The 112724-nt window shown below is 64.4% G+C and carries 111 protein-coding genes and 1 tRNA gene (2 of these 112 cut by a window edge); 62 read left to right on the top strand and 50 right to left on the bottom strand.

Annotated features, from left to right (window positions below):
• Nucleotides 1-243: the 5' portion of a hypothetical protein gene (locus tag V6R86_RS09645; RefSeq protein ID WP_338504127.1), read on the bottom strand. 48 nt of this gene lie to the left of the window's left edge; the window shows 243 of its 291 coding nt (coding positions 1-243); it begins with the start codon at nt 241-243; the stop codon falls past the left edge of the window.
• Nucleotides 244-301: 58 nt separating this feature from the next.
• On the opposite strand from V6R86_RS09645, the gene V6R86_RS09640 reads away from it, so the two are divergent.
• Nucleotides 302-1288, top strand: a complete 987-nt coding sequence (locus V6R86_RS09640; protein WP_338504124.1) for an NAD(P)/FAD-dependent oxidoreductase — start codon at nt 302-304, stop codon at nt 1286-1288.
• 4 nt (nt 1289-1292) lie between these two features.
• Here the strand turns inward: V6R86_RS09640 and V6R86_RS09635 are convergent, their stop codons facing one another.
• A complete protein-coding gene (locus V6R86_RS09635; protein WP_338504121.1) occupies nt 1293-1919 on the bottom strand; it encodes a histidine phosphotransferase family protein in 627 nt (208 codons plus the stop codon).
• A gap of 92 nt (nt 1920-2011) precedes the next feature.
• On the opposite strand from V6R86_RS09635, the gene V6R86_RS09630 reads away from it, so the two are divergent.
• From V6R86_RS09630 to V6R86_RS09620, 3 genes are all read left to right on the top strand, one after another.
• A complete protein-coding gene (locus tag V6R86_RS09630) occupies nt 2012-2968 on the top strand; it encodes an RluA family pseudouridine synthase (protein WP_338504119.1) in 957 nt (318 codons plus the stop codon).
• A 62-nt stretch (nt 2969-3030) separates the two neighbouring features.
• A complete protein-coding gene (gene rpoH / locus V6R86_RS09625) occupies nt 3031-3936 on the top strand; it encodes an RNA polymerase sigma factor RpoH (protein WP_338504117.1) in 906 nt (301 codons plus the stop codon).
• A 36-nt stretch (nt 3937-3972) separates the two neighbouring features.
• Nucleotides 3973-4788 carry an alpha/beta hydrolase gene (locus tag V6R86_RS09620; protein ID WP_338504115.1) on the top strand — a complete coding sequence of 272 codons (816 nt, stop codon included), beginning with the start codon at nt 3973-3975 and terminating at the stop codon, nt 4786-4788.
• A 10-nt stretch (nt 4789-4798) separates the two neighbouring features.
• Here the strand turns inward: V6R86_RS09620 and V6R86_RS09615 are convergent, their stop codons facing one another.
• A complete protein-coding gene (locus V6R86_RS09615) occupies nt 4799-6043 on the bottom strand; it encodes a YihY/virulence factor BrkB family protein (RefSeq protein WP_338504113.1) in 1245 nt (414 codons plus the stop codon).
• A gap of 178 nt (nt 6044-6221) precedes the next feature.
• Here V6R86_RS09615 and V6R86_RS09610 point away from each other — a divergent pair, with 178 nt between their 5' ends.
• From V6R86_RS09610 to V6R86_RS09595, 4 genes are all read left to right on the top strand, one after another.
• Nucleotides 6222-8249, top strand: coding sequence for an elongation factor G (locus V6R86_RS09610; RefSeq protein WP_338504111.1), 2028 nt, complete (start codon nt 6222-6224; stop codon nt 8247-8249).
• Between the two features lie 105 nt (nt 8250-8354).
• Nucleotides 8355-9662, top strand: a complete 1308-nt coding sequence (locus V6R86_RS09605; protein WP_338504109.1) for a dicarboxylate/amino acid:cation symporter — start codon at nt 8355-8357, stop codon at nt 9660-9662.
• Between the two features lie 7 nt (nt 9663-9669).
• Complete coding sequence (locus V6R86_RS09600) at nt 9670-10458, top strand: HAD hydrolase-like protein (protein WP_338504108.1); 789 nt, start codon at nt 9670-9672, stop codon at nt 10456-10458.
• Nucleotides 10459-10470: 12 nt separating this feature from the next.
• The gene (locus V6R86_RS09595; protein WP_338504107.1) at nt 10471-11751 is read left to right on the top strand and encodes a multidrug effflux MFS transporter; all 1281 of its coding nucleotides are present in this window, start codon (nt 10471-10473) and stop codon (nt 11749-11751) included.
• Here the strand turns inward: V6R86_RS09595 and V6R86_RS09590 are convergent.
• Nucleotides 11645-12550, bottom strand: coding sequence for a hypothetical protein (locus V6R86_RS09590; protein WP_338504106.1), 906 nt, complete (start codon nt 12548-12550; stop codon nt 11645-11647). The genes V6R86_RS09595 and V6R86_RS09590 overlap by 107 nt on opposite strands.
• Before the next feature lie 68 nt (nt 12551-12618).
• Between V6R86_RS09590 and V6R86_RS09585 the strand changes: the two genes are divergently transcribed.
• Complete coding sequence (locus tag V6R86_RS09585; protein ID WP_338504104.1) at nt 12619-13656, top strand: nucleotidyltransferase family protein; 1038 nt, start codon at nt 12619-12621, stop codon at nt 13654-13656.
• Here V6R86_RS09585 and V6R86_RS09580 read toward each other — a convergent pair.
• The 7 genes from V6R86_RS09580 to V6R86_RS09550 all read right to left on the bottom strand — a co-directional run bounded on the left by V6R86_RS09580 (nt 13646) and on the right by V6R86_RS09550 (nt 22187).
• Entirely contained in the window at nt 13646-15028 is a 1383-nt protein-coding gene (locus V6R86_RS09580) for an O-antigen ligase family protein (protein WP_338504100.1), read from the bottom strand. The two genes, V6R86_RS09585 and V6R86_RS09580, sit on opposite strands and share 11 nt — an antisense overlap.
• Nucleotides 15025-16212 (bottom strand): hypothetical protein, encoded by a 1188-nt coding sequence (locus V6R86_RS09575; RefSeq protein WP_338504099.1) that lies wholly within the window; start codon nt 16210-16212, stop codon nt 15025-15027. Before V6R86_RS09575 ends, V6R86_RS09580 begins: the two co-directional genes overlap by 4 nt.
• The gene (locus tag V6R86_RS09570; protein WP_338504098.1) at nt 16212-18422 is read right to left on the bottom strand and encodes a GumC family protein; all 2211 of its coding nucleotides are present in this window, start codon (nt 18420-18422) and stop codon (nt 16212-16214) included. Before V6R86_RS09570 ends, V6R86_RS09575 begins: the two co-directional genes overlap by 1 nt.
• A gap of 36 nt (nt 18423-18458) precedes the next feature.
• Entirely contained in the window at nt 18459-19154 is a 696-nt protein-coding gene (locus V6R86_RS09565) for a polysaccharide biosynthesis/export family protein (protein ID WP_338504096.1), read from the bottom strand.
• 66 nt (nt 19155-19220) lie between these two features.
• The gene (locus V6R86_RS09560; protein ID WP_338504094.1) at nt 19221-20285 is read right to left on the bottom strand and encodes an SDR family oxidoreductase; all 1065 of its coding nucleotides are present in this window, start codon (nt 20283-20285) and stop codon (nt 19221-19223) included.
• On the bottom strand, nt 20269-21051 hold the full coding sequence (locus V6R86_RS09555; RefSeq protein ID WP_338504092.1) for a metallophosphoesterase family protein: 783 nt from the start codon (nt 21049-21051) through the stop codon (nt 20269-20271). Before V6R86_RS09555 ends, V6R86_RS09560 begins: the two co-directional genes overlap by 17 nt.
• Before the next feature lie 11 nt (nt 21052-21062).
• Nucleotides 21063-22187 carry a glycosyltransferase family 4 protein gene (locus V6R86_RS09550; RefSeq protein WP_338504090.1) on the bottom strand — a complete coding sequence of 375 codons (1125 nt, stop codon included), beginning with the start codon at nt 22185-22187 and terminating at the stop codon, nt 21063-21065.
• Between the two features lie 164 nt (nt 22188-22351).
• On the opposite strand from V6R86_RS09550, the gene V6R86_RS09545 reads away from it, so the two are divergent.
• Nucleotides 22352-22768, top strand: coding sequence for a hypothetical protein (locus V6R86_RS09545; protein WP_338504088.1), 417 nt, complete (start codon nt 22352-22354; stop codon nt 22766-22768).
• An 81-nt stretch (nt 22769-22849) separates the two neighbouring features.
• Here V6R86_RS09545 and V6R86_RS09540 read toward each other — a convergent pair whose 3' ends face one another.
• Entirely contained in the window at nt 22850-24070 is a 1221-nt protein-coding gene (locus tag V6R86_RS09540; protein ID WP_338504086.1) for a polyhydroxyalkanoate depolymerase, read from the bottom strand.
• Between the two features lie 128 nt (nt 24071-24198).
• Here V6R86_RS09540 and V6R86_RS09535 point away from each other — a divergent pair, with 128 nt between their 5' ends.
• The 6 genes from V6R86_RS09535 to V6R86_RS09510 all read left to right on the top strand — a co-directional run bounded on the left by V6R86_RS09535 (nt 24199) and on the right by V6R86_RS09510 (nt 30983).
• A complete protein-coding gene (locus V6R86_RS09535; protein WP_338504085.1) occupies nt 24199-25998 on the top strand; it encodes an ABC transporter transmembrane domain-containing protein in 1800 nt (599 codons plus the stop codon).
• A gap of 8 nt (nt 25999-26006) precedes the next feature.
• Nucleotides 26007-26492: a YkgJ family cysteine cluster protein gene (locus tag V6R86_RS09530; RefSeq protein ID WP_338504083.1), complete on the top strand. Its 486-nt coding sequence runs from the start codon at nt 26007-26009 to the stop codon at nt 26490-26492.
• Nucleotides 26489-26758 carry a PqqD family protein gene (locus V6R86_RS09525; protein WP_338504081.1) on the top strand — a complete coding sequence of 90 codons (270 nt, stop codon included), beginning with the start codon at nt 26489-26491 and terminating at the stop codon, nt 26756-26758. Before V6R86_RS09530 ends, V6R86_RS09525 begins: the two co-directional genes overlap by 4 nt.
• Nucleotides 26755-27537 carry a 2-(1,2-epoxy-1,2-dihydrophenyl)acetyl-CoA isomerase PaaG gene (paaG, locus tag V6R86_RS09520; protein ID WP_338504079.1) on the top strand — a complete coding sequence of 261 codons (783 nt, stop codon included), beginning with the start codon at nt 26755-26757 and terminating at the stop codon, nt 27535-27537. The genes V6R86_RS09525 and paaG overlap by 4 nt, the downstream gene beginning before the upstream one ends.
• Before the next feature lie 155 nt (nt 27538-27692).
• Complete coding sequence (gene paaZ / locus V6R86_RS09515) at nt 27693-29717, top strand: phenylacetic acid degradation bifunctional protein PaaZ (RefSeq protein ID WP_338504077.1); 2025 nt, start codon at nt 27693-27695, stop codon at nt 29715-29717.
• A gap of 96 nt (nt 29718-29813) precedes the next feature.
• The gene (locus V6R86_RS09510) at nt 29814-30983 is read left to right on the top strand and encodes a GGDEF domain-containing protein (protein WP_338504074.1); all 1170 of its coding nucleotides are present in this window, start codon (nt 29814-29816) and stop codon (nt 30981-30983) included.
• A 72-nt stretch (nt 30984-31055) separates the two neighbouring features.
• Here V6R86_RS09510 and V6R86_RS09505 read toward each other — a convergent pair whose 3' ends face one another.
• From V6R86_RS09505 to V6R86_RS09485, 5 genes are read right to left on the bottom strand one after another with little or no spacing between them, the layout of a single operon-like run.
• Nucleotides 31056-31604: a hypothetical protein gene (locus V6R86_RS09505; protein ID WP_338504072.1), complete on the bottom strand. Its 549-nt coding sequence runs from the start codon at nt 31602-31604 to the stop codon at nt 31056-31058.
• Nucleotides 31597-32091 carry an ATPase gene (locus V6R86_RS09500; protein ID WP_338504071.1) on the bottom strand — a complete coding sequence of 165 codons (495 nt, stop codon included), beginning with the start codon at nt 32089-32091 and terminating at the stop codon, nt 31597-31599. The genes V6R86_RS09505 and V6R86_RS09500 overlap by 8 nt, the downstream gene beginning before the upstream one ends.
• A 25-nt stretch (nt 32092-32116) precedes the next feature.
• Nucleotides 32117-32344 carry a F0F1 ATP synthase subunit C gene (locus tag V6R86_RS09495; protein WP_168069094.1) on the bottom strand — a complete coding sequence of 76 codons (228 nt, stop codon included), beginning with the start codon at nt 32342-32344 and terminating at the stop codon, nt 32117-32119.
• Between the two features lie 33 nt (nt 32345-32377).
• Nucleotides 32378-33169 (bottom strand): F0F1 ATP synthase subunit A, encoded by a 792-nt coding sequence (locus V6R86_RS09490; protein WP_338504068.1) that lies wholly within the window; start codon nt 33167-33169, stop codon nt 32378-32380.
• A complete protein-coding gene (locus V6R86_RS09485) occupies nt 33169-33552 on the bottom strand; it encodes an AtpZ/AtpI family protein (RefSeq protein ID WP_338504066.1) in 384 nt (127 codons plus the stop codon). The genes V6R86_RS09490 and V6R86_RS09485 overlap by 1 nt, the downstream gene beginning before the upstream one ends.
• Nucleotides 33553-33684: 132 nt before the next feature.
• On the opposite strand from V6R86_RS09485, the gene V6R86_RS09480 reads away from it, so the two are divergent.
• The gene (locus tag V6R86_RS09480) at nt 33685-34395 is read left to right on the top strand and encodes a PdaC/SigV domain-containing protein (protein ID WP_338504064.1); all 711 of its coding nucleotides are present in this window, start codon (nt 33685-33687) and stop codon (nt 34393-34395) included.
• Here V6R86_RS09480 and V6R86_RS09475 read toward each other — a convergent pair.
• From V6R86_RS09475 to V6R86_RS09465, 3 genes are read right to left on the bottom strand one after another with little or no spacing between them, the layout of a single operon-like run.
• Nucleotides 34377-34745: a YdbL family protein gene (locus V6R86_RS09475; protein ID WP_338504062.1), complete on the bottom strand. Its 369-nt coding sequence runs from the start codon at nt 34743-34745 to the stop codon at nt 34377-34379. The two genes, V6R86_RS09480 and V6R86_RS09475, sit on opposite strands and share 19 nt — an antisense overlap.
• Nucleotides 34742-34963, bottom strand: a complete 222-nt coding sequence (locus V6R86_RS09470) for a YnbE family lipoprotein (RefSeq protein ID WP_338504060.1) — start codon at nt 34961-34963, stop codon at nt 34742-34744. The genes V6R86_RS09475 and V6R86_RS09470 overlap by 4 nt, the downstream gene beginning before the upstream one ends.
• The gene (locus V6R86_RS09465; protein ID WP_338504059.1) at nt 34960-38202 is read right to left on the bottom strand and encodes an intermembrane phospholipid transport protein YdbH family protein; all 3243 of its coding nucleotides are present in this window, start codon (nt 38200-38202) and stop codon (nt 34960-34962) included. Before V6R86_RS09465 ends, V6R86_RS09470 begins: the two co-directional genes overlap by 4 nt.
• Before the next feature lie 82 nt (nt 38203-38284).
• Between V6R86_RS09465 and radC the strand changes: the two genes are divergently transcribed.
• From radC to purB, 3 genes are read left to right on the top strand one after another with little or no spacing between them, the layout of a single operon-like run.
• Nucleotides 38285-38965 carry a RadC family protein gene (gene radC, locus V6R86_RS09460; protein ID WP_338504057.1) on the top strand — a complete coding sequence of 227 codons (681 nt, stop codon included), beginning with the start codon at nt 38285-38287 and terminating at the stop codon, nt 38963-38965.
• A 46-nt stretch (nt 38966-39011) separates the two neighbouring features.
• Complete coding sequence (locus tag V6R86_RS09455) at nt 39012-40862, top strand: ABC-F family ATP-binding cassette domain-containing protein (protein WP_338504055.1); 1851 nt, start codon at nt 39012-39014, stop codon at nt 40860-40862.
• Nucleotides 40863-40899: 37 nt separating this feature from the next.
• Nucleotides 40900-42219 carry an adenylosuccinate lyase gene (purB, locus tag V6R86_RS09450; RefSeq protein ID WP_338504053.1) on the top strand — a complete coding sequence of 440 codons (1320 nt, stop codon included), beginning with the start codon at nt 40900-40902 and terminating at the stop codon, nt 42217-42219.
• Between the two features lie 256 nt (nt 42220-42475).
• Here the strand turns inward: purB and V6R86_RS09445 are convergent, their stop codons facing one another.
• Entirely contained in the window at nt 42476-42892 is a 417-nt protein-coding gene (locus tag V6R86_RS09445) for a hypothetical protein (RefSeq protein WP_338504052.1), read from the bottom strand.
• A gap of 116 nt (nt 42893-43008) precedes the next feature.
• On the opposite strand from V6R86_RS09445, the gene V6R86_RS09440 reads away from it, so the two are divergent.
• The 6 genes from V6R86_RS09440 (at nt 43009) to V6R86_RS09415 (ending at nt 48384) form a co-directional block, all read left to right on the top strand.
• On the top strand, nt 43009-43590 hold the full coding sequence (locus tag V6R86_RS09440) for a hypothetical protein (RefSeq protein WP_338504051.1): 582 nt from the start codon (nt 43009-43011) through the stop codon (nt 43588-43590).
• 812 nt (nt 43591-44402) lie between these two features.
• Nucleotides 44403-44858: a MaoC family dehydratase gene (locus tag V6R86_RS09435; RefSeq protein WP_338504048.1), complete on the top strand. Its 456-nt coding sequence runs from the start codon at nt 44403-44405 to the stop codon at nt 44856-44858.
• A gap of 54 nt (nt 44859-44912) precedes the next feature.
• A complete protein-coding gene (locus tag V6R86_RS09430; RefSeq protein ID WP_338504046.1) occupies nt 44913-46097 on the top strand; it encodes an acetyl-CoA C-acyltransferase in 1185 nt (394 codons plus the stop codon).
• A gap of 4 nt (nt 46098-46101) precedes the next feature.
• Nucleotides 46102-46686, top strand: coding sequence for a DUF4126 domain-containing protein (locus tag V6R86_RS09425; protein WP_338504044.1), 585 nt, complete (start codon nt 46102-46104; stop codon nt 46684-46686).
• 37 nt (nt 46687-46723) lie between these two features.
• Nucleotides 46724-46987 (top strand): hypothetical protein, encoded by a 264-nt coding sequence (locus V6R86_RS09420; protein WP_338504042.1) that lies wholly within the window; start codon nt 46724-46726, stop codon nt 46985-46987.
• Nucleotides 46984-48384 carry an MFS transporter gene (locus V6R86_RS09415; protein ID WP_338504040.1) on the top strand — a complete coding sequence of 467 codons (1401 nt, stop codon included), beginning with the start codon at nt 46984-46986 and terminating at the stop codon, nt 48382-48384. The genes V6R86_RS09420 and V6R86_RS09415 overlap by 4 nt, the downstream gene beginning before the upstream one ends.
• Before the next feature lie 160 nt (nt 48385-48544).
• Here the strand turns inward: V6R86_RS09415 and V6R86_RS09410 are convergent, their stop codons facing one another.
• Nucleotides 48545-48817, bottom strand: coding sequence for a YdeI/OmpD-associated family protein (locus V6R86_RS09410; RefSeq protein ID WP_338504038.1), 273 nt, complete (start codon nt 48815-48817; stop codon nt 48545-48547).
• A 2-nt stretch (nt 48818-48819) separates the two neighbouring features.
• Nucleotides 48820-50586, bottom strand: coding sequence for a DNA mismatch repair endonuclease MutL (gene mutL, locus V6R86_RS09405; protein ID WP_338504035.1), 1767 nt, complete (start codon nt 50584-50586; stop codon nt 48820-48822).
• Between the two features lie 112 nt (nt 50587-50698).
• On the opposite strand from mutL, the gene V6R86_RS09400 reads away from it, so the two are divergent.
• From V6R86_RS09400 to V6R86_RS09375, 6 genes are all read left to right on the top strand, one after another.
• Entirely contained in the window at nt 50699-51745 is a 1047-nt protein-coding gene (locus tag V6R86_RS09400; RefSeq protein ID WP_029940580.1) for a rod shape-determining protein, read from the top strand.
• 16 nt (nt 51746-51761) lie between these two features.
• Entirely contained in the window at nt 51762-52643 is an 882-nt protein-coding gene (gene mreC / locus V6R86_RS09395; protein WP_338504031.1) for a rod shape-determining protein MreC, read from the top strand.
• 3 nt (nt 52644-52646) lie between these two features.
• Entirely contained in the window at nt 52647-53168 is a 522-nt protein-coding gene (locus tag V6R86_RS09390; protein WP_338504029.1) for a rod shape-determining protein MreD, read from the top strand.
• Nucleotides 53165-55153 carry a penicillin-binding protein 2 gene (mrdA, locus tag V6R86_RS09385; protein ID WP_338504027.1) on the top strand — a complete coding sequence of 663 codons (1989 nt, stop codon included), beginning with the start codon at nt 53165-53167 and terminating at the stop codon, nt 55151-55153. The genes V6R86_RS09390 and mrdA overlap by 4 nt, the downstream gene beginning before the upstream one ends.
• Nucleotide 55154: 1 nt before the next feature.
• Complete coding sequence (gene rodA, locus V6R86_RS09380; protein WP_338504025.1) at nt 55155-56267, top strand: rod shape-determining protein RodA; 1113 nt, start codon at nt 55155-55157, stop codon at nt 56265-56267.
• 245 nt (nt 56268-56512) lie between these two features.
• Nucleotides 56513-56588: transfer RNA gene (locus tag V6R86_RS09375), tRNA-Lys, on the top strand.
• Nucleotides 56589-56786: 198 nt separating this feature from the next.
• On the opposite strand, the gene V6R86_RS09370 is transcribed toward V6R86_RS09375, so the two are convergent.
• Complete coding sequence (locus tag V6R86_RS09370; RefSeq protein WP_338504023.1) at nt 56787-57266, bottom strand: HD domain-containing protein; 480 nt, start codon at nt 57264-57266, stop codon at nt 56787-56789.
• A 682-nt stretch (nt 57267-57948) separates the two neighbouring features.
• On the opposite strand from V6R86_RS09370, the gene V6R86_RS09365 reads away from it, so the two are divergent.
• The 6 genes from V6R86_RS09365 (at nt 57949) to V6R86_RS09340 (ending at nt 63916) form a co-directional block, all read left to right on the top strand.
• On the top strand, nt 57949-58590 hold the full coding sequence (locus V6R86_RS09365; RefSeq protein ID WP_338504021.1) for a hypothetical protein: 642 nt from the start codon (nt 57949-57951) through the stop codon (nt 58588-58590).
• Between the two features lie 381 nt (nt 58591-58971).
• The gene (locus V6R86_RS09360; RefSeq protein ID WP_338504019.1) at nt 58972-59352 is read left to right on the top strand and encodes a hypothetical protein; all 381 of its coding nucleotides are present in this window, start codon (nt 58972-58974) and stop codon (nt 59350-59352) included.
• A gap of 698 nt (nt 59353-60050) precedes the next feature.
• Nucleotides 60051-60674, top strand: a complete 624-nt coding sequence (locus V6R86_RS09355; RefSeq protein ID WP_338504017.1) for a PilZ domain-containing protein — start codon at nt 60051-60053, stop codon at nt 60672-60674.
• A gap of 520 nt (nt 60675-61194) precedes the next feature.
• A complete protein-coding gene (locus tag V6R86_RS09350) occupies nt 61195-63273 on the top strand; it encodes an ATP-binding protein (RefSeq protein WP_338504016.1) in 2079 nt (692 codons plus the stop codon).
• Nucleotides 63270-63641, top strand: a complete 372-nt coding sequence (locus tag V6R86_RS09345; RefSeq protein ID WP_338504014.1) for a response regulator — start codon at nt 63270-63272, stop codon at nt 63639-63641. Before V6R86_RS09350 ends, V6R86_RS09345 begins: the two co-directional genes overlap by 4 nt.
• Nucleotides 63638-63916 carry an Hpt domain-containing protein gene (locus V6R86_RS09340; protein ID WP_338504012.1) on the top strand — a complete coding sequence of 93 codons (279 nt, stop codon included), beginning with the start codon at nt 63638-63640 and terminating at the stop codon, nt 63914-63916. Before V6R86_RS09345 ends, V6R86_RS09340 begins: the two co-directional genes overlap by 4 nt.
• Here the strand turns inward: V6R86_RS09340 and V6R86_RS09335 are convergent.
• From V6R86_RS09335 to V6R86_RS09320, 4 genes are read right to left on the bottom strand one after another with little or no spacing between them, the layout of a single operon-like run.
• The gene (locus V6R86_RS09335; RefSeq protein WP_338504011.1) at nt 63901-65331 is read right to left on the bottom strand and encodes a glycosyltransferase; all 1431 of its coding nucleotides are present in this window, start codon (nt 65329-65331) and stop codon (nt 63901-63903) included. The two genes, V6R86_RS09340 and V6R86_RS09335, sit on opposite strands and share 16 nt — an antisense overlap.
• Nucleotides 65328-66368: a HEAT repeat domain-containing protein gene (locus V6R86_RS09330; RefSeq protein WP_338504009.1), complete on the bottom strand. Its 1041-nt coding sequence runs from the start codon at nt 66366-66368 to the stop codon at nt 65328-65330. The genes V6R86_RS09335 and V6R86_RS09330 overlap by 4 nt, the downstream gene beginning before the upstream one ends.
• Entirely contained in the window at nt 66365-67414 is a 1050-nt protein-coding gene (locus V6R86_RS09325) for a YaiO family outer membrane beta-barrel protein (RefSeq protein WP_338504008.1), read from the bottom strand. The genes V6R86_RS09330 and V6R86_RS09325 overlap by 4 nt, the downstream gene beginning before the upstream one ends.
• A gap of 35 nt (nt 67415-67449) precedes the next feature.
• Nucleotides 67450-67827: a response regulator gene (locus V6R86_RS09320; protein ID WP_338504007.1), complete on the bottom strand. Its 378-nt coding sequence runs from the start codon at nt 67825-67827 to the stop codon at nt 67450-67452.
• Nucleotides 67828-68789: 962 nt separating this feature from the next.
• Between V6R86_RS09320 and V6R86_RS09315 the strand changes: the two genes are divergently transcribed.
• The 9 genes from V6R86_RS09315 (at nt 68790) to V6R86_RS09275 (ending at nt 75616) form a co-directional block, all read left to right on the top strand.
• Nucleotides 68790-69338 carry a hypothetical protein gene (locus tag V6R86_RS09315; protein WP_338504005.1) on the top strand — a complete coding sequence of 183 codons (549 nt, stop codon included), beginning with the start codon at nt 68790-68792 and terminating at the stop codon, nt 69336-69338.
• A 79-nt stretch (nt 69339-69417) separates the two neighbouring features.
• Entirely contained in the window at nt 69418-69903 is a 486-nt protein-coding gene (locus V6R86_RS09310; protein ID WP_338504003.1) for a hypothetical protein, read from the top strand.
• Between the two features lie 71 nt (nt 69904-69974).
• Nucleotides 69975-72386 carry a TcfC E-set like domain-containing protein gene (locus tag V6R86_RS09305; protein ID WP_338504001.1) on the top strand — a complete coding sequence of 804 codons (2412 nt, stop codon included), beginning with the start codon at nt 69975-69977 and terminating at the stop codon, nt 72384-72386.
• A 119-nt stretch (nt 72387-72505) separates the two neighbouring features.
• Nucleotides 72506-73114, top strand: a complete 609-nt coding sequence (locus V6R86_RS09300) for a fimbria/pilus periplasmic chaperone (protein ID WP_338503999.1) — start codon at nt 72506-72508, stop codon at nt 73112-73114.
• 203 nt (nt 73115-73317) lie between these two features.
• A complete protein-coding gene (locus tag V6R86_RS09295; RefSeq protein ID WP_338503996.1) occupies nt 73318-73788 on the top strand; it encodes a helix-turn-helix transcriptional regulator in 471 nt (156 codons plus the stop codon).
• Between the two features lie 37 nt (nt 73789-73825).
• Nucleotides 73826-74170 (top strand): hypothetical protein, encoded by a 345-nt coding sequence (locus tag V6R86_RS09290; protein WP_338503994.1) that lies wholly within the window; start codon nt 73826-73828, stop codon nt 74168-74170.
• Between the two features lie 42 nt (nt 74171-74212).
• On the top strand, nt 74213-74683 hold the full coding sequence (locus tag V6R86_RS09285; protein WP_338503992.1) for a hypothetical protein: 471 nt from the start codon (nt 74213-74215) through the stop codon (nt 74681-74683).
• Nucleotides 74680-75135 (top strand): JAB domain-containing protein, encoded by a 456-nt coding sequence (locus V6R86_RS09280; protein ID WP_338503990.1) that lies wholly within the window; start codon nt 74680-74682, stop codon nt 75133-75135. The genes V6R86_RS09285 and V6R86_RS09280 overlap by 4 nt, the downstream gene beginning before the upstream one ends.
• Nucleotides 75119-75616: a hypothetical protein gene (locus V6R86_RS09275; protein ID WP_338503988.1), complete on the top strand. Its 498-nt coding sequence runs from the start codon at nt 75119-75121 to the stop codon at nt 75614-75616. Before V6R86_RS09280 ends, V6R86_RS09275 begins: the two co-directional genes overlap by 17 nt.
• Nucleotides 75617-75859: 243 nt before the next feature.
• On the opposite strand, the gene V6R86_RS09270 is transcribed toward V6R86_RS09275, so the two are convergent.
• Together V6R86_RS09270 and V6R86_RS09265 are read right to left on the bottom strand one after the other, a co-directional pair.
• Nucleotides 75860-76072: a hypothetical protein gene (locus V6R86_RS09270; RefSeq protein ID WP_338503986.1), complete on the bottom strand. Its 213-nt coding sequence runs from the start codon at nt 76070-76072 to the stop codon at nt 75860-75862.
• Between the two features lie 182 nt (nt 76073-76254).
• On the bottom strand, nt 76255-76704 hold the full coding sequence (locus tag V6R86_RS09265; RefSeq protein ID WP_338503984.1) for a MarR family transcriptional regulator: 450 nt from the start codon (nt 76702-76704) through the stop codon (nt 76255-76257).
• Nucleotides 76705-77221: 517 nt separating this feature from the next.
• Between V6R86_RS09265 and V6R86_RS09260 the strand changes: the two genes are divergently transcribed.
• Nucleotides 77222-77497, top strand: a complete 276-nt coding sequence (locus V6R86_RS09260; protein WP_338503982.1) for a hypothetical protein — start codon at nt 77222-77224, stop codon at nt 77495-77497.
• Between the two features lie 465 nt (nt 77498-77962).
• Here the strand turns inward: V6R86_RS09260 and V6R86_RS09255 are convergent, their stop codons facing one another.
• The 8 genes from V6R86_RS09255 to V6R86_RS09220 all read right to left on the bottom strand — a co-directional run bounded on the left by V6R86_RS09255 (nt 77963) and on the right by V6R86_RS09220 (nt 85851).
• Entirely contained in the window at nt 77963-79105 is a 1143-nt protein-coding gene (locus tag V6R86_RS09255; RefSeq protein ID WP_338503980.1) for a two-component system sensor histidine kinase NtrB, read from the bottom strand.
• A gap of 190 nt (nt 79106-79295) precedes the next feature.
• Nucleotides 79296-79736: a MarR family winged helix-turn-helix transcriptional regulator gene (locus tag V6R86_RS09250; protein WP_338503978.1), complete on the bottom strand. Its 441-nt coding sequence runs from the start codon at nt 79734-79736 to the stop codon at nt 79296-79298.
• Between the two features lie 74 nt (nt 79737-79810).
• The gene (locus tag V6R86_RS09245; RefSeq protein WP_338505463.1) at nt 79811-80503 is read right to left on the bottom strand and encodes a response regulator transcription factor; all 693 of its coding nucleotides are present in this window, start codon (nt 80501-80503) and stop codon (nt 79811-79813) included.
• A gap of 5 nt (nt 80504-80508) precedes the next feature.
• Nucleotides 80509-81003, bottom strand: coding sequence for a BLUF domain-containing protein (locus tag V6R86_RS09240; RefSeq protein ID WP_338503977.1), 495 nt, complete (start codon nt 81001-81003; stop codon nt 80509-80511).
• Nucleotides 81004-82428, bottom strand: a complete 1425-nt coding sequence (locus tag V6R86_RS09235; protein WP_338503976.1) for a GGDEF domain-containing phosphodiesterase — start codon at nt 82426-82428, stop codon at nt 81004-81006.
• 123 nt (nt 82429-82551) lie between these two features.
• Complete coding sequence (locus V6R86_RS09230; RefSeq protein ID WP_338503974.1) at nt 82552-82716, bottom strand: hypothetical protein; 165 nt, start codon at nt 82714-82716, stop codon at nt 82552-82554.
• A 235-nt stretch (nt 82717-82951) separates the two neighbouring features.
• Nucleotides 82952-84466: an ATP-binding protein gene (locus tag V6R86_RS09225; RefSeq protein WP_338503972.1), complete on the bottom strand. Its 1515-nt coding sequence runs from the start codon at nt 84464-84466 to the stop codon at nt 82952-82954.
• 941 nt (nt 84467-85407) lie between these two features.
• Nucleotides 85408-85851, bottom strand: a complete 444-nt coding sequence (locus V6R86_RS09220) for a hemerythrin domain-containing protein (protein ID WP_338503970.1) — start codon at nt 85849-85851, stop codon at nt 85408-85410.
• Nucleotides 85852-86015: 164 nt separating this feature from the next.
• Between V6R86_RS09220 and V6R86_RS09215 the strand changes: the two genes are divergently transcribed.
• The 4 genes from V6R86_RS09215 to V6R86_RS09205 all read left to right on the top strand — a co-directional run bounded on the left by V6R86_RS09215 (nt 86016) and on the right by V6R86_RS09205 (nt 89249).
• Nucleotides 86016-86435 carry a BLUF domain-containing protein gene (locus V6R86_RS09215; RefSeq protein WP_338503968.1) on the top strand — a complete coding sequence of 140 codons (420 nt, stop codon included), beginning with the start codon at nt 86016-86018 and terminating at the stop codon, nt 86433-86435.
• Nucleotides 86436-86927: 492 nt separating this feature from the next.
• The gene (locus tag V6R86_RS09210) at nt 86928-87554 is read left to right on the top strand and encodes a glutathione S-transferase (protein ID WP_338503966.1); all 627 of its coding nucleotides are present in this window, start codon (nt 86928-86930) and stop codon (nt 87552-87554) included.
• A gap of 425 nt (nt 87555-87979) precedes the next feature.
• Nucleotides 87980-88249 (top strand): lysozyme inhibitor LprI family protein, encoded by a 270-nt coding sequence (locus tag V6R86_RS13875; RefSeq protein WP_425335952.1) that lies wholly within the window; start codon nt 87980-87982, stop codon nt 88247-88249.
• A gap of 52 nt (nt 88250-88301) precedes the next feature.
• The gene (locus V6R86_RS09205; RefSeq protein WP_338503965.1) at nt 88302-89249 is read left to right on the top strand and encodes a hypothetical protein; all 948 of its coding nucleotides are present in this window, start codon (nt 88302-88304) and stop codon (nt 89247-89249) included.
• Nucleotides 89250-89352: 103 nt separating this feature from the next.
• Here the strand turns inward: V6R86_RS09205 and V6R86_RS09200 are convergent, their stop codons facing one another.
• Both V6R86_RS09200 and V6R86_RS09195 read right to left on the bottom strand, forming a co-directional pair.
• Nucleotides 89353-89862 carry a hypothetical protein gene (locus V6R86_RS09200; RefSeq protein ID WP_338503964.1) on the bottom strand — a complete coding sequence of 170 codons (510 nt, stop codon included), beginning with the start codon at nt 89860-89862 and terminating at the stop codon, nt 89353-89355.
• Between the two features lie 268 nt (nt 89863-90130).
• Nucleotides 90131-90544, bottom strand: a complete 414-nt coding sequence (locus tag V6R86_RS09195; RefSeq protein ID WP_338503961.1) for a MarR family transcriptional regulator — start codon at nt 90542-90544, stop codon at nt 90131-90133.
• Nucleotides 90545-91797: 1253 nt separating this feature from the next.
• Here V6R86_RS09195 and V6R86_RS09190 point away from each other — a divergent pair.
• Both V6R86_RS09190 and V6R86_RS13870 read left to right on the top strand, forming a co-directional pair.
• Nucleotides 91798-91959 carry a hypothetical protein gene (locus V6R86_RS09190; RefSeq protein WP_338503958.1) on the top strand — a complete coding sequence of 54 codons (162 nt, stop codon included), beginning with the start codon at nt 91798-91800 and terminating at the stop codon, nt 91957-91959.
• Between the two features lie 890 nt (nt 91960-92849).
• Entirely contained in the window at nt 92850-93221 is a 372-nt protein-coding gene (locus tag V6R86_RS13870) for a thermonuclease family protein (RefSeq protein ID WP_425335951.1), read from the top strand.
• Between the two features lie 375 nt (nt 93222-93596).
• Here the strand turns inward: V6R86_RS13870 and V6R86_RS09185 are convergent, their stop codons facing one another.
• The 4 genes from V6R86_RS09185 to V6R86_RS13865 all read right to left on the bottom strand — a co-directional run bounded on the left by V6R86_RS09185 (nt 93597) and on the right by V6R86_RS13865 (nt 96117).
• On the bottom strand, nt 93597-94463 hold the full coding sequence (locus V6R86_RS09185) for a sigma-70 family RNA polymerase sigma factor (protein WP_338503955.1): 867 nt from the start codon (nt 94461-94463) through the stop codon (nt 93597-93599).
• Nucleotides 94453-94920, bottom strand: a complete 468-nt coding sequence (locus V6R86_RS09180) for a carboxymuconolactone decarboxylase family protein (RefSeq protein ID WP_338503954.1) — start codon at nt 94918-94920, stop codon at nt 94453-94455. Before V6R86_RS09180 ends, V6R86_RS09185 begins: the two co-directional genes overlap by 11 nt.
• A gap of 333 nt (nt 94921-95253) precedes the next feature.
• On the bottom strand, nt 95254-95727 hold the full coding sequence (locus tag V6R86_RS09175) for a BLUF domain-containing protein (protein ID WP_338503952.1): 474 nt from the start codon (nt 95725-95727) through the stop codon (nt 95254-95256).
• An 18-nt stretch (nt 95728-95745) separates the two neighbouring features.
• Nucleotides 95746-96117: a PilZ domain-containing protein gene (locus tag V6R86_RS13865; protein ID WP_425335950.1), complete on the bottom strand. Its 372-nt coding sequence runs from the start codon at nt 96115-96117 to the stop codon at nt 95746-95748.
• A 527-nt stretch (nt 96118-96644) separates the two neighbouring features.
• Here V6R86_RS13865 and V6R86_RS09170 point away from each other — a divergent pair.
• Together V6R86_RS09170 and V6R86_RS09165 are read left to right on the top strand one after the other, a co-directional pair.
• Complete coding sequence (locus V6R86_RS09170; RefSeq protein WP_338503950.1) at nt 96645-97751, top strand: PAS domain S-box protein; 1107 nt, start codon at nt 96645-96647, stop codon at nt 97749-97751.
• Between the two features lie 592 nt (nt 97752-98343).
• Entirely contained in the window at nt 98344-98508 is a 165-nt protein-coding gene (locus V6R86_RS09165) for a hypothetical protein (protein WP_338503948.1), read from the top strand.
• Nucleotides 98509-98906: 398 nt separating this feature from the next.
• On the opposite strand, the gene V6R86_RS09160 is transcribed toward V6R86_RS09165, so the two are convergent.
• The gene (locus V6R86_RS09160) at nt 98907-99371 is read right to left on the bottom strand and encodes a hypothetical protein (protein WP_338503946.1); all 465 of its coding nucleotides are present in this window, start codon (nt 99369-99371) and stop codon (nt 98907-98909) included.
• 57 nt (nt 99372-99428) lie between these two features.
• On the opposite strand from V6R86_RS09160, the gene argC reads away from it, so the two are divergent.
• Genes argC through V6R86_RS09135 form a run of 5 tightly spaced genes read left to right on the top strand, consistent with a single transcriptional unit; the run spans nt 99429 to nt 104600 of the window.
• Complete coding sequence (argC, locus tag V6R86_RS09155) at nt 99429-100445, top strand: N-acetyl-gamma-glutamyl-phosphate reductase (protein WP_338503944.1); 1017 nt, start codon at nt 99429-99431, stop codon at nt 100443-100445.
• Nucleotides 100442-101605 (top strand): bifunctional glutamate N-acetyltransferase/amino-acid acetyltransferase ArgJ, encoded by a 1164-nt coding sequence (argJ, locus tag V6R86_RS09150; protein ID WP_338503942.1) that lies wholly within the window; start codon nt 100442-100444, stop codon nt 101603-101605. Before argC ends, argJ begins: the two co-directional genes overlap by 4 nt.
• Entirely contained in the window at nt 101602-102510 is a 909-nt protein-coding gene (gene argB / locus V6R86_RS09145; protein WP_338503941.1) for an acetylglutamate kinase, read from the top strand. The genes argJ and argB overlap by 4 nt, the downstream gene beginning before the upstream one ends.
• Nucleotides 102507-103367: an ornithine carbamoyltransferase gene (locus V6R86_RS09140; RefSeq protein ID WP_338503939.1), complete on the top strand. Its 861-nt coding sequence runs from the start codon at nt 102507-102509 to the stop codon at nt 103365-103367. The genes argB and V6R86_RS09140 overlap by 4 nt, the downstream gene beginning before the upstream one ends.
• Nucleotides 103368-103373: 6 nt before the next feature.
• A complete protein-coding gene (locus tag V6R86_RS09135) occupies nt 103374-104600 on the top strand; it encodes an argininosuccinate synthase (RefSeq protein WP_338503937.1) in 1227 nt (408 codons plus the stop codon).
• Here V6R86_RS09135 and argH read toward each other — a convergent pair.
• Both argH and V6R86_RS09125 read right to left on the bottom strand, forming a co-directional pair.
• A complete protein-coding gene (argH, locus tag V6R86_RS09130) occupies nt 104586-105956 on the bottom strand; it encodes an argininosuccinate lyase (RefSeq protein WP_338505461.1) in 1371 nt (456 codons plus the stop codon). The two genes, V6R86_RS09135 and argH, sit on opposite strands and share 15 nt — an antisense overlap.
• A 44-nt stretch (nt 105957-106000) precedes the next feature.
• Nucleotides 106001-109876 carry a PAS domain S-box protein gene (locus tag V6R86_RS09125; RefSeq protein ID WP_338503935.1) on the bottom strand — a complete coding sequence of 1292 codons (3876 nt, stop codon included), beginning with the start codon at nt 109874-109876 and terminating at the stop codon, nt 106001-106003.
• Nucleotides 109877-110015: 139 nt separating this feature from the next.
• Here V6R86_RS09125 and V6R86_RS09120 point away from each other — a divergent pair, with 139 nt between their 5' ends.
• Nucleotides 110016-110969: a nitronate monooxygenase family protein gene (locus tag V6R86_RS09120; RefSeq protein WP_338503932.1), complete on the top strand. Its 954-nt coding sequence runs from the start codon at nt 110016-110018 to the stop codon at nt 110967-110969.
• Here the strand turns inward: V6R86_RS09120 and V6R86_RS09115 are convergent.
• The 3 genes in view from V6R86_RS09115 to V6R86_RS09105 are tightly spaced (at most 17 nt apart) and all read right to left on the bottom strand, a layout consistent with a single transcriptional unit that may run on beyond the window.
• Nucleotides 110966-111400 (bottom strand): thioesterase family protein, encoded by a 435-nt coding sequence (locus V6R86_RS09115; RefSeq protein ID WP_338503930.1) that lies wholly within the window; start codon nt 111398-111400, stop codon nt 110966-110968. The two genes, V6R86_RS09120 and V6R86_RS09115, sit on opposite strands and share 4 nt — an antisense overlap.
• Nucleotides 111397-112542 (bottom strand): iron-containing alcohol dehydrogenase, encoded by a 1146-nt coding sequence (locus V6R86_RS09110; protein WP_338503928.1) that lies wholly within the window; start codon nt 112540-112542, stop codon nt 111397-111399. The genes V6R86_RS09115 and V6R86_RS09110 overlap by 4 nt, the downstream gene beginning before the upstream one ends.
• 17 nt (nt 112543-112559) lie before the next feature.
• Nucleotides 112560-112724 carry the 3' end of a DUF1465 family protein gene (locus V6R86_RS09105; RefSeq protein ID WP_338503926.1) on the bottom strand. Its footprint extends 324 nt past the window's final position, so the window shows 165 of its 489 coding nt (coding positions 325-489); its start codon lies beyond the right edge, outside the window — the gene reads right to left on this strand; its stop codon occupies nt 112560-112562.

The raw sequence follows: 112724 nt of genomic DNA, 5'->3' as shown, positions 1-112724 counted from the left end.
CAGCGCCCATGCGATGAAGGCAGAGGTCCAACCCCAAGGCGCAAAGGGACCTTCGATCAGAGTTGCGCCAAGGATGTGCTCAATCGGTGCTGCCCACCCGCCTATCGTCGCCATCACAGAAACGCCAAGCCGCTTATAAAGCAAAGAGATCGGTAATGACTTCGCCAGCGCACTTAGACCAAGTGAGAACAGAAGGATTTCTGTTACAAAAATCAAAGTGAGCACTGCGAAGAGTAAGGGCATCTTTTCGCTTTAGCAGGGCGGCGGGAACCGCCAAGGCATGCCGCTCATTGCGGCGCTTATGGCATTCCAAGAACCTCACGACGTCCTGATCATCGGCGGCGGCCCCGCCGGGCTGACCGCCGCCATCTATCTCGCCCGCTTCCACCTCGACATCGTGGTGGTCGACGAAGGCAAAAGCCGGGCGAGCTGGATCCCCTGCTCGCACAATCATGCCGGCTATCCCGACGGGATCAACGGCAAGGAATTGCTTGAACTGATGCGCACCCAGGCGCAGAAGTACGGCACCAAGATCGAGACCGGGCGCGTGCACCGGCTCGACAAGGACGAGGATGGGCTGTTCACCGCCGATTGCGGCGCCGGACCCCAGCGGGCGCGGGCCGTGTTGCTCGCGACCGGGCTTACCAACCGCAAGCCGCCGATGGACCCCGAGCTTCACGACGATGCGATGGCACGCGGGCTGATCCGTTATTGCCCGATCTGCGACGGCTATGAGGTCACCGACAAGCGCGTCGGGATCATCGGATCGGGCAAGGGCGGGGTCGGCGAGGCGATTTTCCTGCGCTCCTACACCGCCGACGTGACGCTGATCGCGCCCGACAAGAAACTCGAGATCAGCGCCGACGACCGCGACAAGCTCGAGCAGGCGGGCGTCACCCTGGTCGATGGTCCGGCCGAGGCGATCGGCTGCATCGAGGAGTGCATCACGGTCGACACTGCCGAGGGGCTATTGAGCTTCGACAGCATCTATCCGGCGCTCGGCTCCGACACGCACACCGCGCTGGCGGCGATGGTCGGGGCCGAGATCAATGAGGAGGATTGCTGCCTCGTCTGCGACGACAAGATGCGGACAAGCGTCGAGGGACTATATGCCGCCGGCGACGTGGTCCACGGGCTCGACCAGATCAGCCACGCGATGGGTGAAGGCGGACAGGCGGCGACTACCATCCGCAACGACCTTGCCGCCAAGCGCCCGCTGTTCCGGCAGCCGGTCGTCCCGGCAGAGAATGACAGCGATCGCGAGCGGGTCGAGGAAGGCGAGGCCTGAGCCCCTAGAACGCCGCCCCGATCATCAGCACCGGACTGTCGGGCGGCGAGATCTGGAGCTTGCCCTTGGATTCGGTGATTAGGGCATGGGCGAGCCAGGCGCCGGCGGCGCGGGGTTCGACGGTCCCGGCGGCGCCGCGTTCGAGGGTGGCGCGCAGATTGGGGTCGAGCAGCAAGCGCGGCCCTTCGGCGCGGATCACGATCTCGGTCCCGTTCGCCGCCCGTTCCGCCCCGATGTCGAGGCGACCGCCGCGAACCAGCGCATCGCCGGCAACCAGCGCAAGGTTGAGCAGCACCTTGACCGCTTCCTTGGGCAATTTGTCGGCGGTGACCATCCAGCCGAGCTCGATCTTCTTGTCGGCCCCGAACAGCCCTTCGAGCGCGGTGCGCGCTTCACGGGTGTCGATCTCCTCGCCGAAACCGCCCGCGGCGCCGAACGCCAGGCGGAAGAATTTAAGCTTGGCCGCGCTGGCCTTGGCGCTTTCGGCGAGCAGCTCGAGACAACGCTCGCGCATCTCCGGATCCTGCTCGTCGGCCATTAGCTCGAGGCCGTTGTTGAGCGCCCCGACCGGACTCAGGAGGTCGTGGCACAGGCGGGAGCAAAGCAGACTGGCGAGTTCGATCGCATTCATGGGCGCGAGTCGTGGCTGATGATGGTCATTTGTTCAACCCAATGCGTGGCGACCTTGAAAGTAGCAGGGCGGTTCCTAATTTATCCTGTCTAATGACCGGGGGGTCCGACATCATCGATGTGGCGCTGGGCGCCGGGCACGCAGGCTGGCGGCTCGACCGCGCGCTGGCCGATGCGCTGCCGACGATGAGCCGCGAGCGGTTGAAGAGCCTGGTCAAGGCAGGCGCGCTCGATCACGCGGGCAAGCTGGTTCGCGATCCTGCGCTCAAAGTCGATGGGTCCGAACAATTTCGCCTGACCGTGCCGCAGCCCGAACAGGCGAGCGCCGCGGCGCAGGACATCCCGCTGGTGATCGTCCACGAGGACGAGCATCTGCTGGTGGTCGACAAGCCCGCCGGGCTGGTGGTCCATCCCGCCGCCGGCAATCTCGACGGGACCTTGGTCAACGCCCTTCTCCACCATTGCGCCGGCCGCCTCAGCGGCATCGGCGGAGTGGCGCGGCCGGGGATCGTTCACCGGATCGACAAGGACACGAGCGGCCTGCTGGTGGTCGCCAAGACCGATGTCGCGCACGAGGGGCTGGCGAAGCAATTTCAGGCGCACACCATCGAACGGCGCTATCTGGCGGCGGTCGGCGGGCGTCCGGCCAAGATGGAAGGCAGCGTCGATGCCGCCCTCGCCCGCTCCACCCACGACCGCAAGAAAATGGCGATCGTCGAAGCGGATCGCGGCAAGCGGGCGGTGACCCACTATAAGGTATTGGGAGTGACCAATGCCGCCGCCAGGATCGAATGCCGGCTCGAGACCGGACGGACGCATCAGGTGCGGGTGCATATGGCGAGCATCGGGCATCCCCTGCTCGGCGACCCGGTCTATGGCCGCGCGCCGGCGCAGAAGCTGCGTGAATTATTGAACCGGCTCAACTTCCGGCGTCAGGCGTTGCACGCACAGAAACTCGGCTTCGTTCACCCGGTGACCAAAGACCGTCTGTCGTTCGAACGCGCCGTTCCGCAGGATATGCAGGAACTGTTCAGAGCGCTTGGGGTATAGGATTTCAGGTGTCAGGGTGGTGGGGAAAGCCGCTTTGGCAAGCAAGGACGTGAAAGAACACAATGGCACAGGCAAAGGCAGTTTCGATCCCAGCAGGCGCCGGCGAAGTCGGACTCAACCGCTATCTGTCTGAGATCAAGAAGTTTCCGATCCTTGCACCGGAAGAAGAATATATGCTCGCCAAGCGCTGGCGCGAGCATAACGACACCGATGCGGCGGCGAAGTTGGTCAACAGCCACCTGCGACTCGTGGCCAAGATCGCCATGGGCTATCGCGGCTATGGCCTCCCAGTCAGCGAGCTGATCAGCGAAGGCAACATCGGCCTGATGCAGGGCGTCAAGAAGTTCGAGCCCGACCGGGGTTTCCGCCTGGCGACCTATGCCATGTGGTGGATCCGCGCGAGCATCCAGGAATTCATCCTGCGTTCGTGGTCCTTGGTGAAGATGGGCACCACCGCCGCGCAGAAGAAGTTGTTCTTCAATCTGCGCCGGATGAAGAACCAGATCGACGCGTTCGAGGAAGGCGATTTGAAGCCCGCCGACGTGACCAAGATCGCGACCGATCTTGGCGTCACCGAGGACGAGGTCATCTCGATGAACCGCCGCATGGGCATGGGCGGCGACACCAGCCTCAATGCGCCCCTGAAGGGCGACGAGGGTGCCGAAAGCCAGTGGCAGGACTTCCTCGTCGACAATGGCCCGCTGCAGGACGAGCTGGTCGCCGAGGAAGAAGAAAAGCAGGTGCGCCATGCGCTTCTGACGGCGGCGATGGGTTCGCTCAACGACCGTGAGAAGTACATTCTGACCGAGCGGCGCCTGGCCGACGATCCCAAGACGCTGGAGGAGCTCTCGCAGGTCTATGGCGTCAGCCGCGAACGGATCCGTCAGATCGAGGTGCGCGCGTTCGAAAAGCTGCAGGCCGCGCTGATGAAAAGCGCGACCGAGCAGCGGCTGCTGCCGGCGGCGTAGGCTTGAGCAGCGGCCCGCTTCCGCTAGGTTGCGGGAATGCGGGCCGCTCTCTTCCCCCTCGCGTCGCTTATGTCGGTCGTCGGCGCTTCCGGCCCGGCATCGGCGGCGCCGATCGACCATCTGCCGGCGCTTCGCGGTGATTATTTTGCACTGACGAGCCGATCAACCGGCTCCACCTATCACATCTACATCAGGCTGCCGCTCGACTATACGGAGCAGGCCGACAAACGTTATCCAGTCGTCTACCTGCTGGACGGCGATAGCGCGTTTCCGATGCTGGCGCCGCAGCACCTCTTCATGACCATCGACGACCGCACGCCCGAAGCCATTCTGGTCGGAATCGCCTATGGCGGGTTCGGCCCGGTCAACAAGCGGGATCGCGATTTCGGCGAGGGCGCGCCGGCGTTCGAGCAGTTCCTGGTCGACCAATTGCTTCCCCAGACAGAAAAACGCGTTCGAGCCGATCCCGGCCGGCGCGTGCTGGTCGGGCAATCCTTTGGCGGGAGCTTCGTCCTGTGGAATGCTCTTAGCCGTCCCGGACTGTTCTGGGGTCGGATCGCGAGCAATCCGTCGTTCCGTTTCCACGCCGATCGGTTCGCTCGGCCCCCTGCGAGGAATTCGGGGTCAAGCGGCATGCTTGCGGTCGTGAGCGGCACGGCCAATAATCCGCAAGGCCGCAGCGGAGCGATCGACTGGGTAAACCGGCAGTCGGCGATAACCCCGGGCTGGGCCGTGAAGCGCTTCGATATCGAGGGGGGAACCCATGCGGCCGATCTTGGCCGGGCTTATCGCATCGCGCTGAACTGGATGCTGCCGCCGGTGCCGGAAAAGGCCCCCGCCCCAGCGCACTGATCCCTACGCGTCAGCGCCGCCTTAAAAGCGCCAGACCGGCCGCAGTGACGAGAAGCGCCGCGCCCGTTTTCTCGCTGCCGCGTTTCTTGAGGAAGCCGAGGCCTAAAGTTGCCAATCCGGAGCTCAGCATCGAGATTTTGCGCGCGCCGGCCAGTTGCCCGGTGCGTGAGACGATGCGGCTGGTGAGATACGGGCGGCCTTCGTCGGACGCTTCGGTGGCGGGCGACTGGGGGGACGGCCGGACGGCTGGGCGGTCGGAAAGGGCCGCGCTGTCGCCTTCGGTCTCGTCCGTGCCCGCCGCGACATGGTCCGCGCTCCACGCCCCGCGGGTGCCCATCGGCTTGTCGCTGCCCTTGGCGGTGGTGTCGCGCGCAGTCTGGTGCTCGACCTCGCTGTTGAGTTCGGCGCCGAAGATGAGGACGTAGCTCGACAGGTATAGCCAGGTCAGCAGCACGATCACGCTCGACAGTGCTCCGTAGGTCGCGCCGTAGCTGGCGAAATTGCGGACGTAGAAGCCGAAGCCCAGGGTCAGCAGCAACCAGACGATCGCGAAGAACAGCGATCCCGGGGTCAGCCACGTCCAGCGCGCCCGCTCCCGGCTCGGGCCATAGCGATAGAGTGTCGCCGCTGCCGCCGCCGCAAAGCCTGCCAGAAGAAGGTACGTGAGCATCGAGAATAGCACCCGCCCCACGACCCCGGCGTCGGGAAGCAGTCGCTCGATCGCCGCAAGGATGGCGATGGACGCGCCAACCACGCCCGCCATCAGCACGGCGCCGAGGGTCATCGCCAGCGCCAGCAAGGTCGATTTGACGATGCCGCGCTTTTCCGATTCTTCGTAGGCAATATTGAGCGCGGTCACGATCGCCCCCGCCGCGTTGCGCGCGCCCCAGAAGGCGAGAAGGATCGCCGCAGCCAAGCCGAGCCCCTTCTTGCCGTCGTTCGTTTCGACCACGTTCAGCAGCTGCTCACCGATCAGCTTGGCCGCTTCGCCCGGCAGGAACGACGTCAGCCCTTGCGCTTGCCGCACCACCATCTCGGGGGAAGCGAACAGGCCGTAGGTCAGCACGGTGGCGCCAAGTAGAGGGATCAGCGCGAGAAAGAAGTAAAAGGCGACCCCCGCCGCGACGATTCCGACATTGTCCTTGCCGACTTCTGTCCACGTGCGCTTGGCGATCTCGATCCAGCCGGGCCGCGGGATTTCGGTCGGTTTGGTGGCGAAGCGGCCCTTGTCGGAAGGGGCGGCGGCAGTGGCCATAAAGAAGGCAGCTTTCAGGTGAGCGTGGAACCGGGAACACGCGCCCAACCGATGGTCCGCCGCGACCGTTCCTCTTGCCAATCGATACCAAGAGGCAGACCCTTCCCCCCCCCCGGCGCAAAGAGGCGCCCGCAGCGACTCGACGCGCCCCGACCGGCACGAGAGGAGAGCTACACCCATGCACGAGGCAATTAACGGCACGAGAGCCATTGCGCTGGTCGGTCCGGCGGGTGCGGGTAAGACCTGCCTTGCCGAGGCGATGCTGTTCGCCAGCGGCACCATCGACCGGCAAGGCGACACTGCCGCCAGGACCAGCGTCGGCGACTGGAGCCCCGAGGCCCGGAATCGCGGCGGATCGACCGAACTCAATCTCATGGGCTTCGACTGGCTGGGCGAGCGTTTCGCCCTGATCGACGTGCCGGGCGGCACCGGTTTCCAGGCCGACGGCGCCCGCGCGCTGGCGCTGGCCGATCTTGCGGTGGTGGTGGTCGACCCCGATCCCGCTCGCGCGCCGCTCGCCGCACCGATGCTTCGGCTGCTCGACGAGCTTGGAATCCCGCACCTGATCTTCGTCAATCGCATCGACGGCGCGCGTGCGTCGATCGGCGAATTGCTCGAGGCCCTTCAGCCGCTGAGTGTCTCGCCCCTGATCGCGCGGCAGGTCCCGATCACCAGCGGCGACAAGGTCACGGGCTTCATCGACATCGCGCTGGAGCGCGCCTTCCATTATCGCCCCGGGCAGGCGTCCGAGCCGATCGCCATGCCGGCCGAGCTGGACGCGGTCGAGGCGCAGGCCCGCACCCGCTTTCTCGAGCAGCTCGCCGACCATGACGATGCGCTGCTCGAGCAATTGCTGATGGACGAAACCCCCGACGCCCGCCGCGTACTGAGCGATCTGGTCCGCGAGACGAGCGAGAACCTCGGCGTGTCGGTACTGTTCGGCTCAGCCTGCAGCAGCTTCGGCGTGCGCCGCCTTATGAAGGCGCTGCGTCACGAGGCCCCTGCCCCCCCCACCACCGCCGACCGGCTCGGCGTCAATGGCCCCGCCTTTCACGCGGTGAAGATCAGCCACGCACATCAGCTCGGTCGGCTGGTGATCGGGCGACTGCTCGGCGGTTCGCTCAAGGAAGGGCAGGAACTGCGAGCGGCGGGCGGTCGCACGATCAAGGCCAGCGCGATGTTCAGCCTGCAGGGGGAGCGCAACCAGCGTCTGCCGGAAGCTTCCGAAGGGGCGATGCTGGCGCTGGCCAAGGCCGACGGGCTTGGCGCGGGTGAATGGGCGGCCAGTGGCTCGCTCCCCCCGCCGCTCGACGTACCGCTGCCCTCGCGCAACTGCCGGATCGCGATCGAGCCCGCCGACCGCAAGGACGACGTCAAATTGTCGGGCGCGCTGCACAAGCTCGCCGAGGAAGACCCGACCCTTCAGATCGAGCATGACGAGGGGGATCACGCCCTCATCCTGTCCGGGGTCAACGAGGAGCAACTGGGCGTCGTCCTCGCCCGGCTGAAGCGCCGGCACGGGGTCGAGGTCACCCAGCGCCAGCCCAAGGTCCGCTACCGCGAATCGATCCGTCGCGCGGTGACCCAGCGCGGGCGGCACAAGAAGCAGTCGGGCGGGCACGGCCAGTTCGGCGACGTGGTGATCGAGCTTGCGCCGCAGGGCCGCGGCGAGGGCTTTGCCTTTGCCGAGCAGATCCACGGTGGCGCCATCCCCCGCCACTATGTCCCGGCGGTCGAACAGGGCGTGCGCGATGCCTGCCTCAAAGGGCCGCTCGGCTTTCCGGTGGTCGATGTGGCGGTGACGCTGACCGACGGCAGCTATCACAGCGTCGATTCGAGCGAACTTGCGTTCCGCACCGCAGGCCGGATCGCGATGCAGGAAGCGCTCGCCGCCGCGCAGCCGCATCTTCTCGAGCCGGTGCACAAGGTGGCAGTCGTCACTCCCTCAACCGCCAGCAGCAAGGTCAACAGCGCGCTGGCCGCCCGCCGCGGGCACTTGCTCGGGATATGGCCGCGCGAGGGCTGGACCAGCTGGGACCGGGTCGAGGCACTGGTGCCCGAGGCCGAGCTCCACGGGCTCGAAGGCGAGCTTCGCAGCTTGAGCCAGGGCCTCGCCACCTATGAGGCGAGCTTCGATCATCTGGCCGAGCTCAACGGGGCGCTGGCCGACAAGGTGGTGAGGAGCGGCGAATTGCAGCACGCCTGATCGCCCCTTGGGGTTGTCATCGGGCCCGAAGCGAAGCAATCCAGCGCGTAACTGGATTGTGTCGGCGCTCACGCGCCTCGCAATGACGCGTGAGGAGATGCTTTCGTGGCGAAACGCCTGACCTGGTACATATTGGCGGCCCTTGTTCTGGGCCTGATCACGGGCTGGGCGATCAACGCCAACATCGGTGACGCGACGCCCGAAGACAAAGCGCGCTTGAGCGAGATCGCCGATTATTTCGGGATCGTCACGACCCTGTTCCTGCGGCTGATCAAGATGATCATCGCCCCGCTGGTGTTCGCGACCCTGGTCGCGGGCGTCGCGCACATGGGCGACACGGCGGCGCTGGGCCGGGTTGGCGCCCGGACCATGGCCTGGTTCATCACCGCCAGCCTGATTTCGCTGACGCTCGGTCTGATCCTCGTCAACACGCTGCAGCCGGGCGTCGGACTCAACCTGCCGCTGCCGCCGGTCAATGCCGCGAGCGGGGTCGATCGGTCGAGCTTCGATCTCGCCAAGTTCGTCACTCACGTGGTCCCGGCCTCGGGCATCCAGGCGATGGCCGAGAACGAGATCCTCCAGATCGTCGTCTTCTCGCTTTTCATCGGCGTCGCCATCACCGCGGTCGGCGAAAAGGCCAAGCCGCTGGTTCGCGCGGTCGAGGGGCTGGTCGAGGTCATGCTGGTCGTCACCGGCTACGTCATGCGCCTCGCCCCGCTGGCGGTCTTCGCAGCGGTCGCCGCCTCGATCGCCGAGAATGGCCCGGGGGTGATCATCACCTTCGGCCAGTTCATCGGCAGCTTCTACCTCGGGCTGTTCATCCTGTGGTGCCTGCTGTTCCTGGTCGCCTTCCTGGCAGTCGGAAGCCGCGTGTCGCATCTTGCGCGCTACATCCGCGATCCGCTGGTGCTGGCCTTCTCCACCGCCTCGTCGGAAGCGGCCTATCCCCGCACGCTGGAAGCGCTCGACAAGTTCGGCGTGCCGCCGCGCATCGCCAGCTTCGTCCTGCCGCTGGGTTATTCGTTCAATCTTGACGGCTCGATGATGTACATGACCTTCGCGACGATCTTCATCGCGCAGGCCTATGGCATCGACCTGTCGATCGGGCAGGAGATCCTGCTGCTGCTGACCCTGATGATCACCAGCAAGGGCATCGCCGGCGTCCCGCGCGCCAGCCTGGTGGTGATCGCGGGCAGCCTGGCGATGTTCAACATTCCCGAGGCCGGTCTGCTGTTGATCCTCGCGGTCGACCATTTCCTCGACATGGGCCGGTCGGCCACCAACGTCGTCGGCAATGCGGTGGCGAGCGTGCTGGTCGCCAAGTGGGAAGGTCCGCTCGACGCCCCCGAATCGCCGGTGATCGAGCATGCGCCGGCACCCAGCCACATGCCGCCGCCGCCGCCCGAAACCTGAGCGGCCGGTGGATCTCACCATGCTGCCGGACCGCTACCGGCTGATCTTTTGCGACCTGTGGGGCTGCGTCCATGATGGGCGGGCGATCTTTCCCGGCGTGCGCGAAACGCTGGCCGCGTGGAAGCGACAGGGTCGCCGCGTGCTGTTCGTCACCAATGCTCCGCGCAGCGCCGACGCGATCCGCGCGCAGTTGCTGCGGCTCGACCTTGATCCGGCGCTCGACGACGGGATCGTCACCGCGGGCGAAGCGGGTCTTGCCGCCGTGCGCGGGCGACCCGTCGGGTTCTGCGGGACCGTCGCCGACCGTGCCGACCTGACGGCGCGGGGGTTGGTGATCGCCGGGAGTGGCTTCAGCGAGCTAGCCAGCGCTGGGCTCGACGTCGGCGAAACCGTCGCCGACTATGCCGACCGCCTGGCCGAGTGGCGCGCCTCCGGCGTGCTGATGCATTGCCTCAACCCCGACCGGATCGTCCATCACATGGGCGAAGTCATGGTCTGCGCGGGCGCGCTTGCCGATGCCTATGAGGCGATGGGCAGCCGGGTGATTTGGTACGGCAAGCCTTATCCCGCCATCTACGAACTTGCGCTGGCGCTCGGCGGAAGTCCGGCCAAGGATGCCGTGCTAGCAATCGGCGACGGACTTCAGACCGACATGGCGGGCGCCGCGGCGTTCGGGATCGACGCGGTGTTCGTGGCCGGCGGCATCCACGCCGGCGAGGACGCGCGCTTCCCCGATGGCTGGGCACCGGTCGCGACGGTGCCGGGGCTCGGAACATCTGCATTAGGCAGCGCGTAGAGCAGCCTCTTCATGGTTTCCCTCCATCACCCCTCCCCGCTCGGCTCCGGGCCGCGCCCCGGCTCGCGCGAGACGATCGTGCTGCTTGCGGCGCTGATGGCGCTGAATGCGATCGGCATCGATGCGATGATCCCGGCGCTGGCCGATATCGCCAGCCACCTCGGCGTCGAGGAAGAGAACCGCCGCCAGCTCGTGATCATCGCCTACACCTTGGGCTTCGGCGTTGGGCAGCTGTTCTGGGGACCGCTGGCCGACCGGTTCGGGCGCAAACCGACGCTGCTGGTAGGAATCGCCATCTACGTCTGCTTCGCGTTCGTCTGCTCGGCCGCGCCGAGCTTCGAGCTACTGATCGCCGGCCGCGCTTTTCAGGGTGCCGCTGCCGCCGCGACGCGGGTGATCGTGCTCGCCATGGTCCGCGACCTGTTCGAAGGCGAGGCCATGGCCCGCGTCATGAGCCTGGTGGCGATGGTCTTCATGGTGGTGCCGGTCCTTGCGCCGAGCGCCGGCCAGCTGATCCTGACCGTCGGCCCGTGGCAGTCGATTTTCTGGGTGCTGGGCATTTACGGCGCGTTGATCGGGACCTGGGCTTTCCTGCGCATTCCCGAAACCCTGCGCGAGGAAAACCGCCGCACCCTGCGCCTCGCCGACTTGGCCGAAGGTGCCAAGGCGGTGGTCACTGATCGCCAGTCGCTCGGCTACACCCTTGCTCAGACCGCGCTCTTCGCCGGCCTGCTCGCCTACATCGCCTCGATCCAGCAGATCGTGTTCGACGTCTTCAAGCGGCCCGAGCTGATCGGAGTCGTGTTCGGCGCGGTGGCGGCGCCGATGGCGTTGGCGAGCTTCACCAACAGCAAGTTGGTCGGGCGGTTCGGCCTGCGCCGCGTGGCGCATCTGGGCGTGGTCGCTTTTGCGGTCCTGGCCCTTGGCCATGCGCTGATCGCCACCACGCTCGGCGAAGGGCTGCCGGGCTTCGTCATCGGTCAGGCGCTGGTCCTCGCCAGTTTCTCCTTCTGCTCGGCCAACATGAACACGCTGGCGATGGAGCGGATGGCGCGGGTGGCGGGCATGGCTTCGTCGATCCAGGGGGTGGTCAGCACCATTCTTGCCGCGCTGGCGGGTTTCGCGATCGGCCAGTCGTTTGACGGCACGCAGATCCCCTATCTTTGGGGCCTTGCGCTGTGTGGCCTCAGCGGTCTGGTGCTGGTGCTGCTGACCGATCCTCGGCGGCTGTTCGAGCGGTTGCCTCCACGGCATGCGCCAGCAGCGCACGGCCAAGCGCCTCAAGCAGGCTGAGGTCGCGCGGACGCTCCAGGCGAAAGACCGGTACCGACTTCGCCACCGCGGCGACCGCGCGAAAATGTTCGGCGCGCCATTCGGCCTGCCGGTCGGCATAACTGCCGCGATAGGTATGATCGAACAAGGTCGCCGCCGCCGCGCCGCCGCCGAGCCTGGTGATCGCGATGTCGGCGCCGTCTTCCAGCACGTACACCGCGCCAAGCGGTACGGCGTCGGCGACAAGCGCGTCGCCCGCGACGGGCAGGTCCCATTTTTCCACCGTGTCATCGGCGTAACTCGGCTCAAGGCCGTTCGTGTCGATGCCGAATCGCTCCATCGCTTCGCGCCAGAGCCGGACCCGGGGTGGTCCGGGATAAGCCAGTACGGTGCACGCCGTCGCTTTCAGCGCTACCACGTCATCCCCGACGATCCGGTGCCCGCTTCGGGAGAACCACGCCGCTAGCGTCGATTTGCCCGCGCCCGTCGCACCGGCGACCGCGATCGCCCGACCGTCCAGTTCGACCGCATTGGCGTGGAGCGGGAACAGGCCGCGCTGGTGCAGGATCAGGCCCATCGCGCTGCCCAGCAGAAACAGGCGCAGATTGCGGTCGGACACGCCCTCGTTCGTCTCGACGATGATCTCGCGGCCGTCGCGTACCCTGAACAGTCCTGCCTCGGGAATGACGAGGTCCGCGTCGGTCCCGACGCGTCCGCGACGGATGTGGACGTCCGCTATGGCCCCTGCCGCTGCGGGAAGGAGGTTAGGGAGCGGCACCTCGCTATCGATGACAAGGCCGAACAAGCGGACCAGGGTCATGGCCTGTCGGCTCCACCAGCAGCAGCATCGCTGTTTCCTTCCCGCCCGTCGCCGCTAAGGACGAGCGCATGGAGCCGATGCTCATCCTGCTGCTCGACTGTTGCCGCCCGCATCATAGTGATGCCGATCTTGCGCTGATCGGCGACCGGCTGGCTCGCGCCGATGGCGCGCGGCTGACCCTGCTCGCGCGGCGGCACCGGGTGGAGGGCCTTGTCTGGCGGACGATCAGCCGGACGGGAATCGTGCCGCTTGGCGCGCAGCCCATCGGGGAGACGGCTCGGCGCATCGTGGCGGACGGTTTCGCCATGGCGCTCGAAAGCGGGCGGGTGCACGGCGCCTTCAGCCGTGCGTCGCTGCCGCATCTCTTCGTCAAGGGTCAGACACTCGGCACGCTGGCGTGGGGCGATCCCCTGCTCAAGCACCAGCTCGATCTCGATCTGCTGGTGCCGCCCAATGCCATCGGCAAGGCGGCGCGGCTTTTGGAAGCGCTTGGCTACGTCCAGCAAGTGCCCGATCCATCGGTCGACACCACCGACTGGCATCGCTCGCACAAGGAAAGCCAGTGGCGCAGCGACGATGGCATCCTGCTCGACCTGCACAGCCGGCTCGGTGACCATCCCGCCTTGCTGCCAAGCGCGGTGGCGACGGTGAAGCCGCAGGTCGTGGAGGTGCCGGGCGGGATTGCGCTGCCGACCCTGCCCGATCGCCTGCTCCTCCCCTATCTTGCGGTGCACGGTGCGTCGAGCGCGTGGTTCCGGGTCAAATGGCTGGCCGATTTCGCGGCGCTGGTCGCGCGCACGCCGCCCGACGCGCTTGCGGCGATTGCCGGGCAGGCCCCGCGCCTCGGTGCCGGACGAACCTTCGCGGCCGGGTTGATCCTCGCCAACCGCCTGCTCGGTACCAGGCTGCCCGAAGATCTCGAAGCCGATCGCGCGACCTTGAGGCTGGTCGCCATTGCGACGGACATGATCGGCAATTCCGGTGAACCCACGAAGCGACGCTTCGGCACGCTTCCGATCCACCGCGCACAGCTGCTGATGGTGCCCGGCTCGCATTACTTTTTGAGCGAATTGATGCGCAAGGTCGGTCAGCTTCTTATCCGCTGACCGAGCCGTCATCGTCCAGCGTCAGGTGCCGCGGCGCCCGGCCTCGCGAGCGCCGACGCTGCTCGCCGGCGTGGCTGCGGGGCTCGGCCATGAAGGCGAGCGAAACCGCGAACACCGCCTGGATCGCCGCATCGCGCAGCGGATAGTCGACCAGGCTGTGCGCCAGGATCGCCCCCGACGCGATGGTCGCCGCCAGCGCGATGAGGTCGGGCTGCGCGGCCCGCCATAGCCGGACGGCCCGGGTCGCCCACCACAGGACGAGCGCGCCGAGCAATAGCGTGCCCAGCAGGCCGGTTTCCAGCACCCATTCCAGCGGATCGCTATGCGCGTGATTGACGAAAAAGGAATCAACCAGCGCCGGGTTCTCGTCAAGCCGATAATATTCGCGGAAGCTGCCGAGGCCGGTGCCCACCGGGAAGGTGTCGCCGATCGCCTGCCACGTGACGCGGTAGATGTCGGAGCGGGTCGCGAGCGAGGTCGTGTTGCTGCCGGCATCGGTAAAGGACGCAAGCGCGACAAGGGCGCCCAGCATCAGCAGCACTGCCAACGAAACGAGCACTCGCGGCGCTTTGCCGGCCCTCGGCAGCGACACGGCAAGGGTCGCCAAGGCTACCGGCACCAGCAGCGCGAGACCGGCCATCGATCCATTAAGGATGATCCCCAGCACGATCACCGCCACCGCACCAAGCGCGATGACGATCCGCCCGAGCGCCGCCGACTGACGCGAGCGCCGTCCGTTGCTTCGCGATTGCTGCTGAAGCCCGATCAGGGCGCCGAGGAAAGGCAGGGTCGCCAGTAGCAGGGTGGCCTGGTGATTGCTGTTGGCGAATAGCCCGGTCGCGGCCTCGGTGTTGTAATTGTCGTACAGGTAGAGGCCGCCCTGGCTCAGTTGAATGGCTCCCAGCAGCACCGACAGGCAGGTCCCGATCACCAGCGCGCCGATGACCCAGCGCGAGCGATAGGCGCCCAGCACCACCACGGCGGCGATCAGCCCCAAGGGTACGGCCATCAGCGGCAGAATCGACCAGGTCGCGGCCGGTGTGAGCGAGACCGGCAACCACGGCAGCGGCTCACCCCTGAGTTCGAAGCCCTCGAGCACCGGCGCCCGGCCCGGAAGCGCGCTCCACCAAGCGGGCGGCAGGGGCACGAGTTGGAGTAGGACCAGCGCGAACCACAGGCCACACAGCCACAGCAGCAGTCGCCCCGCGCTGGTCGGATGGCTGCGCTCGGCCGCCATCAGCGCCCAGGCGATCAGTCCGAGGCCGACAATCTGAAGCAGGAGATTGCGCCAAATGCCCTGCGGACTGCCGCCGAGAAGCAGGCAGGCGAACAGGAACAAGGGGACAGCCGATTGGCGAAGCTTGGCACTCATCGCGCGGCGCCCGCCTGGATCGGATCGAGACCTACCCGAAGCAATTCGGCCGAGACCGTGCGCGGGAACTCGCCCATCCGGCCCCACAGCGCCAGACGCTGCGCGGGGCAGTCGGCCGGCACCCGTATAAGCTGCGCGCTGCTGACGGAGTTGGCCGGCCACGTGGCGATAGCGCGGTTACCTTGCAGGCAAGTCACACGCCATTCGAACGATCCCGCCGGCGGCGAACCCGCATATTGCGCCTGGAAACGATACGCGCCGGCCGGGAGCAGCAGGAGGTGATCGGCCAGCGCGGTGTCGTTGCGACCATAATAGACGAGCCGCAGCAAGCCGCCAGGGGCCGCTTCGGCGACCCCGTCGGGCGTCGTTGGAAGACGCCATGCCAAAGGCCCGGCCTTGTCGTCCGTCCACGAGGTCAGTGACGTTCCTCCGCCGACCTTCGCCGCGCTCAGCAAGCCGCGGGCTCCGGCAAGATCGCCGGCGCCAAGCTGCCGCTCGAACGCGGTGCGGAACCACGGTGCCCCGGCATCGCCCGGCCGGGTCAGCAGGCGAAGCGACGGGCTTGCGGCCGGATCCTGCGCGAGGGCGGTCATGACCGCTTTCTTGAGCTCCGGATTGCTGTCGAGCACGGGTCGCATCTCGGCGACCTTGCCGGAATCGCGAAGATAGACGGCAAGCGTTCCGGCAAAGGCATCGACCCGGCCGCCGCCCAACCGGCGACCAAGCACCGCCACGTTCGCCAGCGCATCACCGACGCGTCCTTCCCGGATTAACAGGTCGGCAAGCATGAAATGCGCCGCCGTCGAGCGGGGCTCCCGGTGCAGCGCAGCCTTGAGCAGGGTTTCGCCCCGCGCGCGGTCTCCTCTCGAAAGACGTTCGGCAGCGGCGGTGAGAAGCGGCTCCACGGCAAGCGGATCGACCCGTCCCGCTTCGCGCATTTGCGCGAGCGCGGAAGCGGGCGGAGGCTTGAGCGTGCGTGCCGCCGCGCCGATCTCGGCGAGCGCGAGGGTGGTGAGCGGCACGGGGTGCGACGGCCACAGCGTGTGCGCCGCCTGCGGCTTTCGCGCTCCGAGCGCCTCGACGAAGGCGCTACGCCCGGCCTGCAGCGCGAGCAGCAACACGGCCGCCAACCCGATCCAGCTCAGCCATGATCGCCGCGCCCCAGCGTCCACGTCGACGGCCATCAAGTATCCTGATGGTGGGGAATAAGAGCGATCCGCTCCCGCTTGTCGGCGAGCTCGCCGTACCGGTAATTGTAATAGCTGTAGTTGCCGTCGCTTTCGTTCGCCTTGGTCAGCAAGCCGCCGACCAGATGCGCGCCCGACGCCTCGAGATTGTTGAGTGCCTCGGCCGCCTGACGGGTGCGGGTGCGGCCGCTTTCGACCACGAAGACCACGTTGCGGCAGGCGTGCGCGATCAGCGGTGCGTCGGCGAGGCCCATGACGGGCGGGCTATCGATGATCACCATCTGAAAATGCTGCATCGCCTCGTCGATGATCATCCCGAACCGCGCCGTTGCCAGGAGATCGGCCGGGTTGGGCGGAAGCGTGCCGCAGGGCAGCAGCGACAGATTGTCGAACTGCGTCGGCGCCACATGCGCCTGCAGGTCTTCGTCGTTAGTGAGAAGCTTGGTCAGGCCGATGTCGTCGTTGGCGGCGCGGAAGGCGGGCTTGCGAAGATCGGCGTCGATCAGCAGCACGTTCACTCCGCGCCGGGCGAAATTCTGTGCAAGCGACAGCGCCGAGGACGACTTGCCTTCCGCCGGCGAGGTCGAGGTCACCATCATCACCCGCGGCGCGCCATGTTCGGTGGTAAAGCGCAGGGCCGCCGCGGTGGCGCTATAGGCTTCCGAGACGACCGAGCCCGGATCCTTCAGATCCTCGATGAAATCGCCTTTGGTCTGGCGCTTGGGGATTTGGCCGATACAGGCCAGGCCGAGCTTGGAACGCATGTCCTCGCGGGTGCGGATGGTGTCGCGCAGAAGGTCGAGGCCGATCGCTGCGCCGAGCCCGCCGACGAGGCCGAGGGCGAGGCCCGCCATGAGGTTGCGCGGCAGATTGGGCTTGAACGGCGCGCCCGCGGGCTCGGCCCGGTCGACGATCGAGATCGGCGAGGTGCCGATCCCGCCGGCGACGCCGATCTCCTTGTAGCGACCGAGCAGCGCGTCATACAGGCTGCGGTTGGTGTCCACCTCGCGCTGGAGGATGCCGTAGCGCACGCTGCGGCCGCGCAGGTCGAGGACCTGACCCTTCAGCGCATTGACCCGGCCCTGAAGCGCGCGTTCGGCCGCGGCCGCGCCGCGATATTCGGCGCCGAGCGTGTTGTTGACGCCTGCGCTGACCTGCGACGCTTCGCGGGCGATCTGCTGACCGAGTTCGTCGATCCGCTGGCGCAGGCTGATCATCTCGGGATGCTCGGGCTGAAGCGAGGCACGCTTTTCGCTATATTCGGCTTCGAGCGTAGCCCGGGCGTTGCGAAGCCCCTGCGTCGAATTGGTGACCGCGCTGCCGGGTCCCGACGCGGCGGCCGCCCGATAGGCGCCTTCGGCCGCGACGCGCCGGGCGGTGGCCTGGGCCAGCGCCGCGTTCAGCGCGGCAAGGCTGTCGCCCTGAAGCGAATTACCGGCTTCGGGCGAGCCCGACCCGCCCTGCCCGCTGCCGCCGCCAAGATTGATGATCCCTTCGGCCTGCGCGTAGCGGGCCAGCGACTGCTCGCTCTTTTCCAGGTCGCCGCGGGTCTTGTTGATCTGCCGCTCGAGAAACTGGCGGGCATAGGCCGAGCTTTCGAACCGGCGCTGGAGCCCGGCGTTGATGAAGCTGTCGGCAACGCCGTTGGCGATTGTCGCGGCCAGCTGCGGATCAGCCGAGGTATAGCTGTAGCGGATCAGCGTGCCTTCTTCGGGCATGGTGACGCTGAGGCCGCCGGCGACCAAACTCGTCGCGCGGGCGAGACGTTCGGGCACCGCGCCTTCGGTGCCGACGACCGCCGGATTGGCGACGAGATTGAGGTCCTGCGCGGTGCGCTCCGCCACGGCCCGGCTTTGCAGGAGCCCGACCTGCGTCGCGATGAAATCCCAATTCTGGTAGGACTGGCTTTGCTGATCATCCTTGGCGAGCACTTGCACCTGCGGCGGATTGACCTCCAGCGTCACGAAGGAGCGGTACAGCGGGGTCGTCAGCATGGTGACGATGATCGCGCCGGCGAGGCCCAGGACAGCCGCGGCGAGGATCAGCCAGCGCCATTCCCGAACGATCCGCAGCAGCCCGTGAAAATCGAGCTGATTGCCCTGCATCGCAAGGCGGCCGCGACTGACCTGCGGAAGCGCACCCGGCGGCACGTCTCCCGGTGCTGCCGGCAGGCGCCCGTTCGAGTGAAAGGCGAGGTCACGGTTCAAGACTGCGTTCCTTTACGGCAGCGGCGCCCGAAGGGGTCAGAAGGGCCGGAAAATGGAGAGGATCGGGATGTTGCTGAGGATCCGCTTCTGCGTTTCCTTCACCCGGGATCCGTCCACCACCACGATGTCGCCGGCGTAGATGGCGGGATCGGGTGCCTGCCCGCGGCGGATCTGCTGGAGATCGAAGGCGGCGGCCTGCCGCTGGCCCGACACCGTGCGGAAAACCGCCACGCGGCGCAGGTTGGCGTCATCGGTAGCGCCGCCGGAGAGCGCGATCGCCTGCAGCAGGCTGAGCGGGCCGTTGACCGGGAACGAACCGCTCGACTTCACCGCGCCGTCGACGGTCACCGAACGGCGGGTCGACGACTTGACCCCCACCGCCACGTCCGGATTGACGAGATACTTCTGGCTGTAGGCGGCGGTGATCTTCTGATCGAGCTGCGCTGCGGTCAGGTCCACAGCTTCCACCGTGCCGATCAACGGCATGCTGATGCGGCCGGTCAGATCGACCTCATAATCGCCCGACAGATCCTTCTGGCGAAACACGTTCACGGTTACCGTATCGAGCGGCGCGATGCGGTAATTTTCCTCGAGGCTGAGCGCACGCGGCTGGTCCGGCGGGGCCAGCGCCACGTTGTAGGGGATGGGACCACCGGGCTTGTCGACGCAGCCCGTGAGCGTGATTGCCGAGGCAAGGGCCGCAGCCAGGGGAAGTCTTGACGTCAAACGCATAACCGAGACCCTTTACCACTCGACGCCGCAATGGACCATAAAGCATCCATTACGCAATCTAGTGGCTCAATCCCGTTTGCTCGCGGCCTGCTCTAGATACCATGGCAGGGCCTCCTCGATCCCGGCCTTGATATCGTGGGTCGGGGCGTAGCCGAGAAATGTCGCCGCCTTGCCGATATCGGCTTCGCTATGGCGGACATCGCCGGCGCGAAACGGACCATAGACGGCTTCACCAAGCGCGTTGCGACCATGGCGCTGAAGCCCGTCCTGAAGCAGCTCGAACAGCTGATTGAGGGTCGTCCGTTCACCCACCGCGACGTTGAACACTTCGCCCTGCACTTCGTCCGGAGCCAGCGCGGCGAGGAGATTGGCCTGAACGGCATTGGCGGCGAAGCAGAAGTCGCGGCTGGTCTCGCCGTCGCCATTGATGGTGATGTTTTCCCCGTCCAGCATCGCGTCCACCCAGCGCGGAATCACCGCGGCATAAGGCCCGTGCGGGTCCTGGCGCGGGCCGAAGACGTTGAAATAGCGCAGGCCGATCGCCTTGAAGCCATAGCTGCGGGCATAGACGGCAGCGTAGAGTTCGTTGACGAGCTTGGTCACCGCATACGGCGACAAGGGATTGCCGATCCGCTCCTCGCGCTTGGGGAGGTTGGGCTCGTCGCCATAAGTGCTTGACGAGGCGGCGTAGACAAAGCGCGTCACGCCCGCCTGCCGCGCGGCGTCGAGCATCTGAACGAAGCCGGTGACGTTCACCTCGTGGCTGATCAGCGGATCGGCGATCGAGCGCGGGACCGAGCCCAGCGCCGCCTGATGCAGCACGACATCCACGCCGGCGCAGGCTTCGGCGCATGTGCGGGCGTCGCGAATGTCACCGGTGATCAGCCCAAAGCGCGCGGCGCGCTCGGGTCCGACTGCGGCAAGCAATTCGTCGAGATTGCGCTGGTGGCCGGTCGCGAAATTGTCGAGGCCGACCACCTGCTGGTCGAGCCGGAGCAAGGCTTCGACGAGATTGGAGCCGATGAACCCTGCGGCGCCCGTCACCAGCCAGCGGCGCGGGTTTTCGCGCAGGGCCGGCAGGTGCGCAGCAAGGCCGGGCGCTTCGAGCAGGGCTTCAAACAAGTCGGTCATCTCCTTGATGAAGCCCATCGATGGTGTCGATCAGCCAGCGTTTGTCGCCTTCGATGCCGAGCGCGGTGAGGCGGCCGGTCGCATAGGCGCCGGTATCGATTCCGATCCGCGATCCCACCACCTCGACCGTCTCGCTGATGGTGTGGCCGTGCACCACGACCACGCCATGATCGCGGGTGTCGGTCAGGAATGGCTCGCGAATCCAGCGCAGGTCGCGAAGGGTCTGCTGATCGGTCGGGACGCCGGGGCGGATGCCGGCGTGCACCAGGAAATAGTCCCCGAACCGCATCGAATCGGCGAATTGCTCGAGGAAGTGGCGATCTTCCGCAGGCACGATCGCCGCGATGCGCCGCTGCGCGGCCGCCGGGCTCAGCGCATCCAGCGCCGCGGGGTCGGCCCCATAGCTTTGCAGTGTTTCCGCCCCGCCGAAGCGGAGCCACCCGCCAACCTCGGTCGGATCGCCCGCCAGGATCTTGAGCAGGACCTCTTCATGGTTGCCAGCAAGGCCGACGACCCGAAAGCCCGCCAGATCGAGCTCGCGCAGACGCTTCAGGACGCCGGCCGAGTCCGGTCCGCGGTCGATGAGGTCGCCGAGCAGGACAATCAGCCCGCGCTCGGGCCCGCGCACCGTATGGTCGTCGGCGATCTCACTCAACAGGCGGTCGAGAAGGTCGAGGCAGCCGTGAACATCGCCGATGACATAAGCGCGCCAGCCGGGCTGACCGCGCGCGATCGCACGGGAAGACGAGAAGAAACGCCGAAACATGGGCGCGGCCCCTACCGCTCTTTTCCTGACAAGGCGATGACCGCGCTGCGATACGCGTCGATCACCAGCCGTTCGTCATAGTCGCGTTCGGCGATGCCGCGTGAATTTTTTGCCCAGGTGCGGCGCTGTTCGGGGCCGGCGGCGATCAGGCGCTCGATGGCGTCTGCGATGGCCTGGGGCGAGCGCACCTCGAACAGCAGGCCGTTGACCCCGTCCCTGACGATCTCGCGGCATCCCGGAACGTCGGCGGCGAGCAGCGGACGGGCCATCGCCGCCGCTTCGAGCAGCGCGCGCGGCATGCCTTCGCGATAGGACGGCAGGATCACGGCGTCGGCGGCCGCGATGAAGGGGCGCACGTCCTGCGCGTGACCGGCGTGGCTCAGTAGCCCTTCCCCGACCCAGCCGCTCAGCTCGTCGGCAGGGATGGCTGTCCGGTTCGCCGCGCCCAGTTCGCCGACAAGGGTCAGTTCGAGCTTGGGATAGCGCGGACGAAGCAGCCGCATCGCCTCGGCGAGTTCACGAACGCCTTTGTCACCAAGGAGACGCCCGACGAACAAGAGGCGCAGCATTCCATTCGGCCGGTCCTTGGGAATTGCCGAGGCGAAAGCGAGGCAATCTACCCCGGACCCTGGAATGAGTTGAACCTGCTCGCGGCGGACGAGGTTCATCTTTTCGAACAGCGCCGCATCATCGCGGTTCTGAAAGAACACGATCGGCAGCCCACGGAACGCTTCGCGATAAAGGGCGGCTTGGACCTTGAGCAGCAAACCGCCGCGGATGAAGCCGGTGCCGAGACCCGAGACGTTCGGGAGAAACGGCCGCCCCGTCGCCCGCGCGGCCAGCCCGGCGTAGATGTTTCCCTTGGGCGTGAAGCCGAGCACGATCCTCGGCTGGATCTGCCGGAACAGGCCGATCAATGCGACCAGGCTCTTGAGCTCGGTCAACGGCGCGGTGCCGTCGGCGATCAGCGGGACCTGGTAGGTCGTCAGCGATCCTACCGACGCGTCGCCCAATGGCACCACCGCAGCAAGCGGCCAGCGCCCCTCGTGCTTGAAAGCGCGGATCAGCCCGCCGCGCATATGCGACAGGTTCCAGCTGCTGTTGGCGACAAAAAGGATGGGATTGGGATCGGGCACGTTGGGACCGGGGCTTACGCGACCCGCCGTGACATTCAAAACACGCAGGGCTGCAACGCCGGTGGGGAAAGGAAAAGACCTGCCTTTTGTCGAAACTGGAGACAATTCACCGCGTTATGGCAGGAGTTGTTGTCAATGTAGCGCGCGCGTTCAGGGGAAAGTTAATGACCTCAAGCCATTCGAAGTGGGTGAAAGCCCTGTGCAGCGCCGGTGTGCTGGTGGCCGCGCCCGCTTCGGCCGCGGCTCGCGCCGCGCCGGTGTATGACGTGTCGCCGTGGATCGCGATGAGTGCGACGGCGGGGCCGGCGTCGAGCCAAGCGCTATGCGGCGCGGCTGCTGCGGCGGCCGCGGCCAATGCAGCAGTTCAGGGCGCTCCCGGCGGCTGCGTCTTCCCGACGGTCGATGCTCCGGCCGTAGCGCCGGTCGCCGAGACCGCGCCGATCGGCACCCCTGCCGCCGTCGGTGCCGGGGCGGGTGTCGGCCTGCTTCCCCTTCTTCTCGGTCTCACCGCTCTTGGTGGGCTGGCCGCGTTGCTGTTGTCGAACGGCGACGGCGGAACCCAGATTTCGATCAGTCCGTAAGGCTGACGCCTCCCCCAGCACCTAAAAGGCCGACCCGTCCCTCGACGTGTCGGCCTTTCTTTTCTTCAAAGGACTAAAGCCTCAGTGGTGATCGGCGATGAACCGCTCCACGACCGGCGCGATCTTTTCGCGCCACTTGCGCCCGTTGAAGATGCCGTAATGGCCCGCCCCTTTGGCAAGGTGATATTTCTTGTCTTCCGCGGGTAGCTTGGTGGCAAGATTGAGGGCCGCGCGGGTCTGCCCGACACCCGAGATATCGTCCCGCTCGCCCTCGATCGCGAGCAGCGCCGTGCGGGTGATGGCGGTTGGAGCGACCCGCCGCCCACGGTGCATCATCTCGCCCTTGGGCAGGAGATGCCGCTGAAACACGACGTCGATCGTCTGAAGATAGAATTCCGCCGTCATGTCGCACACCGAACGATATTCGTCATAGAAGGCGCGGGTCGCGTCGGCGCCTTCCTCGTCGCCGTCGACCAGATGCTTGAACATCTCCCAGTGGCTGAGGAGATGGCTGCCGAGATTCATGGTCATGAACCCGGCAAGCTGCAGGAAGCCCGGATAGACCCGCCGTCCGCCGCCCGGATACATGCCGGGCACGGTGCAGATCACGTTCTGCTGGAACCAGGCATGCGGCCGCTCGGTCGCCAGCGTATTCACCGCCGTCGGCGCTTCGCGCGTGTCGATCGGGCCGCCCATCATGGTCAGGCTGCGCGGGGTCGCGGGATGCCTGTCGGCGTTCATCAAGGCGGTCGCGGCAAGCGCCGGTACGCTTGGCTGACACACCGCCAGCATGTGCGCGCCGGGGCCGATCTTGGTCAGCCAGGTGATCAGCGTGTCGACATAATCGTCGAGATCGAAGCTGCCGTCCTTGAGCGGCACCATCCGCGCATCGCGCCAGTCGGTGATATAGACCTCGTGGCCCGGCAGCAGCCGCTCGACCGTGCCGCGCAGCAGGGTCGCGAAATGGCCCGACATCGGCGCCACGATCAGCAGTCGCGGCTGGCCTTCGGGCGCGCCCTCGCGCTTGAAATGCTTGAGCTGGCCGAACGGCATCCGGTCCACGATCTCCTCGCGGACGGGAAGCAGCTTGCCGCCAATCTCGACCTGGTCGAGCCCGAACGCCGGCTTGCCCCGGGGCGCGGCGGCATGGGCGAAGACATCGAGGCTGGCCGCCACGATCCCGCTCATTCCGTTGTAGCTCAAGGGGTTGGCGGTGCTGCTCAGCCAATCGGAAGAGTAACCAGCCCATTTGCTCGCACCGGCAAGCCAGCTGCGCTGCACTTCATACGCGTCGTATAGCATCAACTCTCACTTCTAGGCCTTTTCCGACCAACCGGTGTGGGACCGAAAGGGTCCGCTGGCAAGGTTGAGGCGCACAGAGCGTGCGGAGGGCTTTTGGTCGGCTCCGGCGCCTGCTAACCCCCGCCCCCATGGCGAGCGCGGCGGACGACAAGGGCGGCAAGGACGGCGACAAGGCCGGGCGGAGCATCGGCAATCTCAAGCTCGTCTTCCAGGCGGCGGCCCGTTATCCCGCGCGGATCGCCGCGGCCTTGTTCTTCCTCGGCGTCAGCTCGGCCGCCACCCTCGCCATCCCGCGCGGGTTCAAGGAAATCATCGACCGCGGGTTCGCGCGCGGCGCGATCGACGGCGCGGCGGTGACGCAAGCGTTCCACTACCTGCTGATGATCGTGATCGTACTGGCGTTCGCGACGGGGCTGCGCTTTTATTTCGTATCGTGGATCGGCGAGCGCACCGTGGCCGACCTTCGCCGGCAGGTGCAGCGCAACCTCCTCACCCTGCCGCCCCGCTTTTTCGAGGAAAACCGCCCGAGCGAAATCGCCTCGCGCCTCACCGCCGACACCGCGGTCCTCGAGCAGGTGGTCGGAAGCTCGGTGTCGATGGCGCTCCGCAACTTCGTCACCGGGGTCGGCGGGATCATCTATCTGCTGGTACTCAGCCCCAAGCTGGCCGGGCTGCTGCTGATCGCCATCCCCCTGCTGTTCGGCCCGATCATCTTGTTCGGCCGCAAGGTGCGTACCCTGTCGCGCGCCAGCCAGGATCGGATCGCCGATGTCGGCTCCAACGTCAGCGAAGTGCTCGGCGCGATGAAGATCGTGCAAGCCTTCGGGCAGGAAGGGCGCGAGGAGCAGCGCTTTGCCGATACGGTGGAACGCGCCTTCGCCACCGCCAAGACCCGGATGCGGCTGCGGGCGGTGATGACCGTGCTGCTGATCGGAATGTTCACCAGCGCCATCGTGCTGGTGATCTGGGAAGGCGCGATCGACGTTGCGGCAGGCCGCATGACCGGCGGCGATATCGCGGCTTTTGTCTTCACCGGCCTCCTCGTCGGCGGTGCGTTCGGTGCGCTGTCCGAGATCTACGGCGATCTGCTCCGCGCCTCGGGCGCCGCTGGCCGTATCTCCGAACTCATTGCGGCCCGGGCCGAGATCAGCGCGCCCGCCACCCCCGTGGCCTTGCCGCAACCGACGCGCGGCGCGATCGCCTTCGACAACGTCGACTTCCGCTACCCCACCCGCCCCGACAGCAAGGCGCTGCATGGCCTTACCATGCGGGTCGCACCGGGTGAGACCGTGGCGGTGGTCGGCCCGTCGGGTGCGGGCAAGTCGACCCTATTCCAGCTCGCGCTGCGCTTTTACGACCCGCAGGAGGGGAGCGTGTCGTTCGACGGCGTCGACGTGCGCGACCTCAACCCCGCCGATCTCCGCCGCCACATCGCGCTGGTGCCGCAGGAAACGGTGATCTTCGCCGCAAGCGCGCGCGACAACCTGCGCTACGGGCGATGGGACGCCAGCGAGGCCGACATCGAAGCGGCGGCGCGGGCCGCCAATGCGCACGAATTCCTTCTCGCGCTGCCCGATGGCTATGACACTTTCCTCGGCGAAAGCGGTGCCCGGCTGTCGGGTGGGCAGCGTCAGCGGATCGCCATCGCCCGCGCATTGCTGCGCGACGCACCGCTGTTGCTGCTCGATGAAGCCACCAGCGCGCTCGATGCCGAAAGCGAGGCGTCGGTCCAGCAGGCGCTCGAGCGGCTGATGACGAGCCACACCACGGTGGTGATCGCCCACCGCCTCGCCACCGTCCGCGCCGCCGACCGCATCATCGTCATGGAAGAAGGCCGGATCGTCGAGGAAGGCACCCACGCCACCCTGTTCGCGCGCGGTGGCCTCTACGCCCGCCTTGCCCGGCTCCAGTTTGACGTCGCTGCATGACAGGAGGCGTGAGCGACGAAAGCCTGCTCTGCACCGCCTGCGGCCTATGCTGCACCGGGGCACTGCACGACGCCGCGTTGCTCAGTGAAGACGAGGTCGAAGCAGCGGTTGCGATCGGGCTGCCCGTGCTGCCGTCCGCAACACCGCCGCGCTTTGCGCTGCCCTGCCCCAAATTCGATGGCGCGATCTGCACTATCTATGAAATTCGGCCGCGCGCGTGTGCGGCCTATAGTTGCCGTCTGCTGGAAGAGGTGCGCGCAGGGTGCCCCCTCGCCTCCGCGCTCGAGATTGTAGGCGAAGCGCGCCGGCTTGCCGAAACGCTGCGGCAGACCATGCCCCCCGGCGAGACATTCGCCGACAGCCGGGCTCACCTTTTCGATCAAGACCGCCCCGCCGCGGCCCAACTCTCGTCGCTTGCCTTGTCGCATTATCTCGACCGCCATTTCCGCAATCGGAACGAAGGTCCCCTTCTCAGCTCGGAGCCCGCCCAATGACCGCCACCTACCGGCGCACCGCCGCGACCATGTCGACCGATGTCGGCGACGACGTGGTCGCGCTCCAGGCCGAGCGCGGCTTCGCCTTCGGCATGGAAGAGGTCACGGCATCGGTGTGGAGACTGCTCGAGCAGCCCCGAAACCTCGACTCACTCGTCGGCGCGCTGACCACCGAATATGACGTCGAGGAAAGTCAGTGCCGCGAGGATGTCGGCGCGTTGCTCGACCGGATGGAGGCGGAAGGCCTGGTGGAGCAGGTCCAGTGAGCGAGCCGACGATCTTATTGTCCGAAGAGGCGGGGGTTGCCCGCATCACGCTGAACCGCCCGGACCGGCTAAACAGCTTCACCGCCGCGATGCATGCCGAGCTGCGCGACGCGCTCGACACGGCGGCGAAAAACGCGCGGGTGATCGTGTTGACCGGGGCCGGACGCGGCTTCTGCGCGGGACAGGATCTCAACGACCGCGCCGTGGCGCCGGGGCAGGCGGTCGATCTCGGCGAGACGGTGGAGCAAAGCTGGAATCCGCTCGTCCGCCGCCTCGCCAGCCTCGATCAGCCGGTCATCGCCCGGGTCAACGGGGTGGCGGCCGGCGCCGGCGCCAATATCGCGCTCGCCTGCGACCTCGTCGTCGCAGGCCGCTCGGCCAAGTTCATCCAAAGCTTCGCCAACCTCGGCCTTATTCCCGACAGTGGTGGAAGCTGGCACCTGCCGCGCCTCGTCGGCCAGGCCCGCGCGCTCGGCCTGGCCCTGACTGCCGAGCCGCTCCCGGCGGAGAAGGCCGCGAACTGGGGCCTGATCTGGAGATGTGTCGAGGACGACGCGCTCGATGCCGAGGTCGATGCCCTCGCGGCCAAGCTCGCCTCCCTCCCGCCGCTCGGCCTAGCCGCGATCAAGCGGCTGATCCGCAGCAGCGGCGAGCGCACGCTGGACCAGGAACTCGACCTCCAGCGCGACGAAATGCGGCGGCTCGGGTTCACCGAAGACTATCGCGAAGGCGTCGCGGCGTTTCTCGAAAAGCGCCCGGCCACCTATCGCGGCCGTTGAGGCCCGGGCTTGAACTATAGGAGTTCACCCGTCATCGCCGATGCGATGACCGGCCCCCGCTCCACTCCCCTTCTCTTCGCTTTTCGTCCCGAAATGACGCGAAGTGGACGAAGTGGACGATCTGGCCTTTTTCCCTTTCCCGCGTGGATATCCCGATGAAAACCCAGCAGCTTCTCAACTACGCCCGCGGGGAGTGGACCCCGGGCGATACCGCCAGCCTGACCGAGTTGCCCAGCGCCCTCGACGGCTCGCCGGTCGCGCTGACCGGGTCGGGCGGGATCGACTTCGGCGGCATGGCGCGCTTTGCCCGCGAGGTCGGCGGACCGGCGCTGCGCGCCCTCACCTTTCACCAGCGCGCCCGGATGCTGAAGGCACTCGGCCTCGCCATTCTTGCCCGCAAGGAAGAACTGTACGAGCTCAACTACGCCACCGGCGCGACGCGCAAGGATGGCTGGATCGACATCGAGGGCGGCGCCGGCACTCTCCTCTCCTTCTCGAGCAAGGGCCGCCGCGAGCTGCCCGATGCACATGTCCTGCTCGATGGGCAGCTCGAACCGCTCAGCAAGTCGGGGCTGTTCCAGGGCCAACACATCTACACCTCGCTGCAGGGCGTGGCGGTCCACATCAACGCCTTCAACTTCCCGGTCTGGGGCATGCTGGAGAAACTGGCCCCGACCATCCTCGCCGGCGTTCCCGCGATCGTGAAGCCGGCCAGCGCCACCGCCTGGCTGGCCGAAGCCGCTTTCCGCGTGATGATCGAAGCCGACATCCTGCCACCGGGCGCGGTGCAGCTCATCGTCGGCGGGGTCGGCGATCTGTTCGATCATCTCACCGGACAGGACGTCGTCAGCTTCACCGGCTCCGCCCAGACCGCGTTAAAGCTGCGCACCCATCCGGTGATTCAGCGCGAGAGTGTCAAGTTCATCGCCGAGCAGGACAGCCTCAACGCCTCAATCCTCGGCCCCGACGCCGCACCCGGCACGCCCGAGTTCGACCTGTTCGTCGCCGAGGTCGTCAACGAGATGACGGTCAAGGCCGGCCAGAAATGCACCGCGATCCGCCGCGCGATGGTGCCTGCTGCCGTTCTTGAGGACGCCGAGCAGGCGATTGCGGCCAAACTCGCCGCGCTTTCAGTCGGCGATCCGCGCGACAAGGTGAACGGCATGGGCGCCCTCGTCAGCCGCGCTCAGCGCGACAGCGTGCGCGAGGCGGTAGCGGCGATCACCGCCGGCGGTGCGCGAATTGCGGCCGGCGATCCTGACAGCAATATCGGTCCGGACGGCGGGGCCTTCATGTCGCCCGTGCTGCTGTGCGCCGACGATCCCTGGGCGTGCGAGGCAGCGCATGACGTCGAACCGTTCGGGCCCGTCGCGACCCTCATGCCGTACCGCGACCTTGCCGATGCGGTGAAGCTCGCCAATCGCGGCAAGGGCAGCCTCGCGCTGTCGCTGTTCACCCACTCGGGGGAGGTCGCCCGCGACTTCGTGCTCGGTGCCGGGGCGTTTCATGGCCGGATGCTGATCATCGACCGCGATAATGCCAAGGATTCGACCGGCCACGGCAGTCCCCTCCCCGTCCTTGTACACGGCGGGCCGGGTCGGGCCGGCGGCGGCGAGGAGATGGGCGGGGTGCGCGGCGTCACCCATTACATGCAGCGCACCGCGCTGCAGGGCTCTCCCGCCATGTTCGCGGCGATCACCTCGCAATATATCCCGGGTGGCCCCAAGCAGGTCATCGACGCACACCCCTTTCGCAAGCGGATGAGCGAGCTTCACATCGGCGACACGCTGAAGACCGCCAGCCGCACCGTCACCGTCGAGGATATCGAGCATTTCGCCCATTTCACCGGCGATACCTTCTACGCCCATATGGACGAGGAAGCCGCTAAGGCCTCGCCGATCTTCGAAGGCCGGGTCGCCCACGGCTACCTGATCCTCAGCTTCGCCGCCGGGCTCTTCGTCGACCCCGCCCCCGGCCCCGTGCTGGCCAACACCGGGCTTGAGAACCTCCGCTTCCTCACCCCGCTCTACCCAGGCGATTCGATGCGGGTGGAGCTGACGGTCCGCTCCAAGTCACTCAAGAGCGAGGAAACCGGCGTCGTCCGCTGGGCGGTCGAGATCTTCAATCAGAAAGACGAGCTGGTCGCGACCTACGATCTGCTGACCGAGAACGTGCCCTGAGGCCAACCGTGTCGATCACCTATAATCTATATCATTAATCGCCGATACGGATTGACCGGTAAGGCGAACGAAAGCGGGATGTGGTGAACCCTCCGTATGGATGGGCGGATCCTCTTTGCTCTCATCCCGGCGTCCTTCGTCCTCTTCGCCGTGGCGCTGGCGACGATCGGCATTCTGGATCGCAGGAACAAGGCCGCGTGGTGGGGAGCCGCCGCCTTCGCGCTGGCGGCGATCGGGGTGACGCTCGATGCCGTGCGGCCGCCCGGTCAGAAATGGGGCCTGCTCAACTTGCACGTCCTGGTGATCGCGGCCTTCGGCAAAGCGCTAGCCGAGCGGCACCGCCAAGCCCTGCCTCCCCGCTTCATGATCATCTTGGCACTCACCGCGGTCACGGTCGCGGCCCTCGGCAACGCCGAAGCACCCCTGAGCTTACGTCAAGGGTCCTTCAACGCCGGCCTGTGCCTCGCCATGCTCGACCTCGGGTGGCATTGCTGGCGGTGGGGGAATCGGCGCCTGGTCGATCGCCTGGTAGTCATCACCGTCGGGGCCCTTGCGCTCAGCTACGCCGCCAAGCTCGCCCTGCTGATGATCGATCCGCTGCCCGACACGCTGTCGAGCCGCGGTGATTTCTTTGAAATCGGGCAGAATCTCGTCTTTCACGTCATCATGGCCGTCAACGGTTCGGCGGCCGGCCTGCTGTTGCTGCTCGTGCTCGGCTGGGATCATGTCGAGGGGCAGGCAGCGCGCATTCGGATCGATCCGTTGACCGGTGCCGGCAATCGTCACGCGCTGGCCGACGCCATCCGTTCCGAGGAAAGGGGGGAGTGGGCGTGCTGCGGGGTGGTGGCGGTCGATCTCGACCATTTCAAACGCATCAACGACCTATTCGGGCATGGCGGAGGTGACGCCGTCCTGTCCGCCACAGCGCGCTCGATCCGTCACGCGATCGAGGGCAAGGGCCGCTTCTTCCGGACCGGCGGAGAGGAATTCGTCATCCTGATCGAAGGGCCGACAAATGTGCGTCTCGGCGACATCGCGGAACTCATCCGCTGCGCGGTGGCGGCCACGTCCTGCGAGCACAGGGACCTCGCAATTGCAGCCACTGCCAGCGTCGGATTTTGCGAACGTCGCGCCGACGAGCCGATCGACGCGGTCATCGAATGCGCCGACGGGGCCTTGTACGAGGCCAAGGCCAAAGGTCGGAACTGCGCGGTCCGTTACCACGGCGATAAAGAGATCAAGGTTGCGCTGCAGCTCGTCTCGTAATGCGGGGGCCATGTTACGAGAAAGGCCGCCAGATAGCTCCGGCGGCCTGATTTCGTGCGCTCGAATTGCGAGTTAGCGGATGCCCGCGATCGCCTGGTCGATCAGCGCCTTGTCGCTGGCGCCGTCGTGACGCTCGGCGATGATCTTGGCGGCCGCCTTGCTCGCCGCGTCGGCGGCAGAAGCGCGGAGCTGCTGAAGAGCGGTGCGCTCTTCAGCGGCGATCTTGTCTTCGGCGATGCGAGTGCGACGCTCGACCAGCGCGGCGGCGTCGGCTTCGGCTTTGGCCCGGATCGCGTCGGCTTCATGCTGAGCGCGCTCGAGCATCGCCTTGGCGTCGCTCTCCGAAGCGGCAGCCTTGGCCTCATACTCGGTCTTGATCTTCTCGGCCTCGGCGCGGAGGGCGGCGGCCTCGTCGAGTTGGGCGCGGATACCGGCGATCTTGCCGTCGAGCGCCTTGCCGATCGCGGCCGGCACCTTTTTCCACAGCAGCACGGCGACGACGATCGCCATCGCCAGACCGACCAGCATGGTGGCGTCGAAGCCCAGCGCCACCGGATCGGTGTGCACTTCGGAGCCCGCTTCGACTTCGGTATTCAGCTCCTGCTGCACGTTGTCAGCCACGGACCAGCTCCTGCTTCACGGCCATGCGGGCCGCTTCTTGATCAATCGTCAGCCCGGCGACCCGCGCGACCATGGCCGCAGCGGCCTCGGCAGCGACCGCTTCGACTTCGGCCTCGGCCGAGACACGCGCTTCGGCGATCCGCCGCATCGCTTCCTCGATCCGGGTTCCGGCAGCGGCATCGGCTGCCTTGACCTTGACCTCGGTCGCCTGCGCGGCAGCGGCCTTGGCCTCCGCCGCGACAGCCGCCGCTTCCGCCCGGCTCTTGTCGAGCGCGGCACGATGTTCCGCTTCAAGTCGGTCCGCGGTTTCGCGGGCGCTTGCAGCGGTGGCGAGGTCGGCTGCAATCCGCGCATCGCGCGCATCCACCGTGCCCTGGATCTTGGGCACCATGCCCAGACCCACGATCACGAAGATCAACCCGAAGCTGATTACCAGCCAAAACAGCTGGGAAGCGAAAATCTCCGGGATTTGTGCGATTTGCGGCACAGGCCGACCTCAGTCTTTCAGGTGGTTAGGCGACGAACAGCAGGATCATCGCAACGACGAACGCCAGCAGGCCGAGAAGTTCGGCGGCGGCGAAGCCGATGAAGAGACGGCCCTGCTGGCTGTCGGCGGCAGCCGGGTTGCGCAGCGCGCTCGCGAGGAACGAGCCGAAGACGTTACCCACGCCGAGGGCGGCCATGCCAACGCCGATGGCGGCGAGACCAGCACCGAGCAGCTTTGCGGCTTCTGCGTCCATGTTCAAACTCCCTTTTGTATCTTGTTGTGAAGGTTAGTGAAGGTTGATTGCGTCGTTGAGATACAGGCTCGTCAGCAGCGCAAAGACATAGGCCTGGATCGCAGCCACCAGCAGTTCGAGCGCGCTGATGCCGATCATCAGGATCAGGCTCGGCAGGCTCACCACCGGGGCGACCCAGAGGGCCTCGGCATTGAGGCCGTTGATCACGAAGCCCGCCAGAACCTTGAGCAGAATGTGGCCGGCGGTCATCGCGACGAAGAGTCGCAGCGCCAGGCTGAAGGGGCGAACCATGAACGACACGAATTCGACCGGGATCAGGATGGGAAGCATCCACCACGGCGCGCCGTGCGGCACGAACAGGCTGAAGAAGTGGAAGCCGTGCTTGGCGAAGCCGACCGCCAGCACGATTCCGAAGGACACGATCGCCAGCACCGCGGTAATCGTCAGGTGGCTGGTGACGGTGAAGGGGTGGACGCCGGGAATGATGCCGACCGGAAGCAGGCCGAGCATGTTCGCGAACAGGATGAACATGAACAGCGAGAAGACGTAGGGCACGAACTTGCGGCCGGCGGGGCCGATATTCGTTTCCATCATGTTGGTGATGAAGCCGGTGACGCCCTCGACCGCGGCCTGCCAGCGGCCGGGCACCAGTTCACGCTTCATGCCGCCAAGCATGAACAGCCACACGGCGGCGAGCGTGAACAGCATCCACAGCGAGCTGTTGGTGAAAGCGATCGAGTGGCCCGCAATGCTCCAATCCTGGCCGAACAACGGTTCGACCTGGAACTGATGCATCGGATCGATCTTGCCCGATTCGGCGGCCACTAAAGGTCCCTCTTCCCGTTCGAATTCGACATCTTGATGATGCTCCAAAACCCGCTGGCGGTACCAAGCACCATCAGCGTGATAAAGAGCGTCGGCCACGTTCCCAACAGCTTGTCGAGAAGCCAGCCGATGAGCGTGCCGCCTACCAGGCCGCCGATCAGGGTAGCGAGAACCTTTTGCCCCATCTGCTCATTCGCATCGGGGGCCGGTCCCTTGCCGGTCCTGACCGCTTCCCGCCGCTGCGCCTCGGCCAGCCTCTGTTCGAGGTGATCGAGACGGGCATCGGCCGGAAGCCTGTCGTCCTGCCGCTCGCTGTCTTCCGCCATAACCGTCTTCTTCTCCTGTGCGTGGCGGCGCTTCCGAAAAGGAGGCGCGCGGGTCACGCGGGGTAGGCAAAGGGGCATGGCAGCGGAAAGCTCGCCAAGGCGCGGCCCCTTTAGCAGGGCAGGCCCGGAGGTCAACCGCCACGGCCGCTGAAGCTTGCGCCACGAGGGGCCAAGACCTAGCTCGTAGGTATGCCCGTCCTTCTTGCCCTGCTGGTGGTCGCGGCCCCCGTGACGATTGCCAGCGAAACCCCCGATCTCGACTTTAGCTACAAATGGTCCGCCGAGGCGAATGCGATTTCCGCCCTCGCCCGCCGCTTTCGCAAAGACGCGGCGACCCGTAAGGTCGAGATGCTCCGCTCCGCCAATGCCGAGAAAGCGTTTCGCGTGAAGGAGAAAATGGACTGGAACGGGCTGCAATTCAGCCGGAGCTGGGAAACCTCGGGGCAAAGCCCGCGCCTGCTGTCCTTGGTGAGCTTCACCAGCGCCTACACCGGCGGCGCGCATCCCAACAGCAACACCACCGCCTTATTGTGGGATCGGCGGTCGGCCAAGGAGATCACCATCGCCTCGCTGCTGCGCACCGGGCAAAGCTGGGACGGAGCGATTCGCCAGCCGTTCTGCGTGCTGCTGAATCGCGAGCGCGCAAAAAGACGCCAGGAGCCGGTGCGGAACGGTGAGTGGCCGAGCCAGTGTCCGGCGCTTAAAGAATTGACCATCGCGCTTGCCGACGAGGATCGGAACGGTCGCTTCGATCACCTGGCGATCACCGCCGACGCCTATGTTGCTGGGCCTTATGCCGAGGGCGCTTATGTGATCAGCCTGCCGCTCACCGCGACCATGCTGGCGCGGCTGAAGCCGGACTACCGCCCGAGCTTCGAGCCTCAGCCGCCCGTGCAATAATCGGGCACCGGTGCCGGCTGCCCGGCCGCCCGTGTTCGCCACTGCCCGTCCGACAGCATGTAGCGCTCACCGATCGCTACCCGCGCCAGCAAGGTACAACCCGCGGTGATGCCGACTTCCTGCGGGCTCACCCCGCGCCGCTGCGCGAGATCCGAATAGAGCGCCCTGCGGCGGATATTCAGCGCTTCGGTCTGACTGCGCGCCTGCGCGGCCGGAGCGCCTGTCGGATAGCCGAGGTAACCGTCGAAGCGCTCGCCCACCTGTCCAGCCGTTCGCGCATCGAAATAGGCGCTTTGCGCCGCCGCCGCCCCCGCGACGGCAATCAAGGCCAGCCCCGCCCAGCGGATCATCGCTGCCCCGTCGTGCCCGGCGTCGTCGCGGGCCGCTGCGGAAAGGCCTCCGGGTTCTGGTCGATCAGCGTATCGACGTCGCGCTGCATCCGGACCAGCACTTCCTGCCGGATCGCGACGTTCAAATTGATCTCGATCGGCTTTTCCGGCGTCTTCAGATTGACGCAGCCGGTCAGCGCGAGTCCGAGCGGCAGGGCAAGCAGGAACGGTCTTCTCATGGGCGGTTCCTCACGGGGGTGACCTCTTCTTGGACGGGGGTCTGGGTTTGCGTGGTGTCTTCCTCGCGGCGGCGCACTTCGGTGACGATGCCGGGAATGTTGCCGAGCGGGCGGTCGAGGGTAGTGTCGATCAGCGTGCGCGGATCACGCAGCGACTTGGCGGTGCCGATCAGCGCGCGGAAAGGCCCGCGGATCGAGACATTGAACTTCAGCGGGAGACTGCCGACGAAGCGGCTGATCAGGCGCTGTGTGCCGTTGGTTCCGGCAAGCCCCACGCCATCGATGGTCAGCGTAGTTCCGAATTCGCCCGCCAGATCGCCGTCCAGCCGGATGATCATCGACTGGAAGCGCAGGTCGCGCAGCGCGTTGAAGGCAAGATTGCCGGCGGTGCCGAGGTTCGCCTTGTTGACCGCGCCGTTATAGGACAGCCGTCCGCCCGGTGCCCGGCTGTCGAGCCGCCCGCCGACGATCCTGCCGCCATTGTCGTCGAAGATCATCGGCAGCACGCCGTCGAAGCGGCCCTCCGCCTTGATGTCGTTGAAGCCGAAGCTGCTGACGAACATGTTGGCGTCGAGCCCGCGCACCTCGAAGGTCAGCCGCTTGGGGCTGGGCCGGCCCAAGTTGAGCACGGTTTCGCGAAGGATCAGCTCGCCGCCCATGAAAGGCCAGCGCCCGGCCTGAATGCGAACCAGCTGGCCGGGCAAGAGCTGATAGGTGATGACGCCATTCTCGACCAGGATACCGGGATTGATGGTGGCGACATTGATGGTCTGCTCAGGTTCGGTTTCGAGGCCAAGCAAATTGGAGAAGCGGATCGTTCCGCTGAGCCCGGTCACCGGACCGAAGGCGGCGGCGAGATTGGTGCCGGTGGTCGAGAATTCGCCCGTCGACGTCACCTCGCCGGTCCCGTTCCAGGCGATCCGCCCCTGCCCCGTCACCGTTCCGTTGACCAGGGCGATCACGCCTTCGGTCAGGCGAGTGATCATCTCGGGCTGCAACCCGTTCTGCGCGAACCGCAGCCCCGGCACGTCGAGCGTCGCATTACCGGTCCCGTTGCCGAGATCGTGGCGGATGGCGACGTTGGTGATGAGCGCGCCGGTGCCCGGATGCCGCAGCGAGCCACCGGCACGGATGTCCCTGCCTTGCAGCGAGAAGGACAGATCGTTCGAACGCAGCGGATAAAAGCGTGGTTCGGGCGAGCCGATGTCGCTGGCGGTCGCCGCGCCATTGACCGTCAGACGGTTGCGATAAAACAGCCACCGGCCGTCGGCCTCGGTCAGCTTGATCGGCACCCGCCCGATGGTCGCATCGGCGCTGGCAAAGGTGCCGCTTATTCCGCTGCCCTGGAATGTGCCTCTCAGGTCGCCGGCGTTGAGCAGGATCGGTGCTTCGGGTTTGCCCAGTCGGGCGGCGACGGTGCTGAACTCGAATCCTCGCGAACCGACCAGCGCACCGCGGGCGGCCCGCGCCGCGAACGGAGACGAGCCGAGGCGGCCGTTCAGCGCCAGGTCGCGCGTGAAGGCGCGCACCGCCACGTCGCCGTCGGGCTGGCGGAACACGATCGCCCGTCCAACCGCGCAAACGGGAAGCTGAGTGCGCCCGAGCTGCAGAGCGCCGAGCCGCAACGCCGCGAATGACACCGGAACACAGCCCTGACCGAACGCCAGCCGCTGGCCCGGCCCAATCGTTCCGCTGACCGGAACGCGAAGACCCGCGATACGACCGTCCGACAGCGGTCCGTCGAGCAGAGCGACGGTCTCGATCCTCGTCCCGCCATTGGCCTGCGCGGCGAAGCGGACCGGATCGAGCGCGAGCCGTGCGCCGTTCGCCGCATAGGGCTGCATCACCAGCCGTCCGCTCATCGCACCGCCGCCGCGCGGCATCGACAGCGCAAGATCGGCGGTCGGCAGTCCGCCCCCGGTCGTGCGGACCCGGCCGTCGACACGCAGGCGGTTGGTAGGCCAGTAGTAAGTGATCCCGTCCCCGCCGCCGCCAACCGCAATCCGGGCGCCCGATGCACTTTGCACGTTGGCGGTTTCGACCCGCACCGCGCCGCCTCCCGCGACGTTGACGAGGCGCAGCTTGCCCGACGCGCTCATCGCCCGGGTGGCGCGTTCGAACCCCGTGCGAAGAGCCTCGGCGATCGGCGCAAGCGGCGTTCCGCCGGCCCCGTCAAGCGCGGCGGTCAGGGGCCGGGTCAGGCTGGGGTCGAGATCGACGCCGTTGGCGCCATAATCCGCGACCAGCGTGATCTGCCCCCGTTCGGCGTTAAGGAGATAATCGCCATCGAGCCGCGTCCGCGCCGCGGTCAGCTGCGCCATGCGTGCCCCGGCCGCGCTCAGCTCGACGGTGCCGAGGATTTGCGTCGGCTGCCCGCCGAAAGTGAGGTTGGCGTTGAAACGATCGAGGCGGTTGACCCCCGCGGCCAGCGCCATCGCACTCATCCGCCCGCTGCCGTTGAAGCGGTCGAAGCCTTCGGAGAAGCGGCTGTCGATGTCGAAGCGGGGCTGCGCGATGGCGATGTTGCTCGCCGGGCAGGCGAAGTTGGCGGCGCTCAGCGGTCCGCTGACCTGCGGACGGCGCGCCGAAACCGACACCGCAAAGGCGGCCCGCATACCCATCAGGGTACAGCGGCCGGCATCGAGGCTCGGCGACGCGGCAGCGAGACGGCCCTTGAAGCCGCCCGTCAACTTGCCTTCGCCTTCGATCGCGATCCCGATCGGCCCATAGGGTGTCGCCATCGCGATCGACGTGTCGGCAAGATCGACGCTGATGTCGGGCAGCGAGAAAGGTTTGCCCGACGGCGGGGGAAGCAGGCGATCGACTTGCCCCCAGGTGACGCGCCGACCGACCACGCGGCCGTGCAGGCGAACGCCGCGGGCGACGACGCGATAGAATTCGACCTGCCCATTCCACCGGATCCGCATCTGAATCTGCGCCAGCCGTGCGGTAAGGTCCGGACGGCGCGGGTCGCCGATCACGAGGTTCGAGACTTGCTGGGTCCGCAGGCCGATGCGATCCAGCGTGAAACTGGCCTGCACGCCGCGCTTTTCGAGCTCGCGCTGAAGGATGTTGGTGGCAATCGGGCGACGCTGGCTCCAGAGCACCAGCGCGACCACGACTAGCAGCACAAGCAGGCCGATCAGCGCGAAACCGAGCAGTCGCGGCAAGGGGCGACGACGCCTTGCGACGGTCACCGCTCCTTCTTCGTCGCTGCTGACCGTCGTCTCGTCCGCCACCAACCGTCAAACCTTCGTCATCGAAGACCGTTCCGCCACCGACATGTTGCATGACGAGCGCGGACGGCATAGCTTATTGCCCATGGGCGACAAGCCGAATGGCGCCGATGGGCATCGCGCGCGCCTTCGGCATCGGCTGCTGGACGGCGGCGGCGACGCATTGCTCGACCACGAACTGGTTGAATATCTCCTGACTCTCGCCATCCCCCGCCCCGATACCAAGCCCTTGGCAAAGCAGCTGATTTCTTCCTTTGGCGGACTTGGCCCCCTGCTCGAAGCGCCGCCCGAAGTCCTTCGCCGCGAGGGCCTGACCGACGGGGTGATCGGCGCTTTGGCGATCGCCCGTGCGACCGCATTGCGCCTGCTTGAAACCCGCACCGAAGGGCGGCCGCTGCTGTCCAGCTGGGATGCGCTGGGCGACTATCTGCAGGCAACGATGAGCCACGCCCGGGTCGAAGAAGTCCGCGTGCTGTTCCTCAATGCCAAGAATGTGCTCATCGCCAACGAATCGATGTGGCGCGGGTCGGTGGACGAAGCGGCGGTCCATGTCCGCGAAGTCATCGCCCGCGCCATCGCGCTCGGCGCCACGGCGCTGATCCTGGTTCACAACCACCCGAGCGGCGATCCGACGCCGAGCCAGCAGGACATTCGCCTGACCCGCGATATCGTCGACGCCGGTCGGCACATGAAGATCACGGTCCACGACCATGTCATCGTCGGGGCGCAGGGCCGCAGTAGCTTTAGGGCCATGGGCCTGATGTGAGTGCTCGCCTTCAGTTCGCCATGAAAAACGTGTAGGCGCGCGCCCCATGCTGACCATCAACGGAATCACGGTTCGCCTTGGCGGGCGGACCATCCTCGACCGCGCCACCGCCACGATCCGCCCGAAGAGCCGCGTCGGGCTGATCGGCCGCAATGGCGCTGGCAAGTCGACCCTGATGAAAGTGATGATCGGGCAGCTTGAAGCCGACGACGGCGAGATCGAGATGCCCAAGCGCACCCGCCTCGGCTATATCGCGCAGGAAGCGCCAAGCGGCGACGCGACGCCGTTCGACACGGTGCTCGCCGCCGACACCGAGCGGGCCGAACTGATGATCGCCGCCGAAGACTACAGCGACATGGATCGCCTCGGCGAGGTCCATGAGCGACTGCTGGCGATCGACGCCTATGGCGCGCCGTCGCGGGCGTCGAAGATCCTGCTCGGTCTCGGCTTCGACGAGGACATGCAGGCCCGCCCGCTCGACAGCTTCTCGGGCGGCTGGAAGATGCGCGTGGCGCTTGCCGCCCTGCTCTTTTCCGAACCCGACGTGCTGCTACTCGACGAACCGTCGAACCACCTCGACCTCGAAGCGACCCTATGGCTCGAAAATTTCCTCAAGGACTATTCGGGCACCCTGGTCGTCATCAGCCACGAGCGCGACCTCCTCAACAACGTGGTCGACACCATTCTCCACGCCGAAGGCGGGCGGCTGGCGCAATATGCCGGCGGCTATGACGATTTCGAGCGGCAGCGGGCCGAACGCGCGGCGCAGTTGGCCGCGGCCAAGGCGAGCCAGGACGCCCAGCGGGCCCGCCTGCAGGACTATATCGCCCGCAATTCCGCCCGCGCCTCGACCGCCAAGCAAGCGCAGAGCCGGGCCAAGATGCTGGCCAAGATGCAGCCGATCGCCGCGATGGCCGACGATCCCTCGCTCAGCTTCGCTTTCCCCTCGCCGTCGGAGCTGAAACCTCCGCTTATCACGCTGGACATGGCGGCAGTCGGCTACAACGACACGCCGATTTTGCGAAAGGTGAACCTTCGCATCGATCCCGACGACCGGATCGCGCTGCTCGGCCGCAACGGCAACGGCAAGACCACCCTCGCCCGCCTGATCGCCGCGCAGCTTCCGGCAATGGAAGGCGCGATGGTCGCCACCGGCAAGATGCGGGTCGGTTATTTCACCCAGTATCAGGTCGAGGAACTGCACGGCGATGACACCCCGCTGCAGCACATGAGCCGGGCGATGGAAGGCCACTCCCCCGCGGCGGTCCGGGCGCAACTGGGCCGCTTCGGTTTCTCGGGCGACAAGGCGACGACGGTGACCTCCAAGCTGTCGGGCGGCGAGCGCGCGCGGCTGGCGCTGGCGCTGATCACGCGGGAAGCGCCGCACCTCCTGATCCTCGACGAGCCGACCAATCACCTTGACGTCGATGCCCGCGAGGCGCTGGTTCAGGCGCTTAACGAATATGACGGCGCTGTCATCCTGATCAGCCACGACCGCCACATGGTCGAGCTCACCGCCGACCGGCTGGTGCTGGTCGATGACGGCAAGGCGGTCGATTATGCCGGCAGCATCGAGGATTACATCGACTTCGTGCTCGGCCGGAATCAGCCCAAGGCCGAGACCAAGCCAAAGGCGCCGAAGGGCTCCAAGGCACGCGAGGACGCCAAGGCGCTGAAGAAAGCGACCGACGAGGCCGAAAAGGAAAGCCTGCGCCTCGCTGAGCAGCGTTCCGAACTCGACCGCGCCATGTTCGATCCGTCGGGTGCCGACCCGCAATATGCCCGCCTGTCGATGAGCGAGCTGTCGCAGCGCCGGGCCAAGGTCGCGGCCGCGCTGGAGGAAGCCGAAGCGCGCTGGATGGCGCTGGCCGAAAAGCTGGAACGCGAAGCGGCGTGATTGAAGCGATGGCCCTGCCCTGCTAGCGGGCGCGGCCATGGTTCCTCGCTATTCCCGCCCCGCCATGACCGCCATCTGGGCGGCCGAAAACCGCTTCCGCATCTGGTGGGATATCGAGGTCTTCGCGGCCGAGGCGATGGGCGATATCGGGATGATCCCGCAGGAGGATGCGGCCAAGATCCTCGCCGCGCGCGAGACGATCGAGCCGATCGACGTGCCCGCCATCGACGCGATCGAGGCGGTGACCAAACATGACGTCATCGCCTTCCTGACCTGGGCCGGCGATAAGCTGGGCGACGAGCGGCGCTGGCTGCATCAGGGCATGACCAGCAGCGACGTGCTCGACACCGCACTGGCTGTGCAATTGGCGCAGGCCTCGGACATCCTGATCGACGACCTGAAGCAATTGCTTGCGGTGCTCGAGCGGCGGGCCTTCGAGCACAAGCTGACCCCGACCATCGGCCGCAGTCACGGCATCCATGCCGAGCCGGTGACCTTTGGCCTCAAGCTCGCCCAGGCTCATGCCGAATTCGCCCGCAACCTGAAGCGCCTCGAAGCCGCGCGCGAGGAGATCGCGACCTGCGCCATTTCGGGCGCGGTCGGCACCTTCGCCAACATCGATCCGCGGGTCGAAGAGCATGTCGCCAAGCGCCTCGGCCTCACCCCGGAGCCGACCTCGACACAGGTCATCCCGCGCGACCGGCATGCGATGTTCTTCGCGACGCTGGGCGTGATCGCGTCGAGCATCGAGCGGCTGGCGACCGAGGTACGCCACCTGCAGCGGACCGAAGTGCTGGAAGCCGAGGAATATTTCTCGCCCGGCCAGAAGGGGTCGAGCGCGATGCCGCACAAGCGCAACCCGGTGCTGACCGAGAATCTGACCGGCCTCGCCCGGCTGGTCCGCAGCGCGGTGACCCCGGCCATGGAGAATGTCGCGCTGTGGCATGAGCGGGACATCAGCCATTCGAGCGTCGAGCGATTCATCGGGCCGGACGCGACCATCACGCTCGACTTCGCGCTGGCGCGGCTGACCGGTGTCATCGACAAGCTGCTGGTCTATCCCGAGCGGATGCAGAAGAACCTCGACCGCATGGGCGGGCTCGTCCACTCGCAGCGCGTGCTGCTGGCGCTGACGCAAGGCGGGCTGAGCCGTGAGGACGCCTATGCCAAGGTCCAGCGCAACGCGATGAAAGTGTGGGAATCGGACGGCGCGCTGGCGCTGCTCGACCTGCTCAAGGCCGATCCCGAGGTCACCGCCGTGTTACCGCCCGAGAGGCTCGAGGAGAGCTTCGACCTCGGCTACCACTTCCGCCAGATCGACACGATCTTCGAGCGGGTGTTCGGCCATTCGGCGTAGGCGCTCAAGGCCAAAAAGATCACCGGTAACGGGGGTGCAATCCCCTTTCCGTTACCGTCGGCCATTCGCGTAATTCCGCCAGCCCAGGCAAGCCGCAGCACATCACACGCTGTGACCCTGCTTGCCACGGCGCGAAGTGAAGATCGACAGGATAAAAGAACCGACGATGAACCGTTTCGTTTAGTCGAGCGGGCAATTTCCTGCCCTGTAAGTGTGACTATCGAATGTCCACAAGAGGTGGAAAGCTGACACTCGCCTAGGCCCGCCGAAAGCCCGATGTTCGTGTACCTTCGACGTCGTCCAACCATGTAAGATATCGGCGCGATTCCGGACCTAAGAAGGCATCCACGTCACTAAAGTCCAATCCGCCGTTCTGAGCAGCCTGCCAGACTGTGCCCAAGAAAGCGCTGGCAACGCTGAACGCCAAATCATGCGAGCCATCGCGAATGAGTTGCTCCGCGAAAGCGAAAAGCTTCTTTTTGTCAGAGGTTGAGACAGGTTGTCGGCTTGAACCAACAGCCACACCGATGGCGGTGAAGGCGGTATGCGCAACATCATTGGGGTGGCCCGTTAGTCGCCATGTTGCCTTGTCGAAGCGCCGCTGTGTTTCAGGAGAAAGTGCCCCCATCACTCTGGCTGCTTCAATCCCCTCCAAATCAATCTGCTTCGCCATCCTTCGATGTGTCGCAGCCGCAGCGAATGTCCGCAATGGGTCGTAAGCGGTCTTTCGTTACGCGACCTACGCATGACCCATTGCCGACATCGGCAGGCTCGGTAAGCTGACCTTGGATGCCTACCGTTCTTGCCAACCTCCTCGTTGCACTTGCGCTTGGGCAAGCGTCTTCTGCCGCTCCGACCACGAACCCTTCACATCAAGACGTGGCAATTCCCGAGAGCGAAGACTCCCTGCTGCTGGCCGTACCGGCCCTAACGCCTATTGCCAGCAACGGTGATGTCATTCGTTATGTTTTACGGAGGGGCTTCGGATACGGCCGGAAACCGACCGCGCGGATTGTGCAGGCGGCTTGGCTCTACGGATCGCCGCAGCCGACAGGGCTGATCGTTGAATTGTCGAAAGCGGATGGAGCCTGGAAAGTCATCGAGCGTCAGGAAGCTCCGATCGCTGCAAGTGAGTTCAACCGGCTTCTCGGCCAGGTTGCTGCCGTCACCGCGACGCTCGGTGATCGAACTCTCCGTGGAAGTTTTGTTGTTTGCTCGCACGCAGACAGTGCGCAGTTCGATCTGAGTGTTCCCGACGAGCGCTTGAGAATGTCGCGCGGCGCGCATTGCTCCAAGGACACGTCTGCCTTCGTCGCGGGCGAGATGCTGACGAATGTTGTCGAAGAGAGTTTGAAGCTGAAGAACAGATAGGGTTCGAGCGCCCTCCTCCAGCCGAGCCGTGATGGTTTCTTTCAACCCATCGCAATCAATCCGGATTGGATCGCCTTGCGGATTGCCCGAACTTGCCTCGGAATGCCGCTACTCGAGCGCGGGTTCCAATGGGTGGCATGGGTTCGACGCCGTAACGCCGTACGGATTGGTCACCGAACATCAGGCCGCAAAGACCCGAGGTTTCCACGCCGCTGATTGTCCGGGCGACCGCCCGCGAAATAGGTCGTTCCGCCACTGCGGACGGGGATGAGATAATGATTGCTGAGCCGAACAAAGCCCCTATTTTCAGAAGCTGCAAGCCCACCTCCAGCGTTAACATCGCTCGAAAGACGGCCGGGCATCCCGCGCTTGGTTATGCCGCGATCGGGTCGATCCAAAAGAGCTTCGCTTGCCCCAAACGCCGCTCAGACCCCAGGCAACCGACCCGACTCGAACATAACCCCAGTTAATGTATTTAATTGTCTTTAGAATGTATAAGGGGTGCCTGTCTCGCCTTGATTGGCCGCCTCACCGCACCCCGCGCGCGAGCTTCCAGCGGGCCGGCTCGGCGCGACTTGCAAAGTAGGAATTTGCCTGCTCGACTAGCCGCGACGGTTCGCCGTCACGCTCTTTCTCACTGCCGCCATGCTCCCCGCGTAAGCAAAGGTCACACCGTGCGCGCAGACACCCCGCCACCGGTGACCTTTGTGACCTTGTTCAGAAACCTTAACGGCAATCCGCTTTCACGGGCTTGACCCGCGGGCCTGCTTCTTCTTCCTTCGACGGCCAGCCGCCAGCCGAAAAGGAAGCCCATGCCCGTTGCCAGCATCGACACCATCCGAGCCAAGGTCGGTACGGAGCTTGGCGCTTCCGACTGGATCGAGGTCACCCAGGACCGGATCCAGGCGTTCGCCGACGCGACCGAGGATCAGCAGTTCATCCACGTCGACGAAGCGCTCGCCGCGCAGACGCCCTTCGGCGGGACCATCGCCCACGGCTTTCTCACCCTCTCCCTCCTCTCGCGCATGGCCGCCGACGTCATGCTGATGCCCGAGACGACCAAAATGGGCGTCAATTACGGGTTCGAGAAAGTCCGCTTTCTCGCCCCCGTCCGCGCCGGCAAGCGGGTGCGCGGTCACTTCACCCTCGCCGCGTTCGAGGAAAAGCGCCCGGGCCAGTATCAGTTTGCCCATGACGTCACGGTCGAGATCGAGGGCGAGGACAAGCCGGCCCTGATCGCGACCTGGATCGGGCAGGTCTTCGCGTAAGGCTCACGGCCCGCTAAGCCGTTCGCCGACTCACTTCTTATCCCGGGAGCCACCATGTCCACCGTTCGCGACGCCGTTATCGTCTCCACCGCCCGCACCCCGATCGGCCGCGCTTATCGCGGCGCCTTCAACGCGACGCCCTCCCCCACCCTCACCGCCCACGCCATCCGCGCCGCGGTGGAGCGGGCCGGCATCGCCAATGACGAGATCGAGGACGTGGTGATCGGCGCCGCGCTGCAGCAGGGTGTGCAAACCACCATCGGCCGCACCGCCGCGCTGCGCGCCGGGCTCGGTGTCGGGGTCGCCGGCATGTCGATCGACCGCCAGTGCGCGTCTGGCCTGATGGCCATCGCTACCGCCGCCAAGCAGGTGATCGTCGACCGCATGGACGTCTGCGTCGCCGGCGGGGTCGAGAGCATCAGCCTCGTCCAGACCCCCGAGATGCGCCTCGGCTCCGACCCCGAGCTGCTCTCCATGCACAATGCGGTCTACATGCCGATGATCCAGACCGCCGAGGTGGTCGGCAGCCGCTACGGCATCAGCCGCGAGCGCTGCGACGAATATGCTCTCCGCTCGCAGCAGCGCACCGCCGCCGCGCAGGCCAACGGCACCTTCGCCGACGAGATCGTCGAAGTGACGGCCCGGATGGCGGTCAAGAACAAGGAAACCGGCGAGACCACCATGCAGGAGGTCACGCTCGCCAAGGATGAAGGCAATCGTCCGCAGACCACGCTCGAGGATCTCGCAAAGCTTCAGCCGGTGATGGGCCCGGAGCAGATCATCACTGCCGGTAATGCCAGCCAGCTGTCGGACGGCGCTTCGGCCTGCGTGGTCATGGACAGCGCGCTCGCCGAGAAGAAGGGCCTGACCCCGCTCGGCCGCTATGTCGGCATGGCGGTCGCCGGCACCGAGCCCGACGAAATGGGTATCGGCCCGGTCTATGCGGTACCCAAGCTGCTCGGCCGCTTCGGTCTCAAGGTCGAGGACATCGGCCTGTGGGAGCTGAACGAGGCGTTCGCGGTGCAGGTGCTCTACTGCCAGGACAAGCTCGGCATCCCTGACGAACTTCTCAACGTCAACGGCGGCGCGATCTCGATCGGCCACCCCTATGGCATGAGCGGCGCGCGCCTCACCGGCCACGCCCTGCTCGAAGGCAAGCGCCGCGGTGCCAAGTACGTCGTCGTCACCATGTGCGTCGGCGGCGGCATGGGCGCGGCCGGCCTGTTCGAGGTCTTCTGACCCGGTGACCGGGGTAGAGCTGCTCGCCCTAGCGGCCTCGACCAGCCTGCTCGCCGGCTGGCGGCTCTACCTCGTCACCTTCGTCACCGGCTTTGCGATGCGGCTCGGGTGGATCGACCTGCCGGACAAGCTCGCGGCCTTGGACGTGCTCGCCAACCCGTGGGTGCTGGTGCTGTCGGGCGCTGCCGCTATCTTCGAATTGTTCGCCGACAAGATCGCCTTTATCGACACGCTGTGGGACGGCATTAACACCGCGATCCGTCCGCTTGGCGGCGCACTACTGGCGCTGGCGATAGTCGATCCGGGCGATCCCGTCTGGCAGGTGGCCGCCTTCATTCTCGGTGGCGGTGCAGCCTTTCTCTCCCACTCCGGCAAGGCGGCGACCCGGGCGATGGTCAACACCTCGCCCGAGCCGGTCAGCAACATGGTGGTTTCGACCAGCGAGGACATCGCTACTGTAGGCCTCCTCGCGCTGGCCATCGCCAACCCGGTCGCGGCGGCGCTGATCGCGCTGATCCTGGTGATCGCCAGCCTGTGGCTGATCGTCGCCGCGCGCCGCGTGTTCAGGCGGGTTCTGAACCGAAGCTAGCGTCACGCATTGACCTGCCAAACAAGGGAGAACAACCATGCCCGAGGGCGGCCACACCAGTCTCGTTGAAAGAATTGCCCGCGTCCTCTGCGGCGCTCAGCACAGCGCCAATGCGGACGGGTCGGAATCCTCGGCCTCGGCGCATGTCGATCAGCATTGGCCGACCCACCGCAACCAGGCGCTCGCCGTCCTCAAGGCCATCCGCGAGACCGATCCCAGCGGCGCCAGCGTCGGTGATCCCGCGATCTGGACCCGGATGGTCGAAGCCAGCATCGCCGACGCCGAAGACGACCGCGGGTGAGCGCTGCGGCGAAGAGCGCCGCGGCGCATCCGCGCTGGACGCTCGTCGCCTGCATTCTCGCCTCCAGCCTGAGCTTCGTCGAAGGCTCGGTTCTGAACGTTGCCCTGCCGGCGATCCGCGCCAGCTTCGGCGCAGGCGCCAGCGAGGTGCAGTGGGTGGTGAACGCCTATCTGCTCCCGCTGTCGGCACTGCTCCTCCTTGGCGGGGCACTGGGCGACCAGCATGGCCGCAAGCACCTGCGGATCATCGGCACCGGCCTGTTTGCTGCCTCGTCATTGCTGTGCGCGCTGGCGCCAGACCTCACCTGGCTGCTGGTCGGCCGGGTGCTGCAGGGGATCGGCGCGGCTTTGCTGCTGCCCAACAGTCTGGCGCTGCTTAACGCGACCTTCGAAGGCGAAGAGCGCGGCCGCGCGATCGGCATCTGGGCGGCGGCGGGGGCGGCCGCCGCGGCGGTTGCGCCGCTGATCGGCGGCTGGCTGGTCGATAATGTCGGCTGGCCTGCCATCTTCTATATCAACCTGCCGCTGGCCGGGGGCGCGATCCTGATCGCCGCCCGCTTCGCCGCCGAAAGCCGCAACGAGGACGCCGCCCGCACCGATTATCCCGGCGCGCTGCTGGCGACGCTGGGCCTGTTCGGCATCACCTATGGCCTGACCCTGTGGTCGGTGGAGATGCGGATTGCGCCATTGAATGCCGCCCTTGGGCTCGGCGGCGTCGTGTTGCTCGGCCTGTTTCTATGGGTCGAAAAGCATCGCGGCGATCAGGCGATGATGCCGCTCGGCATGTTCGGCAATCGCTGCTTCGTCGGGACCAACCTGCTGACCTTTCTGCTCTACGGCGCCTTCGGGGTGGTGATGCTGCTGCTGCCCTACGTGCTGATCGAAGCCGGCGGCTATTCGCCCTTGCAGGCTGGTCTTGCGCTGACCCCGCTAGCCATCGTCATTGCCCTCGCCTCGCCGCTGATGGGCAAGATCGCGGCGCGGATCGGCGGACGGCTACCGCTGACCGCCGGACCGATGGTGGTGGCCGCAGGGATGCTGCTCGCCACTCGCATCGACGCCGAGGCAAGCTATGTGACGACCGTGCTTCCCGCTGTTCTCGTCCTGGCAATGGGCATGGCGCTGGCGGTGGCGCCGCTCACCAGCACGGTTCTGTCCTCGGTCGATCAGCGCCATGCGGGCACCGCGAGCGGCCTCAACAGCGCGGTGGCGCGCACCGGCGGGCTGATCGCGACCGCCCTGCTCGGCGCGGTTCTGGTATCGAACGGCGAAGCGCTGATCGCGCCGTTTCATACCGCCTTGGTAGTCGGCGCGTTCGTCAGCATCGCCGCCGGCGCCGCGGCCTGGCTGACGGTCGATGGCGCCGCCGCGCCCAAGAGAAAGGCCGCCGAAGCCTGAACTCCGACGGCCTTTCCATTGTCTTGCTCGGTGAACCGAGCCTTCAGGCAACTACCTCGTTCATGGAGGCAGGGCTCACCGACTTGGGACAATGAGACATCTGACCACCTCCTTTCGCTCTGTTGACGATAGCGCGAAGATGGCCATGAGCCTTGTTGTTTCAAGAGCTTAGCAGCACTTCCCTCAGCGATGCTTGCAGGCCCGGGCAGCAGCAGGGCCGGCGCTTGCCCTCGGCAAGGTTTTCGATTCCCAAGCGCACCCGCTTGGTGCGCGTCTCCTGCGTCTTCGGCGAGGTGACCCAGCAGATCCATTCGTTGCGGGCGAGCGGGGTGATGTTGTGCCACGTCGCGCGCGCCTTGTCGTCACTCAGCAGCGCCGCTTCGAGATCGCCTGGAAGGTCGTGAACGACGCCGCCCGGAAGACCGCCACCCACCCTTATTTCCTCCCGAACAGCCGTTCGATGTCGCCGTGGGCCAGCTTGACCCAAGTCGGGCGACCGTGATTGCAGTGGCCGCTGTGCGGGGTGACTTCCATTTCGCGCAGCAGGGCGTTCATTTCGGCGACCGACAGCACGCGCCCGGCGCGCACACTGTGGTGGCAGGCAAAGGTCGCGGCGAGGAGATCGAGGCGGCTTTTCAGCGCTTGCGGACCGCCTAATTCGGCGATTTCGGCGGCGAGGTCGCGAACGAGGCCGGCGGCATCGAGTTGGCCGAGCGGGGCCGGCGTGCCGCGCACTAGGATCGCGTCCGGGCCGAAACGTTCGAGTTCGAGACCGTAATGGCGCAATTCCGCCGCTGCTTCCTCGATCCGATCGGCCTCGGGCTCGTCGAGCTCGACCACTTGCGGCAGGAGCAACGCCTGCACTGCCACCCCGCCGTTGCCGGCACCTCGCTTCAGTCGCTCCAGCACCAGCCGCTCGTGCGCCGCATGCTGGTCGACCAGCACTAGGCCGTCCTCGGCTTCGGCGACGATGTACGTCCCCGCCACCTGCCCGCGCGCGACCCCAAGCGGGTGATCCGACACCGGCGCCGCCGCCGGCTCGGCCCGCCCGGATGGCGCCGGCGCGAACAAGGCGTGGGCTTCGGCTACGCTCGCGGGCGCCGGGATGGTGGATGCATACGGGCTGACCGCTTCCCCGACGGCGGGCGCGGCATAGGGCGGCGTATCGAGTTCGCTCGTCCACCGCACCGGTGCCGCGGCCTGAATTCGCGCCGCGCTGCGATGCCCGGCTTGGTCGAGCGCCGAGCGCAGGCCGCCGACGATCAACCCGCGCACCCCCTGCGGATCGGCGAAGCGGACCTCGGTCTTGGCCGGGTGGACGTTGATATCGACCTCGCTTCCCGGCAGCTCGAGGAACAGCGCCACGATTGGCGCGCGGTCGCGGGCGATAAGATCCTGATAGGCCGCGCGCAGCGCTCCCACCAGCAGCCGGTCCTTCACCGGGCGGCCGTTGACGAAGAGATATTGCTGGTCGGCCGCACCGCGGGTGAAGGTTGGCAGACTCACCACGCCGCCCAGTTTGAGCTCGCCTCGCCGCAGGTCGATCGGCAGCCCATGATCCGCCAGCCCCGGATCGAGTAGCCCGGCCACGCGGGTCGGCAGCGGCGCCGACTGCACCGAAAGCACCCGCCGCCCGTCATGCTCGAGCGTAAAGGCGACATCCGGTCGCGCCATCGCCAGCCGACGCACGACATCGAGGCAGGCGGCATACTCCGCCCGCGGCGAGCGCAGGAACTTGCGACGGGCCGGTACCCGCTCGAACAGCCCATCGACCCGCACCCGGGTCCCGGGCGGAAGCGCCGCAGGCGCCTCGCCCGCCCGCACGCCGTGATCGATTTCCAGCCGCCACCCGTCGCCGCCTCGCTCGCGGCTTTCCAGGGTGAAATGCGCGACACTTGCGATGGAGGGCAGCGCTTCGCCGCGAAAGCCGAAGCTATCGACGGCCTCGATCCGCTCGTCGGGGAGCTTGGAGGTAGCATGCCGCTCGATCGCGAGCGCCATGTCCGCCGCGCTCATTCCCGACCCATCGTCGGTCACTTCGACCAGCGCCGTCCCGCCGGCCGACAACCGGATGCTGACCGTCGTCGCCCCGGCGTCGAGACTGTTCTCGATCAGTTCCTTCAGCGCGCTGGCCGGCCGCTCCACCACCTCGCCCGCGGCGATGCGATCAACGAGGTGGGAAGGCAGCCTTCTTATTGACATGACAGAGCCTCTAGCCCAATCGCTTGGGGCGGGCGAGACGCTGCTTGATCCATCGATTAATCGGTTGTTACGTCGCTGGACTTAAACCCTTTTTTACAAGAAGTGGGCGGGCATGTTCTGGACGCGCTGGTTCAAATGGATGAGCCATGACATGGCGATCGATCTCGGGACGGCTAATACGCTCGTCTATGTGCGCGGACGCGGCATCGTCCTGAACGAACCGTCGGTGGTCGCGATCGAGACGATCAACGGCGTCAAGAAGGTCAAGGCGGTCGGTGAAGACGCCAAGCTGATGATGGGCAAGACGCCCGATCAGATCGAGGCCATCCGGCCGCTGCGCGACGGCGTCATCGCCGACATCGACGTCGCCGAGCAGATGATCAAGCACTTCATTCACAAAGTGCATGGCGGCGGAAAACTGCGCTCCTTGCGCTTCCCCGAGATCGTGATCTGCGTGCCGTCGGGCTCTACCTCGGTCGAGCGCCGCGCGATCCGCGACGCCGCCTCCAACGCCGGCGCCAGCCAGGTCTACCTGATCGAGGAGCCGATGGCCGCCGCGATCGGTGCCGACATGCCGGTGACCGAGCCGGTCGGTTCGATGGTCGTCGACATCGGCGGCGGTACCACCGAAGTCGCCGTGCTGTCGCTGCGCGGCCTGGCCTATACGACGTCGGTGCGCGTCGGCGGCGACAAGATGGACGAGGCTATTTCCTCCTATGTCCGTCGCAATCACAACCTGTTGATCGGCGAAGCCACTGCCGAGCGGATCAAGCAGGAAGTCGGAATCGCCAAGCCGCCGGTCGATGGCATCGGCAAGACGGTCCACATCAAGGGCCGCGATCTCGTCAACGGCGTGCCCAAGGAAATCTCGATCAACCAGGGCCAGATCGCCGAAGCGCTGTCGGAGCCGGTCGGGACGATCGTCGAGGGCGTCCGTATCGCGCTCGAAAACACGGCGCCCGAACTCGCCGCCGACATCTGCGATCAGGGCATCGTCCTGACCGGCGGCGGCGCATTGCTGCAGGGCCTCGACGAGGTGCTTCGCGACGAAACCGGCCTGCCGGTCACCGTCGCCGAGGATCCGCTCACCTGCGTCGCGCTCGGCACCGGTCGTGCGCTCGAGGAAGAGCAGTTCCGCGGTGTTCTGCAGACCGCCTGAACCTGGGAGATAGACGGTGGCGCCAGGCCCCGGGGCGCGTGCCGGCTGGTCGAGGCGGGCGCAATACGGTTTGTTCTTCAGCTTTCTGGCAGCGATTGCCGGCCTGCTCATTGGGCTTGGCTTGCTCGCCCTCAGTCTGGTCGCACCGAACGCTTATGCGGGCGTGCGCGGCGCGGCGCTCGACGTCACCGCCCCGGTCACGGGCGCGCTGCGCAGTGTGACCGACACCGCCGCCGGGCTCATGAGTGGCGCCGGTAATTACTGGGATGCGGCCCGGCAGAACGCCGGCCTGCGCGAAGAGAACCGCAAGTTGCAGCGGCAGGCGATCCAGGCGCGAGCCATCTTTCAGGAAAACGTGCAGCTCAAATCGGTGCTTGCCCTGCGTGAGAACGAGGTTGCCACCGTTGCGACCGGGCGGATCGTCGGGTCGAGCCTCGAGAGCGCTCGCCGCTTTGCCGTACTGACCGCGGGTAGCGGCGACGGGGTTGCGGTCGGAATGCCGGTGCGCAGCGCCGCTGGACTGATCGGGCGAGTAGTGGACGCAGGTTCGACGGCTTCGCGCGTGCTGCTGATCTCGGATCGCGCCAATATCGTGCCCGCGCGGCTGCTGCGCGGCGGCCAGCCGGTGATCGCCACCGGGCGCGGCGACGGGACCATCGACGTCCGCCCGCTCGAGGTCGGCCGCAACCCTTTCCGCCCCGGCGACTTCATCGTCACCTCGGGAACCGGCGGGCTGTATCCGCCCAACGTGCCCGTGGCGCGGGTCATCAGGCTCGACGACGACGGCGCGATCGCCCTTCCGCTCGCCGACCCCGCCAGCGCCAGTTTCGCGGTTGTCGGACGTCCCTACGAGGAAGCCGCGCTTCCTCAGGCCGAGCCGGCCGAAACGGAAGAATAAGGCGTGGTTCGCTCCGCCCTTGGCCGTTCTTCCCGCCTTGATCGCGGACCACGCAAGCTGGCCCGCGCGATCCCGGCCCTCTCGGTCGCCCTTGCGTCGCTGCTTCCGCTCGCCCCCGTGGTCGCCGACGTGGGCTGGTTTCCGGAAACAGGTTTTCTGCTGCTTCTCGCATGGCGGCTGCTGCGGAGCGACGTGATCCCGGCCTGGTGGGCCGCGCCGCTAGGCCTGTGGAACGATCTGGTGCTCGGCCTGCCCATCGGTCTTTCGGTCGCGACCTGGACCGCGGCGATGATCCTGATCGACCTGCTCGATCGGCGGACCATGTGGCGCGATTACTGGATCGAATGGCTGATCGCTGCCCTTCTCCTGACGCTGGCGGACCTTGCCCGCCGGCAGGTCGATGCGGCGATGGGCGCCCCTTACGACCTCGTCACCATCGTCCCGCCACTGCTGATCGCCATCCTGACGTTTCCCATCGCCGCCTTCGTCGCCAGCGCGCTCGACCGTTGGAGGCTCAACCCATGAGCCGCTTCAACAACGTCAAGGCCGACATGGTCTTCTCGCGCCGGATGCTCGTCGTCGGCGGCGCACAATTCGCGATCGCCGGAACGCTGATCGGCCGCATGGGCTGGCTGGCGATCAAGGAGAACGAAAAGTATAACCTCCTCAGCGAAGATAATCGCGTCCAGCTTATCATCGTGCCGCCGCGCCGCGGCTGGATTGTCGACCGTGCCGGCAAGCCGATCGCCATCAACCGCTCCGATTTTCGCGTCGATCTGATTCCCGAGCGGATGGTCGATCCGGAAGGCGAGATCACGCTTCTGGCCCAATTGCTGGCCCTTGGTCCCGATCAGGTCGACCGCATCCGCCGCGAAGTTCGCGAATCGCGCGGGTTCCAGCCCGTCCAGGTGGCCGAGAACGTCCCTTACAATCGCTATGCCGCCGTCACCGTGCGCATGCCCGAATTGCCGGGGATCGAGCCCGCCCGCGGCTTTACCCGCTTTTATCCCGCCGGCGCCGCGGTGGGCCAGCTGGTCGGCTATGTCGGCGCTGCCAACGCCAAGGAATATGAAGCCGAAAAGAACCCCCTGCTGATCACACCCGGCTTCAAGATCGGCAAGGAAGGCCTCGAGGCAGTGCTCGAACAACGCCTCCGGGGCATTCCGGGCGGGCAGCGGGTCGAGGTGTCGGCGCGCGGCAAGCTGATCCGCGAGCTGACGCCCAAGCCCGACCGATCGGGCAACACGGTCCAGCTGTCGATCGACGCCGGCCTGCAGGAATATGCCGCGCGCCGGCTTGGCGAGGAGAGCGGCAGTTGCACTATCCTCGACTGCCAGACGGGCGATCTTCTCTGCATGGCCTCGATGCCGAGCTACGATCCCAACAGCTTTTCGGACGGGATCGGTCGCACCGAATGGAAGACGCTGTCGGCGGATCCGCGCAAGCCGCTGCTCAACAAGACGGTGAACGCGCTTTATCCGCCCGGTTCGACCCTGAAGCCGATGGCGGCGCTGGCGATCCAGAAGGCCGGGATCGACCCCAGCGAGCGGGTGTACTGCAACGGCGGCTATCAGCTCGGCAATCGCTTCTTCCGCTGCCTCGGGCGCCACGGCCCCGTCGACATGCGCCGCGCCATCGCCAAGAGCTGCAACACCTATTTCTACACCATGGCCAACCGCATCGGCTACGACGCCATCGCGCCGATGGCCCGCCTGCTCGGCCTCGGCGAGAAGTTCGACCTGCCCCTGGTCAGCCAGAATTACGGCACCATCCCCGATTCCGAATGGAAGCAGCGCCGGTTCGAGCGGAACCGAAAGCTGGTGGAGCGGCCCGACTGGACCCGCTCGGACAGCCTCAACGCGGTGATCGGTCAGGGCTTCGTCATCGTGAACCCGCTCCAGCTTGCCGTGCAGTCGGCGTGCATCGCAAGCGGTCGCAAGATCCGTCCGCTCCTGCTCGGCAAGCATGACCGGCAGGCCGAAGCGCTCGACATCCCGAAGGAGCATCTCGACGCGGTGCGCGGAGGGATGTGGGAGGTCGTCAACGGCGACGGAACCGCGGGCGCCTCACGGCTTCAGGTGCCGGGCTTCGAGATGTGCGGCAAGACCGGCACCGCGCAGGTCCGCCGCCTGTCGGCCAGCGCGACGCGCGGTCAGGGCGGCGACTGGCGTTATCGCGACCACGGCCTGTTTGTCTTCTTCGCGCCTTACGACAATCCGCGCTACGCCGGGTCGGTGGTGATCGAGCACGGCATGGGCGGCGCGCGGGCGGCGGCACCGGTGGCCAAGGACGTGCTGACCTATCTTTTCGATCGGCCGCAGGCGCTAAAGCGGCTCGAAGGCCTGGAAGCCGAATGGGGTGGAACGCTGGCCGAGCGCATGGCCCGCCGCAGCGCCGCGATCGAAGCGGCCGCCGCGCAGGCGGCCTCGCTCGGCTCGCCGCCGATCGCGGCGCCGGCGCCCGTGCCGTCCAGCGTCAACGCACCGCCACCGGCACCGGACGACCGTTGACATGATCTCCAGCGCCATCATCCCCCAGCCCCTCGCCCGCCTTCCCTGGCGGCTGATCTTTTTGATTTCTGGCATCGGTCTGTTCGGGCTGATCAACCTTTATTCCGCCGCCGGCGGCTCGATCGAGCCGTGGGCGCTGCGGCAGGGTATGGCATTCGGAATGTTCCTGAGCCTCGCGGTGGTGCTGTCGAACGTGCGCGAGGCGACGATCAAGCAGGTCACCCTTCCGGTCTATCTCACCATCGTTGTGATGCTGATCCTGGTCGACATGTTGGGCTTCGTCGGCAAGGGCGCGCAGCGCTGGCTCGACCTCGGCTTCATCCGCTTGCAGCCGTCCGAGTTCATGAAGCCCGCCATCGCGCTGACGCTGGCCCGTTTCTACGACCTGCTGCCGGCGGGCGACACGCGGACCTTCCGGGCGGTGTGGCCGGCAGCCGCGCTGATCGGGGTGCCGGCGGGGCTGGTCATCCTCCAGCCCGATCTCGGCACCGGGCTGATGGTCTGTTTCGCGGGCGTGACCGTGATGTTCCTCGCCGGTGTTCAGCTGCGCTGGTTTCTTGTCCCGGGCACCATCGTCGCGGCGTCGATCCCGGTGATCTATCATTTCCTGCACGGCTATCAGCGCAAGCGGATCGACACCTTCCTTAATCCGGAAAACGATCCCCTGGGCAGCGGTTATCATATCACGCAGAGCAAGATCGCGATCGGGTCGGGTGGGTTGTTCGGTAAGGGATTCCTGCAGGGCAGCCAGAGCCACCTTCAATATCTTCCCGAAGGCCATACCGACTTCGCCTTCGCCACCCTGGCCGAGGAATGGGGGATGTTCGGCGGCACGGTCGTGATCCTCGCCTATCTCATGGTTCTGCGCTGGTGTCTCGGCGTCGCGGCCCGGGCCCCTACCCGCTTCGCCCGGCTGAGCTGCGCCGGGCTTACCGCGGTGCTGTTCAGCTACTTTGCGATCAACCTGCTGATGGTGATGGGCCTCGCCCCCGTGGTCGGCATCCCCCTGCCCCTGATCAGCTATGGCGGGTCGGCGGTGATGACGGTGATGATCTGCCTCGGGCTTCTGATGAGCTTCGAGCGGCAGCAGCGGACGACGTCGCGGTTGAGCTGAGCCTTCAACCTTTCTGAACAAGGTCACAAAGGTCACCGGTGGCGGGGTTTTATTTGGCGCCCGAACCTGAACAAGGTCACACGCCGCTGGTATCGGCAGTGTCAAAGAGCGTGGCGGACCGAGGCTGTCAGGCGAAATCCTATATTGCAAGATCAAGTGCCCGAACGCCCTTGCCAAGCCAGCGCAGCCTAGCTAGAGGCACCCCCGCGCACCGCTTCCACGCGGCCGCATCTGCCTTACGGCATGGACGCATAGCTCAGTTGGTAGAGCAGCTGACTCTTAATCAGCGGGTCCTTGGTTCGAGCCCAAGTGCGTCCACCAATCTTTCCGACACTTAGGCAGCGGAGCACCCCTAGAAAGTTGGCTGGCGTAAGCACCCGGTAAGCACCGCTTCTAGGTGGCGCTAGCTTGGAACCCCGCTATTCCGCGCGCATGCAGCCGATCAAACTCGGCCTCCAGCGCGGCATTCGTTCCCCGTAGCCCAACCGCGACCTGCCCCGCCGATCTAGAATAGGCGAGCTAGCGCGTCTGCGGCCAGGTGGCCGGAGGGTGCTCCAGGATGTCCGCCAGATTGCTGATCTTGTCGGCCAATTTGATCAGCTTTGCTCCCTCAGGCTTGGTCGCGGCTTTGCTGACCTGCAGGCGCTTGCGCTCGGCCTTGTCGAGCGTCTTATCGTCGGTCACTTCGGCGACGATCCCGGCCACCCGCGCGCCAAACTGCGCCTCGATCTCCGCCAAGCTGGTCTGGATGTCTTCCACCGTATCGTGGAGCAGCGCCGCGGCCAGCACCTCCGCATCCTGGACTTGGCCGATGCAGGTAAGAACCCGGCTCACCGCCAGCGGATGGTTGATGTACGGCGAGGCGGCGGCATCCTTGCGTCGCTGGTCACGATGCTGGTGCGCGGCAAAGGAAGCTGCGGCGAGGACGAGATCCAGTGCTTCAAGCGGAGTGGCGCTTAGCTCGGGTGAAGTTTGCGGATTAGAGCGACTTATCTCCATGTTTCGGTTCTCCGAGGCAGCGTCCCGTCACTCATGTAATCGGACTACATCATCTTTCTTGTCGCGCTCGAGGTGGGGCGAGTCCTCAAGCCGCAGCCGCTGACTGAGGTTGGTTTGACGGTCAGCCGCGCAATCTCCAACGCCGCCTCATCGACTAACCGTTGTGTCAGGTCGCGTTGCACGACGTTGCGCTTGATGGGGCCAAGCCCACCATTTCGCCCCTCCTTCAGCAAACGGACGACGACGTGTTTCAGCTCCTCGTCTTGAAGCTCACCAGAGTTGGCAAGTTAGGACATGTCGCGTCTGGAAAGACCCACAAGTCGCCGCTCGCACGACGTTACTTGCCTCCCAAGATCGGACGCCCGTTCAGACGATGACGCGCAAGGCTCGAATCCTGCCGGGCGCCAATCATCTGTCCTCAGGCGCTGAGGTTGCGCCTATTTCCATAAGGCGGACCTGGCGCCGCCTGCCGGCCGGCTGCCGGCCTCCGGCAGCGGCTCGAAAGCTGCGCCTAGCCGCCGTATGAGTGATGGATGCCGAAGCCGAAGCGTCCCAGTCAAACCGACGGCAAACCGGGGAACGGGATGCCGATGGTTGCCGCCAGGCTCCCTGATGCGATCCCCGGCTACCGAGAGATCGATCCGGAAGCGCTCCGGCGCGAGCGCAGCGAAGGCGATCCCGGATGGCCGCTAGCTCAAACCGCGTCGCAGCTTCTATCCTCCTCAGATCGCGGGATGCGATCGCTCTCCTGGCGAAGACCGCCGAGCAGCTGCTCAGAGAGATGCGGCCCGGCGAGATCGGACCCGGTCCGTCCGCGCTCGAGCAGGTCCATGTCGAGATCCTACAGGCGATCTCCCTAGCGTCCGGGAGGGGGAGGCCTGTCCCCGCATCGCCGAAGTCGATTGTCCGCCTCTGGAACCGCGCGCGGCAGAACCTCAACGCTTACCTCTCGCTTATTGAGCCGGATGCCGACGCGGACGAGACGGCGTTTCTGGCGTGGCGGGTTCAACTCAGCACAATCTTCTACCGCAACGTCTTCAGCAGCGACGATGCCGCGGAGGTGCTTCCTGCCCTGTTCTCACGCTTGGATGCAGCCGCCGAGCAGGGCCTAGGCCTGCGGACATCGGAATTTGCCAAGGCGCTCTTCGCGGTCTTCAACGAGGTCGGCCGCAGGTTCCACGATGGCATCGATGCCGAGGGGGTCCTGCGCGAGGGGACAGATCCCCGTCGGGTCGTCGAGAGGATGCTGCGGGGCTCGAGTTGTGCAAAGCGGATGTGGCGCTATGCGGAAGCGCGCCAACTGACCCCCGCATGGCTAGGCTGAGCCGGGTTCCAGCTTGCCGAGATGCTTTGCGGCACCCGCTCTACCTTCAGTCGCAACGATCTCGTCGCCCGCTTCGGGGTGCCTATAACCGACGCGCTCTTCGCCCGCTCGCCTCCCGCACGATTGACTAGGAAAGTCTGCCCGAGATCAACCTTAGCAATCCAATCTGGGAACGCCTCTTTTCGCTACGATGCCGACACACTGTTTGTCCCTCTACCCGTCCTGATCGTGAGCTTTCCCTTTAGGATCATCGAGGGACTGCTCGGTTCGGACACGAAGTTGAACAAGGCCTACTCCGATGAGCGCGCGACCTATTAGGAAGACGATGTCGAGCGTACGTTCGGCTCTCTCTCTCTCCCGTCGGCGACGGTGCATGCCGGGGTGAAATGGAATGATCCCGACACGAAGGTGCTCTACGAGCACGATGTCGTCGCCAGCGTTGGCATGCAGGTCCTAATCTTCGAGGCGAAGTCCGGCAAGCTCGCCGCAGCCGCGCGCCGCTGGGGCCTCAAGAGCCTTCTCACCAACTTCAACGAGCTCTTCGTCGAGCCCGGTCGACAAACAGCCCGACTTCAGGCCCTGCTCGCGACGCGTTGGAAAGATGTGGAGCTCGTCGACGACAAGGGGAACATCGTCCAGTTCGATGGGGCGGGTCCTAGCGTCGTGCACAAGTTCGGATTCTGCATCAAGCAATTCGCCTCCGTCACCAGCAGCCGCCGGCCCTTCAAGAAGATCGGCCTGTTGACTGATCACCAAGAGTGAGCACCGATCCTGACGCTGGCAGAGCTCAGGATAATCTCGGAGCGCCTGGATACGGAGGTGTCGTTTCTCCACTGCATGACCCGTCGGGCGGCGGCCGACGACGTCCTCGACTTCGTCGCCGACGAGCAGGACTTGCTCTCGATGTGCCTGATGGACGGCTTCGTCATCGACGCCCGTGCACTCGACGGCCGTCAAGTCACCTTCCCCTCAGGCGGACGCGGCGGTTCGAGGCCGTGCATCTCCGCGCTCCGGCCGACGCGAATACGCGACGCCCGGGATCACGCTGCCGCCCATGTGGGCACTGATCGCCAAGGAGGTTTACACAGATGACCTCCGCTACAGCTTCGACATTCTCCTGACGATCCTTAACCAGGCCCCCGCGACCCTCGACCTCCATGGCTGCAACCGTGCGCCGGTGGCGGTCTGGCGGCGGCAAGGGTGCCGGAGACACGCTTTCGGCGCGGACCGTCGTCGGCGACCGGGTGTTCGTCGCCGCCGTCCACATGGCGCGGGCACATCCCTCTCGCACCCCGGTCACAGCGACGTTTGCAATGCGAAACCAGTAACCTCACGAAGTTGCATGACCTCAGGCAGGTTCCGCGCTTCCGACATCCACACCCCATTGGTCCAAATCGGCGTTGTTCTTAACGCGTTTGGAAAGAGGCGGGAGCAAGACTTCTCTCGGAGAAGGGGAACCGATGCAGAGCAACGCGAAGATGAACGTCATCGATGACGCAAACGCCGACCGCCGCGAAGGCAAGCGGCAGACATTGGTCTTTCGAGTAGCGGCCTTGGACAATGGCGAGCGGGCGAGCTTTTGCCTGTTGAAGAACATATCCGCCGACGGCGTGCAGGTACGATCCTACGCGCCGCTGGAGGTAGGCGCCACGGTGACCTTATTCGTCGGGGAAGAGAAGCCCGTGGCCGGGCAAGTCGTGTGGTATCGTGACCTTCTCGCGGGGATCAAGTTCCTGAAACCGCTTTCGCCTGTCGCGCTGCTCCGGGTCGAACAGAAGACCTGCAATGTGCAGCGGCGAGCCCTGCCACGCCTGAACACGGAGGCTGCCGGTAAATTGAAGGCACTTGGCCGGTCCTATGACGTCACGTTGCGCGACATCTCTGCGTCCGGAGCGAAGCTGGAAACCAAGACGCCCCTTTCGGCGGCTGGAGCAGCTGTTCTGCAGTTGCCCGATCTGCCTCCTATCGATACATTCGTCCGCTGGTCAGACGAGCACAAGATCGGCCTCTCCTTTGCGACTCCGCTGCCCATCCAGATCATAACAGACTGGCTTGCGGAGAGGAGAGCAGTCAGGATCAGCTAACCAAGCCTTGCAAGAAGGCCTCCTAGCTTTAGATCAAAGGAACACTCCACTTTGGATGATCGATCAAGTAAGTAGTCATTGCGAGCTCATATGTTTGCAGCATGGTACTTCTTGCTTTGCTTGCAACTGGTCTGATCGATGGTCCCCGAAGTAAAGCGACCTTACTTGTTGGATCAAGGATCGTACGAGCGACGACGATCAGCGCCTCCGAATGGAAGGCAAGCGGTCGCAGAGCGGAACGGTCCTACACGGAAAGTGATGGTCGTCGGATCCTGCTTCGAACAGTCGATCACGAGTGAGGAGATGCCCCGACAAGGCTTATGCGTAGCGTACGAGACTGGTTCGTCGGCTTGGTTTTTGAGCGATCTTGGTGTTGCTTGAAGCACGTTGCTGGTAACCATAAGACAGCCCTTTGCTGCTACTGACAGTCTATGCTGACAGCGCTGGGATCAACGCATTGAAAACGAAGTCCAGGCACCGGGTCGCGGCGGCGCTTCTCGGCGGATTGTGCGCCATACTGGTGCTCGCCATCGCGGCCCTTCAGGCGCGTGACATCGTGGCCGATCAAACCTCGGCTGCCTTGATGGCGGAAAGCAACGAGCGGACGCGCCGGATCGGCGACTATCTCGCCCATCTGCTCGATCTTGAGACCGGCCAGCGAGGCTATGTCGTGACCGGCAATCCCGAGTTCCTGGAGCCGGCCGAGGCGGCCCTCGCCCGCTTGCCGCAGCTCAGCCGCGAACTGCGCGGGCAGTATCGAGACGGAAGCCGTGAACAGCAGTTGGTCACGGGACTGCTCGCGGCGGGCACCGAAAAAGCCCGCTACTCGCGCCAAGTCGTAGCGACGCGGCGCGCCGGACGTGCCGACAATGCGGCCGCCCTTGTCCGAAATCGCCACGGCAAGGCGATGATGGACAGGGCCAGGGCGTTGTCGGCTCCCTTGTTGCAAGGTGAGCGCCTCAACGCTCAGGGCATCCTAGTCGGTAATGCGGAGGCCCGCGCCACCCGCTACCGCTTGATCGTCGCCGCCGAGGTCGCCCTCCTGCTGGCCGCCGCCGCCTTGCTCACCTTGCTCCTGCTCACGCTCCGGAGTCTCGACCGGGCGAGCCAGTCACTGCATGATAGCGCGGCTCGTCAGGAAGCCATCTTCGCTCACGCAAGCGATGCCATGCTGATGCTCGACCGCGAGGGAATAGTCGTCTCAGTCAACGCTGCCGCCGAACGGCTTTTTGGCCACAGCGCGGCGGAGATGGTCGGCCGCTCCAATCTCCTCCTCTTCGCCGATCCGCCTACCCCGGAGGAAAGTCGCGCCTACCTCAAGGGACTGGCGCTCGGGGTTGCCGCGGCCAAGCCCAGCCAGAGCTTCACCGGCCGGCGCCGCGACGGCACCGAATTCCAAACGGAAGTGGTCACGACTCCGGTGCCCCTCCATGGCGGGCTGCAGTATCTGGCTGTCGGCCGCGACATCACAGAACGCACCCAGGTCGAGCGCATGAAGACCGAATTCGTGGCCACGGTAAGCCATGAACTGCGCACCCCGCTCGCGTCCATTTCCGGAGCGCTCGGGCTGCTGGCTGGCAACGCCGCCAACCAACTCACCGACGGCGCGCGACGCCTTGTGGAGATCGCCCTCAACAACAGCCATCGGCTGATCCGGCTGATCAACGACATGCTCGATCTCGAGAAGATCGAAGCGGGCAAGATGGAGTTCGACGTCCAGCGTTTGTCCTTGGCGCCGCTGCTGGCACAGGCAATCGACTCCAACACTGGCTTTGCCGTCGAACGTGGGATCGAGTTGAGACTGGATCCCGTCCCCGACGACGCGGCGATTATGGGCGATGGCGATCGCCTGCAGCAGGTCTTCACCAATCTCCTGTCCAATGCGGTGAAGTTCTCCCCGCCCGGTGCAGTGGTCGATCTCACGGCGACCGAGCACGACGGCGGTTGGCGGGTCAGCGTGCGAGATCGCGGGCCCGGTATCGCCGAGAAGTTCCGCGACCGCATCTTTGGCAAGTTCTCGCAGGCTGATGCCGCCGATAGCCGTGTCCATGGCGGTTCCGGGCTTGGGCTCAGTATCGCCCGGGAGATCGTCACCCGTCTCGAGGGGACGATCGGCTTCGATACGGTGATCGGCGCGGGCACCGTCTTCCACGTCGACCTGCCTGCCGCTCCGGTCCTAGCGCCGCAGGACGAGGCCCCCGTGCAACGGCAGCCCATCGCCGCCGACGGTCGGCGCCACTTCCTGCATATCGAAGACGACGCCGACGCCCTGCGGGTGGTCGGCGAAGCCTTCGCCCATCTGGCCGAAGTCCATGTCTCGCCGAGCATCGCCGAGGCGAAGGCCGCGCTTCGCCGCTACTGGTTCGATGCCATCCTGCTTGACATTGCCCTGGCCGATGGAAGCGGCCTCGATCTCCTTCCGCTGATCCGCAAGGCCAATCCCGGCGCTCCGGTCATCCTCTTCACCGCCGCCGACGTGGGCCTGGGAATACATGCGATGGTGGACGCCGTCGGCGTCAAGTCGCGCACCCCGCTTGAGGAGCTCGCCAGCCGGGTAGAGGAGCTGCTTGCTCGACCCTCCGGAGCGGTAGCGGCATGACGGTGCAAATCCTGTATGTCGACGATGACGACGACCTGCGCGAGGTCGCCTTGATGGCGCTTGGCCTCGACCTGGATCTGGTGGTGACCGGCTGTGCGTCGGGGGAGGAAGCGGTCAGGGCGGCTGCCGGTCTCGACCCTCACCTCATCCTGCTCGATGTCATGATGCCGCGGATGGACGGGCCAGCCACCCTGGCGGCGCTCCGCAATTTGCCGCACCTGGCCCACGTGCCGGTGGTGTTCATCACCGCGCGTACTCAGGCGCGGGACGCCGAGCCGCTGCTGGCCCTGGGTGCCTTGGGGATCATCGCCAAGCCGTTCGATCCCATGACCCTTGCGCAGTCGGTGCGCGACTTCCTCCAACGATGATCGACAAGCTTGCGGAGCTCGCGGGGCGCTTCCGATCGCGGGCCGCGGATCAGGCGGCAGCTCTCGAACAGGCGCTCGAAGACGGGAACGACAATGTCCTCGCCGAGCACGCCCACAAGCTTGCGGGTAGTGCCGCGCTATTCGGCTTCAGAGACCTTGGCGAGCTTGCTGCAGAGGTCGAACGCCTGATCGGGACGGCCGACCGCGCGTCCGCGCGCACGCACGCTGCGGAGTTGGCGGCGCGCTTGCGGTCGCTTGCTTACACCGTCGGCTGAAATCCCTTGCGGGTCATTTGGCCCCAACCCTGCTGCTTGCGGAGAAACTGCCACATCCCCCGCACCCGCCACACATTGCTGAGCTGGCGATAACCGAAATTTTCGATAATCGCGACAAGGGTGAGGATCGCCAGATCGCTGGCACGCGCGAAGCGGCGGAGTTCCACCTCTTCGAGGATGAGGGTCGCCACGCTTATGAAGATGCCGAAGGTGAAGGTCACCGCCAGGAACGCTAGGAGATAGTCGAACGACAGCAGGCCGACCGCCCAGAGCAACGGGATCAGCCCGTAGCCGATCACCTCGATCAGCGGGCCAAGCACGTCGACCACCAGCACCTGGCCCATCCCAAGGAAGCCGATGCGGCCATAGCGGGGATTGAACAACATGTCGCGATGCTTGACGAAGGTCTCAAGCGACCCCCGTTGCCACCGGGCGCGCTGCCGACCGAGGATGGTCATGTTCTCCGGCGCTTCGGTCCAGCAGACCGGCTCTGGGATAAAGTCGATGCGGTAGGGCCGCCGGAGGTCGCGCATGTGGCGGTGGAGCTTGACTACCAGCTCCATGTCTTCGCCCACAGTGCCGTGGCTATAGCCACCGACCTCCAGCACTAGACGGCGCCGGAACAGGCCAAAGGCACCGGAAATGACGGTCAGTACCTGAAGCCGGCTTAGCGCCAGCCTCGCCATCAGGAAGGCACGGAGATATTCGACGACTTGGACCAGCGCGAGGAAGTTACGGGGCAGCCGGACCTCGCACACCCGCCCGCCTTCGATCCTGCTGCCGTTGGCGAGGCGGATCGTGCCGCCAACCGCCACCATCCGGTCGGGCTCCTCGATGAATGGCCGGACTGCCCGGAGCAGAGCATCGCTCTCGAGCAGCGAGTCGGCGTCGATCGAACAGAACAAGGGAGCCCGAGCGACGTTGATGCCCGCGTTCAGCGCATCCGACTTGCCGCCATTCTCCTTGTCGACGACTAGGAGGCGCGGCAGCCGCGCATTGGCGTACAAACCGCGGATCGGTTGGTGGATAACAGTCGGGTCGTAGTAGCGATCGGTCGGCTTCACGCCGAAGTGATCGATCAGGCGCTGCAAGGTGCCATCGCGCGACCCGTCGTTGATGACCACTACCTCGAACTCGGGATAGTGAAGCGAAAGCAAGGAGGTGACGCTCTCGATGATGGTCACCTCTTCGTTATAGGCCGGTGCGAGCACCGCGATCGGCGGCGCCCGGTCCGCGTAGCGCTGCCACAGCAGTGATGAGCGGACCACCGGCGGCCGCCGGGACAAGGACACGCCGGCAAAGATCAGCTGAACGATGTAGAGCAGGATTTGCAGCAGCCCGGTGCCGATGACGATCCAGGCGACGACCACCGCCACTGCGGTGGCCGCCGGGAGCAAAGCTTCAAAGCCAATCATCGCGGCACCGCCTGTTCGACTAGCGCCAGCCTTGCCGCTTTCCGGGCGCGAAGCGATCCGAGGCAGCTCATCTCCTTTAGCATCCCCTGACCGGTGGCGCCGAGCCGGGCCAGCGCCTCGCCGGCACGATAGCGCACCCACCAGTCGGGATCGTCGAGCAAGCCGAGCAACGTCTCGACGGCATCGACCAAGCCGACCCGTCCGGCGGCCTCGGCCGCGGCCGCACGGACAAACCACACTTTGCTTGCAAGATTGCGAAGCACCGCCGGCCGCGCCGCGGGATGTCCAAGCTGGCCGAGCGCGCGAAGGTAACGCGGCAGCTCGGGAGCCTCGTCGGCCGTGGACAGCGCTAAGTCGGTGATCACGGGAACAAGGGTGTAATCGCCGCTCCCCGACAAAGCGTCGATGGCAGCCGCCTTGATGGGCGAAATGGTGGTTGGATCGAACAGGAGCTGGCGCACTTCCTCCGGGCGGTCCCGGGCGACTTCGGCGACCAGCGAGACGACCAGCATCGATTGCTCCGCCGTCCCGAGGCGCAGGCGGTCAACCAGCTCGGCGATCGCGGGTGCGCGGTCCGAGCATGCGAGGGCAAGCGCGGCGGTCAGCCGAACATCGGCATTGGTGTCGTCAAGCGCCAGGTCGAGGGCGTCCGTGCTGTGGCCGTCGGCAAAATAGGCCAATGTCTCGGCCGCAAGGATGCGCTGCCGGACGCTGCCGCGGCGAAGGCTGCGGTGCAGGGTTCGGGCGACCCCCAGCCTGGTCGCCATCGCGACAAAGGCGGCACGCTCGTCGCCCCGCACCATGGCGATCAGTTCGGCCGTCAACTCACTGAGCAGCGCCGGATGATCAGGCAGCGACCCGGTCTCCAGGTCCGGCGAGTTTCCCAATAGCTGCGGCAGCCACTGCGCACGGAAATGTTTCATGGTCCTGGCCCGGCGGACCGCCACGAGCCGCCCCGCGATCAGGCCGCCCATGATGACCAGCGCCAGCAGCGAGAGGCCGAGCGACAGGAGCCAGAGATCCTCAAGACTGATCAAAAGGATGCCCCCGCCCCGACGGTGACGTCGGTCCAGTCGGCGCCGCGGTCCTGCCGGTGCCGGGCGACCGTCACGCGCAGGACACGGGTCTTGCCGAGCGGGAGGGCTGCTCCGCCGGACAAGCTGCGAACGCGTGACACCTGGCCCTGGGCGGTGTCGGGCGCGTCGGCCGCGCCCCCGAACAGGCGCAAGCCCGGCGCGACTTCCGCGTCAAGCCGGACCAAGCCGCCGGCTTCGCTTCGTCCACCTTCAAACAAGAGGATCAGCTGTCCTGTCGCCCACAGCTTGCCCCCTGGCGCATATTGCTCGAGGCCAGACGTCAGCGTCGTGACCTTGCCCATGCCGAAGGCGGCGCGTCGGAGGTCAAAGGTCAGCATCGTCGGGAACTGGCCGCGTCGAACCCTGACCCTGGCGCCAGCGCCGATCAGCCAACGCGGGCGATAGTTCGCCGCGGGCGTGCCGCCTGCCAGGACCGCGGCGCTGAAGTCCGGCGAAAAACGATGCTCGACGTCGACTTGGCCGTAGGTGTCGGACAGGCCGAAGCGACGCGTCGCCTCCAGCCGCAAGCCATAGGAGGTGGTGTCTTCCTTGCGGCGGATCTGCGCCGCCAGCAGTCGCCAGTCGGGTTGCGGCCCGTCAACCGCACTAATGCCACCCTCCACGTACCCTTGCCAACCTAGCGACGGCGGTGCCGCCAGGCGCGCCAGAAGGTCAGCCACGTCCCTGTCACCCGGCGGCAAGCTAGCGAGATGCGCGCGGGCCTGGTCGCGGCGGCCTCGGCGCTCTTCGATCCGCGCCAGCCCGAGCCGTGCATCACGGTAGCCGGGCGCCGCCGCCAGAACCTGCTTGAATGCCCGCTCAGCCGCGTCCAGGCGGCCGAGATCGAGCAGGGCCAGGCCATATTGCAGGCGAGCGTCGAGGTCGGCGGGCCGGGCCTCCAGCCACCGCTCCAGCAGGATCGTCGCCGTCGCCGGCCGGCCGGCCTGCCTGGCTTCGACCGCCTGCAGATAATCGGTCGGACCCGTGACTGGGATTGCTTGGCCCACGAGAGCGGCAGCCAAGATCACAGCGTGGGATGGCATCAGTTCGTCTTCGGCAAGAGTCTGAGCAGACGCGCGATCAATTCCTCGGGCATGAAGGGTTTGGCCAGATAATCGGACGCGCCGAGACGAAGCGCTTCGACGATGTCGCGCTCGCCTTTGCGCGCCGTCAGCATGATGACCGGCACTGTGCTGGTGGCCGGCATCTCCCGCAATCGCCGCAGCACTTCATAGCCGTCGAGTTGCGGCATCATGGCATCCAGCACAACCGCATCGATCTTGGCGTCGGTCGCAATTGTCATGGCCGCCTGACCGTGCTCGGCGGCAAGCACCTCGAAGCCCTTGGCCGACAAGCGGAACTGCAGCAATTCGACGAGAAGTTCATCGTCATCACACACGAGGATACGGGCATTGCTCATGGCCAACCGTGCTATCAAGAATTCTGAAAAACTTGGTTAATGCGGAGCTATGGCGCCGCTTTTACGCGAACTCATCGCTTGCGCCATCCAGCAGATTAGCGAGGACTACGCTTTGTCGTAGTTCGACTGGCCGCCGCCGCTTACGGGCGTGGATCGGAAAGCATCCTAGCCAGCGCGCGCCCGCGAGATCGGCCAGAGTCCAATGAGCCGCGATCTTGGCTTGCTTCGCAGCTTCTGCGGGCCCCCCGCCAAGATGGCGGCGCCAAGTCGGCCGCATAACGTTCAACCGATCAGTCAGCGGCGACGATCATCAGGACCTGCCCCTTCGAAAGGCTTCGACCAGCATCCGCAGCTAGACTCTCGTGAACTGATTGAGGATTGTCGAGGCAGAGCTGGTGCAGCCCGTTCCGCGTCATTGCCGCGCTCTCATCTCTATCTGCCGAAGTTAGCCCCTCTGCCGGCAGCAGTCGCAATGGTTGAGCGAACGGCGTCCCCCGATCCGGTCGGCTGATCGTCAAGGTGAGGGCTCTGGTCGGTTGCGGTGTCCACAAGCAGATCGCCTGCCCGGGCAGGCGCGCTCTCTCGAAGATGCCGGACAGGGACTCCACTCCACTTCTCACTGACACGCGATCCGCTACTGACACCGTGATCTTCACCGTGGCGCGTTCCGGAGTGGCAAGCGCTGGTGAGGATACCCAAAGCAGTGAAAGCGCTCCAGCGAGCTTGATCAGGACCAATCGCATACCCTGCATGGCTCTGCCCTTGATGACGGGAACCGCATGCGGCTCCTTACGGCGGCGCGATTATGCGAATTGCTAAGGCTTACACCGATATGGATGAAGCGGGCTCAGCCTCTGTTTCCATCCTTGCAATCGGAGGACCCTTGTTGACTTCTCTTTAACCGCTCCGTGGCATTCAGCGGTAATTACTCCATTTTGGAGATATTGCCGGGAGGATGCACGATGAGATTGATGACGCAAATGACGGCGGCGCTGTTGGGCTCTGCCTTGCTTAGCACAACGGCAGGGGCAGCCCCCACGCAGGGGACGTTGGGCGCGACATCGACCGGCAGCATCCAAATCAACGCTTCCGTTCCGACCCGAGTTCGTATCAGCGGCTTGACTGATGTCACACTCGCCAACCTCGATCCGACCGCAAACGCGGTTGCCGCCCAAAATGTCTGCGTTTGGAGCAACTCCAGCACCCGAGGCTACCGTATCACCGCGACTGGCAGCGGAACGGGTAACGCCTTCACGCTCGCCAATGGAGCACTCTCCGCTGTACCTTATGCCGTGGAATGGGGCGGCAGCACCGGCCTGTCCTCCGGGACCGCGCTAAGCGCCGGCGCTCCCCTGCCGGGGCAAGTCTCGACAGCTACCCGTGCGGATTGTTCCGCCGGTCCGGCAAGCTCGGCAAGCCTGATCGTGCGTCTCGCAGCGGCGGATCTCCAGCAAATGTCGGCAGCGACCAATTACACCGGCACCTTGACCCTTCTGGTCGCGCCCGAGTGACTTGGGGGGCGGGATGTTCTTCGCCAGATCAGCATCCCGCCCGAGGTGCAAGCACACCCGGAACGTGGTTAACAGAATTTTGGGGAAGATCCGCCCGGCACTGCTGACGGCCAGCATTCTTTGCCTTGCTGCCCACCATGGAACCGCCAGTGCCCAGCGGGTCAGGATCACCGGCCTCAACGATGTGACTTTCGGAGAACTGACCAGCCTTCAGTTTGACGCTAGCCGCCAGCAGAATGTCTGCGTTTTCTCCAACACCCGGACCAACGGCTACTCCATTGTTGCTAGTGGTTCCGGGCTCGCAGGCTCCTTTGAGCTCGCAAGCGGTTCGTCGACCCTTCCCTTCGAGGTGCAATGGGCCGAGAGCCCGGGGCGCTCCATCGGCACTTCGTTGGTGCCGAACCTCGTCTCGCAAGGCTTTACCAGCAGCGCCACTCACCAGAATTGCAATTCTGGTCCGCCGGCAGCGGCGAGCCTCATCGTCATCGTACGGGGTACCGCGCTCTCCCAGGCGACGGCAGGCAGCTATAGCGGAAGCCTGACCTTGCTCGTGGTTCCCGAGTGACCAGCCTTCGCGGTAGAAAGGAGAGCTGGCGCCCTCGCCTCGCGATACACTTGCTTGGCCTTGGCCTCGCCATGCTTGGGTTCGCCAGCGCGTGTGCCGACGCCAAGGGCTTGAAAGTCGCAAGCGCTGTCCCGGCGGACTTCGCCCACCTCGACACCGAACGCGAGCTTATGGTCGACGTGTTCCTCGCAGGTCGCCCGCTCGGCAACGCGCGCATCAAGGTGCAGGGAAGTTTCTTTCGGCTGATCGATCCACTCGGCCTTCAGCGCCAGCTGCCACCCCTTCTCGCGCCTGCGCGGGTCAGCGACACGCTCGCGGGCCCCATGTCCACCAATGCCGATAGGGTCTGCTCGGCGCTTGCTGCGGTGGGGTGCGGCCGACTCGAGCCAGCGACCCTTGGCGCCATCTTGGACGAGGATCGGTTCAGGCTCGACGTGTTCCTCAATCCCGGCCTCTTTTCCCGTTCGCGACACGTTGAAGAGCCCGCGTACCTTGAACCGAGCTCCAACGGGCTCGGATTGACCAGCCTGCTCGGCCTTGCCCTGTCCAAGACGGACAAGGCCGACCTCCAATATAATCTTCAGTCGAGGCTGCTTGCCAGCAGTGGCCCTGCCCGGCTCCGTGCCGACGTGGCGTTTGCGTCCAGCCTGGGCCTTGTCGCGGATACGCTGGTCGCGGAAGCGGACACGAATACCGTCCGCTACGCTGGCGGGATCTTATGGACGCAGGGCTCGATCCTGTTGCCAAGCGAGCGGCTCGCCGGCCTGGCGTTCACGACGCAGCTCGACACCCGCGTCGATCGTGACAGCCTGCAAGGAACGCCGCTTGAAGTGAGCTTGGCCCGTCCCGGCCGGATCGAGCTGTACCTCGACTCGCGCCTGGTCAGCTCCGGTTTCCACGAAGCGGGCACTACCGCCCTTGATACGCGTGGGCTCCCGCTTGGCGCTTATCAGGTGACCATGCGCATCTACGAGCAAGGGCTTCAGCCTCGCGAGGAGAAACGTTTCTTCATCCGCGAACCGCAGCTCGCGGCATTGGGCGAGCAAGCCTACTATGGAGCCGTCGGCCTTGTTGCAAGTTCAACAAGTCAACCGGGCGCTCGCGATCGCGACCTGTACGCCGCGCTGGGCACCAGACGGCGATTGTCACCCCGCCTGGCGGTAGATGCTGGGGTGGAGTGGCGTGATGGACGTGGGACGATCAATGCGGGTGCCTTCCTCGCTGCCGGTCCCTTTCGCCTTCGCGGCAGCGGCCTGCTTGCAGCGAATGGCGATCGCGGGGTCGCCCTTCAGCTCAGTTCGACTGCGCGGGGGCCGGTCGCCGCATTCTTTGACCTGCGGCGGGTGTGGAGCAAGCGGCTGGCGCCGTGGTCACGCTCCGATGAACCAGCCGGCTTCACCTCGCCGCCGCGGAACACCCCGGGGCTCTTCGATCTTCTCCAATATTCCGGCAGCCTCAGCTACCGGATCGGGAGCGCACAGGTACGTGCTTCGCTCAATTACCTGAGGGAAGGCAGCAACCGGGCGGATTACAGCTTGGCCACCAGTAGCGAATGGGTGGCTGTGCAAACACCCGGACTGCGGCTGAGCCTCAACGCGGACGCGGAACGGCGCCGTAGCACGATGGTCGGATACTTCGGTGGCCGAGTGCTGATCCCGCTGGGGCGCGCGGCGATTACCGGCACATTGGTGAACGTCGCGGTCAACGATCGCGCTGTCACCGGTTCTGGCCGGCGCTTCCTGGGCTCCCTGCAAGGTGACTGGAGTTCCGCCGCCACGGCCGACACGCCTGCCTACCAGGCCTCGCTTGGCCTCGACCGCAGTGTCGATGCGACCGTTGTCCGAGCCCAGGGCGGCATCGAGGCTTCGGCAGGAGCGGCGCGGGCCGACCTGGTTCATTCTCTGGCCGGCGGAAATAACACTCAGTACGGGCTCAACATCCTGACGACCCTTGTTGGAGGTCCCACGGGTGTTGCGCTCAGCCGTGGCAGCGAGGAAAGTGCGCTGATGGTCCACGTCGACGCCGCGGACCGACAATCAGCTTCATATGAGATTCTCGTCGATGGCGCCGTGCGCGCTGCGGTGAGACCCGGACGACCCGCAGTGGTCCTGCTGCAACCCTACCGCCAGTATAAGGTTCGGTTACGGGCGCTCGGCGGCGAGGCCTTGGCCTACGACAGCCACGAGCGGACGGTAACCGTGTTCCCGGGAAACATCGCTCAGGAACGCTGGACCAGCAAGCGCCAGCTTATCCTGTTCGGCCGGCTCGTCGGCGCCGACGGATCGGTGATGTCCAACGCGGTGCTCACTGCGGAAGATGGGCTCGGGCAATCAGATGCCCGTGGCCTGTTCCAGATCGAAGCGACGCAAGGCAGCCAAATCATGGTCCGGACGGCCAGCGGGTCGACCTGCTCGGTGGCCGTCGGCACCCAACCAATCGCAGGTGCAGGCTTTATTAGATTGGGAGATGTCGAATGCCGATAAGGAAGACGTCGGCGCGGAGGGCCCGAATCTTCGGCCCCTTCCCGCTCAAGGTCGTTGCTATGCTTCTTCTCCTGCTTGTTGGTTCACCTTCACCCGCGCAGATCACCTTAAGCGATCTGGTGATCGAGCTTGCCCCGGGACAATCCAACCGCCGCGACATCGAGCTTCTGAACGAAGGCGATAACCGCGCTTATGTGCTCACCGAGCCATTCGAGATCATCGCACCGGGCACCGCCAGCGAGCAGCGGATTCCCGCAACAGATCCGGAACAAGCTGGGCTGCTGGTCTCGCCGGCCCGGATGATCGTTGAAGCTAGGCAACGCAAGCTGATCCGCTTGTCTGCAATCGATCCGTCGCCCACGAGGGAGCGGGTCTACCGGCTGACCGTGCGGCCGGTCCCAGGCGAGCTGTTGCCCGATCAGCAAGGCTTGCAGGTCACCGTCGGCTATGACGTCTTGGTTCTTGTCCGATCTCCCGCTGCCCTCGCCCGATTGACCGGGAGGTGGCAAGGAGACCGGCTGACGATCACCAACGAAGGCAGTGCCAGCGCCGAGCTGTCTGACGGGCGTGGCTGCATCGCGGCGACCCGCGCCTGCCGCCCACTTGTTGGCAAGCGGCTCTACGCCGGCGCCAGTTGGACGGTCGACGCCGGGCAAGCCGACCGCCTTTCCTTCATTGTAAAGACAGCAGGTGCACCCACCCACCAGCTGTTTGAGCGTCACCCTTAGCAGCCGGCCTTCTGATCACGCTGGTCCTAGATTGGCTTATCGATGCGCATCCAATCCTTCCTGCTGACCGTGCAAACAGCCCAGGCGCATTTGATCGATCAACGAGCTTGCCTAGCTCGCAAGCCTCGGCTGCGTACGAGACCGACCGCTTGGCTTGCTGTAGAGTTTCAGTGCATAGGTAAGTCACTTCATGGAGAGTGAGCATGGTCGATCAAGGCAGCGCGCGATCAGCATGGCCCCTCACCCAGCGCCAGTATGATTGCCTTCAGCTGTTCGCCGACCGCCGCAGCGCCAAGGAGATCGGGCTTGAGCTCGGTATCTCCCACCACGCAGTAGAAAAGCATCTTCTCGCCTGTCGAGAGCGGCTCGGCGTGCAGACCTCCGTTGACGCGGCCAGGCTTGTCTTCGGCGGCTCAACTGCTCCTACGGCCAGACCGTACTACGACATTGCGGAGGTTCAGGAAGCCGAACTTTCCTGTCAGTCCGATCCCGCCCCCCAACCGCATCGCGGCCTCGGAGGGACGACGACGGAAGTTGCGCCGATCAACCGCTTCGGAGCAATGTCGACCTTGCTGTTGATCCTGGCCGTCGCGGTCGGATCCATCCTTGCCGTGGCGGCGATCATCGCAGCTGCGGAAGGAGCCAATCAGCTCGGCCGCACGCTTCTTTCCTAGTCTCCTCCAGAGCCGCAGCGCTCGAACGGAGACTTCAATGTTGAACAAGCGTCATGAGATTGCCCAAACCGTTGCCAATGCCCTGCTGCCGGCCGAACGGAACCTCGACGCCGCGATCGTCAACAACGCACAGCTCACGATTGCCGTGGTCGAAGGCCGCACCGCCGCGCGCCTTCCGCTCACCACTGGTCAAGCCGGGCTCGAGCTGGTGGCACAGGCTACCGCCAACTTGGTCCAGGCACGAGGCTTCCTCGCCCAGGCCCATGCGGAGTTCCGCAAGACGCAACGTGAAATCGGCCTGGATGCGTTCAGCTATGGCGATGTTGCCGAATGTCCCGAGCCCCGCGCGCTGCGCCTCGTTCCCGACCAGCGCGTCGCCTGAGCGACCGATTGTCAAGGTCTGGGGCAATGCGGAGCATGGATCGTGATCCGCATCGCCCTGTTCCTGACGGCCTTCCTGCTGTGCGTATGGTACGCGTTCAAAGCCGGCGGCAAGCCCGAGCGCGGCGCCATGCTGGCGCAAGGCCTGGCCTTGCTGATTACTGTCTCGACCGGCTTCTTGCGCGTTTCCGGCGACTTTTTGAGCCTGTTGCTCGGTTGGTTGCTTGCCGACGTCCTGCTGCTGATCCTGCTTGTCGTCCTGGCCCTCAGGGCCAATCGGCTGTGGACCATCGTCCTGGCGGGACTGCAACTGGCGGCGGTCTTCGTGCATCTGGCAAAGATCCTTTACCCGGCCCTGCCCGCGTTCGGCTACGCCTTGTTCCTTCAAATGTGGGCCTGGCCAATGCTTCTCGCCACCGGGGTCGGCATCCGCAATCATCAGCGGCGCCTCCGGCAACAGGGGACCGATCCGGACTGGGTCATTCGAACGAGAACAAATGCAGCTGCCGAGTGACCCAGGACATCGCCGGTTCGCGCTCCGATCACAAGGTCGTGCCGCACAGGCTGCGGCTGCCTGGGCGATCGCAGGCGATCGCCTATGTGCGCTTGCTCGCCCAAGATGACATATTCCCAGTAATCCGTGCCGTCTTCGTCGATCGCGAGAGCCGTCACCTCGCGACCATCAAGATCGCTGAAGGCGAGGGAGAGATCGCGGCCTTATCACCACATTCCGTGCTGGAAAGCGCATTTGCGGCGACGGCAGCCGGCATCATCCTCGTGAGGAGCCCCGGCAAGCTGGGGTCGCGCGCGGTAGGCAGCACCGAAATCGGCAAGGTTTTCCACATGAAGGAGCTTGGCGAAACATGCGCGATCCACTTGCTGGACTATATTTTGCTTCCAGGCACCTCGGCTTCGCGCGACGACCAGTCGCTCCGCGGGCAGAACCAGCGTGGCCGAGGTCGATGATCGTCCGCCACACGACTCCGACGATGGCCCTCGATCGTCACTCTTGCGTCCGCTGCTTGGCCGCGTTCGGCGCCTGTGGCTGGCCATGAACCCACACATCTCCGATCGGAGCCCCGCGCCGGACCAGCCCGAGCATGCCATGATCGACGGCAAGTTCTTGCGGGCAGCGGCCGCGGAAATTTACGCCATGCGGCGACGCCGCGACAAGTACCTGTCGGCAAGCCTCGTCGGCGAACCGGCCTGGGACATGCTCCTTGCGGCCTATCTGGCGTTTCCGGAACCGATGGCCGCGCCCGCGTTGGCGGACGCAGCGGCAAGTCCGCCGTCCACGGGAGCGAGGTGGGTCGGCGTGCTGGAGAAGGACGGCTTGCTGGAACGCTGTTCGACCAACGAACAAGGTGGTGTGCGAGCGCTGTATCGATTGACGAGCCATGGACGAGCGGCGCTCGAACAGGTGCTCGGCGCCATGTTTCGCGACTGATGCACAGCGTGTGATCCGTTGCTTAGTCGCACTTGGGCGGCTTGGTACTGCCGGCGACCAAGCATCTAGCACCGACTGTGCCGTCGAGATTTGCGAGCGTCGGAGGAGTGTGGGGTCTCCGCCGCCGCCCGCTTCACCCTTCTACTGTCGGGATCTTTAAAAACCTCGACCAAATCATCCATTTTGGTAGCGCGGTCGATCGAACTTCAATCGACTGACACCGTCACAAAGGAACGTCGTAACTTAGTGCGCCGTCATGCTTGCCGGGCCGCCCTGCTTGAGCCCGATGAACTCGCGCAGGCGATGCGCTGCCAAGTCAAGATGTGCCGCTATATCGCCAGGGAGGTCGGCCCCATCGCAGATTCCGATCGCTTGCTGGGTCAGCGCAAGCGCTTCTTCGGCGGGCGCCTGCTGGTTCGCTGCTTCATTCACCGGCTGCCGATCTGCGATGCTCATGCCATCCCACTCCCGAGTGGGCGCTCATGCCAGAATAACGGTCGCACGAACAGCCGCAGAAGTGCTCAGCGCAAGCCTGTGCCAAAGTGTGACAATCATTCTAGGACGGCGGTCAGGAGCTCCCCCCGCCGACAACTTACGCCTGCCCCGAGCCGGCGCGACAGGTTCTCACTCAAGGCGCCTCAGACGACATGGACCGGTGCGATGTACGCAGCATAGTCGCGCATGGCTGCCAATGCCTTTTCCGACAAGCGGACCCATGAGCGGCGGCCGTCATACGGATCATCTTCGCGGGCGAGCCAGCCGTTCTTCTCGAGATTGACGATCCAGCGCAGCGCGGTTGTCGCAGGAACTGCAGCCGCCGTGCTTAACCTGCCGATCGACAAGCGTCTTTGCTCGAGGTGACAGGCGAAACCTTCAAGAAGGATGTCCCAGGCCGGATCGGCGAACAGGTCGCGGCCGAAGATCTGCTCGCGCATGCGGCGAGCCTTTTGAATCGAACGGATCTGCGATAGTCCCACCATCTTTTGATTGCTGGCCGGACTCGGCGGGAACATCTCGGGGTGCAGACTGCCGTTCAGGGTCAAACCGTTCTGCAGATCGGAGACAGCCGTAGCATTTGCACTGGTCATCGTCGGGGCTCCCGCGGGATGGTATTATGAACCTTAACTACGTTCGGACCGTCTTGCTACCGACCTCTTATCCAAGTGATTACAAATACATCCATATTGGACTTTGCTCCATCGCACTTCCAGCGGCGGCGCCCTTCATTCCGAACTCCCGGAGTGAATCCGGCTCTGCATCAACAGGCGATGCATGGCCCCCCATCTTCGTCAACTAGGGATTGCAGGAGCATCGCGCCTTGAACCCGGACGGCGATAAGCTAACAGCGGGGAATAGCAGCCTTGGTTGTGGACTTCAGGAGTGGGTTCGATCGTCAGACGGGCGGAAACGCGAATGGATCATTGCGGTGCGCCGACTACCTGGTGGTCGAGGGTGTGGCAGCGTGTGAGGCCCGCGCGCGCGGCTCCGCGGGTCAGCGACTTTCTGCCGCTTCCTACATGGAGTGAGCACCCGCTCGGGCGCATGAGCAATCTGTCGCCCGCTTGGTATTTGCTCCTCGTCCCGACCCTAGGCGAAGGGGAGGACGTGCTTGAGCTGCTGCCGACGCTGCTCGATGGAAAGCGGGAGGAGTTCACCGTGCTCGTCGGATACGGGCCAAACGACCCTACGCGAGAGAGCATTATGGCTGCGGCCAAGCTCAACCCCAGGATCGTTCCGATTGCGGCCTCCCATTCGGGCCTAGATGCGATCGAAGCTGCGCTGATAGCCGGCTTGAAGCGGCTTGAGGAGGAAGCTGGACGCCGGGCAACGGACACCCTCATCGTTCCCTTCCCAGCCCTCATCGCCAAGCGCTTACCGTAGCCTCTGTGCGCCCACATCTGCTCGGGCTGCCGCAACAGCCCTTGACTGTAGGCTTCCGGCAGCTTCCGTCACTAGGCTCGGGGCGAATCCCAATCAGACGCCGCGCGGCGCTGCACAACTCGGCCAAAGTTGTGCAGCGCCGAAGGTACCGGGGCTATTTAGCCTCGAACTTTCGCCTCATGATCCCAAGTGGGGAAGGCTGAATACGCGAGTTACCCGGCTATGTCGCAGTGGCAGAAATCTTTGAGATCAGGTGCATTCTACGCTGACGCCTGCCTGGCCCAAACATCATTGAAGGCTTGCAATCCCTTGTACGCGTTGCCAGACTCGACACCTAGTGTAGCATCTAATCCATTCAAATTGCGGAGGAGCCAAACTCTGCGATGTAAAGAACAGCTTCTACGGCCTGCTTGGTCCGCTGGATCCAGCCTGGATACCAACACTCTCTAGAGCGCTCAACTTAGATCAAGACGTCCCGCCTGCGGGAGCGGTCATGATCGTCTTGCGAGGCAGGGTGAAGCAGAACCGCGCCCCGCTGCCATTCTTGTGCTCGATCCACAAGCGACCGCCACAGCGTTCCACCAGCACCCGCGACAAGGCCAAGCCCATGCCCATGTTTTCCGACTTCGTGGAGCGGAAGGCCTCGAACAGAGTGGGCCAACGCTCTTCAGGGATACCCGGACCATTATCGTCGACCGCAACGACTAGCTGCTCGCCTTGAGTCTCCGCGGTAACCGCCACCTGGCCATCCGTCCGCGACTGCAACGCTTCGGTGGCATTACGAAGAAGGTTCGTCAGGACTTGCTCGACATGGATGCGATCGGCCCAGACAAGGTGAGCGCACGACCCCATCTCGAAACGGACATGGCTTTGGCTCTGCGCGGAAAGAACCCTTAGTACGTCGTTGAGAACTTCGTCCAACGCGACGACGTCCGGCACCGCTCCGCCCTTGCGGACCAGTCCGCGAATGCTGGCCAGCGACTGTGCCGCTTCCCCCAGCGCCGAACGGCAGTCCAGCAGCGCTTCATGCGCCGGATGATCCCTCTCCATCAACGCGATTGACAGAAAGTTTTGGGCGGCACCAAGCGGCTGGGCCATCTCATGCGCCAAGGCCGCGGCCATGGTCGCCATCGCGTTCAGTCTTGCAAGATAAGCCAGCTTGTCGTCAGCTTCGCGGAGCTTCGCTTCGTGTCTCTTCTCCGCGTCGATGTCCCGCACGAAGCAGAAGGGAAAGCGAGCGGAGCCGATCGTCATGTGGATGATGGAGAGCTCCACCATGAACTCGGTTCCATCCCGTCTCAATGCATGCGTGACATAGCGTTTGGGCGGTGGACCCTCGATAACGATGGACTTCGCGAAGGATGAAAGGTGGTGCGGGACCAACCGTTTGGGAATGAGGAGGTCATGAATCCTCTTGCCCAATACGTCCTCGCGTGCCCATCCGAAGCATTCGGTGCATCGGTCGTTCCAGTAGGCGATGCAGCCACGCGCGTCCGAGACGATGATTGGATCAAGAGCGGCTTGGCCCAGCCGAGATAGAAACTCGAGGCTGACCTCAACAGCCTCGGCTTCCGGCCTAGCTGCGTGCGGCATGTCTGAATCCGTCACGAGACCTCTCTCATGCACCCTGCCCTGTGGGGCAGACGTGACACTGTTTGCCTGCTCCCGGAATAGCCTGCAACATCTCCTAGGTCAGGACGCAGCCGGGAGTGATCGGTGTTCTTCCTGGCCGCAGTCCTTCGAATTGGTCGTTACCGAAGCATCAGCGGCGGCGTCGCCCTGCACCCTTGATGCTTCGTCACGTATTCCTACCACCCTCCTCCTTTCGCTCGAATCCGACTTGCGCTCGAAAGTAGCCGTCCATGCATTCCCGCCCGCGAGTGGTCAGCGACACATACTGCCGACGAGCATCGACCGGGTCAGGGCGACGCTCGCATAATCCGAGCTGAAGCAAGTGGCTCAGCCACCGATGGCCGGTCGTTTCCGGAACGTCGGCGGCAGCCACAGCCTTGCTGACCGTCGTGCGCTTGCTGCACAGGTCCGAGGAGTAGAGATACAAAAGCAGGTCCCAGGCCGGGTCGGCGAACAGTCCGGGCGGAAAGTGCTGGTGCCGGTTTCTCCTGCTCCGCCGTATTCGTTCGATCTTTTCTGGAATCACGGGCGCGGTGTCACGAATGCGGATAGGAAGGGGCGGACAATTCACCGGCTCCGCGGCCCCACCGACCATACTCTCGAACATCGAACTGCTCCTTGGAATTGGATCGTTCGACAATTGTGCAGAAACAACCATTCTGGAGGTAGACCGGTTTGTCGCTAAGGGGATTTCCCGGTAGTGACTTGAACAGACCCCCCGCTGACCTCGGCAGGCTGAACCTTGGCGAGCATGCCAAGATGAAGCGCTTCGTTGGTGCTTTTAGCGCCTAGCTTCCGGACCATGTTGTTGCGATACATTTCGACGGTTCGATCGCTGATCCCGAGATGCCTCGCAATTACCTTGTGGGGTGCGCCTGCCAACAGACCGCTGAGGACGTCGCGCTCTCGATTGCTGAGCTGCCCGACGCGCGCCACGGCTTCCCGTTCGCGCCGGGCAAATTCCAAGCTGTTGAGTAGTTGGGCGAGATTGCTGTCGAGCATGGCGAGCAGCTGAAGGCCGTCGAAGGGCTTTTCCAAGAAGTCCACCGCACCACCCTTGAGCGCACGGACCGCCGCGTCGACGTCGCCATGTCCAGTTAGGATGATAATCGCAAAATTGAGCAGGCGAGCACCGCCTTTCTCCAGCAGATCGAGACCGCTCATGCCAGGCATCCTAAGATCCAACAGGAGCACGCCTGGCCTCAGCTGATCGACCTCGGCAAGGAAATCTTCGCCGCAGCTAAAATCCTGGACGGCCCATCCCGCCGCTTCAAGCAACAGCAGCAGCGACCGCCTGAACGTCGGATCATCATCGACGACGTAGGCGATCTTTGGACCTGGGACCTTCGGATCGACTGATTTTGCATCTCCCATGCTGCTCACGCGGGCGACTCCAGCAGAAATTGATCGACCTCCGACCCGGAACAATTGCTTCGCGGCGGCAAGCGCCGACCATCGGCAATTGCTTGAGTAGTGCCCCGCATCATTTGGAGGAGCTGTCCAACGGCAAGCTTGCGTTGTTGTCCTTGCAAGTCCTCGTCGAAGAACTGGCCGATGTGCCGGTCAACAAACATCGAGGGACCCGAGAACTGGAGTGACCGGCGGGGGAACTCCCGTCTCTCACGCCGGCTGTCCAGCAGAACTCTGATCTGGCCGTGCCTTGGATCGCGGCAAATGCGCTGGAAAAGCAACGACAAGTTTTCCTCGGGTCCCTCAAGATACTGTGCAAAGTACGTCCCCGAGAAAATCAGCGTACCGCTGACCGAAAGGCGCCGGTTGGATGCACGGGCGCCGGCGACCAGGTGATACACCTCCTCCATCGCACTTCCCCGCGCCAAGCGACATGTACTGACGTAGAGGCAGAAGCGGAGCATTCACCGGCTCGTGATCTTGCTGGATTTCAGCCAATACTCGGCGCCGGCAGGGCGAGCGTAGTAGAAGCCTTGGCCTTGACGACAGCCCCAATCGGTCAATTGGCGATGCTGGGAGGCATTCTCCACGCCCTCGGCGACGACGTTCAACTGTAGGTCGCTTGCAAGGTCGACCATACTGCGGACAATCGCAGCCGAGTCTGACTCGTGAAGGCAGCGGACGAAGCTGCGGTCGACCTTCAGAGTATCGACAGGGCATGAACGCAGGTGAGTAAGCGACGCATAGCCGGTGCCAAAGTCGTCGAGGCTGACCTTGGTGCCGGCGCTGCGAAGTTTCTGCAGGCTGCGAATCACAGTGGTGGACGATCCATGAAGGAGAACGGTTTCAGTAACTTCGATCTCGAGCGCCGATGGGCAGATGCCGCTTCGCTCAAGGCTACGGAGCACGCTGGCAACCCAATGCTGATCAGACAATTCCGTCGCCGTGACGTTAATCGCGACATGAGCATCGGTCCGGTTCGAGCGACAAAGTTTGCCGAGGAAATCAAGTGCCTGGTCCAACACTCGCGTGCCGATCGTCACGGACAGGTCTCGTATCGAAAAAGCCGGCGCGATCCACATCGGAGGGTGTTTGCGGCCAAGCGAATCCTGGCAGCGCAATAGGGCCTCGTACCCCGCGACCTGCCCGGTCTTGAGGTTGATTTTCGGCTGATAGACCAGGGCTAAACCATCTGGCCGTGCAATGCATGCTGCAGCACGCTGGAGCGCTGCTTGGTGCTGTCTCGCTCGAAGCTCCAACGACCGGGTGAACACTTTTACTTGCTGCCGGTCCGGGTTCCTGGTCTCGGCGAGGGCGGCGCCGGCGGACCGCAGCACGTCCTCGCGGGTGCGGCCGTGCAAAGGGTATATCGCAGCTCCGGCAATAGCTTGCACGGGGATCAGCTGTCCGTCGGCCAATGCGTTCTTGATCCTGACACATGTCTTTGCCGCACAGCGCTCCAGCGTGCGGCGGGATGTCACGCCGGGGAGCAGCAGCGCGAAGGTGCTTTCGTTCAGCCGCGCAACAGCTCCGTCGATCCTGACCATGCCGTCCAACGCGGAGGCAATCTGCTGCTGACGACCATAGTTCGCCACGTCTTTACCCGTGCAAAGATCATGAACCTCAAGGAGGATCAATCCAAAGTCACGCCGAGCTTCGATCAAGCCGTCGATCATGTGCCGCAGGGCCAAGATGTTGGCCAGTCCCGTGATCGCGTCCTCGAACACAGCCAACGGTTGCGGCCGAGCGGCGAGTTCGCGTACCGCCTTCACCGGGAGCAGGTTCCAGTTGCACGCTAACTGTGAACTAAGGCCGTGCAGTTCCGGCCTGATGCTCGTGACGGGCAGGCATGGCATCGAGGCAGTTAGGGCAGTCGTCGCCATCATCATCGTCTAGCCTGCTAATGGTCAGCAGAAAGCTACCCGGCCGGCTGGTAACATCAAATACCGGGTTCTCCCGGTGGTCTTTCAGTAGTCCCTGCCGACACGGAGCGCCTTCGTCATTGCTAAAGCTTAGCGCAGGAAAACGGAACCGCTGCCCGCACCATAGTTCTTGCGAAGCTGCCGCTCGTAGAAGTCGGCAAGGTCAATGTAAGCCATGCGGACCCGCTCGTTTCGAGCGGCGAACGCCTTGGTCAATGCGGCGTCCAAAGACGTGCGAAGTTCTTCTCGTCCCATGGCCAGCACTCCCGACTATGATCAAGTTAGGCTATGCTCAGGCGGGCGCGCGGTTAATATAGGTTTGACCCGATGGTGGATTCCGCAGCGTCCCACGAAGTCAGCTTCGGCAGCTCCTAGGCTCTTACAAGATTTCTGAACACCTCGCGCGGCTTGGCATCCAAGACAAATCAGACGTCCTCTCTCCGGCAATGGTGCGAACGAAGACCTCCGCTCGGCAAGCCACTGCGTCAGTTCAGTCGAGGTCCAATGCCTGAACCGTTGGAACCTGCTGGTCGACACTTGGCAATCGCATGGTTATGCAGCTTCCCCGCTCGCGAGGCACAATGGCAATGGTTCCGCCGTGCTGTTCAAGGATGGAGCGACAGATCGACAGGCCGAGTCCGGTCCCGTTCATCTTCGTGGACTTGAACGGAGTGAAGGCTGTCGCAAGCGCCTGATCACTGAAGCCAGTTCCTTCATCGGCAATCGAGATTATTACGGAGCCTGATCGTTGCCTTACATCGACTTGCAAGAATCCTTTTCCGTCCATGGCCTCGGCAGCATTTCGCATGACGTTAAGGAGCACTTGCTCGATCTGAACAGGATCGCCGATCAGACAACCGACCTTGCGACTGATGCTGGTGTTCACACATAAGCCAGGGAACCGGAGTGAAATCATTTCGACGCAACAGTCAATAACGTCCCTGATAATCACCTTGCTCTTGTTGGCGAGGTCAGGACGGGAGAAGTTGCGCATCCGCTCGACAAGGCGGTGTCCCCGGTCCGCCTCGTGCTTGATCAATTTAAATGCCTGTTTCAGTGTGTCAGAGATCTCAACCTGCTTCCCTACTTCCTCATCATTCTCGATCAGAAACAGAGCGTTCTTGATGATCGAGAAGGGATGGGCGACTTCGTGTGCAAGGATCGCGGTCATCGTTCCCATGGCTGACAGCCTGGACAGATGATGCACTTCCGACTTCAGGATCTGGTTCTCTTGCTCGGTCTCCTTGTGGGCCGTGAGGTCCTCAATGCAAACAAGACAATGACCAGGTAAGGCGGTGATGGGCGCCGAGCTGACCCGCACGGCCAGGCTGCGACCGTCGGGGCGATCGAACCTTTTTTCGTAGGTCGACCAGCAACCTTTAACCCGTGCTTCGTCGATCGCCGCCGCGTCCAGGAGCTGTTCGCAGTTGCTCATGAAGTCACGATAGCCGGATGTACTCGCATCGAGGTCGGCCCGCTCATGGTTCATCAGGCGCAAGCAGCTGTCATTGGCCTTGGTCACGCGCCGGTTCTCGTAGTCAAAGACGGTGAACGCGACCGAGTTCGATGACAGGACGCTGGTCAGCATCTCCTCGCTGTCGCTGATGCGGGACGATGGTTCCAGATCGGTGACGTCGATAACCACGTTCATGAAGCCGATGATTTCTCCGTTTTCGCCTTTCACCAGGCTTGGATGCGGCTTGATCATCCGAAAATCACCGTCCGGCCGTTGGAGCAGGGCAGTTCCTGTTGGGGGAAACATCCCATCGCGCAGGTATTGCGCCATGGGGCAATCCCGCCGGTCGATCGGCAAACCTGCGGGTGTGAATAACTTGTAGGACCCGCACCAGCGTTCACCTGCCTCGGGTGAACGTCCCCATAGGTCCCGTGCTTTCTGGTTGAACCCAGAGATGAAACCGTCCTTGTCGATGAAGTAAGCAGCTACCGGAAGCTTCTCGATGGCCAAGTTCGAGTGGTCGACCGTGATCGGCTGTGCATAGCCCAAGCTTCATCTCCCCCCGGAGTAAACAAGGTCGACGGTAACAGCCGGTCGCTGACTAGCATATCTAATTCGACGAACGATCGGCAGACCGCCGGACCATTGCACCAAATTAGGTCAGGCGAACAAGCTGGAGCGCGAGGTCATTTGTCGCGGCTTGCGCCAGACCGGGCTTTTGTAGCCGTGGCTGCTCGGCAGGATTAAGGAAGAAGCGGACTGGGTTTAAGCTCCGGGGATGAGGCGAGCCAGCACTCCGGCAACAATGTGAAGCGTAGGAAAGTTTGCGTGATGTCTGTGCTTTGAGCGTCCGCTAGGGCAACGTAGCGCGTGACCTGAGTCCGGATCGGGCGCTAAGCTAACACGCAGCCTCCGCATGAACGAGCGTATGATACTCATTGGTGCTCACCCGCAAGCGGCCATTCCGCTATCCACCAGTATTAGGAGTGCAGCTTCATCTGGTCGACGCTTCGGTAAGTGGCCGAAAGCGGACGGTTGCTGCTGAGCGTTGCTGCCCCCATGCAGCTTGGAAAGTGGAAGCGTCACGCGGAAACCACTTTCCTGCTGAATAGGCATGACCGTTCACCGTGACGTCTTACGTGGCGCCGGGCCCTTCGGCGCCGGGCCCTTCGGCGCCGGCCTGTCGCCATTCTGCCGCTGGGCGGTAAGGATCTCGAAGCTGCTCTTGCGGCAAGGTTTGACGGCAAAGCATTCAGATCGATGGTGAGTGGCGGTCTTGCGGGCCGCATCTGCGGCTCATCATCGCCGAAGCGCGCCAGGACCTTCGCATTACGCTCATACGGATCTGGGCGGAACAGCGTAGTGGCCGCACCATCGGGTAAGGCTGTAAGGTAGGTGATAAACACCGGCATAGCCTCGTAGAGCTGGAGGTGATCCTCCCGGTCCGGGTGTGTGTGCCGCGGGAAGACCTATTCAGTTGTGCTGATCAATCAAGCATCGCGTGGTTGTTGAGGCTGATGCATCTCGTCAGCCAGACGATAGAGCTCTTCGTTCTCGCGTCGTATTCTATCAGCTAGCCTGGCGAAAAGGACGCTGGCTTCAATCCTGAATGTGGCGAAAGCGGCAGCAATCGCGGCTGACGTCCCCCACCGCTCCACGAACTTCTCGAAGATCGGACCGATGTCTCCCATTTCGCGCTGGAAAGTTGCAGCCGTAGCTGCAACCTCGTTGCTCGAGCTGGCCATCATCTCCGGATAGAGACTGCGATCTTCCTGAGCGAAGTGTATCCGCAGAAGGCCTGTAAGCTTGGCCAGATCGATCGCGATCGGATACGCGTCTGCTGATCCGGAGTAGTTGCCTATCGCGGTGCTTAGCTTCTGCACCAGGCTGCCAGCTGCGTCGTGCTGCCTTCGTAGCGAGTCTGTTCGTCTCAAGATTGCGCCTCGTCGATTGCACGCCGAAATCGCGTGCGATGACGATGACCTAAACAAGCGCCGAACAGGTTCTTAGGTGGCCTTACAGCTAGGTAACGCCGTTGCGACTATTTACCCGAACGTAAGAAGCATGGGGTACCACGCTAGCCACGTGGGGATCTCGCATGCTTCAACTTGTCTACATCAGCTCGTCTCGTGGGGTGATCACACCGCATATCTGTTTGGACATCCTTGCGGTCTCGCGCCGCAACAATGATCGGCAGAACGTCACGGGGCTCCTTGTAGCGGGGGAGCGTCGCTTCTTGCAGGCTCTTGAGGGGCCAACTGACGCAGTGCGGGCGACCTATGCTCGCATTCAGCGAGATCAGCGGCACTATGCTTGCGTGCTGCTTGCGGAGCGGTATGCCGATGAGCGTCAATTTGGGACGTGGAGCATGGCGTCAATCAAGGCGGTAAGTGACGGTCCGGTCGGCGCCACGCTGGCACAGAGCGTCGAGGCGTTGACATGTGACCTCGCTGATCCAGATCTTAGAGCTCAGTTCAACGGCTTTGCGGAATTGCAGAGTGTGGCTTCCGCAGGCTGAGGAGCGACGCCCACACGTAGCCTAACTCAGTCTCCATCCCGGTGGAAGCGGTTCTCGACGGCGTGGACGGTCCTGCCCTCCGCCAATCCATCTAGAGGCACCTCGCGCTTTCTCAGATGAGGACGCTTGCTCTACCACGCTTGTAGCCAAGCGATCCGTTCCCTGACGCCCGCTAATCAGGGCCGAGCAGAGGACTCACCACCTCGCTTCAATCGGCCCGTTCCTTTGCCTGCTCATACGCCGGTCTCATGTAACTTTTGTGATCGGCGGCTCCTTGATGGCTCGGAACAATCCTCGATGGGTCGCCACCCTTGTTGCTCGGGCCCCCTGATGGTGAAAGCGGGAACGTCCGCTTTCAAGTGGACGCCAGCGGATAGCTGACGTTCGTTCAGCTAGCTTGCTAATGTCTGCTTTCGACCCAAAGCGGACATTCGGCCTCTCCCACGTCCCCTACGTGTTGATCTCTTGCGAAAGCAGTGCTGAGGAGCGGGTGTGACCATTGTCGTCCACCATCTCGAAAACTCGCGTTCGCAGCGGGTGTTGTGGCTGCTGGAAGAGCTTGAGCTGCCCTATGAGGTGCGGCGCTACCAGCGCGACAAGCGGACGATGCTCGCGCCGCCCGAACTTAAGCGGGTCCACCCCCTCGGCAAGTCGCCGTTGATCGAGGATGATGGCCAAGTCGTTGCCGAAACCGGCGCGATCGTCGAGTATCTGGTGGACAAGGCCGCTGGCCGCCTGGGCGCGCCGGCCGAGCGCGAGGGGGCGCTGCTCTACCGTCACTTCCTGCACTATGCGGAAGGCTCATTGATGCCGCCGCTGCTGGTTAATCTGGTGCTCGCCCGCATCCCGCTGTTCGGCAAGGCTGGGCTGCGCAAGTTCAGACCGATGGTCGATGTCCACCTCAACTATGTTGAGGCCCAGCTTGCACAGCGGCCTTGGTTCGCCGGCAGCGAGTTCACGGCTGCGGACGTCATGATGAGCTTTCCCTTGGAAGCCGCAGCCGCACGCGCCAACGCCCGCGAAGGTCGCCCCAGCCTGTCCGCTTGGCTTGGCCGTATCCACGCCCGCCCCGCCTACCAGGCTGCCCTGCGCGCGGGCGGTCCATACGCTTACGCTTAGCCTAGACAGGCGTTGGAAACCTTATTGCACCGCAAGCCAAGCATCGCTGCAAACTAGAATGAGCTCTCGTCTAGCCTGAGGCGCCTGAAGATAGTCCTCGACCGCCATCCGGTCTTTCGCGGCCAACCGCCGGACAATGGCTGCAACGCTGCGGCACTGACCCGATCGGGCAAGAGCAAACGCGCGTTCAACAGCATCAGGCATCGACATTCGCGGTGCTTAGCCGAGCGCGATGCTTGACGCGAATGTCTGCTTTCGACCCATTGCGGACATTAGCTTGCGCTGCGAAAACAGCAGAATGGGACGTTTGCTACTCGCCTCCGCTTTCTGTGCTTTAATGGTTCTTAGTAGTGCGAGCCAAGCGCAAGAGCGAAGCGAGGAGGAGTGTTCTCGGCTTCAGCCTGCAATAAGATCCACCAGTCGAGATGGTTACGTGCACGTCCAATCTCGCGAGTTCGCAGCGGCAACTCACCGTTGCTCTCTCACAACTGCGAAGAAGCGAGTCGCCCATGCGGGGCGCCTTGATCGTGAAGGCGCACAAAGTCTGGCTCGCTTTCCGTGATGCAGAGTGCGCGCCAAAGGCAGATGGCTACCTAGGTAACACCATGAACAGTTCGAGCATTATCGCTTGCACAGCAGCCATGAATTATAGTCGAGCGGCGGAGCTTCGTAGAGAGTTCCGGAACGATCTTTGAAGTCCGTTTTCCACGCATTGCGGTCGACGCCCTCGTCAGCGAAACAGGGGTGATGAAACTTCAGCGCCTCACCTTCCTCGCAGCCGCCGTCATGCAACCTACTGTCGCCAGTGCTGAGCCGAATGTCTTAGGTGCTGCGGCCCCACGCCAAGTTGTCGAGAAGCGGGAGGAGAAGCCAGGCTCCTACTCCTTTGACGCTCGCCAACTCGAACTGACTGTACAGAGATCATTCAAGGCTTCATTGGCTCTACAGTATAGCACGATGTGTGCAAATGCAGCTGCCGAAACCCGGATCCGCCTTGCCACGCAAAGGACCAATGCGCTGGAAAAGATCGCTGTTGAGAAACTTGGCGGTGAGCGATTTGGCTTTCTTCTAGCAGATACTCTGCAGGATCCCCGCAATATCTACCTACCAGGTTGTCCGTCCCCCGCAGAATTCGAAAGGCGCATTCAGAGCTATGAAAAGGCTCTGGAAGAGTTATCTGTTGCCTTGGGCTCTCCCGCGCTGCCTGCGTTCAAGGCGCCCTTACCAGCCCAGCAAACTGCTGAACTTCCACCGGCAGGCGCTGACAGCCAAATCAAGCGGGAAGCTTCGCCCACCCCCCCTAAACAAGGCTGGATCTACTCTGAACAGGGCGGCGATCCGATTGCATATCCTGGGCCGAATGCATGGTTCCAAAGTGTGGGCTTTACGTGTCAGCCTCAAAGGGTCGCGCTAACCTACCAGGAGACGCCTTTCGTCTATTCGGACGACAAGACTGAGTTCTCCATTCGGGTTGGCAGCGTCACTTGGACAGGTCCCGCGAAGTCAAAAGGGCATACCATCAGCGCTGACATCCCGCTGAGCCATTCGGTCATCGATGCCCTAGCTAAGCCTCAGCGTGGAACGATCGCTGTTCGCTTTGGACCATATCCGTATGAGATACCCCATGACTCTGTGGTGTTGCAGCGGGTTGTCTCGGAGTGCAGAATCAAGGTTGGCATACGAGGACGCCTTTGAGTTTTCCACGCTGCAAGCAGTGTTTGAAAGCTAGCCTGAACCGTGCCGAGACTCTTCCTTCGGGCATCCAAGCCGAATGTCCGCTTTCCACCCATTGCGGACATCACCGTGGCTTTGACAGAACGTAGGACATCTTCATGTAATCGCCTTCGTAGAAGGCCAGATGGCCGGGGATGCAGGAAATAAGGGCGGCCTCACCCATTCCAACTACAGCTTCTAGCGCCTCACCGAGTAGCATCTCGCGGCCATCCAATCCGCTATCCGAGGCAAAGACGTAGCAGGTGGAAGGGGCACCTCTTCTGCGCAGATTGACCTCGGCCGGCAGCGGGAATGCCTCGCTTCCCTTGAGGTGTTCGGAGAAACGCGGATTGAGTTCTATTGAACGCAGCAAACTTCGTGCATCGCCTCGACGCTTAGGGCCGAGTTGAAGCAAGCGTTCCATGCGGCTTCGATTGGGTTCAGCCACAAAGGCTAGGAGACCGCGCTCATGATCATTCATGAGGTTGTGTTGGCGCACCGGATAACTGCAATCAATAGACACCTCTGCAATGTCCGCTTTCCACCCATTTGCGACATTGCGTTCGAGGGTCTGAGTTCGACCGCTTGCAAACACTATCTTCGCTAATCCTTGGACCTACGGTAGCCAACTCCAAGCCTCTAGAGCCACTGCACCGAAGTGAGACACAGCCACAAATCCTTGTTGTCGGTCTCGTTTCGAGATGCGATATGGCGGCGAGCCTCAAACTCAAGACATCCGCACGGTTCGGAACCACGTGGATAAAGCCATCGAGATGGTAGACCGTCTGGGTCTCCCGGCCAACGTAGGCGCTCACCTCGACATGGCTAGGTGTCGTCTCCTGGCGCTTGGCAGAGAAGATGACTCAAACCAGGAACAACCCCGGTTCGACATTGTCGAAGTAGGTTCGGAGTTGCACTGAGGCTTGCTCAGTCAGGGCAACCCAGAAGCGCCGCCCGTCGTAAGGATCCGCTTTCCGCCGCAACCAGCCGTCCTCTTCAAGTTTGCTTAGCCACCTCAGCGCCGTCGTAGGTGGTACGGCTGAGGCCTCACTGAGAGCAGTTACAGAAATCCTTTGCTGTTCCAGTTCTGCCGCGTACGCTTCCAGTAGGATGTCCCAAGCTGGGTCCGCAAAGAGGTTCGGGCCAAACTGCTGCTCACGGGAACGTCGCGCCCTCAACATCCTGCGGATAAGGCATCCATCTATATTCACCTTCGCTGGAGCAGTCTCTCCGGTTTGCGCAAGAAGAGCCTCTGCGCTGATGACCGCCTTCTTCAAGTTCGAACGCTCAGACTTAAGGCAATTTTTAGGCTGCCCGCTCCCCTCGTTAGCGCTGCGCTGGTCACTACGAGTGCTACGCCGATCAGACACGGATGCTCCTAAACTGAGTGACTTACACTCCTCCTACCACGGAAATGGCACCCAAGATGCTGAGGGTGCACATCTTGTGTTGATTGGGACAGCCAATGCATACAACCTGACGGTGAAACGTGTCGTCTCTGTAAGAGAAGCGAGGCATGCACCCCGTAGGGCGAAGTCTCCTCCTCATTGTCTCATAATAAGCCAGATCGAGGCTTGCTCATCGCACCGCAACAATCGTCGACTAGAACACGTTCTGCTGGCCTTGCGAGCGCCAGTTCTTTGCGTGGAGTGAAACGATGGCCGAAGGGCTCGAATTGCTATGTCGAGATCGCATCGTTCCTGGTGGAAGTGTTCAGCCCGCGGTCTTCGGCCAAGCTGCGCCGCCAACGTGGGTAGCCGTGATCGTCAGCGATGTGAGCGATCGGGGTGTCCGCCTTTCAGGAAGCGAGCTGCCAGAACAGGAAACGCAAATTCTGTTGCGGGTCGGTGATCTTCCTCTTGCTGGACGGGTCGCGTGGTCGGTTGGGAACTCATGTGGAATCGAGCTCCGGGAGCCTCTCAGCCCCGAACAGCTCGCTAGCCTAAGGCGACGTGGCATACAGGGCCAGATGGCGCTCTTCTGACCACGCTTGCGCGGAGTGCATCTCTGTGTCTGCCTTCCGTTTCAAAGTCGTAAGCGAAATGTCTTCTTTGGGTCGGAAGTGGACATCAGGTCGCTGCCCGCGATCGATCCTCAAAGTCGGAGATGGCAAGCGGTCGCGGCACTCCCACCGCCAGGTAGATCGCGGTAGAACATCATCCGTGGCGCAGTGGCGCAGCCAAGCAAGCGCCAACGCGAAAGCACGCGTCTGCCGGACGGGCCCAAGGTGAGAGGCAGCGGCGGCTTCTCAAGCGCCTCAAGCGCGAGCTCTCGAACGCTCTCTGGTCCGAGTCGCTTCACAACCCTTTGAGACGGATCAAGAACGATTATGCAAGTCGCTCGTGGCTGAAGGTGGGTAATTATCTGGAGCGTGGCTCTACAGACGCGAGAACAAAGGTGCTTGCGCCTGATAACGAGGCGGTAAGCTTCACCTGCCTATCTGCAATTGGCGGCCCTACTTCTGACTCGGCAACAACTCTCGGCATGGGCTGCCACCCCGGACTGAACTCAACAACCTAAAGGGTGGCTGATGACCCCCAAAAACAAACGAGAACGCGCAAGAAAACTTCGCGAGTGGGCTGCATCCCAGAGCGACATCCTAGCCGCTCAGGTCAAACTAGTGGCCAGCCAGTTAGACAAGGACGCTTCCGATCAGGAGCGCAACGAAGCGCGAACCCACAAAGAGAACTGACGAGTTGCAAGGCGTTCTGGTCACCTTGTCCAAGTTCTTAGTCACAAGCGCTGCGTGAACGCCTCGAAGCAACGGCGGGTAAGCTGCGGCTATGCAGCTTTTGGTATGTGACTGCGGTGCCTGAGGCTGTGTCGCAGAAGAATTGGGAAGAGAGTTTCTTCGACATGTTTGAGCTCTCTCGCCATCGCGGCTCTGATCGATCGCGAAGCCTTGCAATACCCTTGCCAGTCAGCTTCGATTTGCTCTGCCGGCCAATCGCGAACATGCTGAGCTGAGCGCCCTACCAAGGCAAGATCCTCACTGCGTAAACGGGCGATCATATCTGCTTCTTCGGCCGTCGCCGATTCGCTTAGCTTGTCGCAAACGAAGTTAAAGGTTGCGCGACGCTTCAAGCTTGCATTGCTGATCCGAAACCTGGCCGAACAGTAGACCGGCCTACTGATTGCTGGGCCGGTCGTGAGCGCTTCCATCTCGTCGATACAAGTCCGAAGCTCAACGTGCGCAGCCTTCAGCTTCTGAAAGAGACCGTCGAGAGACATGTGAGTAAGATCAGCTGAGTGCATTATGGGCCTCCAAAGACCCATTCACCACGGCGAGTTTAAGCGAGATTTACCGGAACTTCCGATTTGGGCCTAAGGCGAAGCTCGCGAGGAGGCGCAATGCTATATTGAGCTTTCCATGGCCACTTGCTTGTGAAGTTTTGCAGGCTCACGCTGTCGAATGTCTGAAATGGGTCGAAAGCAGACATTAGCTTCTGTGGCTGCCCCTCGGAAAAATGCGGATCACGACCGCGACACCGCTCAGCCTGACCGTGCGGATAGACAGTCCCCGGGGCAGACCAGCGCTCGGCCCGCTTTCCGGCCACCACTTACTCCTTTAGACCTGGGGGCATGTCTTTGCTGCTTTGCCTCGCTGCCACGGTGATCGACGGTGATGGGATACGCTGTCGTAATTTGGGCGAGGTGCGCTTGCTCGGAATCGATGCTCCCGACCCGACTAAGTCGCGACCATGCCGGCAGAGGTTCGGGGATCACGTTTGCAGCGATCGGCAGGCACGCGTGGCAAAGGAAGCTATGCGCTCAGCGCTGCGGCTAGGCCCCGTTCGGATTGAACCGGTAGGCCGAGACCGGTATGGACGCCTCTTGGGCATGGCCTTCGCAGGCCGGGTCAATCTGAACTGCCGAATGCTCCGCATCTCAGGCGTCCGCTACATTCAGCGTTACGACAACGACCGAAGGGTAGCACGAGCCTGCCGCATTTAAGCGGCACCGGACTGACTAGTTCGTCACGTCGGCTGCCACCTTGGAGGGCTGGATTGGTTGAGAGCCGCGAGAAGGCGCGAAGGAAGAGAAAGCAAAGGCTGCTCGACAAGCTCGCTATCGTCGCTGTCCCGCTGACCCTCGCTTTCGCAGCATGGGTTGCTGCTCTCTCATAGGAGGAAATTGCCATAGCTGAACGGACGACCGCTTTTTGGCGGTCGCTCGGCCGCCATGACCGTCCGTAACGGGCGCAACTCAGCCCTCTGCGACTGTGCGGCTACTCCTGGCCGTTAGCCGACCGTCTGCTTCGCGGCGGAACGAGCCGGAAGCGGACGGCCCAATTTCGGCTCGATTACAGCAACTTGCCTGGTCGACTTGCTAAACCAGCATCTCTTCGACGTGCCGCAGCTTGTCTGGGTTGCGCACTATGTAGAGAGCAGTGATCTTGCCGTCGCGAACCTCGAGGGCGGTTGTCTGCAGCACCGCCCCGCGATCGACGCTGACGAAGCCGGGAAGGCCATCGATCATCACGGTGCGAAGCAATTGCGGTCGGTACGCCGCTTTGCGCGCCAGCCCTTGAAAGAGGCGCAGGACCCGATCCATTCCTCGGACAACATTGCGGAAAGCAAGGACCCTTCCGCCGCCGTCGGAGAAGACTGCAACCTCGTCGGCAAGGATACCGCTCAGCATCTTGAGGTCGCCTTTCGTGCTCGCCTCATGAAATGCGCGCACAAGCTGCGAGGCACTTTCCGGGGATAGCACGTATCGCGGCCGCGCCTCGCTAACGTGGCGTCGGGCGCGAGATGCGAGCTGGCGAACCGCTGCAGGGTCGCGATCCAGCGTTAACGCCACCTCGTTCAGCGGCGTTTCGAAGATGTCATGTAACAGGAATGCCGCGCGCTCGAGAGGCGACAGCCTTTCCATCGCCATCATTAGCGTCAGAGTTACGTCGTCGGCGATCCCCTCCTCGTCGGCTTGCTGCAACAGCGGCTCCGGCAACCAAGCGCCAACATATTCCTCACGTCGTACCCGCGCCGATTTAAGCTGGTCGAGGCACAGGCGAGTCACGATCCGGGTGAGATAGGCGGCCGGTACGTCGACTCCGCCGTTCACTGCTGCCCAGCGCGGCCAGGCGTCTTGGACCACATCCTCAGCCTCGCTCAGTGAACCGAGCATGCGGTAAGCAAGGCGCAGCAACCGCGGCCGCTGCGCCTTAAAATCAGCCAGGTGCTGGTCAGGCGGCATCGCGCATCACTGCGCCACGTGGCGGATGAGCGACGTGAAAACCGACCTGAAGGCGGTTCCAGACGTTGATTGCGCCAATGGCGAAAGTCAGTTGCACCCGTTCCTCTTCGCTGAACTGTTCGGCGAGCGCATTATACTCGTTATCCGGGGCGCCATCATCTGCAACTCGCGTCAGGGCTTCGGTCCAACCAAGCGCCGCCCGCTCTCGTCCGGAATAGAGGTATGAGTCACGCCAGGCGTTGAGCAAGTAAAGCTTCATCTCGTCGACTCCGCGTTTACGCAAGTCGGTGGTGTGCATGTAAATGCAGAAGGCGCAGCCGTTGATTTGCGACGCCCTCAGCTTGACCAGTTCGAGCAACTCCGGATCGATCGCCTGCGCGAGCGCCTGCTCGAGCGCGACCATTGCCTTGAAGCCGGCGGGGAATAGTGCGGATGGGTTGTCGAGGCGAGGGATCATGATTGGTCTCCTTGTCACGAGCATCGAAGCGCTCGAAACCATGACGATGCAGACCCGACCGATGTGACACCGGCACGAAAAAATTCGAACCGACGAAGCCTGACTTGTGGGCGTCAGCAAGGCGAGGAATGGCCGGGAGCAGAAGGTCTGCTTCTTGCAGCTAGGTTGGCCGAAGCGGGCGCTCGTTCAGCTAAGTGGCGAGAGTCCGCTTGCGACCCATAGCGAGCACTCAGGTGTCCGTGAACTCACCAGAAGAGGACGCTCGCTCAGGAGCCTGCGCGATGGTTGCTGCCGACCCGTTGCGGAGCATAAGCAGCCCACGGCGATCGAACGTCAGGCGGCTTGTGAGATTGCTTGCAGGTGGCTCGGGAAGCCACCCTGCTTCAGATCGCAAAGCCTTGCGAAGGCGAGTATCTGTTGCTTGAGCCGGCCTTCCTCCATGCCGCGCGTCATCCACTCTAGCGCTCGGCGGTAATCACCCTCGAAGCTAAGGGTTGGACTGCCGCGGAACGCCATGGACCATTCGCCAAAGCTCCGCTCCTGCACAATTCGGCGCAGGAAAATGACTAAGCCTTTATGGCGTTCATCAGCTTCGATCTTCGACAGCAAGTCTTCGATCGCCTCGGCCGGTCCCTCAATAACTTGAAGATAGCGTCGGCGGCCGGCGACCAGCAAACCCGTTACATTCAGCGCCGAATTGTTGCGGCGAGAGGCGGCAAGAATTGCATGCATTACTTCAGGACTTTGAAGACGAACAGCAGTGCTAACGTACCCGACCTGAAGTATCTGGTCTTCTCTGGTGCTCATGCGGCGGCTCCCAACGCTTTAGAATCTCGTTAACGCTTCCGTCTGCTCCAAAAGGGATGAGGGAGCTGGACCAGCCCTGGCAACCATGCGCCTAGCTGGCGCCAATGGGTCTTCAGTTCTCCCCTCCCAGATTTCGCTGTCAGCGATGAAGGCCAGCCCTGCGTAAGGCGGCCTGCTCCAGCGGGTATACGCCGCGAGACTGCCTACCCCCGGAACGCGAACCCTAAGGCATTGTCCTACCCGCAGTGGCCAATCTGCTCTTATCCGGCAGCCCCCAGAGGAGATGTTCGTGATGACCGCCTCGATTGTTCGCGACGCGTCCGCAAGCTGAACCTTTGCCCACGAAGGTGAGCGGCTCTCGCGATCGATCCAGCCTTTTCGTTCGAGCATAGCGGCTCCATTCGGGTCCACGCCGCGCCCCACCGCCGCGTCTGAATTTGTGGGTCCTTGCTGGCACGCCTGCTTCTGCCGGCGTAACCTCAACCAACTTAGAGGATGGGTTTGGACTGCCGAGGAGCCGCTAAACGCCGCCTTTGCGCGTCATAGAACTCGGCTAGATCCATGTAGGCGATGCGCACCCGCGGGTTCTGCGCAGCAAGGGCATGCGTAAGCGCGTTTTGCAAACACGCGCTGAGATCGGGATTAGTCATCGGCCTTCTCCTCACATGATTGAAACGCCTTCGTAACGGCAAGTCACTCGGCGAGAAAATACCGTATTCTCACGAGAAAGGGTCCATTTCGGAGGGGTCGCTAGAACTTGCTAAACCAATCTGAAGCAGAAGATCATTGACGGTCGGAGCTGACGATTTTCCTCACAGCCTCTTTCGCTTCGGTCGTCACACCCGAGGTTTCGCTGCCTCGCACTTGCGCCTCTGCTCCTCAAGTTTGACAAGGATGGGCAGGGGGCTTGCTGCTTGATGTCTGATCCAATCACCGAAGCAGTCCTCTCGACCTCGCTCGATGCCGTCATGGTCATCGATGACGCGGGGATCATCACTGCCTGGAATGGCAACGCCGAGAAGATATTCGGCTATGCGGCAGGAGATGCCGTAGGCAGGCAGATGAGGGATGTCATTATTCCTCCGGAACATAGAGCAGCGCATCAAGCAGGAATGTCACGTTTTCTGCTGACAGGCGAGGTTCGTATCCTAGGAAGGCGGGTGAAGCTGGCAGCACTTCATCGTGCCGGCCACGAGATTCCAGTTGAACTAGCAGTAACAATGCACAGTGCGGTTGGCGGCCGCCATTTTCTTGGCTTTGTGCGTGATCTCACGGCGGAGATGGAGGCCGAAGCAAACATTCGGCGCCTCAACGCCGAAGTTTTGCAGCTATCTCGCTTGAACGCGATGGGCACAGCAGCCTCGATGATTGCGCACGAGCTCAGTCAGCCGCTTGCTGCTGCGACAAACTACCTTTCCATCTGTCAACGCGCACTCAGCGACTCCAACCGGAATGCCGACGTACTCTTAAGTAGTGTATCCGAAGCGCAGGCCGCCATCTTTCGGGCTGCAGAAGTGTTAAAGATAATCCGCGACATAGTAGGCGCACGCCCTCTCCGCCGCTTAAGAGTTCCCCTTAGCCTTCTGATCAGCGAAAGCCTGACGTTGATCAAGAGCAGTTTGCCTGTCGAGCCAGTGATTACCATCAGCCCGGGTTCTGAAGTAGTCTTGGTCGCCAAGGGTCCAGCAGAGCAGGTGCTCTTGAACATTCTGAAGAACGCTGCGGAAGCTTTGATTGGACACCCTGACCCCCGCCTTGATTGCTCAGCGCGTCGTGTCGGAAGTTTCGTAGAAATCTGCATAGCGGACAACGGCGCTGGAGTTCCGGAGGAAGCAAGAAGCAAACTCTTCTCGCCAAACACTTCTACCAAGAAGGGCGGCCTCGGTATCGGACTGTCCATTTGCCGCGAGATCATAGAGAATCATGGGGGTAGAATCTGGTGCGAGTCAGAGCCGTCGCGAACAAAGTTCTGCTTCACTTTGCCAGCAGCTGTGAACAGCAAGGTCACTACCGTTCGCAAGTGAAGCTCAGCGGCGCATTGAAGCTGCCAAGTAGAGATGTTTATCGCCTTCGTTGGTCTGAGCGTTCCTCTTTCTCGGGAGATTCATCGCTGATACGCGCTTCTGCGTCGAGTCGAGCAGCTGCAGCTAAGCGACGCGCAGCAACTCTAGCAGTCGGGCCCACCGCATTCCCTGCCCGTTCATAGAAACGAGCAGCTTCCTCCTGAAGCTTCACTATCTCTTCAAACTCACGCACGGTTGCTCCCCTCGGCACCAGGCCTGTTTCAAGTTAATATCCGTTTACGACCCAATCAAACTACAATTTTTGGGATCAGGGAACTACCTCGGGGATTTTCGGTGCGTCAGCCACTGAAGCACAAAACAGTGCCCGGCGCAGCTGCATCGAATCATTACGAAAAATGGAAACTCGAGAAGGCAGTCGCTGAGCCCATCCTCCTTACATGGGCTGTGGTGGTCGGAACGGCTCGAATATGTGGCCACTCAACGTTCGATCGCAGCGGGCGAGCACGCACGATTCGCGAGCAACAAGCCGGCCTCCGCTGTTGCGAACTCGATCGATCTTCGGCAAATTAGCTACGTTGAGTGAGTGACTGAGATGGCTAAGGAAACACGAGAAGAGCGGCGCGATCGCCAGCAGGTTGAGGTGGAAAAAAGTCAACGTGGTCTGCGAGATAGCGTCAAGAAGACGCAGGACCTGCTCGATGAAGCCGACGAGATGATGCGGCGCCACCGCCGGGAGTGCGAGGAAGAGGGAGACTGACGCACGCTTTGGCTCTCGGTACTCCGCCCTCTCGGAGAAGCGAAATTGCCTCGGCAACGTACAATAGTCCCTTAGCTGGCCAACGTCCGCTTATCGGTGCCGGCGCTGTTGCTCGGAGCGCCCGCAAAGGGCGCAAAGCGGACGTGAAGTCGTGCCGGGAAGCGCCTCATTCCATTCCGACAAAGTCGCTAAGCCATTGATCCATATGAGCGTGAACAAAGCACGAAATGTCGGAATGGCCACTGAAAACATTGAAGACGCGCAGGACTCTTAATCAGCGGGTCCTTGGTTCGAGCCCAAGTGCGTCCACCACCTTCCACCATACGAAACAGTTTCAGCGGGTGACGACTGTTGCCTGATCGGGCGATGGTTCTTGCCGCACTCCATCCATCCGGCGGTCAGCTTGCGAGCCAGGCTTTCCATTCCTGCGCCTGTGCGGCGGCGTCGGCGGGGGAGCGGCAGGCGATGAAGAGGGTGTCGTCGCCGCTGATTGTGCCGACCACGGCGGCAGGCGGGTTGGCGTCGAGTGCGACCCCCACGAGGTGCGCCGATCCCGGCGGAGTCTTCAAGACGACGAGGCTGCCCGCAGGCTCGGCGCTGCGGACCCATTCGGCGAACAGCGCACGCACGCGCGTCTCATCGGCAGGGACCACGTCCCAGCGATCGGGCAAGGTATAGCGCGTCTCGCCGCCGCGGCGGATTTTGACCGCTCCCAATTGATCGAGGTCGCGGCTGACGGTCGCCTGCGTGACTTGGTGGCCGGCCTCGCGAAGCGCCGCAACGAGCTCGTCCTGACGGGTGAGGCTGAGGCGTCGGAGCAGGTCGGCCAGAGCTGCGAGGCGACGATTTCGGCTGTCGGTCATGCGGTCCATATGCATGAACTTGCATAATGATGCAAACGGGACCATAGGCGCCCTCCCATGATTCGATCCGCGATCCTCGGAGCCTCCGGCTATGTCGGCGGCGAACTGCTTCGGCTTCTCGCCCGCCACCCGGGCATCGAGGCGGCGCGCCTGTTCGGCGACAGCAAGGCCGGGCAGAGGCTCGGCGTGGTACATCCGCATATCGGCGGGCCGACGGGGGCAATTGAGGTCGAGCGCTTCAGTTTGGAAGCGCTCGACGGCATCGATCTGGTGTTTGCCGCCCTGCCCCACGGCGAAAGCCAGAAATGGGCCGAAGCGATTCTGGCAACCGGGGCCAAATTGGTCGACCTCGGGGCCGACTTCCGGCTGCATGATCAACAAGATTATGCAACCTGGTATGGCGAAGCGCATGCGGCGCCGCACCTGCTCGACCGCTTCGTCTATGGCATTCCCGAGTTGCATCGCGACGCCATCTGCAGCGCGCAGGCGGTGGCAGCGGCTGGGTGCTATCCGACCGCCACCATATTGGCGCTGAAGCCGCTGATCGATGCCGGTTTGGTCGAGTCCAACAGCCTGATCGTCGATGCGGCGAGCGGGGTCAGCGGCGCGGGTCGGGCGGTCAAGGAAGGCACCGCGTTCAATACCGTCGACGGCAGCTTTGCCGCTTACGGCCTCCTCAATCACCGCCATACCGCCGAGATGGAACAGGCGCTGGGCGCGACCGTGCTTTTCACCCCGCACCTCGCGCCGATGACGCGCGGCATTCTTGCGACCTGTTATGCCACCGCGGCACGGGAAATGACGGCGGACGAACCGCTCGAAGCGTTGCGCGCGGCTTATGCGGACGAGCCGTTCGTCCGGGTCAGCGACGCGCCGCCTGCAACCAAGTGGGTAACGGGGAGTAATGGCGCGGTGGTGTCCGCCCGTTATGACGCCCGGACCAAGCGTGTGCTGGCGCTCGGTGCGATCGACAATCTGGGCAAGGGCGCGGCCGGGCAGATGATCCAGTGCGCCAATCTGATGTTCGGGCTGGACGAGGCCGCTGGCCTGTCGGCCGAAGGAGTGTTTCCATGAGCGTTACCGCCCCCGAGGGCTTCGTCGCCGCCGGGCTTCATGCCGGGATCAAGGAGTCTCGTCCCGACATGGCGCTGCTCGCGACCGAGGACCGGCAGCCGGTCACCTGCGCCGCGGTCTTCACCCAGAACAAGTTCTGCGCGCCGCCGGTGACGCTGGACCGCGACCTGCTGCAGGCCAATGGCGGCAAGGCAGCGGCGGTAGTGGTCAACAGCGGAAACGCCAATGCGGGGACCGGCGCGGCCGGGCTCGACGACGCGCGGGCGATGGGCGTCGCGACCGCGCAGGCGCTGGGGATCGATGCGGCGGCGGTGCTGGTCTGTTCAACCGGGATCATCGGCACGCCGTTGCCGATGGACGTGATCCTGCCGGCGATCCCGAAGCTTGGCGACACGCTGTCGGTCGAAGGCGGCGCCGAGGCAGCCAAGGGCATCCTCACCACTGATCATGTGTCGAAGGAAGTCGTCGTACAGGGCGACGGCTGGTCGATCGGCGGCATGGCCAAGGGGTGCGGGATGATCGCGCCCAACATGGCGACCATGCTGGCGTTCCTGACAACCGACGCGGATGTGCCGCACGAGATGCTTCAGGCGATGCTGAAGGCGGCGAGCGATGCGACCTTCAATACGCTCAACGTCGATGGCGCGACCTCGACCAACGATACGGCGATGCTGTTCGCCAGCGGGCGCAAGGGCGCGCCTGCCGATCTCGACGGCTTCGGCCGCGCGGTGGAGGAAGCCTGCCGCCAGTTGACGCTCAAGATGGCGCATGACGCCGAGGGCATGACCCGCCTCGCCCATCTCCACGTCACCGGCGCCGCCAGCGACGCCGAGGCGCGGATCGCCGCCAAGAACATCGCCGAGAACAATCTCGTCAAATGTAGCTGGTACGGCGCCGATCCTTATTGGGGCCGGCTGCTGGCGGCGGCGGGCTCGGCGGGCGTCGCGCTCGATGTCGACCGCAGCTTCGTCAGTTATGGCGGGATCCGAGTGGCGGAAGGCGGCACCAATTGCGCGCATGATGCGCAGGCGCTGACCGAGCATATGCTGGGTCAGGAATTTCGGATCGAGGTTCACCTCGGTGCCGGAAGCGGCCAGGCGCGGGTGATCGGGGTCGATCTCGGCCCCGGTTACATAAAAGAGAATAGCGTGACGTCATGACTGCACTTGCCTCCCCCGCGTCGCTTGCCAAGAGCCAGCTGACTCCCACCAGCACCGCCGAAATCCTGGTCGAGGCCCTGCCCTACATCCAGGAGTTCGCCGGCAAGTCGGTCGTCGTGAAGCTGGGCGGCGCGGCGATCGATCCCGAGAGCGACCGGGCTCTGGCGCAGGACGTGCTGCTGCTACGTTCGGTCGGGGTGCGCTGCGTGCTGGTGCATGGCGGCGGTCCGCAGGTCGATGCGATGCTGCGCCGGGTCGGCAAGCAGCCCGAGTTTCGCGACGGGCTTCGTGTCACCGATGCCGAGACGCTGGAAATCGTCCGCATGGTGCTGGTCGGCAAGATCAACCGCGATCTGGTCGCCACCATCAATGGCGAGGCTGGCGCGGAGCCGGTGGCGCTCGGCGTGTCGGGCGAGGATGCCGGACTGCTGCGGGTCACGCAGCGCGATGCGTCGCTAGGCTTCGTCGGTGATGTGACCGAGGTTCGGGCGCAGCACCTGCTGAAGCTGCTCGACGGCGGGATGGTCCCGGTCGTGTCGACCATCGGCGCGGACGAGAACGGGCAGCCGTTCAACGTCAATGCCGACGAAGCGGCCAAGGCGATCGCCATTGCGATGGGGGCGGAGAAGATCGTTTATCTGACCGCCGCGCCGGGCCTGCTCGAGGATGCCAAGGACGAGACCAGCCTGGTCCCGCGCCTGACCGCCGCCGAGCTGCGCGAGCGGATCGCCCACGACAGCGTCGGCGGGGGGATGATCCCCAAGCTCACCGCCTGCCTCGACGCGGTGGAGGGCGGCGTTCCTTATGCCCACATCATCGACGGGCGCGTGCCACATGCGCTGCTAATCGAGCTGCTCACCCGGCACGGTATTGGCACCATGATCCGGCAGGAGGCCAACTGGTGACCCATCTCCTGACCCTCGCGGACGTCAGCCGTGCCGACATCGAAGCGATGCTGGCGCTGGCCGAAGCGCCCCCTGCCCCGCTGCTCGCCGGCACAGGCGCGGCCTTGTATTTCGAGAAGCCGAGCGCCAGGACCCGTAACTCGATGGAGCTGGCGGTGCACCAGCTCGGCGGACATCCGATCTATCTGACGCAGGGCGAGCTTGGCATCGGCACCCGCGAAAGCGTTGAGGACGTCGCGCGAACGCTGGCCTGTTATCACGGGGTGATCTGCGCGCGGGTGTTCGACCACGGCCTCCTGCAGGCGCTGGCAGCGGCGAGCCCGGTGCCGGTGGTGAACATGCTGTCGGGCACCGACCATCCGCTCCAGGGGCTCGCCGACCTTCTCACCATCCGCCAACTATGCGGCCGGATTGAGGGGGTCAGGATCGCTTATGTCGGTGACGGCGACAACAATGTCGCGCGCAGCCTGGCGCAGGGCTGCGCCGCGCTGGGCGCCGAGCTGACGATCGTCGCGCCCGAAGGCTATCAGCTGTCGGACGCGCCCGCTGGTGTCGTCCAGACCGCCGACCGGGATGCGGTAGCCGGGGTCGATATCGTCTACAGCGATGTGTTCGTGTCGATGGGTCAGGACAGCGAGACCGAGCGGCGGATGGCCGACCTTGCCGCTTATCAGGTCGACGAGACGCTGATGGCCCAGGCGCCCGACGCCTGGTTCCTCCACTGCCTCCCGGCGCGGCGCGGCGAGGAAGTGACCGCGGGGGTCATCGACGGGCCGAAGAGCGCGATCTGGCGCCAGGCCGAAAACCGCATGCACACGGCGCGCGGCGCGCTGATGTGGCTTTTGCAGCAGGACTGAACAACCATGGCTAAGCTCAAGGTCGTACTCGCTTATTCAGGCGGGCTCGACACCTCGATCATCCTCAAGTGGCTGCAGACCGAATATGACGCGGAGGTGGTGACCTTCACCGCCGACCTCGGCCAGGGCGAGGAGGTCGAGCCGGCACGGCGCAAGGCCGAGTTGCTCGGGGTGAAGCCTGAGAACATCTTCATCGAGGATGTGCAGGAAGAGTTCGTGCGCGACTTCGTCTTCCCGATGTTCCGCGCCAACACCGTCTACGAAGGCCAGTATCTGCTCGGCACCTCGATCGCCCGTCCGCTGATCGCCAAGCGCCAGATCGAGATCGCGCGCCAGGTGGGCGCCGACGCGGTGTGTCACGGCGCCACCGGCAAGGGGAACGACCAGGTCCGCTTCGAGCTCGGCTATTACGCACTGGAGCCCGACATCCGCGTTATCGCGCCGTGGCGCGAGTGGGAGTTCGCCAGCCGTGAGCAACTGATCGACTTCGCCGAGAAGAACCAAATCCCGATCGCCAAGGACAAGCGCGGCGAGAGCCCCTTCTCGATCGACGCCAACCTGCTCCATTCGTCGAGCGAAGGGAAGGTGTTGGAGGATCCGAGCCAGGAAGCGCCCGAATACGTCCACCAGCGCACCATCTCGCCCGAGGACGCGCCCGATACGCCGACCGAGATCACCATCGATTTCGAGCGTGGCGATCCAGTCGCGATCGACGGTGTCTCGCTGTCGCCGGCGGCGCTGCTGACCCGCCTCAACGAACTTGGCCGCGACAATGGCATCGGCCGGCTCGATCTGGTCGAGAACCGCTTCGTCGGCATGAAGAGCCGCGGGGTTTATGAGACGCCGGGCGGGACGATCCTTCTCGCGGCGCACCGGGGGATCGAGAGCATCACGCTCGACGGCGGGGCGATGCACCTCAAGGATTCGCTCATGCCGCGCTATGCCAGCCTGATCTACAACGGCTTCTGGTTCGCGCCCGAGCGCGAGATGCTGCAGGCGCTGATCGACCAGAGCCAGGAGATGGTCAGCGGGCGGGTGACCATGAAGCTCTACAAGGGCAACGCCACCGTGATCGGCCGCGAGAGTGCTTATTCGCTGTACGATGAGGACCTGGTGACCTTCGAGGAAGGCTCGGGCTCCTACGACCAGCGCGATGCGGCGGGGTTCATCAGATTGAACGCCCTGCGCCTGCGCATTGCCGCCCAGCGCAAGAAGAAGCTACAGATCCAGTAGCTCCTTCCACCGAGAGACCTGCTCGCGAACCCGGACCGGCGCGGTGCCGCCGTGGCTGGTCCGGCTGTTCACCGAGGCTTCGACGCTCAGCACATCGTAGACGCGGTCGTCGATGCGGGCATCGATGGCTTGCAACGTATCGAGCGAGAGGTCGGCGAGATCGCAACCCGCGTCCTCCGCCGCCTTTACCGCGCGGCCGGTGATGTGATGTGCCTCGCGGAACGGCACGCCCGCCTCGCGCACCAGCCAGTCGGCGAGATCGGTCGCGGTGGCGAAGCCCTGCGCGGCGACTTCGCGCATCCGGGCTGGGTTAAACGCGGCGCTTTCGACCGACCCGGCCAGCGCGGCGAGGCTGAGGGCGAGCAGGTCATGCGCCTCGAAGGTCGGCGCCTTGTCGTCCTGCATGTCTTTTGAATAGGCCAGCGGCAGGCCTTTCATGGTGATCATCAGGCCCGTGAATAGCCCGACGATCCGCCCCGAATGGCCGCGCACCAGCTCGGCCGCATCGGGATTGCGCTTCTGCGGCATGATCGAGCTGCCGGTCGACCATTGGTCGCTGAGCTGGACGAAGCCGAACGGCGGACTGGCCCAGTTGATCAGTTCTTCGGCGAGGCGTGACAGGTGCAGGCTGCATTGCGCGGCGGCGGCGAGGTAATCGAGTGCGAAGTCACGGTCCGACACGCTGTCGAGGCTGTTCGCGGTTGGCCGCTCAAAGCCGAGCGCGGCGGCGGTCGCCTCGCGGTCGATCGGGAAGCCGGTGCCGGCCAGCGCCGCGGCGCCCAGCGGGCATTCCCCTGCCCGTTCGTCCGCGGCGAAGAAGCGCGACACGTCGCGTTGCAGCATTTCGACATAAGCGAGAAGGTGATGGCCGAGCGTCACCGGCTGCGCGACCTGGAGGTGGGTGAAGCCGGGCATGATGGTGTCGGCATGCTCCTCGGCACAGGCGATCAGTACCGATTGCAGGCGGACGATCGCCTCGGCGCTCTCCCGGCACGCACCGCGCACCCACAGCCGGAAGTCGGTCGCGACCTGATCGTTGCGCGAACGCGCGGTGTGGAGGCGCCCGGCGGCGGGGCCGATCAGCTCGGCCAGGCGGCTTTCGACCGCCATGTGGATGTCCTCCAGCGCAAGGTCGGTCGGCGGGCCGTTCGCCTCGAACTCCGCTTCGATGGTGTCGAGGCTTGCGAGGATCGCCGCGGCGTCTTCGGCACCGACGATGCCCTGATCGCGCAGCATGGTGGCATGGGCGCGCGAGCCGGCCAGATCCTCACGCCACATCCGCCGGTCGACCGGCAGCGAGGCGTTGATGGTCTGCATGATTTCGGACGGGCCCGCGGCGAACCGGCCGCCCCACATCTTGTTGCTCTGGCTCATGGGCAGCGGCTCATAAGGCCTGCGCTTCAAACCGTCACCTTCTCCAGCGCGGCGGCAAGTTCGGCTTGGCGGAACGGCTTGCTGAGGTGCGGGAAGGCAGGCGAGAGGCTTTCAAGGTCGGCATAGCCCGACACCACCAGCACCGGCAGCCCGGCGAAGCGCTCGCGCAGGCGAACCGCGAGGTCGGTGCCGCTGAGCCCGGGCATCAACTGGTCGGTGATCAGCAGGCTCGGAACCAACCCATCGGCTACGAGCGACAGGGCCGCTTCGCCGCAATCGGCCTCGACCACGCGGTAGCCGAGGTCGGCGAGCATTCCGGCGGTCGAGGCACGGACCAGTTCCTCGTCGTCGACCAGCATCACGGTGCCCGCCCCGTGCGCGTCGGGCTCGGAGCCGCTTGCCACGTTGCTGGCGGCGGCTTCTGCGGCGAGCGGGAGCCATAATTCGATGGTGGTGCCCATGCCGTGCGCCGAGCGGATGTCGAGCGCGCCGCCGAGCTGCGCGGCGAGGCCATGCACCATCGACAGGCCAAGCCCGGTGCCTTTGCCGAGGCCCTTGGTCGAGAAGAAAGGCTCGATCGCGCGGCGGCGGGTTTCTTCGTCCATGCCGGTGCCGGTATCGCTGACCGACAGCACAACATGCGGCTGCGCAGGCAGGCCAAGCTTCGTGCCCGCCCCCGCCTCCTCGCTTCGCGCGCCGATGCTGAGCGTGCCGCCTTCGGGCATGGCGTCGCGCGCGTTCACGCTGAGATTGAGCAGCGCCATTTCGAGCTGATTACCGTCGGCAAGCGCCGCGGGCAGGCTGTCGGGAAGGTCGGTGACAACCCGGATGCGCGGCCCGGAGGTCGAATCCACCAACTCGCTCATTTCCGACACCACGCGCCGGAGATCGATCGCCTGCGGCTTCAGCGGCTGGCGGCGGGCGAAGGCGAGCAGGCGCTGGACCAGCACCCGTGCCTTTTCGGCGGAGGCGAGCGCGCCCTCGACCAGCCGGCCGGTGCGTTCGTCGAGGATCTGCTTGCGCTGCAGCAAATCGAGGCTGCCGATGATCGGAGTCAGAAGGTTGTTGAAGTCGTGCGCGACACCGCCGGTCAACTGGCCCATCGCTTCCAGCTTCTGGCTCTGACGAAGCGCTTCCTGCGCCACTTCGCGCTCGGCGATCACCTTTTCGACTTCGCGCTCCAGCCCCTCGGTAAGCCGCCGTTCGCGGTCGACGTCGATCGAGGCAACCACCCCGCCGGTGATCTCGCCGCTCTGCTCGTCGCGTATGGCCGCCGCGACGTAGCGCAGCCAGCGCAGCGAGCCGTCGCCGCGCCGGACTCGCACCTCGAGCTCGGGCCGTGCTTCGCCGGCGAGCGCGCGGGCCAGCGGATATTCGTCGCTTTCGACTTGGCGCCCATCGCCGTGAAAGGCGACATAGTCGTCGCGATAATCCTCGACCCGGCTGCTCTCGACCAGGTCATGCCCAAGGAATTCCGCGATCTGGTGGTTCCAGCCGGTCAGCCGCCCGGAGGAATCGGCAAACATCAGACCGACCGGGACGGCTTCAAGGATCGCGCGGAGCCGTGCTTCACTGTCACGCAACGCGCGGTCGGCGGCGATGCGGTCGTCGATATCGGTGCAGGTCCCCATCCAGCGCACGATCTCGCCCGCTTCATTGCGGATCGGCAGCGCGCGGCCGAGTACCCAGCGATAGCTGCCGGTATGGTGCCGCAGACGATATTCGATTTCGTAGGGCTGGCCGGTCGCCAGCGACTCGTTCCACCGCGCCCAGGCCTGCGCCTGGTCTTCGGGATGGAACATGCCGTTCCACCCTTCGCCGTCGGTCGAGCCGAGCGGGGTTCCGGTAAATTCGTACCAGCGGTCGTTGTAGAAATCGTGATAACCGTCGGGCAGCGTCGACCAGACCATCTGCGGAATGGCGTTGAGGCGGAGGCGAAGTTCGTTCTCGCTGCGGCGAAGGGCCTCTTCGCGCTCCATCCGCTCGGTCACGTCGCTGAACAGAAGCGCGACGTTATTTTCTGCGGCACGGCCGAGGGGAAAGGCATAGACTTCGAACCAGCGTCCAAGCGGCTCGGCATAATCGACGAAACGCTTGGAGTGGCCGGTGCGCAGAACCTCTCCATAGCGTTCGGTCCAGCTATTATCGAGGCCGGGCACCACGTCGTGGATCGACTTGTTCAGAACGTCCTGCGGAAGTCCCGATTGACGTGAAAATGCGGGATTGATCTCGACGAAGCGATGGTCGCACGGCTGTCCGTCTTCATCGAAGCTCAAATTGATGATGCAAAAGCCCTGCTCCATCGAGTTGAACAGGGCGCGATACCGCTCTTCGCTTCGGCGAACGTCCTCTTCGGCCTGCTTGCGCTGCGTGATGTCGACGGCGGTGCCGAGCACTTGCACGCAGCGGCCCTCGGCGTCGAACAAGCCGCGCCCCTTGGCGGTGACCCACCTGACGATGCCGTCTTCCTTGCCGATCGCCCGATAGTCCACATCGTAGACCGCACGCCTGTCCGGATCCATGGTTGCAGCAAATGCAGTGATGACCCGTTCGCTGTCGTCCGGATGGATCGTGTCGTAGAAATCCTGAAGCGACACGGGTCGGTCGCTAAAGATGCCAAGCATCGCCCTCAGGCGTTTCGGCCATACCACTGTATGGTGCACGAGATCGACGTCCCAGAAGGACACGTCGGAATGGTCACTGGCGATCCGAACCCGCGCTTCGCTTTCGCGCAGCTCCTGCTCGGCGACCTTGCTGTCGTGAATGTCGATGCAGGTGCCGACCCACTGCTCACCGCCCTCGCCGTCGGAGGCTGGGATTCTGAGGGCACGAGCCGCGATCCAGCGATAGTCGCCGGCGTGATTGCGAAGCCGGTATTCCACTTCGTACGGGCGATCCTGGGCGTTGGCGTCGGCCCATGCCGCCAACGTGCGATCGCGATCATCGGGATGAAGAAGCTGGAGCCAGCCTTTGCCAAGCAGCTGCTCCTTGGGCAGGCCCGAAAAGGTCGCAAAAGTCTCATTGACGTAACGGTTCCCGCCATCGCTGTCGGTGACGAACAACATGCCGGGAATCGCCTCGGCGAGGGTCCGGAATTGGGCTTCGGAGCGGGCGAGTGCTCGTTCGGCCGCTTTGGACGCAGTAACCTCTTCGGCCGAAATGGCCACGGCGGTAATCTCGCCGTTGGCCGCTCGCATGGGTAGCCAATTTTCCCGCCAGGTTCGGACGGCGCCCGGCGCCGCGGGCGTTTCGCCGCTAAGCTCGAGGCCGATGATATCTTCGCCCGCGAAAACCCGCTGGAGCGCGCTTTCGGCCTGATCGGCAAGCGCGGGTAGCAGCTCGCGAACGGATTTACCGAGATGGTCGGCTGCCGGGATGCCGTTGAGCTCGGCCATCCGCTCGTTGATGCGGACAAAGCGCATCTCCTTGTCGAGCACGGTGAGGCCGACCGGCGCGGTGGCATAGATCGCCTCAATCTCCTCGGCGGCACGACGGGCCGTTTCCTGCTCGGCGCGCTGGTCGGTGACATCGGTGGTGGTGCCGAACCAATAGTCGATCTCGCCCCCGGCCCCACGATGTGGTTCGGCCCGAGCCAGGAAATCCCGATACACGCCATCGTGACGCCTCAGGGCATAATGGCATTCGTAAGGGATACCGTGTTCCAACGCTTGCCGCCACGTTTCGACCGTGCCGGCGCGCGCATCGGGATGAAGGGCTTTGAACCAGCCGTTCCCGATCATCTCCTCAGGCTTCAACCCGAGATAGTCCAGCGCGCGTTTGTTGAACCACAGGGCGCGCCCGTCGCGGTCCGAGATCCACGCAAGCTGCGGCAATTGGTCGGCGAGATCGCGCCACAAGGACGGCGGAAACTGGTCGGACCCGGCGTTGTTCAAGGCATCCATGCAAAGACACTCGTTTCGGGCACCACGCTTCATAGCCTTGCGCACTGAAGATTGGCAAACGGGGCCGAAGGACGGGGCTTGCACCGTTTGGGCGCCCGACCTAGCGCTGAGAGCCATTGCTGATCAGCCGGGGAAGTCCATGTCTCTGCCGCCCGTTTTCGACACTCTGCGCCTGCCGGTCATCGGTGCGCCCCTGTTCATCGTGTCCAATCCGGCGCTGGTGATCGCTCAGTGCAAGGCGGGCGTGGTCGGCAGCTTTCCGGCGCTGAACGCGCGGCCGCAGGCGCAGCTCGACGAATGGCTGCACGAGATCACCGAGGCCCTGGCCGCGCACGATCGCGCCAATCCCGATGCGCCCGCCGCGCCGTTTGCGGTCAATCAGATCGTCCACCGTTCGAACACCCGGTTCGAGGAAGACATGGCGACCTGCGCCAAGTGGAAGGTGCCGATCGTGATCACCTCGCTTGGTGCGCGCGAAGAGCTCAATCAGGCCGTCCATGGCTGGGGCGGGATCACGCTTCACGACGTCATCGACGACCGCTTCGCCCGCAAGGCGATCGAGAAAGGCGCCGACGGCCTGATCGCGGTGGCGGCGGGGGCTGGTGGCCATGCCGGCCGCTGGTCGCCCTTCGCGCTGATCCAGGAAATCCGCAGCTGGTTCGACGGCCCGCTCGCTTTGTCCGGCTCGATCGCCACCGGCGGCGCGATCCTGGCGGCACAGGCCATGGGCGCGGACGTCGCTTATGTCGGCTCACCCTTCATCGCCACCGACGAAGCGCGTGCGGAAGGCGACTACAAGCAGGGCATCGTCGACGGATCGGCCAAGGACATCGTTTATTCGAGCCTGTTCACCGGCGTGCATGGCAATTATCTGCGCTCGTCGATCGAAAAGGCCGGGCTCGATCCCGATAATCTGCCGGAAAGCAGCGCGGAGGCAATGAGCTTCGGCGGTGGCAGCAGCGCCAAGGCGTGGAAGGACATCTGGGGATCCGGCCAGGGCATCGGCGCGATCGATAAGGTCCAGCCCGCCGCCGACCTCATCGCACGGTGGAGCGAGGAATATCGCGCGGCAAGGTCGCGGGTCTGCGGCTAGGCGCGAAAAGCCTCCAGCACCTGTCGCCAATTGTCCGGCCACGGCACCGGACGCCGTCCGGAGCGGTCCACCGCCACGTGGACAAAGCTTCCCGCGGCGGCCGCTTCCTCAGCCCCCTTGGCGAATACGCCCAGATGATAGCGCACGCTGGAGCGACCCAGCTCGACGACGCGCAGGCCGATCTCGACCTCGCCCGGAAAACTGAGCGGCGCGAAATAATCGCAGGCGGTGCCGACCACCAGGCAGATGGGATCGCCGGCCACGATGTCGAGCAGCCCTTCGCCCACCAGAAACGCGTTCACGGCGCTGTCGAACCACTGGTAATAGATCGTATTATTGACGTGCCCGTAGGCATCGTTGTCCGACCAGCGGAGCGAAACGTCGTGCCAGCGCCCAAATGGATCGCGGCGCGGCGGGACCGGGCGGCTCACCAGGCGGCCTCGTACAGGCGCTGGGCGTCGGCTTCGCTGATGGGCACCGGATTGTTCACCAGCAGGCGGGTCTGCTTCATCGCCTCGCGCGCCAGCATCGCGGCTTCCTCCCGCCCAATGCCGTGATCACGAAGCCGCGGCTTGAGGCCGCTGGCGATCACCAGTTCCTCCAGCCGCTCGACCAATTGCGCAGCCGCGGCCTGGGTGCCCAGCGTGGCGACCGCAGGGTCGAGGATGGCGGCGAGTTCGGCATAAGGCTCACGCGCGGCCTCGGCGTTGAAGGACAGTACGGGGCGCAGCATCAGCGCATTGCTGAGGCCGTGCGGCAGATGGTGAATGCCGCCGAGCGGATAGGCGAGCGCATGGACGCCGGCGACCGGGGCGTTGGCGAAAGCCAGCCCGGCGAGGTGCGCGCCGACCAGCATCGCTTCGCGGGCGGCGACATTGCTCGGCTCTTCGCAAACGGTGATCAGGTTGGCCGACAGCAAGCGCAACGCCTCGCGCCCCTGCATGTCCGACACCGGGTTCTTAGCCTTGGCCGAGGTATAGGCCTCGACCGCATGGACCATGGCGTCGATGCCCGTCGCCGCCGTCAGGCCGCGCGGTTTGCCCAGCGTCAGCGAAGCGTCAAGCACGGCGACGTCGGGGATCAGCGGCGCGGCGTTGACGCCCCTCTTTTCCGCGCCTTCGACGGTGATGATCGCCACGGGCGTCGCTTCGGAGCCGGTCCCGGCGGTGGTCGGGACCAATGCCAGCGGCAGGCGCCGCCCCCGCGCCAGCCCCACGCCCCAGATTGTGTCGAGATCGTCGCCCGAGCCGAGGAGATAGGCCGCAAGCTTTGCCACATCCATCGGGCTGCCACCGCCGAAGCCGACGACCGACGTGGCGCCGCCCGCCCGCCCCGCCTCGACCGCTGCCATCAGGGTGGCGCGGCTGGGATCGGCCTCAACGCCATCGAACAGGACCACCTCGCGCTCGCGCTCCAGTTCGGTGAGCAGCGGGTCGAGCAGGCCCATCGTTCGCACCGACCGGTCGGTGACCAGCAGTACGGGGCCGCCCGGAAGAAGGCCCGCAAGCTCAGGCGTGCGGCCGTGGCCGATCAGCAGCCGCGGACCGGGATGGAGGATTTGGCTATTCGTCACATCCGAGCCGTAGCGGCTCAGCGCGGCGCGTTCCAGATGAGGTCGCGTTCGAGCCGGCCCATCAAGGCGCGCGCCGGGCTCGGCACCGGCTGGTCGCTTAATTGCTCCTCGTCGAGGCGGCCAACCCGCTCATACAGGTCGATGCTCGACGAGATCAGCGCCTTGGCGGCGGCGGGAAGCTG

Source organism: Sphingomonas kaistensis, assembly GCF_036884275.1.
Lineage (GTDB): Bacteria > Pseudomonadota > Alphaproteobacteria > Sphingomonadales > Sphingomonadaceae > Sphingomicrobium > Sphingomicrobium kaistense_A.
Note: the sequence above shows the minus strand (reverse complement) of the source record. Positions and strands in the feature narration are given on the sequence as shown.

Excerpts from the sequence above, each read along its gene's own strand:
- V6R86_RS09205 (WP_338503965.1), top strand. The coding sequence starts at position 88,302 with ATGAAACTTCAGCGCCTCACCTTCCTCGCAGCCGCCGTCATGCAACCT.
- V6R86_RS13870 (WP_425335951.1), top strand. The coding sequence starts at position 92,850 with ATGTCTTTGCTGCTTTGCCTCGCTGCCACGGTGATCGACGGTGATGGG.
- V6R86_RS09535 (WP_338504085.1), top strand. The coding sequence starts at position 24,199 with ATGGCGAGCGCGGCGGACGACAAGGGCGGCAAGGACGGCGACAAGGCC.
- V6R86_RS09640 (WP_338504124.1), top strand. The coding sequence starts at position 302 with ATGGCATTCCAAGAACCTCACGACGTCCTGATCATCGGCGGCGGCCCC.
- V6R86_RS09345 (WP_338504014.1), top strand. The coding sequence starts at position 63,270 with ATGACGGTGCAAATCCTGTATGTCGACGATGACGACGACCTGCGCGAG.
- V6R86_RS09250 (WP_338503978.1), bottom strand. The coding sequence starts at position 79,736 with ATGTTCGAGAGTATGGTCGGTGGGGCCGCGGAGCCGGTGAATTGTCCG.
- V6R86_RS09470 (WP_338504060.1), bottom strand. The coding sequence starts at position 34,963 with ATGAGAAGACCGTTCCTGCTTGCCCTGCCGCTCGGACTCGCGCTGACC.
- V6R86_RS09135 (WP_338503937.1), top strand. The coding sequence starts at position 103,374 with ATGGCTAAGCTCAAGGTCGTACTCGCTTATTCAGGCGGGCTCGACACC.
- V6R86_RS09270 (WP_338503986.1), bottom strand. The coding sequence starts at position 76,072 with ATGAGCATCGCAGATCGGCAGCCGGTGAATGAAGCAGCGAACCAGCAG.
- purB (WP_338504053.1), top strand. The coding sequence starts at position 40,900 with ATGGTTCCTCGCTATTCCCGCCCCGCCATGACCGCCATCTGGGCGGCC.
- V6R86_RS09455 (WP_338504055.1), top strand. The coding sequence starts at position 39,012 with ATGCTGACCATCAACGGAATCACGGTTCGCCTTGGCGGGCGGACCATC.
- V6R86_RS09580 (WP_338504100.1), bottom strand. The coding sequence starts at position 15,028 with ATGAGTGCCAAGCTTCGCCAATCGGCTGTCCCCTTGTTCCTGTTCGCC.
- V6R86_RS09235 (WP_338503976.1), bottom strand. The coding sequence starts at position 82,428 with ATGATGATGGCGACGACTGCCCTAACTGCCTCGATGCCATGCCTGCCC.
- V6R86_RS09305 (WP_338504001.1), top strand. The coding sequence starts at position 69,975 with ATGCTTGGGTTCGCCAGCGCGTGTGCCGACGCCAAGGGCTTGAAAGTC.
- rodA (WP_338504025.1), top strand. The coding sequence starts at position 55,155 with ATGATCTCCAGCGCCATCATCCCCCAGCCCCTCGCCCGCCTTCCCTGG.
- V6R86_RS09430 (WP_338504046.1), top strand. The coding sequence starts at position 44,913 with ATGTCCACCGTTCGCGACGCCGTTATCGTCTCCACCGCCCGCACCCCG.
- V6R86_RS09365 (WP_338504021.1), top strand. The coding sequence starts at position 57,949 with ATGGCCGCTAGCTCAAACCGCGTCGCAGCTTCTATCCTCCTCAGATCG.
- V6R86_RS09630 (WP_338504119.1), top strand. The coding sequence starts at position 2,012 with ATGACCGGGGGGTCCGACATCATCGATGTGGCGCTGGGCGCCGGGCAC.
- V6R86_RS09435 (WP_338504048.1), top strand. The coding sequence starts at position 44,403 with ATGCCCGTTGCCAGCATCGACACCATCCGAGCCAAGGTCGGTACGGAG.
- V6R86_RS09635 (WP_338504121.1), bottom strand. The coding sequence starts at position 1,919 with ATGAATGCGATCGAACTCGCCAGTCTGCTTTGCTCCCGCCTGTGCCAC.
- V6R86_RS09480 (WP_338504064.1), top strand. The coding sequence starts at position 33,685 with ATGCCCGTCCTTCTTGCCCTGCTGGTGGTCGCGGCCCCCGTGACGATT.
- V6R86_RS09555 (WP_338504092.1), bottom strand. The coding sequence starts at position 21,051 with ATGTTTCGGCGTTTCTTCTCGTCTTCCCGTGCGATCGCGCGCGGTCAG.
- V6R86_RS09615 (WP_338504113.1), bottom strand. The coding sequence starts at position 6,043 with ATGGCCACTGCCGCCGCCCCTTCCGACAAGGGCCGCTTCGCCACCAAA.
- V6R86_RS09420 (WP_338504042.1), top strand. The coding sequence starts at position 46,724 with ATGCCCGAGGGCGGCCACACCAGTCTCGTTGAAAGAATTGCCCGCGTC.
- V6R86_RS09355 (WP_338504017.1), top strand. The coding sequence starts at position 60,051 with ATGCAGAGCAACGCGAAGATGAACGTCATCGATGACGCAAACGCCGAC.
- V6R86_RS09120 (WP_338503932.1), top strand. The coding sequence starts at position 110,016 with ATGTCTCTGCCGCCCGTTTTCGACACTCTGCGCCTGCCGGTCATCGGT.
- V6R86_RS09565 (WP_338504096.1), bottom strand. The coding sequence starts at position 19,154 with ATGCGTTTGACGTCAAGACTTCCCCTGGCTGCGGCCCTTGCCTCGGCA.
- V6R86_RS09340 (WP_338504012.1), top strand. The coding sequence starts at position 63,638 with ATGATCGACAAGCTTGCGGAGCTCGCGGGGCGCTTCCGATCGCGGGCC.
- V6R86_RS09290 (WP_338503994.1), top strand. The coding sequence starts at position 73,826 with ATGTTGAACAAGCGTCATGAGATTGCCCAAACCGTTGCCAATGCCCTG.
- V6R86_RS09160 (WP_338503946.1), bottom strand. The coding sequence starts at position 99,371 with ATGACCGACAGCCGAAATCGTCGCCTCGCAGCTCTGGCCGACCTGCTC.
- V6R86_RS09575 (WP_338504099.1), bottom strand. The coding sequence starts at position 16,212 with ATGGCCGTCGACGTGGACGCTGGGGCGCGGCGATCATGGCTGAGCTGG.
- V6R86_RS09595 (WP_338504107.1), top strand. The coding sequence starts at position 10,471 with ATGGTTTCCCTCCATCACCCCTCCCCGCTCGGCTCCGGGCCGCGCCCC.
- V6R86_RS09170 (WP_338503950.1), top strand. The coding sequence starts at position 96,645 with ATGTCTGATCCAATCACCGAAGCAGTCCTCTCGACCTCGCTCGATGCC.
- V6R86_RS09265 (WP_338503984.1), bottom strand. The coding sequence starts at position 76,704 with ATGACCAGTGCAAATGCTACGGCTGTCTCCGATCTGCAGAACGGTTTG.
- V6R86_RS09320 (WP_338504007.1), bottom strand. The coding sequence starts at position 67,827 with ATGAGCAATGCCCGTATCCTCGTGTGTGATGACGATGAACTTCTCGTC.
- rpoH (WP_338504117.1), top strand. The coding sequence starts at position 3,031 with ATGGCACAGGCAAAGGCAGTTTCGATCCCAGCAGGCGCCGGCGAAGTC.
- V6R86_RS09545 (WP_338504088.1), top strand. The coding sequence starts at position 22,352 with ATGACCTCAAGCCATTCGAAGTGGGTGAAAGCCCTGTGCAGCGCCGGT.
- V6R86_RS09315 (WP_338504005.1), top strand. The coding sequence starts at position 68,790 with ATGAGATTGATGACGCAAATGACGGCGGCGCTGTTGGGCTCTGCCTTG.
- V6R86_RS09440 (WP_338504051.1), top strand. The coding sequence starts at position 43,009 with ATGCCTACCGTTCTTGCCAACCTCCTCGTTGCACTTGCGCTTGGGCAA.
- V6R86_RS09175 (WP_338503952.1), bottom strand. The coding sequence starts at position 95,727 with ATGAGCACCAGAGAAGACCAGATACTTCAGGTCGGGTACGTTAGCACT.
- paaZ (WP_338504077.1), top strand. The coding sequence starts at position 27,693 with ATGAAAACCCAGCAGCTTCTCAACTACGCCCGCGGGGAGTGGACCCCG.
- V6R86_RS09525 (WP_338504081.1), top strand. The coding sequence starts at position 26,489 with ATGACCGCCACCTACCGGCGCACCGCCGCGACCATGTCGACCGATGTC.
- V6R86_RS09240 (WP_338503977.1), bottom strand. The coding sequence starts at position 81,003 with ATGCTCCGCTTCTGCCTCTACGTCAGTACATGTCGCTTGGCGCGGGGA.
- V6R86_RS09370 (WP_338504023.1), bottom strand. The coding sequence starts at position 57,266 with ATGGAGATAAGTCGCTCTAATCCGCAAACTTCACCCGAGCTAAGCGCC.
- V6R86_RS09610 (WP_338504111.1), top strand. The coding sequence starts at position 6,222 with ATGCACGAGGCAATTAACGGCACGAGAGCCATTGCGCTGGTCGGTCCG.
- radC (WP_338504057.1), top strand. The coding sequence starts at position 38,285 with ATGGGCGACAAGCCGAATGGCGCCGATGGGCATCGCGCGCGCCTTCGG.
- V6R86_RS09400 (WP_029940580.1), top strand. The coding sequence starts at position 50,699 with ATGTTCTGGACGCGCTGGTTCAAATGGATGAGCCATGACATGGCGATC.
- argJ (WP_338503942.1), top strand. The coding sequence starts at position 100,442 with ATGAGCGTTACCGCCCCCGAGGGCTTCGTCGCCGCCGGGCTTCATGCC.
- V6R86_RS09445 (WP_338504052.1), bottom strand. The coding sequence starts at position 42,892 with ATGGCGAAGCAGATTGATTTGGAGGGGATTGAAGCAGCCAGAGTGATG.
- V6R86_RS09185 (WP_338503955.1), bottom strand. The coding sequence starts at position 94,463 with ATGCCGCCTGACCAGCACCTGGCTGATTTTAAGGCGCAGCGGCCGCGG.
- V6R86_RS09180 (WP_338503954.1), bottom strand. The coding sequence starts at position 94,920 with ATGATCCCTCGCCTCGACAACCCATCCGCACTATTCCCCGCCGGCTTC.
- V6R86_RS09295 (WP_338503996.1), top strand. The coding sequence starts at position 73,318 with ATGGTCGATCAAGGCAGCGCGCGATCAGCATGGCCCCTCACCCAGCGC.
- V6R86_RS09590 (WP_338504106.1), bottom strand. The coding sequence starts at position 12,550 with ATGACCCTGGTCCGCTTGTTCGGCCTTGTCATCGATAGCGAGGTGCCG.
- V6R86_RS09335 (WP_338504011.1), bottom strand. The coding sequence starts at position 65,331 with ATGATTGGCTTTGAAGCTTTGCTCCCGGCGGCCACCGCAGTGGCGGTG.
- V6R86_RS09190 (WP_338503958.1), top strand. The coding sequence starts at position 91,798 with ATGACCCCCAAAAACAAACGAGAACGCGCAAGAAAACTTCGCGAGTGG.
- V6R86_RS13875 (WP_425335952.1), top strand. The coding sequence starts at position 87,980 with ATGGTTACGTGCACGTCCAATCTCGCGAGTTCGCAGCGGCAACTCACC.
- V6R86_RS13865 (WP_425335950.1), bottom strand. The coding sequence starts at position 96,117 with ATGCTCGAACGAAAAGGCTGGATCGATCGCGAGAGCCGCTCACCTTCG.
- V6R86_RS09495 (WP_168069094.1), bottom strand. The coding sequence starts at position 32,344 with ATGGACGCAGAAGCCGCAAAGCTGCTCGGTGCTGGTCTCGCCGCCATC.
- V6R86_RS09125 (WP_338503935.1), bottom strand. The coding sequence starts at position 109,876 with ATGGATGCCTTGAACAACGCCGGGTCCGACCAGTTTCCGCCGTCCTTG.
- V6R86_RS09585 (WP_338504104.1), top strand. The coding sequence starts at position 12,619 with ATGGAGCCGATGCTCATCCTGCTGCTCGACTGTTGCCGCCCGCATCAT.
- V6R86_RS09620 (WP_338504115.1), top strand. The coding sequence starts at position 3,973 with ATGCGGGCCGCTCTCTTCCCCCTCGCGTCGCTTATGTCGGTCGTCGGC.
- mrdA (WP_338504027.1), top strand. The coding sequence starts at position 53,165 with ATGAGCCGCTTCAACAACGTCAAGGCCGACATGGTCTTCTCGCGCCGG.
- V6R86_RS09510 (WP_338504074.1), top strand. The coding sequence starts at position 29,814 with ATGGATGGGCGGATCCTCTTTGCTCTCATCCCGGCGTCCTTCGTCCTC.
- argC (WP_338503944.1), top strand. The coding sequence starts at position 99,429 with ATGATTCGATCCGCGATCCTCGGAGCCTCCGGCTATGTCGGCGGCGAA.
- mutL (WP_338504035.1), bottom strand. The coding sequence starts at position 50,586 with ATGTCAATAAGAAGGCTGCCTTCCCACCTCGTTGATCGCATCGCCGCG.
- V6R86_RS09230 (WP_338503974.1), bottom strand. The coding sequence starts at position 82,716 with ATGGGACGAGAAGAACTTCGCACGTCTTTGGACGCCGCATTGACCAAG.
- V6R86_RS09560 (WP_338504094.1), bottom strand. The coding sequence starts at position 20,285 with ATGACCGACTTGTTTGAAGCCCTGCTCGAAGCGCCCGGCCTTGCTGCG.
- V6R86_RS09540 (WP_338504086.1), bottom strand. The coding sequence starts at position 24,070 with ATGCTATACGACGCGTATGAAGTGCAGCGCAGCTGGCTTGCCGGTGCG.
- V6R86_RS09475 (WP_338504062.1), bottom strand. The coding sequence starts at position 34,745 with ATGATCCGCTGGGCGGGGCTGGCCTTGATTGCCGTCGCGGGGGCGGCG.
- V6R86_RS09165 (WP_338503948.1), top strand. The coding sequence starts at position 98,344 with ATGGCTAAGGAAACACGAGAAGAGCGGCGCGATCGCCAGCAGGTTGAG.
- argB (WP_338503941.1), top strand. The coding sequence starts at position 101,602 with ATGACTGCACTTGCCTCCCCCGCGTCGCTTGCCAAGAGCCAGCTGACT.
- V6R86_RS09245 (WP_338505463.1), bottom strand. The coding sequence starts at position 80,503 with ATGGGAGATGCAAAATCAGTCGATCCGAAGGTCCCAGGTCCAAAGATC.
- V6R86_RS09215 (WP_338503968.1), top strand. The coding sequence starts at position 86,016 with ATGCTTCAACTTGTCTACATCAGCTCGTCTCGTGGGGTGATCACACCG.
- argH (WP_338505461.1), bottom strand. The coding sequence starts at position 105,956 with ATGTGGGGCGGCCGGTTCGCCGCGGGCCCGTCCGAAATCATGCAGACC.